Raw genomic sequence first — 115,343 nt, 5'->3', positions numbered from 1 at the left:
GTACTCTACGCTAACATAAGGATAATTTCTAATACCATTGTTTGCATTTGATAAAAAGGAAAAGTAGAAAATAAACATATCTTATGAAGTCCTTGATTTTAAAGGCATTATAGCATATAATAGTAAATAAAAATATACTAAGACAGTTCGAAAGCCATCCTGTCTATAAACAAAACTATGGAAAAGCCGTAGGTTTACGGTGTTTTTTTATTGTGATTATAGAGGCAGATAATGTCTCTTTTTATTTGCATTCTAATAGTTGAATTTTATAGAGCTGAGAGTATGCTCTATTTTTTTGAGGTGAAATATGAAAAATATAGGAATAACTACTACAGTTCCCATTGAGGTGCTGATTGCAGCAGGCTATGAAGTAAAAGATTTGAATAATATTTTTATTACAGATGAAAATTATTGTAAATATATAGATGATGCTGAAAAAGATGGATTTCCAAGAAGTTCTTGCGCTTTTAAAAAAGGTGTTTATGGGGTGGCAGTTAAAGCTGGATTTAAGGAAATAATAGGAGTTACAGAAGGAGATTGTTCAAATACTAAAGCCTTAGAGGAAGTGCTCAGAATGAAAGGAGTTAGAGTTTATCCTTTTGCTTATCCACAGAGCCATAGGCTGGAAGATGTAAAAATTTCTTTAGATAAATTTATGAATATTTTTAAAGTGTCTTTTGAACAGGTTGAGAGAATAAGGATAAGACTAGTGAAAATCAGAAAGCTTATAAAAGAGTTAGATGAGTTAACTTATATTGAAAATAAAGCAACAGCAGTGGAAAATCATATTTATCAAGTAAGTGCTTCAGACTTTAATGGTAACTATAAAGAGTTTGAAAATGATCTAATTAATAAAATAGAGGAAATTAAAAAGAGAAATCCAGTAGAAAAAAAACTTAGGCTTGGTTATATAGGTACACCACCTATGACTTTAGATTTATATGAGTACGTAGAAAAATTTGATGCAAGATTTGTATACAATGAAATTCAAAGGGAGTTTGCTTTTCCACGGGCTATAAATTGCAATAGTATATATGAGCAGTATTATGATTATACTTATCCCTATGACGTGAAATTTAGATTGGAAGAGATAGACAGACAAATACATGAAAGAAAAATAGATGCACTTATACATTATACTCAGGCATTTTGCTATAGACAAATAGAACACATAGTTATAAAGAATTCTATTAGTGTACCAATATTAAATATTGAAGGAGATAAATTAAATGCTTTAGATGAAAGAACAAAGCTTAGAATAGAAGCGTTTTTAGATATGGTAATAGATTTGAAGGAGATAGAGTAATGAAAAAATTGGGAATAGATCTTGGAAGCAGGCAGGTTAAACTTGTAATAATGGAAGAGAATAAGATAATAGAAAAGTTCATGATAAGTACCATGTCCTTTTATAAAAACTATTGCAGTTATGATGGCAAGTTAATGGTGGATTTAGATAAACTTAATATTGGATATGTAGACACCGCTGTATCTACAGGATATGGAAGGAATAATACAGACATTAGATTCTTTAAACCTATAAGTGAAATTAAAGCACATGCTTATGGGGCAATATATAATACTGGATTTAAAAACTTTATACTATTAGATGTGGGGGGACAGGATGTAAAACTTATAAGAGTTGAAGATGGTATTATAACAGATTTGGAACTTAACGAAAAATGTGCTTCATCCTGTGGACGATATTTAGAAAATATGGCAAATGTTTTAGAAGTTTCTATAGATTATATGTTTAGATATTATGAAAATCCTGTAGAACTAAATTCCACCTGCGCAGTTTTTTCAGAATCTGAATTAATAGGAAAGATTGCTCAAGGTATTTCTTTAGATAGGCTGTGTGCAGGAGTAAATTATTCCTTATATAAAAAGCTTAGGCCTCTTTTAACAAAATTTATGGGAAAAGTCCTTGTAATATCAGGAGGAGTTGCTAAAAATAAAGCCCTTAAAATTTATTTAAAAAATAATTATGAAAAAATAATAACTATAGAAGATGCTCAGTATAATGGCGCTATAGGCTGTTGTTACTATGGAGAAAAATTTAAAAATAAAATTAATGTTTAGCATAATATATTTTCAGAAAAATTCTTTGATGACATTAATTTAATATTAAGGTATAATATACTATATCATCTAAGATGAATAATAGAGGTGAGGATATGTTAAATGATGATAAATTTGCATTAATTTTACTGGTTCAAAATTCCAATACTATATTTTGTTATTTCAATATTTCTCCAGTGATAATAAAGATTTTTCAAGACAGATATGGAGAAGATTTTTGGAAAAATTCTAAGCCTGCTTTAAAAGTGTATGATACAACTAATAATACTTCAAGAGAGATAAAGACAATATATCTAGACCCCTTAGCAAATAATTGGTTTATAAATTTAGATAGAAGCGGTATTGATGTATTTGCAGAACTGGGGAGGATACTATCTAATGGTGAATTTATTCCAATTCTTGTATCTAACGTTGTGACTACTCCGAGAAATTATCAATCAAATAATTCTAACGTATATTATATTGATATTTCTAAAGATTCTGGAGATGAAAATAATAAATCATTGAATGATGAAGCCGGCAATATGTTTGATGATAAAAAAGAACAACCTTATTCATTTATGGATGAAAAAAAAAATTAGTAATTACCCAGATATGATAATATATTCCGATTTGTCCCAGAATGATTTTCTGAAAGAATATATAGAAAAGTGTTTAGATGAATATTCTAGTTTTTCTAGTTTTACAATTAAGGGGAATTTTTTTAAGGAGGAATAAATGTGCAAAAGGGATATGTATCCATAGTTCTCCATAGCCATATGCCTTACATAAGGCATCCAGAAATTAAAGATCCACTGGAAGAAAGATGGCTATTTGAGGCAATAAATGAGTGTTATATACCATTAATTCAAGTTTATGAGGGCTTAATTAAAGATAAAATAAGCTTTAAAATTACAATGTCTATAACTCCTCCACTTATGTCTATGCTGCAAGATGAATATCTTAATGAAAGATATACGGAGTATTTGAAAAAGTCTATAGAGCTTACAGAAAAGGAATTAATAAGAACAAAAGATAATGAGGAACTAAATAAGTTAGCTAAGTTTTATAATGATAGATTTAATAAATTAATGAAAACATATGAGGATTATGATTGCAATCTAATGAATGCATTTAAAAAGTTTGACAAGTTGGGATGTCTAGAGGTAATAACTTGTTCTGCTACCCATGCATTACTTCCATTAATAGCAATAAATCCTGAAGCAGTAAGGGCTCAGCTTGCCACTGGGATTCAGTCATATATTGATACTATGGGTCATAGTCCCAATGGTATATGGCTTCCAGAGTGTGCTTATACTTATTCATTAGATTCAGTGCTGAAAGAGTTTAATATAAAGTATTTTATTGCAGAGAGTAAGGCATTACTATATGCAGATCCAAAACCATTGTATGGAACATCGGCGCCAATATCAACACCAAATGGAGTATGTGCTTTTGGAAGAGATATGGACTCCTCTTATCAGGTGTGGAGTGATTTTATTGGGTATCCTGGAGATGAGAATTATAGGGAATTTTACAGAGATATCGGTTTTGAATTACCTATGGATTATGTTAAACCATATATTAATGCAGCTGGCATAAGGCTTGATACCGGTATAAAATATCATAAAATAACAGGAAAAACTGAAAAAAAACAGTACTATAATAGAGAAAGAGCTATGGAAAAGGTAAGAGAGCATGCTGCTCATTTTGCCAAATGTAGACAGGATCAGATTAGTGGATTGAGCGAACATATGGAGGTTCCACCTATAATAACTTGTCCTTATGACACAGAGCTTTTTGGACATTGGTGGTTTGAAGGACCTGATTTTATAGATGCCTTTATAAGAGAGAGTTCCAAAGAAAATTATTGCTATGATTTTATCACTCCATCTGAATATCTAATGAATAATTCTAGGGTTCAATGTTGTAGTCCTAATCCATCAAGTTGGGGTGAAAACAGTGATTATTCAGTGTGGATAAACTCTTCAAATCAGTGGATATATAGAGATTTGCATAGGTGTGAAGAAATAATGATAAGGCTTGCAAATACTTATAAAAGTCCAAGTGAATTACAAACTAGAGCTTTAAATCAAGCGGCCAGAGAACTTATGTTGGCAGAGTCTTCTGATTGGCCATTTATTATAAAAAATAATACTACTGTAGAATATGTAATTAAGAGAATTAACACTCACATAGATAGATTTACCAGGTTGTATGATAGTATTAGTAAAAACATTATTGATATAAAATTTTTAGAAAAAATAGAGGCTTTAGATAACATATTTCCAGATATAAATTATAAAATTTACGAAACATAAGGAATTACAGGAGTATGAGAAACATTTAATAATTTTGGAAGATAAATTCATATTAAATATTATAAAAACACTATCAAAGACTATTTAGGTTTAATAATTTGATAGTGTTAATTTTTAGTTAAGAAGAATTACTAATAAAACTTTAAATAAAATTTTATTTATATACAGCTCAGCTATAAAAATTATTAATTTTTATTTTTAGCCACTTCAATATTAACTCTTCTATCATTAAATTTTTTGCCGCTAGTATTTTCCAGTACCAATGGTACTTTATTTTCATTTACATCCACAAAGGAGAATTTATCCAGTATATCAATGCTTCCTATATAATTTGAATTAACATTAGAAGTGTGGTCTATAAATTCTAAAAGTGATTTTATGTTTATTCCGTCTCTGCGACCTATAGACATAAATAATCTTACTGAATTTTCTACATTCAATGAATCATCATTGGATTCCGTGGATATTTCTTTGTCCAGTGTATTTTTTAAAAGAGCAGCAGCAATTTGAGTTAGAGAATATTCTTTACTTAAGTCCTCTATAATTGGTTCAAATTTTTTGTATTCCTCAGTATCAAGAATACTTGTAACTTTAGTTACAATATTTTTGGATTTAATATTTATTATATCCTGTATAGTAGGTACTGTTTTCTTAGTGATCTTACTCTTTATATCTTTTTCTATTTGTCTTAATTTTATAAACTCTTTTTTAGTTACCAGACTTATGGCCGTACCAGATTTATTAGCTCTTCCTGTTCTGCCAATTCTATGAACATAAGATTCTGTATCTTGAGGAAGTTCATAATTAATTACATGAGTTATATTTTCTACATCAATTCCTCTTGCGGCTACATCTGTTGCGGCAAGGAAGGTTAAATGACCATTTTTAAATTTGCTTAAAGTAGAAAGTCTCTGATTCTGCTTCATATCACCATGCATTCCCTCTATATTATATCCTTTTGAACTCATGGCACTTACTAATTCATCAACACTTTTCTTTGTTCTACAGAATATAATGGCACTTTCAGGTGCATCAATATCTAAAATTCTACATAAAGATTCAAGTCGTGCATTGTTATGGATTTCATAATAATATTGCTCTATTTTAGATACTGTCAATGATTTTTTTAGTATCTGAATATGTCTTACATCTTCTTTTAGATAGTTTTCCGCTAATTTTTTTATTTGTCTTGGCATGGTTGCAGAAAATAGCAAAGTCTGTCTTTCACTATTGGTACTTTTTATAATTTCTTCAATGTCATCAATAAAGCCCATGTTTAGCATTTCATCTGCTTCATCAAGTACTAAATAATTTAAATCACCAAGTTTCAATGTTTTTCTTCTTATGTGGTCTAAAACTCTTCCTGGAGTACCAACTATAATGGACACATCTTTTTTTATACCAGATATTTGTCTATCCATAGATTGGCCACCATAAATTGGTAATGAACGAACTCTATCATATTTAGAAAGTCTTCTTAATTCTTCATATATTTGAATTGCCAATTCCCTTGTAGGAGTTAATATTAATGCTTGAACAGACTTTTTGGAAATATCAATTTTGCTAATGATAGGAGCTCCAAATGCACAGGTTTTCCCTGTACCTGTCTGTGCCTGACCAATAATATCAAAGCCTTCCATTATAACAGGTATACTAGCACTTTGTATTTCAGAAGGAGTTTCAAAACCCATATCATCCATGGCTTTTAAAACTGTATCCTTCAATTCAAGTTCAGTAAATTTAATGTTTTTCATCAGTTATCCTCTTTCTTTATTTAATTTAACAACTCATGATATCACATAATAGTGGAATTATCAAATTATTTTATAGCTGTTAAGTCATTTGTAGATAAATCTAAGCTATATGCTTTACCTGTATTTGTGTTTACAAAGTACCATCCTAGGGTATTACTATGATTTTCAGCTGAAGTGCTATTGCCAACGCTAGTAAGTGCTTGAAAAACATAGTATTTATTGTTATCTTTTTCTTGAAGATGGTCATAATTTACAGTGATATTTGAATTATTATCAATTTTAGCTTTTAATATACTTGAAGCCTTCTCAACAGTTATAGTATTTCCTTTAGAATCACTAGAGGATGTATCTATAGTATTGGATGACCTAGAATCAGAAGTATTAATTGATGAGTTAGCAGAGGAATTATTTGTATTGCTAATGTTTTTACTATTATCAATATTTGGATTGTCATTTTGCTTTACTGCATTGGATGAATTGTCATTTCCAATATTAGTAGAACTAGCTTTATTTTGTGTAGTATTTACTGTTGAGTTTGTAGCATTATTTTCAGCAGTTAAATTTGAAGTATTTGTATTGTTTTTTGACTTTAGAGTTGAAGAATATCCTTTTGGTGTTTTTGATGATAATCTAAATATAGTAAAAAGTGATAATATACACAGGATTATAAATATAATAAAAAAAGGTAATAATTTAATTTTTTTATTTTTATGTCTTTTAACTCGTGTCATTGAATATACCTCCATAAAGTTTTATAATAAATAGTTTAATTTATACCAGTAATAAACATTATACTACTAATTTTACTATATTTTTATAAAAAATCACATAAAAATTTTGTAATTGAAAAAATGAAAACTAAAAAGTCCCGTTTGTACATAGGTAAATAATATAAAATATGATATAATGAAAGTTATTATTAATGGCAAGGAGATTATATGGATAGAGGAATTATTAATTTTAAAGAAACTGAGCTCAGCAATGGACTAAAGCTCATAACTATAAAAAAATCTACTGATTTATTTTCAGTTCATGCAGGAATAAAAATAGGATCTATATATGAGAGAAAAGACGAGAAGGGAATAGCACATTTTGTTGAACATATGCTTTTTAAAGGTACGAAAACTAAGAGTAATGAAGTACTTAATGATGAATTTGAAGGTATAGGAGGAGAGTATAACGCCTATACTGATTATAACTGTACCGTAGTACATGCAGCTGGCTTGAAGGAAGAGCTTACAAAATCATTGTCTTTGATATCAGACATGTTAATTAATTGTAATTTTCCAGAAGAGGAAATTGAAAAAGAGAGAGAAGTAATATTAGCTGAAATCAGAACTAGTATAGATGATGTAGAAGATTACAGTTTTAAAAGAGCTCACGCAGCTGCCTATAAGAATAGTCCCCTTAAATATGAAACTATTGGAGAAGAAGGAACTGTAAAAAAATTTACAAGAAAAGATATTTATAATTTTTATCATAAATATTATGTTCCCAATAACTGTTGTATTTCAATAGTGTCTTCCTTAGAACATGAAGATTTAATTAAGCTTGCTGAGAATTATTTTGAAAAATGGTTAAGAAAGGATTTTAGAGTTAAAGATATTATTGTGGAAAATAATATTCCTATTAAAAAAATAACTTTTAAAGATAATATAGAACAAAGCAGTATTATATATATTTTTACCTTTCATGGTTTAGATGAGAAGTCAGAGTTAGCACTTAAAATACTAAATCATAAGCTTGGTGAAAGTGCAAATTCAATTTTGTTTAGAGAGCTACGAGAAAAAAGAGGTTTAGCCTACGATGTATATTCAGAATTGGATACCAGTAGTTTTGTTAAAAGCCTGTATATATATACTGCTGTAGGAAAAGAAAATATAGAAAATACTATAGCTTGTATAAATAGTTGTATAGAAAAAATTAAAAGCGAAGAGTTTTTATTTGATGTTGATACCATAAATTTAATGAAAAAGGTGTTAAAAACAGCAGTTATATTAACTATAGAGGATACTTCAGAATTGTGTAATTATGTGTTACACCAAATAATAGAAAAAGAGGATATATATAAGTTTTTAACGGATATGAAGGATTTAAAAGATATAAAAAAAGAGGATATATATGAAGCAGCCAGGACAGTGCTAAAGGATCCTACAATTCATATATTATTGCCAAAAGAGAGTGATATTTTTGAAGGATAAAATAACTAAGATAGAACTACAGAAAAAAAGAAAAGATAGAGTCAATATATATATAAATAATGAATATAGTCTTTCTTGCAGTGCTGAATTGGTTTTTTTACACTCTTTAAAAAAGGACATGGATATAGATAAGGATTATTTAGAAAAAATTATAGATGAAGAAAATTATATTAAATGTAAAAATGATGCTCTTAAAGCTATAGAACGAAGTTATAAAACTGAAAAAGAAATAAGTACAAAGCTAGTTCAGAAAGAACATAGTGAAAAAAATATAAATAAGGCCATTGAATTTTTAAGACAATATAAATTTGTAGATGATTATAGATATGTTGATTTGTACTTAAAAGAAAAAATGAAAAAACAGGGAAAAAAGAAAATAAAATATGAATTATTGAAAAAAGGCATTGAAGAAAATATTATTAATGATAAGCTTGGTAGTATTAGTAATGAGAGTGAAGTCTTTAATATGGATATATTAGCTAGAAAAAAGTATAGCATTTTGATAAAAAGTGAAGATAATTCCTTTAAGATATACAGTAAATTATTTAATTATCTTTCTAGATTAGGTTATAATAATAGTATGATAAAGGATGTTATAAAAAATATAATGGATGTCATAACTGAAAAAGATAATTATAGACAAAGTATAAAAAAGACAACGGAAGAAAATTATCAGGAACTTCATAGTATTGCAGAGAAAAGATACAATATAATACTAAAGCATGAGAGTAACTCTGTTAAAATTTATGGTAAGCTTTGGAGATTTCTAACAGCTAAGGGGTATAGTAGTGATGATGTAAAACAAGAACTAAAAAAATTAATAAATACAGATATATAGATAAAGACATATAAAGATAACATATAGAAATAGTTTCAAATATAATTTTAGAGGTGATTTTGTGAAGGTTAATCCCGTAACTTTAATTATAATAATTAGTTTTTGTTATCCAATATTAAAGGGACTTTTGTTGGGGTTCTCATCTTATAGTGCCAAAAGGGATATGGAAAATATTATTGGAAGTATATCTTTTATACTTGCTGTGTATATAGGAATCAAATATGTAAGAAACATTTTTATAGGAAATGAAAATGGTGTCGTGAATAAGATGATAAGCTATCTTCCAGATAATATAGCTTATTATTTCCAAAGTAAACCTATGATAATATATTTAATTGTTATTCCCATAGCAATCTATATAATTTATAAAATTATAAGTGTAATATTGATTTTTATAAATAATATTACTATATATCATTTAATAGATGGAATTGAAAGTTTAGTTAGAAATAAAAGCTATGTGTTTAGAAGAATAATGGGAGCTTTAGTACAAATTCCAAGGTCAATATGCTATCTTTTGGTTGTATTACTAATGTTGAATTTTGCATCAATGTTTAGTGTCAATAGTCAATTTAACAAATATTTAAGTAGTTCAAATACCTATAAATACTTATGTCAGCAATTCGTTATACCAGCTACTAATTCTAATGTTGCTAAAAAATTGCCGAAGATAATTGATGATTCTGTAAGCATTGTAGTCAAACAAAATAATTTACAAAATTTACCCAATGGTAAAATAAGCGATACTTCTCCAGGCAGAACTATTGTATATTATAATGGTGTTACTTTGGATGAAGGTATAAAATCAAATCAGCAGATAAATAATTTTGCAAGAAATTTGGTGGAGCGTGAAGGAAATACTACAAGTAAAGCAAAAAAATTATATGATTGGGAAGGTCAAAATATAGCCTATGACTATAATAAAGCTAATTTAGTTTTAAATAATAATTTTGACATACAATCTGGTGCCATACCAACCTTTGAATCCAGAAAGGGAATTTGTTTTGATTATGCGTGTTTATATGTAGCTATGGCTAGAGCTGATAATATGAAGGTAAGACTTGTAACAGGTGAAGGTTTTAATGGAGTAAGTTGGGTAAGTCATGCTTGGAATATGGTTTATATTCCTGAAACAGATAAATGGATTAATGTGGATACTACTTTCTCAAAGGGTGGAAACTATTTTAACAGTAGAATCTTTGATTTAGATCATAGAAATGCTAAGATTATTGGAGAATGGTAAGAAAAATCTCTCTTAACCGTTTAAAATGCTCATTTTTAGCACAATATAAATGAGTAAATGTACTAAAAACGTACTAGTATAAATCATCAAGCTTATTTGCAACAGCACTATCCTTGTTAGGATATAAATGAGAATATGTGTCTATAGTTGTTTGTGGATTTTCATGACCTAACCTTTCTGCAATTAATAGTGGAGTAAAACCAAGTTCAATGAGTAAAGATGCATGGGAGTGTCTCAGGTCATGAATGCGGATTTGTTTTACTTCACTTTTTTTGCATATTCTTTTTATTTCTCTGCAAATGAAATCTTTTGTAAAGGTAAAAATTCTTTCATTGCTTCCAGTTTCGTAAACTTTGTTTTTATATATTTCTATGTCTCTGCAGAGAAAGTCAGAAAGTGAAACATCTCTTTTGCTTTTAGGCGTCTTAGGATTATTTATATAATCTATTTTATTTATTCTTGCATAAGTTTTAGTGATATGGAGAATTTTATTTTCAAGGTCAATATCTTTCCATGTAAGAGCCATTAATTCACCACTTCTTATTCCTGTCCAAAATAATATTTTAAAAGCTAATGTAGCCATGGGCTTAGAACTATATTCTATAAACTTTTTAAATTCATCTAAAGTCCAAAACTTCATACCATCTGCATTTTTCTTACCAATAGTACCCGCCTTTATATCTGGGTTACTACTTAGATTATAATATTTTATTGCGAAATTAAATATTGCGCTCAATTGATTATTTATATTTTTTAAATATGTTTGGGAATAATCTTTTTTTATCATTTCATTTTGCCATTTTCTTACATGATTAGCTGTAATGTCGCTTGTACGCATTTTACCGAAGTAAGGCTTTATTTTTAAATCTACTATATATTTCTTGCATTGCAATGTAGTAGCTCTTATTCTAGTCGCTGCATCCTCCATGTATAAGTCTGCAAGAGCACCAAAATTTATATCGCAATTATTTTGCTGTTTTTCTAAAAATTTTCTTTCAAAAGCTTTAGCTTCACTTTCTTTCTTAAATCCTTCTTTTTTCTTTTTCTTTTTGGCACCGGTCCAATCCGTATAATAGAATGAACAATACCATGTACCTTTTTCCTCATTTTTATAAGTTGGCATAAAATCATCTCCTTTATTTAATACAAACATATGTTCTGCTGAATGGTAAAAAAATATACTCACATACAAACCACCTCCCTAAATTTCATTAAATAGTTGCTTTAAGGCTTTTTCAGGTAGCTCTAAACAACTAGATATCTGTTCCATTGTCATTTCATATAATTGAATTTCATCAAATTTAATATTATTAAATTTAAAGGCGAAATAATTAGCTTGTCTCTCTAATTTGCCTTTATTTATTAAATCTCCATTAAAAGCGGCACTGCCTATACTTGTATGAACTACGGCATGGCATACTTCATGAGATATAACAAATCTTGCATATTTTACAGCGAAGTCATTTCTTATAAATATCACTTCTCTATTGAAAAAATTTCTATTATAAACAGATTCATTCCCTAGTAAGATTGCATTATTAGGCTCTAATTTTACAATGTCGATACCAAGATAATCGCAAACTTCATATATATCATTACTTCCACATTCTTCTATTAATCCTAAAATGATACTATCAATCCAATTCATAACCTTTCATCCTCAATACTAACTATTTCTTATATTTATACCCCAAAAGTTTTAATTGATTTAATAGTTCATTAGCAAAATCCATGATTTCTTCATCGCTCATTTTATTTGCATCAAAACCACCAAAGCCCATTATAGCGGGCTGGCTTAATACAAATTTCATAGCTTCCTGAGGTGTTTTAAATTCAAAACCATCTTTAAGCAGCATACTTTTATATTTTCCTTTTTCTGATTCATAATATTCTTCAGACGCCTGATCCATAGGGGGCTCATTTTTGTCCGCAAAGAAATCACTTACAGGAACTTTTAATGCATTAGCAAGTTTTTGCAAAGTTTCAGCTGTGGGGTTGCTATTATTATTTTCAATTTCACTTATAGTGGATTTTGATAAGCCTGTTATTTCTTTTATATCCATAATTGATAATTTTTTAGATTTTCTAATTTCTCTAATTTTATTCCCTATCTTTTTTACATTATTATTTGCATCCATATTAATCACCTTTAATTTTTATTTGGTACTGTATACCGTACTTTTATTATAGCACAGAGTTCGGTAAAGTAAACAAGAAATTTTAAGGAATTGTAAGAAAATTTAAGCATTAGAGAGAAGGTTCGGTTTAACAGTCATTTTTGTTCTGTATACAGGTAATTACACAATAGCATTAAGTTCGGTATGGTGGTAATATTTAATCATACCGAACAACAAGGAGGTGCAGAAAATGAATAATACTATAAGGGAAATAATCAAAAATAAAAATCTTAAAACAATTGAGGTCATAAGGAAAGTTGGAGTTGCTAAATCCTATTTTTATGATGTAATGAACGGAGCTTCTATACCTTCACTCCAAATAGCTAGAAGAATTTCAGACGAACTTGAGGTTCCTTTAGACGAACTTTTTCCTGAAGAAACCTTTGAAACTAGAAATTAAGAGAGGTGGCGAAAATGTCAAGTTTTTACAGAGTAGAAGATATTACTAAAATCTTAGATATATCTACATCCAAGGCATATAAAATTATCCAGCAATTAAACAAAGAGCTTAAAGATAAAGGCTATGTAACTATTGCCGGGAGAATACCTATCAAATATTTCAAAGAAAAATATTATTGCTAAATAATCACTTCGGAAAATAACTGTTCATTTCTTGGGTGCCGCAATGGCTAAAAAGTAAAAAGAGGGCGATAAAAGTGTTTGAAGCTAAGAACATAAAGAATTATAACAGATTAGGCCCAAATGCCAAGAAAGCGTTCGATAATTTTCTAAGGAAATTCTACAATGCTTGGGAATATCCTGAGGATCATAAACCAGTTGCAGTAAATATGTGCAAGGGATTCTTAAAAGTAGATCTAAATGATGGTAGCTGGCTTCACGTTACTCCAAGTGGAGAGTGGTATTAAAAGGGGTGATGATTTTGAACAAATACCAAAAGGTTATAAATCAAATTGTAAAAGACCATCTTCAAAAGACCTTTATACCATTATCCTTTACATGTGTTAGAAAAGTAATTCGTAAAAAATTTAAAAGAGTAACTAATGGATATGGCTATAAGAGCCTTAGATTTTCAACGTTACTAAAAATCAAACAGTATGGCAAGGATCATGAATTTAGAGCATAGGAGGTGAAATCATTGAAGATTAATGAAAACTACAAAATTGAAGCCATTGACGAAAGAAATGTTTGCATCATGGAGAGAAAAGTTCCAAAGGAAGAGCCGGGAAAAGAGCCAAAGAAACATTATTGGAAAACAGAAGGCTACTATCCTAACATAGAATTTGCTCTTAAGAGTTTAGTTACAAAAGAGATTAATGGTACTGGAATAAAAGGTCTAAAGACGATTACAGATAAGATTAAAGAGCTTCATGAACTTATGGAAGAACTTAATTATAAAACGGCTATGGAGCTACTGGAATATAAGAAAAAGAATAAGGAGCTTGAGGCGACCATTGAGGAAATGTCAGAGAGAATTTTAGATTTGGAGGCATGTGAATAGTGCCAAGAAAAGTTAATGTTGATGTAAATAGAGCCAAACAGCTTTATGAAAAATATGGAACACTTTCAAGAGCGGCGTTAAGTTTAGATTGCTCACCAACTCATCTAAAGAAAGTTCTTGTTAATGCTGGCGTTGAAATCAATCCTTACAAAGCTGAAAAATGGAATATGAAGTCAGGAGGATGGAATAATGGCTAAGAAATTTTTACCCGGTCTTAAGTATGTGTTTACTAAAAAGAATTTTATTAAAAGATTTGGCAAGGAAGAATATAGGAAAAGCAAAACATGGGTTAACAAAGCGAATGGTAACAACGTTAAGGTAACAGGTATTTGCAGTGGCGATGTTAGAGGTTTTTTAGTAATCCCCGAGTGGTGCAAATGCATAGGAAAGGAGTAAAGGAAATGATTGATGTTCAAGATCATTTAGGACTTGCAAAGCTTCAGGCAGGTAGGATATATAAAAAATTTCAATTGTCTTATAGATATGACTTTGATGACATTCTTCAAATGTGTCATGTTGGACTAATAAAAGCTGCACAAAAATTTGATAAAACTAAAGGGTATACATTTAGTACTTATGCCTTAAGCCTAATGTATGGTTATGTATTAAACACTATTTTGAGAGATAAATATTATCCATCTGCAGAGAGAAATGGAAGTTTAAATTCACATGTCCTTAGCTTAGATATTAATGTTAACAACTCTATGGATAAAGAAGTTACTTATAAAGATGCCATTATGGATAAACAAGAATTTTATACTGAATTTACTGGTATTTTAGTAAGAACTGCTTTAGAAAAATTGCCCAGTAAACATAGAGAAGTTATAAAACTTAGATACTTTCAAGGAAAAACTCAAATGCAAATAGCAAAACTATTTGGGACTAGTCAAACTACAATTGGACGGTTTGAAAAAGAAGGCCTTACCAAATTAAGGAGATACGTAAGTTAGGAGTGGTAAATGCAATGATAAGAAAATTACTGGAAAAGCAAGGACTTAAAATGTCAGACCAAGAGTTTAATGAAGTCATGCAAGAAACTCAAAATGATATTAGAGAAAATCATCTTAGATTCGGTGTTAGGACTTCAAGAAAATATCTGTTAAAGGTGGCAATTATTTATTATGGAATTTCAAAGAGTATATAAAAAAAGAGCTCTTAGAAAAAGAGCCAATAAATAAAATAGTGTATCCCTATTCTACTATGGAATGAGGGTAAAAGTCAAATAGGAGGAAATATAAATGCAGGTAAATATAAATAAGATAGCCATAAAAGGCTTTAAAGGCTACGTAGACGAATGTGAATTTGTCTTAGGTAAAAGAGAACATTAGTAAGTGGTGATAATGGTCTGGGAAAGTCTAGCATAGGTGAAGCAATAGCGTGGGCTATAACTGGTTGTGATATTAACGGAAATGAAAAAGCTACAGCAAGGCATGTTAATGATAAAAAGCCGAAGTTAACTGAGGTCGTACTTGATTTCGAGATAGATGGAACGCCACAAACTTTAATCAGGAGAAAGAAAGGCTCCAGTAATGAGATTTATCTAAATGATGTTAAGGTAACCAATAATGATATCTCAAAGGACCTTTATAAGAGCAAAGATGTTTTCCTCAGTATATTAAATCCTTATTACTTTCCTAATTTAGCTCCAAAAGATGCAAAGAATCTTTTATCCAGTATCTTAAAGCCAATAAGCAAGGAAGAAATATTTGCAGAGCTAGGGGACTTCTTAAAGGAAAAATTAGAAAAGAATAAATTTAGAACTCCTGAGACTTTTCTTACAGATAAGAGAGCAGAGCTTAAGGACCAGGAAGAAAACATTATATTCTTAGAGGGGGTCATTGAAGGTGCCAAACCTATAGATATTTCTGAAAGAAAGAGTTTTGATAATACAGAGCTGAAGAATCTCAAAGAACAACTCAAAACTTTGGAATCAGTAATTAAAGATCCTAAGTTTGATGAATTAGAAAATAAAAAGAGAAAATTACAATTAGAACTTTCTAAAGGATATTTTGATGTAAAGCCTATAAATGATACTAAGTGGCATAAAGCAGAGAAGGACAGTTTACTTAAGAGATTTAAAGAGATTAAAGCCAAAATATCTAATCTTGGTAAGAATGTAGTTACTTGCGATAACTGCGGCAATGAAATTGACCTTAATGCGACTCTAAAAGCTAATTTAGAAAAAGAATTAAAGGATATACAAATTAAAGGTGTTGCCAAGAAAAAAGAAATAGAAGAATGGGAGAAAGAAAATGAAATTACCAAGGCTGAAAATGCGAAAGTAGTTCAGGAATGGGAGATAGGACTTAAATATCAAATAGAAGCCATTCAAAAAGAAATAAGTGAACTTGCAGCAGAAAAATCAAAAGAGGAAGAATCCAGAAAAGAGAAAATCACATCAATAAAAGCAAAAGTATTAGAGCTTGATGAGGAAGAGAGAAGAATTTTTGCTCATAACTCAAATATAGAAGCTCTTGAAAAGCAGAATGAAAAAATCAAGCATGATATAGAAAAATCCAAGAGAGAAATTGAAAACTCCAAGCTAAAAATAGCAGAATTAAAAGTTGCTATAGATGCCGGTAAGCAGTACAACTCTATAAAACTTAAAAAGCAAACTGAGATTATAGGTAAGTACCTAGATAAAGTAGAGTTGCAATTTGAAAAATTAACCAAAGATGGAGAGCTTAAAGATGATTTTAAAATCCTATATGAAGGTAGAGAATTCAATAAGTTATCTAATGCAGAAAAAATAAAGGCTGGACTTGAAATGAGTAACTTTGTTTCAAATATGATGGACTTACATTTCCCAGTTTTTATAGATAATGCAGAGAGCATTACAGTTATACGGGAATTAGATACACAAATGATTATGGCCAAAGTAGTTGAAGGTCGAGAATTGAAAGTTGAGGTGCTTAAATAATGAGAAATGATAATACTGATGTTTTAGCAATGGGTAGAGTTGAGTATGAAGTTAATGGAACTCCAATAAAACTAACTTCTACTATAGTAAAAAAATATTTAGTGAGCGGTGATCCAACACGAGTTACAGATGAAGAAGTAGGAGTTTTCCTCCAATTATGCAAAGGTCAAAAATTAAATCCATTCTTAAGAGAAGCATATCTAGTAAAATTCGGCAATAAGCCAGCAGCCATGATAGTTGGCAAAGATACTTTTACCAAGAGAGAATTAAGAAATCAAGATAGTGAAGGACATGAGGCAGGAATAATAGTTGTTAATCTAAAAAAAGAGGTTGAGCAGAGAAGCGGAACATTCTATCTTAAAGGTCAAGAAATGCTAGTTGGTGGATGGGCTAAAGCTTACAGAAAAAATAAAAAATTCCCTACTGAAATTACAGTTACATTAGATGAATATATAGGCAAAAAAGCAGATGGTACAACAAACTCTAACTGGACCCAAAGACCGGCAACGATGATAAGAAAGGTCGCATTAGTCCAGGCTCTTAGGGAAGCATATCCAGAAGAATTTGAAGGTTTGTATGTAGCTGAAGAAATGAATGTTGATGATAAAGATTTAAACACTGAGCCAGTAGATCCTGAAAAGGAAATAGAAAAAGAAAATGAGGTACCAGAGCAGCCAAAGCCAGTACAGAGAGAGCAAAAAGAATATTTGATGCAGCTAGGAGCTCAAAAGGGACTTGTAATTGGTGAAGGTAAAGAAGCAGATGTAAGTAAGCTTGAAGCACTAGCAAATGAGCACAAAATAAGTCTTAGAGGGTTAACTTATGAAAGTGCAAATACTCTTCTAAAATTAGTTGAAGAATACACTGAGGTTGTAGATGTTGAGGTAACTCCTGTAAATGATGATCCTGGACCTGATGCTCCACCAGAAGATGAGAGTGACACGGAACCATTTTAATTAAGAGGTGATCTCATGATTTCAAATGCAAATATATTTTTAGAAGAAAATGACAAGTATTCATTCAAGCCATTAGACCGCAATAGTGACAATATTATATTTAAGTTTTCAGATGGAACGTGGATAACTGGCACATGGGACGCATTTAATAAACTTTTTCACACAATAGATGAAATGCTGCACGAAGAAAAAGAAACCTATATATCATTACAGGATAGATTATCAGAAGTAGAAACAAAAGCAGATAAGCTTCAGGAAGAAAATGATTATTTACGAACAAAGCTATCTATAAGGAGGCAAGCATGAAAGATATAAAGGTAGTTAAAGAACAAATAATAAATCTTTTGAGTAATGTCAAAAGAGAAAATATAGATAAGGTTGTTAAATATTTGGTAGAGGGCGATTTTTTTACCGCCCCCGCTTCAACCAGATTCCATGGAAATTTTTCAGGAGGACTTGCAGAGCATAGTTTTAATGTCTATGAATTATTCAAAAGAAAAAATGAAATATATGATTTTGGACTAAGCTATGACACGGTTACAATTTCTTCATTGCTTCACGATATTTGCAAAGTGAATTTTTATACTGTTTATGACAAGAACGTTAATATTGCAAAAACAGGTGAAAAACCGAAATGGATTAAAACACCTGCGTATGGGGTTAATGATTTAATGCCTATAGGACATGGTGAAAAGAGCGTTATATTGCTTCAGCAATTTATAAAACTAACTAAAGAAGAAGTTATCCTTATCCGTTGGCATATGGGTGGCTATGAAGCTAAAGAAAATTTAAATACTATAAGTACAGCTTGGAATATGTATAAAGCTGGTGTTGCTCTCCATACAGCAGATTTGGAATCTAGTTATATATTAGAGGATCATTTTGAACCTGGCGAAAATAGTAACCAAGTTAAATTTAAACAGTGAGGTGAAATAAATGAACAGAGTTGTTTTAATAGGTAGACTCACAAAGGATCCGGAACTTAAATTTACGCCCGGTTCCGGAAATGCAGTTTGCACATTTACTTTAGCAGTAGATAGGAATTTTACTGACAAAAATACGGGAAAAAGAGAAGCAGATTTTATTCCCATAGTGGTATGGGGCAAAACAGCAGAATCCTCAGCAAATTATTTAAACAAAGGCAAACTTGCTGGAATCTCAGGAAGAATACAGACCAGGAATTATGAAGCTAAAGACGGTCATAGAGTTTACGTTACTGAAATAGTGGCTGATGAGGTACAGTTCCTTGAATGGGATAAGAAACCAGTTGATGGAGAGATAAATAATCAAGGCGGAAAAGTTCTTGAACCAGTAAAGAATACTGATACTGAATACGGAGATATTACACCCATAGATGATGGGGACATTCCATTCTAGTTCGGAATTTGAATATAGTACGAATCTTCAGGCGGTGAAACAATGGAACTGAATAGAGTAATTAATATTGATTGTTTAGAAGATACTTAAACAAAAGGGCAACAATTATAGAATAGATTTTAAAAAGAGACGACCTTAAAATAGCCATCTCTCCAAGTGTACTTATACAAGAGGACTGTCAATCTGAGTAGTAAAAAGAAAGTTATGGTTGTGCCCATCATCAATTGTTGTAGCGCCGCTAACAACGTGCACATGTTTATTAGTACCAGGTATTGGTATATTAGGCCCAGTTGTTACTCCAATTTCATGGTGATGATCAAGAAAATCGGTATTACTCAATATTGCATGCACATGGTTATTAGTACCAGGTATTGGTATAACTTCACTTGTAACTCCTGCTACTCGGTGATTGTGTCTATCGTCTCCTTCTTCAGCTAATTTAGTACTCTGTTCAAATTCATGTACATGAGTCTGTGTTCCAGTGCACTTAAGTTGTTGTTTAGATTGTGACACATCGTTTATTGAATTAGGCATAATTTATCCCTCCCACAAGATAATAAGAATAGTTTTGTTTACTTTTTTATTATACGTTGAGCATATCGGAGAGGTTCATATTTTTTCACTATATAGCTATACACATAAGAAATGAGATTACACTTTTGATAAAATGGCGAATTAACTAGGATTGAAGATGTACTTTAATAATTAAATAGGCTTAGTGATATTAATAGGTTGATTTGTTTGGTGTTGTTATTTAATATGACCCATCTATTCTAGGATGAATAATTTTAGGCCTGATAACTTGATTGTTATTCTGCTTTTGATTTATATTTTTATACCTAGTGTAATAACAGAATGATACTATAAGCACACTAAAGACTAATGTTAAAAGTAATTTTCTTTTCATAGTTAAGGCCTCCATAAATTATTAATATAAGATAATTTTATAATTAATATACAGAATTTGCAAGTTGTTTGAAAATAAGACATATTAAAGGCGGGTGAAGAATGGAAATTAGATTAGTTGATATTGATAGCAAAATGCCTAATATTGCTCTTATGAAAATATCAGCATATCACAAAGCAAAAGGTGATGATGTAGCATATCATAGTCCTTTACTTGATGCCTTTGCCAAGATAGATAAAGTGTATGCTAGTAAGTTATTTAAATTTACTGATGATTATAAATACTATCCTGATGCTGAAATAATCAAAGGAGGCACAGGATTTGACATTAAATCAAAACTTCCATTAGAAATTGATAGTATAAGAAAGCTAGATTATTCTATATATCCTCAACATGATTATTCAATGCAGTTCTTTAGCAGGGGGTGTATAAGAAATTGCCCATTCTGTGTAGTGAGAGAAAAAGAGGGTTATATATGTCCAGTAGAGCCTATGGAACTTAATCCCAAGGGTAATCACATGGAAGTATTAGACAATAATTTCTTTGCTAATCTTGAATGGAAAACAGCAATTAATAAATTATTAGAGTGGAAGCAGCCAGTAAATTTACATGGTGTTGATGTGCGGATCATGGACGAAGAGCAGGCATTTTATTTAAATAAGCTAAAGCATTATAAACAAATACACATAGCGTGGGATAATACTAAGATAGATTTATTACCTAAGCTAAAAGAAGTAATTAAATATATTAAACCTTACAAAATCATGTGTTATGTACTTATAGGCTATTGGAGTAGTGAGGAAGAAGATTTATACAGGGTGAAAAGGTTAAATGAACTAGGGATTAGTCCTTTTGTAATGCCTTTTGATAAAAGCGATAATTACCAAAAGAATTTTGCTAGATGGGTAAACATGAAAGCAGTTTTTAAAACAGTAAAATGGGAGGAATACAGAGTAAGTTAATGCGGAATGCAAATATTGGAGAGATATATATGGCTAAAAATATTCTTTGGAAGTATGATTCAGAACTTGGGTATGCTTATTTCTGCCCTAAGTGCAAAAAGTTTTTATGTATGCATGAGAAAACATGTAAATGCGGACAAGAGATTGATTGGTCTAATCCAGTTCAATATAAGGGTAAGGTTAAGTGGAAATAGTTCAGAATATAAAAAATGGGGGGATAAATTTGATTATTGAAGAAACGGAAAGACACTTAGTTATGGCAAGTGTAAATTTAAAACATGCTATTTTAGAGTTAAAAAATATACCTTGTAAATGCAATGAAGATGAAAGTTGTTGGAGATGTGACTTGCTTGATGAAGTGAGAAGTGTGAGAAAAGATATTAATGATGAAATATCAGAAAAATTTTGTTAGTAGTTCGACCTGCAAATATTATCCGAAATAAGGTGATATAAAATTGATTTTTTATAAGTGTGATGTTTGCGGTTTAATAACAAATAGAATTTTTAAAAGATGTCCTGAGTGCGGTGTTGAAAGTGCAAAAACTAAGCAGGAAGTTGGGTATTGTTGTAATCAGATATTATCAAATGACAATCAATTAATAAAAGAAGGTGAATGAATGCATTACAAATTTTCAGAAACAGAAATCAAGAAGCTCTTAAAAGAAAACTTCATGATTCTATATGATACCAGAGAGCAAATTAACGGTCATATCTTGGATTACTTGGATAAAAAGAAAGTCCCCTATAAGAAGAAAAAGATTGATGAAGGAGACTACACCGCAATCATAACCAAGAGACCTGAAATGGGAATCTACAGAGATTTATATTTTCCAGTGGCAGTAGAACGCAAAAATTCCATAGATGAACTTGCCGGAAATCTTGCCGAAGAAACTGACACGCATGATGATGTAAGACTTATCAGAGAACTTCAAAGAGCAAAGACCAAAGGCATTAAGATTTATTTAATCATTGAAGATAAGAACGGTATGGAGAATATAAAGACAGGCAATTACAGGAGTCTATATACTCCAAAAGCTCTTTTAGGAAGGCTATCAAGTATACAGGACCTATATTTATATGACACCATATTCACTGAAAGAATCAACTCAGGTTTTGAGATTTACAGGAAACTTTACTATAGTGTCAGGAATTTCTTAAAGGAATTGGATACGGATTTAAGTCCGGAAATAGAGGCGTAGAGATATGAAGTATCACTCAAGAACTTATTATTTAAAAAGAATACCTTATTATTTTAAGAAACACGATACATGGGCGGTTCTTATGTGTATCAGATGTACAATTAACCCTAATTTGAAATAGTTAATAAATTTGATTTTACTTAGAAAAGAGGTGAGATGGTGGAAATACAGGATATAGATTTAAAAGAACTTATAGAAAGAGAAATAGGAGAACATTTCAATCGGCAGGGATACATTAGATGTCCCTTCCATAATGAAAAAACGCCCTCACTCTCTGTTAAGTTTTTTCCAGATGCCAATAAGGAACGGTTTAAATGTTGGGGTTGTTCTGAAAAAGGGGATGCCATTGACTTTATAATGAAACTTAAAAACTTTGATTATACTGAAGCTAGAGAATATTTAGGACTTCCAGTAGAAAAGAATGGTCAAGAGCAGCAGGCTGAAAAAATCAAAAGTTATATTGAATGGCAAATAGAAAAATGTGATTTTAGGAAAGGTCAAAAGCTTCTTGGGTTATTTGAATTTGCTAATGGTAAAAACGAGGTCGTATATTATAAAGCAAAATTCTTAAAATCCGACGGAAAGAAAGATTTATCTTACTATCATGTAGAAGATGACAAGGTAATCAATAAACGTGGAACGGATGAACTCATATATAACTATTACAGCGTTTTGGAGGGCATTAAAGATAATAAGATAGTAATTATATGTGAGGGTGAAAAAGATGCCAACAAACTCAACAGTATGCTTAAAAAGGATAAGTATGTTGCTACAAGTATTAAAGGTTGCAAAGACTTAACTATTCTTGAAGGTGCTAAGATTTATGTTTGCAGCGATACTGGTGAAGCTGGAGAAAAATATAAGTGGCATATATACAATGAACTCTTTGCGTGTGCCAAAGCATTTAAGTTTATCAATCTTCCAGGAATAAAGAATTTAGGAGACAACAAAGATGTTACGGACTGGTTAGATGCTGGCCATGATAAATTTGATTTACTGAAGGCTTTTGGTAGATCCTTAGATTTGAAGAATAAATATGAGTTGCAGCAAGATAGAGAAGGAATTTATAAAATAGTTCGTAAAGTTAAAAAAGATGATGTTGAAGAAAATAGAATTAATATAACCAATTTTAGGCTTATTAAGGCAACTAGAATTAGCTTTGAAGATGAAGAACAAGAAGGAGTTAAGCTAGTTTTAAAATCTCCTACAGGTAATGTCATAGAAAAAATAGGGTCTTCCACGGTTTTTGATGATCTAAAGAGCTTCAGAAATTTCTTAGGGACCATAGACCTTAGTTTTTCAGGAAACATGGATAATTTGGTAGAGCTTAAAAGCTGGATAAACAATTATTTTGCTCTTGAAGTAGAAGAAATTCACCAGGGGGTCAAATTTAAAGAGAAAAATGAAGAGTTGCTTTTCATAACCAATGATGGAGCTATAGGTAAGAATGGGACCACTGAAACTATAAAGGCTGATAAGAGGAATAACGCTGATGTTATAGGGATAGAACCCATAAGCGCTGAAGAACTTAAGAAACTCAAAAATCATATTTTAAGGTTTGCAACTCCTGAAAAAACAATCTCCATTATAGGCACAATTATAAATGATCTAGCAATATATCAGAATCAGAAAATGAAGGAAAAGTTGCATCATTTGTTAATCGTAGGCGAGAGCGGCAGTGGTAAGAGTACAATCTTAGAAAATGTTATAGCTCCAATCTTAAATTATCCGAAAAGAGATATAAAAAGTATTGGTTTAATTACTCCATTTGCACTTATAAAGGGATTATCAGACGGAAATTACCCAATGCTATTTGATGAATTTAAGCCTTCCAGTCTAGACAGATATAAGGTTGCAAAACTTTCTGAGACTCTTAGAAATTTATACGATAGGGCCACTATAAGCAGGGGCGATAAATCCTTTAAATCAAAAGACTTTCAGCTTAATAGGCCATTAGTGTTGGTTGGTGAAGAAAGTTATCCTAACCAGGAGAAAGCATTAATTGAGAGAAGCTGTATTGTATATCTATCCAGAAGGGAAAGAGAAGAAAAACATACTGAAGCTATGGAGTGGATAATTGCCAATGAAGAGATTTTGAATAAATTTGGTAGAAGTCTTATAGATACAATTCTCAATCTTAACGTGGATGAATATAGAGAAATAAGAAAATCGGCGAAACAATCCATTAAAGGATTAAGCAACAGACCCTTAAATACTGCTCTCAATATATGTTGTGGCATTGAGATATTTAATATTTTATTTAAAAAACATAATCTAAAACCTATAACTAAATATGAAGATCATGTGATTAAAAATATAGAAACTGAGATACTTGATGGCGGAGCTGATGCACATTCAACAGTGGAACAAATGTTAATTCTCTATAACGATATCGTTGAGGATAAAAGAGCAGAAGGAATTAACGCGGTGGAATGTCGAGGTGATGGGGTGTTTATTAAAACTTCTGAAATGCTTAATCAGATAAGAGTCCATATAAGGAATACAAGTCTAGGAATAAATATTCTAGATAGTAAAGATTTTAAGAAGCAGGCAGCAAAAGCCGGATATTTAGAAGGTCTCTCTAATAAATTGATAAAGGTTGATGGCAAGCCAATGAGATTTGATACTTATAACAAAAAAATGCTACTTAATCTAAAAGTATACGGAATTGTGCCGCCGGACGCTTTGGACGTTACGGACATGGAAGGTGAGAGTAATATAATTCCATTCAGATAAAAAGAAAAGGTAACATTTTTCATAAAGCTGATAAACCGTTGGTATGATTGGCATCAATGGCATTAATATAAAAAAAGGTAACATAAATTTAATAAAATGTTACCTTAATGTTACCAAAAATGTTACCGCTGAAAATGGCTATATTACTAACTTTATACTATATATTTATATATATATATTTAAAAGTAACATAAAATAAAATATTAATTTGACGCAGTTCGCAGAAATAGAAATATGGATATATGATACTTTTGCAATTCATTACTTTAATGTGTGAAAGGGGGTATCCTTCTAAATCACGACTTCGTGGTGAGCCGCTCCATGGGTTCCACATTTTCTACAAAATTTTAAAAAGTCAGGCATTAAAAAGAGGATTCTTATAGTTTTGTGTTGAATATTAAAGAAAACTATGGAAAAGGAGAATTTTATATGCCCGATGAATCAGAAGAGACTAAAAAAAAGAAAAAATGTTTTATAGTTACCCCTATAGACGAAGAAGGGAGTCCTATGAGGAGGCACATAGAGGGAATTATAGATTCAGCTATATTCCCTGTGTTAGAGAATGATTATAAAATTGATGTGGCTCATAGAATATATACGCCTGGATCAATAGGAAAACAGGCCATTTCAAGCATTTATGAAGCAGACTTAGTTATTGCTAATTTAACAGGGCTTAATCCAAATGTAATGTATGAATTAGCTTTTAGACATGCACTTAGAAAACCTGTTATAACAATTATGGAAAAGGGTGATAAGAAGTTGCCATTTGATGTTGTTACAGAAAGAACTATATTTTATATAAACGATTCTAAAGGAGTATTGGAATTGAAAGAGGAGTTAAAAAAGCAAGTAGAAGCTTTAAAAATTATAGACTGTAATACACTTGATAATCCAATATTTTCAGCGCTGGAAAGTACTATAGAAGAAAAAAATATATTGGGAAAAATAAAAGAATCTGAGCCAATTGATGCCAATGCAGTAAAATACATTTTAGATAGACTTGATAAAATAGAAAATAAAATAGAAAATAATAATAAATATAACAATTCAAGAAATTTTAATAAAAAATTAATCAGAATAATTATAAAGAATAATGAAAAATTATCATATGATATACGTAATAGTATTTCAAATATGATTAGTAATATGATAATGACTATTGATAATACCAATAGTACGTCAATAAGAAATACAGATTATGGTTTTGAATTTATGATGAATCAATATAATAACAGCGATTACATGCTTGAAAGTATTATTAAAAATATGCTTACAGAAGCTCTATTTAAAATTGGTATTGACAATATTAATTTTAAAATAAACATAATAGATATTGAGAAATCTAGCAATTAAATTTTTAAATAAAAAGAACCTACATGAAGTACTTTGTATACAATTCTTTATTTTGGTGTGACGGGCGGTGTGTAATTAACCCAATATCAAAATAAGGAAGTGGTAGTATGTTAAAGCCGCCTATTAATAGAATGGGAGGAAAAAGTAAATTAAGAAAAACCATAATAAATATGTTACCCGATCATGTTTGTTATGTGGAATTATTCTTTGGTGCAGGATGGGTATACTTTGGCAAAGACCCTGCAAAGGTTGAAGTCATTAATGATATAGATAAAGAATTAATAAATTTATTCAGAATGATAAAATATCATGCACCTGAAATTAAGAGAATGCTGCAGTATGAATTCTCAGATAGAGACATATTTGAAGAATATAAAAATTATAGTTTAGAAAACCTCACAGAAATCAATAGAGCTGTGAGGTTTTTATATTTAATAACTCAAAGTTTTGGAAGTAAGTGTGGTAATTATGGATATGGAACTAATGCAGTACCAAAACAGCAGATATTTCATACAGAAACTTTAAATGATTTAAAGGAAAGGCTGAAAAACACATATGTTGAAAATTTAAGTTTTGAAAAAATAATAGATAAGTATGACAGAGAATATACCTGTTTCTTTGCAGACCCTCCATACTTTGAAACTGCAGGCTATGGTAATGAGTTTGGAGAGAAAGAACATTTACTACTTAGAGATAAGTTAAGCAATATAGAGGGTAAATTTATTTTAACTATAAATGATAACCTTCAAGTAAGAGAATGGTATAAAGATTTCAATTTAAAAGAAGTTGAAGTGAATTATTCTGTTTCTAGGAATGAGAAAGCAAGAGGCAAATACAAGGAACTAATTATCACTAACTATTGATGTTAATAGCCTAATAACATAATTCTTTTTTATTCTAGGGAGGCAATATGAAAGTTAATACCGAAACAAATCAAGGAGATTTAGATAAATACAAAGACTGTAAAACATGTCCTAACAGAGCTGAAAAGAAACTATGCTGCTGTGGATGTGTTTTTAATTTTTGCAAATATTCGTTGGAGGAATATTGAGGAATAGGAGATAGTTATATGTGGCTTAGTGAGTTTTTAGAAAAATATATATTTAAAGAGATATATGAAAAGTATAAGGAGAAAAAGCGGGTGAAATAAATGTATAAGTGCTTATGTATCTTCCTGTGTACAAAATTTATTAACTGGCATTTAAAGTAATGGACATAAAACTGAGATAAAACTGTAACATTGGATAAGTATTATATAAATATAGATTACCCCTTTTAGTGTATGTACAATATAAGGAGAGGCACTGGTAGAGATACTGGTGCTTTTGTTGTTTCAGAAATAAATTAATTAACGATGAATGTTTACAGAATCTAAATATGATATTAACTTTTATAAGATATCATAAGATTATACATTAAATAGCACATTTATTATAAAAAACCTCACAATCTAAAACGGAGCACCAGCAGAAATGTTGGTGTTTTGTTGCGTTTAAGACAGAGGAGACTTATAGCAATATAGGGATCTATTATATTTAAAATTTATTAACTTGTATTTAATATATATACATAATTTGCAAATTAAATATTAATAATAATTAGATATTATGTAAGTGTAGCTTCTTTCTCCATTTATGTAACTAATATATAAAAAGGCACTTGGTTAATTCTATGTGTCTTTTTATATAATATATTGTAGAAAAATGTAATAAATATTTACAAAAATAGAATAAAAGAGTAATATTGAAGAGTACTGTAGACATATATGGTACCCCTTATCACTAAGCACTGGTAGAAATACTGGTGCTTTTTCTATATTCAAAAATAAGGAGTGTGAAGTAAATGTATAACTGGTGTACGCAGCATCCTTGGATGACATTCTTTATATTACTAGCATTGGCTAATTCTATAGGACATTGGTTCCATAGCAATAAAAAGGATGATGCCTGATGTTAGAAAACGAAGATATGGAAGATATCGTTGATGAAGAAGAGCAGAATACTTTTTTATTATATAAATACCTTCTTGAAGTTGGATTTGATGAAGATGCAGCTGATAAATTAATACTTGAGAACAGCTCTAACTTATTTGGCTATCACGGCCTCGCATGGCAACTTGGAAAAATGAGCCTTGAGTTTTTCAGTATGTATTTTCTCCAGGATACTTTTTTGGTAAAAGAGGATAATGCAGCAGCTCCGATAGCCGATGTTCATAGAGAGATTTGGCAAGATATTCAGGAATCTATTATAGGTAATGGTAATAACCAAATCGGTAGAATACTTCCCAGAGGTACCGGAAAAAGTGCTTTTGGTACATTTGCCGCTGCTTGTTGGTGTCATGCTTATAAATTAAAAACATATACTTTGATTTGTTCTGATATAGGAACTACGGCAGAGAAATTCATTAAAGATATCAAAAATACTTTTCTTGAAAACAAATATCTTGAAAAAGCCTTTGGTATACTGCTGGATGATAAGGATAAAAGGTATGTTTGTAACTCTACACAGCTTGAATTTACTAATAAAACCTTTATAGAAGCTATATCTTCAAGTTCTCCCATGAGGGGACGTAAATATGGTAACAGTCGACCAGATTTAATTATTCTTGATGACTACCAAAGTGAAGATGATGTTAGGACTGAAGAAGCCAGGGAGAAGAAATGGAAAAGATTCAGTGATGATGTTAAATATGCAGTTCAGAAAGCTGTTATCCGTAATGGAAAAACTATTAAAAAGGGAACAACTTTGTTGGCTCTAGGAACATTACAGCATAAGGAAGATTTTTACTCTAGACTTATAAAACAACCTACATGGGAGTTTAGAATTGAAAAAGGTGTTTTGATTGATGATTTTACAGATGAAAAAGGCCAGAAAAATAATGGATTGGACCATTATTTTAACACTGGGTTGTGGAAAAAGTTTAAAGACATCCTTTTTAACTTTAAAAATAAAAATCATTTAGCAGATGCCAAGGAATTTTATTGGGATCATGAAACTGAAATGAAATATCCTTTATTGTGGAGCGAATTTTGGGATTGTTTAGACTATGCGTTATCATATTATGAAAATCCAACAAGTTTCAAACAAGAGGTACAAAGTGATGTTGATAGTATTGGGGAAAAATGGTTTAAAACTGTTGCTACATATCCAAGAAGTGAAAATGAAACTCATAATTTTATAAAAACCATGCTTTTAATAGATCCGGCCAGTACTACAAATGGGAAATCTGATTACAGTGCTTTTTTAATTGGGTCCCAAGCTGATAATAATTTAAAGTATGCAAGAAGAGCTGAACTTGCAAAAATAAATGCAAGAACTGATTTTGATAAATATATTGACCACGCTATTAAACTATTAAAGGAATATCCGGATGCAACTCATGTATATATTGAAAAAAATACCTTTAATGGTGCTGATGCGAACCAGCTTGAACTAAAAATTAATAAAGATAACGTTCTTAAGTATAGAAATATTGAAATTATAAATGAAGCACAGAAAAAAAATAAGGATGACAAGATTTCTACTATCATTCCTTATATGAATAAAGGTCAAATTATTTTTGCTGAGGAAGATTCAGAATTTACGGATCAGATATTAGATTTTAGGGGTCAAAAATACTCTGTTCACGATGACGCACCTGATATAACTGCAGAATTTAATAACAGAATTGAAAATATAGAAGTAGTTGAGAAAGTAAATATACTAGATAGAAGAAAATTCGGTTTATAGGAGGTGATTTGAGTTGAAGTTAAGTGATTTAGTAAAAAAGCTATTTGGCAAACAGGCAGCACTGGATTTAAATGATCCAGAACAGTTGGCATTGGTTAAAAAAGTTTATGGGACATATAATGCGTATAAACACATATACCATAAAATGTATAGGTATTATAAAGGTGATACTGATGCTATGAGAAAGTATAAGTTTGTCACGGAGAGATCTAATCTAAAAATAAATGTAAACTATATTAAAAAATTTATTAAGGAAGAGGTTTCCTATACTGTAGGTAATGCAATAACATATGAATCTAGAAGTGACAATGAAAATATTGTTAAAGATATTGAGTATTATACTGCTCACTGGGATGAATTGCATGATAGTGATTTAATGAAATATCTATTAATCTTTACTAAAGTGTATGAAATATATTATGTTGATGAAAATGCTGATTTTTGTAGTAAAATTATAAAACCTACTGAGGGATATGCTTATACAGATGCTTCAGGCAAGGCTTTATTTTTTATACATGCATTTAAAAATGATTTTGAGACTACAGTAACTTATATTGATGTTTATACTGCAGATTATATTTACCATTTTGATAGTAAATTTAATCAAATAGCTGTTCCAACAGAGAATATGTTTGGAGAAGTACCTGTAAGCATTGGAAAACTTACGTTAGAAGAATATCATGATAGTTTATACAATGATATTAAAGGACTTCAAGATGCTTTTGAAACTAATTTATCTGATATTGGTAATGAAATAAGTGATTTTAGAAATGCATATTTAATATTTACTGGTTGTACAGTTGATTCTAACAAAATTCCAGAAATGAAGCAACTTGGAGTACTTGAAGCTAAAAATAAAGATAGCACTATACAGTGGCTAATTAAAAATATTAATGATACATTTATTCAAAATACTTTAGACAGATATATAGATACTATGTACCAAATTGCTTGTCACATTAATCATAACGAAAGTATGGTAAGTAATTTGAGTGGTATTGCGCTAAGATCTAGGTTAATTGCTTTGGAGAATAAATGTGAGTTAGAAGAAAAGGCCCATAAGAATATAGTTAAAAATAGACTTAGATTTTTGTGTCTATATTTAAATATTAAGAAAAATAAAGGCTATGACTATAAAGATATAAAAGCATTGTATACTCCAAATATTCCTATAGATGATTTGAGTACAGCACAAATGCTTTCACAGACTCCAGAAGGAGTGATTTCTAAAGATACTGCAAGAGGATTATTTAGTTTTATCAATAATAAAGTTGCTGAGGCAGAAAAGGTGAAAAAAGAAGAAGCTGAATCATTACCACATGATAATTTAGATAATTTGGTGAATGGAAATGGATAATTACAGTGCTGATCAGGAATTTGAGTTTATACAAAGCCTTTATGATGAAGCTAATCAACAATTGAAAGAAATTTATAAAAATCAAAAGCAAAATAGAGATGAATTACTTTCTGAATTGGCAAAAATAATGCTTATTTATATCATAGCAGATAATTTAATGAAAATGTCTAAAAATGACAGAAATAAAGAATATTTAAGGCTCTCTAAGATGATAAATAATTTTTCAAGTGGTCAGGCTAAGTTTACTGAAAATGTTATGAATGATATTTTAAATAGTACTGTGAAAAATACTTATAACTTTTATAGTTATAATGCAAAGTTAAAGGATGTTAAAGAAATAATTGACAATAACTTTAAAGGTAAGCATTTTAGTACTAGAGTTTGGGTGGTGCTATGTCAATAAAAAGTACAAATTAAAATGAGAAAGTTCTAATTAACTTCCATATTTTAACTTGCCATTGACATACTAAGTTCCTTGACTTTTTCATATGTTTTTTCAAACTCATTTGGTGACATATAATTGCAGTGACTATGAATTCTTGTGGTATTATAAAACGTTTCAATGTATTCAAATACAAGAATATAAGCATGACGATAATTTTTAATTCTAAAACGATTTATCCATTCACGTTTAATAATTGCGTGGAAAGATTCAATACATGCATTATCCCATGGAAAAGCTTTCTTGGAATAACTAAGTATCATTTTTGAAGCAGCCTTTTGATATTCTTTTGATACGTACTGACTGCCCCTGTCACTGTGTATAATAACTGGTTTAGCAAGTTTTCTATTTTTCTTAGCTTTATTAATTGTGTCAATAACACATGAAACAGCTAAAGTTTCAGTAAGCGTCCAAGCTATAATTCTTCGAGAGTATAAATCCATGATGCTTGTAAGGTATACAAAACCTGCATTAGTCCAAAGATATGTAATATCTGTGCACCATACTGCGTTTGGTGCAGATGGATTAAATTGCTCATTTAGAACGTTTTCTAGTTTGCTGCTTAAATCAGAATCCTTTGTAGTAATGGTATATGGTTTTACATATTGAGCTTTAATGCCAAGCTCCTTCATGTATTTCCCAACTGTACGTTCTGATATTTTTTCACCAGCTTTTCGTATTTCTTTTGTGATTTTAGGAGCACCATAATTTTGGTGGGATTGGTCATAGACTTCCTTAATTTTTTCCTTTACAATTTCTTTTCTCTTTTGTTGATTTGAAGGTAGGCGATGCAGCCATGAATTATACCCTGAACGTGAAACGCCTAATATACGAAGCATTCCGTTGACAGAAACTTGGCGTTTCCACTTGAGGTCTTCACATTTATCTTGGACTTCAAGATATATTGCTTCTGTCACTTTCCCAGAATGCTTATGGCTTTTTTTAATACATCAAGAGCATCCTTTGTATCACGAAGTTCACGCTTTAATCGTGCAATTTCCTTTTGTTCATCACTGGCATAATTACCTGAACCTCGAACTTGAATACCATTTTCGCTTTTAGAATCTCTAATCCACTTTGACAAAGTGCTACCACCTATATCAAGGTTTTGAGCACAACCTCTTACTCCAAGTTCTTTATGATCCATGTAATATTTTACAGCATCTTCTTTGAACTGCTTGTCATGTTGTTTTTTCATGATTAAGTTCCCCCATCTCTTATATTTATTCTAAAACTTATTAGGAACTTTCTCAATTTCTCTTGTACTATTTTTATTCTAACACCAAACTAATAATATATTAGTTGGAAATGTAAATAATCCCAACATAAAAGATGATCAAGTAGGAATTTACTTTGGAAACTTAGAAGTTATATCAGAAATGGGTTTTGATTCTTATGATATTATGTGTATTATTGAAGATATTATTTTTAATAACAAACCTTATTTAATGAATAAAAAATTACTTGATAAAACCTTTAAAAATATAAGGAGCATCGCTGGGAAAACATATCTTCCAGTTCATAAATATGTAAAAGGCTTAAATATTAGTATAGATAGTTTACCTAAAGAGTGGCATATTATCAATTCGATAAGTGATGTAACAATAACAACTAATGATAAGAATTATGCTGATAAACATAAAAAATATTATTCTATTAAAGAAATTGAAAAGTCTTATCCAACACATATACCTAAGCAGTTATCGAATGTTTTGGTTAATATAGAATATATATCTATAGAGGAATTAGAGGACTATCTTAAAAAAATTTATAGGGATGAAAATTATATGAAAAAGTCTAAGTCCACTGTGAAAAAATTAGCAGCAGCTTATGATTATCTTAAATATGGTTCTTAAAAATAAAAGGTGTAATCCCTTGAGTTCATTCTTCTTAAATAAGAAGTAATTCCTCAAGTTCATTCACCTTGTACTGTACTTATATTATGAATTCTTTAACGTAATTATACCATTTATATAATAAAAGTCAATATTAATATTTATAAAAATAAATTTACTATATTTTCAATAATAAATACAAAATACTAAATAATGTATATTTATTTTTTTATATTATATATAAGGTTCAACGATTGAGAAAAATCATTGTAGGTAGATTATTGGCAGATATTTGGAATGTATTCAATCTTTAGGGATTTATGATATTTAGTTCGTTTAATAAGAATATAATGAACTAACTTTATTTGACTAATTCTAAATATTTATTAACAACTGATTCAGCTAAACATTTTGATGAATCAATAATATTGATTGAAGGATGTGTCTTTTCTAAGACTACATTTAAATCAGTACAAGCTATCACTATATTTTCAATAGATTCATTTTTTACATCATTGATAAGTTCATTCCAAATATCAATATTCTCTTGATTCTCTTTATCTATTTTTATATTTTGAATAAGATTATTTAATTTTGTTTGCCATTCATCTTTAAAAATAAATTCATGACCACCATCTATTATACCTTTTTGATAAATTGTAGATTCAAATGTTGAACTTGTTGAAAATAGAGTTACCTTTTGTGAAACTATAGGTAATTTTTTAATGGTCTCTTCTACAATATTTAATAAATTGACATTAATTGATTCTCTCAATTCTTTAAAATATATATGTGCTGAATTACATGGCATTGCAATAAAACTTACACCAATTGACTCAAGCTTTTGTAATCCTTCAATTATAGTTTTTTTCATAAGTTGATGATCTATTGGACGGCCAATATAAAATGGAGTAGGCAAGGAATATATCATCATTTTTGGAAACTCCTCATCATATTTTGCTCCATATTGAGATTGACATTGATCAATAACTAAATCAATAAATGGTGCTGTTGACCTTGGACCCATTCCAGCTAAAATTCCAATTAACTTTTCACTCATTTAAATTATCTCCTTAGTATATAAATTTATTTAGCTATAGAAACATTAAAACTAATATTATTAAACCCATTTTATTATGTTTAGTAGTAAATATTACGACAATAAAATACCAGTCCGTATTAATACATGTACTAATTATAACTTGGATTAAACAGTATTTCCAGATTTTATTTACAAAATGAAAAATAGATACAGTACAAAAATAAATAGTATATTACAAAAATAATTAGACATAATAAATATTGTCTATGTAGAATTCTTAATATATTATAAAGTCTAGGGTGGGTAAAACTGCTCTAGTCTTTATTTTTTTACATAAAAAACAGATGCATCTTTTGATACATCTTAAATAGATAGTTGTGGAGTGTTAAACCACAATATAATTATACTGTAAATGTTTTCAAATTTCAATTGCTTTACATAAAAAAGATGCAGCTCTAATGAACCACATCTTGAAAGGAATGATATTAAAAAAAGTATAATAATATTAGCTAACTATATTTTAAATATTTATTACTTTGCTTGAAGCACATTTGTTGCTTTTTCATAGGAACTAGATAATTGTTGCACTGGTGCATTATATGGTTGTGCCCAGCCATTCTTTATAACAAGATCTGTGAGTATAGAGTGCCCAGTAATAATCTGACTTAAACTAGATGAATACATTGCCCTTAATTCTGGAGTTGAGCTTGTTAGGGCTGCATTAAGATACATATTTGCAGAAGCTGTTGCAGAAGCAAGCATGCTATTAGTTATAACTTCATCATTTATTGATGAAGTTTTTCTTGTAATATTCTCTAATAATGATGGCATATTATTGTACCTCCTTAGTTTCTATTACATGATTTTCGTTAATAAACTGTTGTATACCCTTTATTCTGCCTTCAGCAGCTAATATACCAGTCTCAGCTTGCTTTTTTATTTCTTCATCAGTAATAAGAGCTTTCATAGTTCTCGCTACTGCCAAACCATCTTTCTCCATTGTTAATACGCCTGTTAAAGACAAAACCTCTGCTTCAGAAAGTTTTCTCATGCCTATACCTCCATTAAATTTATTTCGCTATGTATTATTTGTAATTGAGTTTTTATTAAACATGTAAATTATTCCTTTATGATTATTAGAATATCTATATAAACTATTCAATACACTGTAAAAAGATGCACCACAAAAGCACATCTTAAAAAGTAATTATAGAGAGTAATTTTATAGATACAATGCTCAGTTATAATATATGTGGGAATAGTAAAAAGGTACACTTTTAGCACTGTGTACCTTTCTTTGGTTGGTAAACTTAGAAAAACTTTATAATGAGGTTTAATGAAAAAAGTTTCATTATAGGTATATTATTTACAGATATTTTTAATTTATGCAATACTAAAAAAGATGCACCACAAAGGCACATCTTGAAATGAAATTAACACAAGAAACAATAAACCCTAATAGTGAGATATTATCAAAACAAAGGAGGAATATGTCGTAGCCGCATCCTACACTATATTATATGTACAGGCAGTAAAAAAGATACACCATCATTCAGCGTGCCTTTCAATATTTTATAAATGAGATTCCATGTAGAATTCTCATTGAAGTTAAATTGTCGATAGATATTTGAAATGTATTAAATAAGGATATCTTTGTATTTATAATAATATTTCAATGGTAATATTTGCCATAAAGATATAATCTATACATAATTAAAATAGATGTAGCTCTAAGAACTACACCTTAAAAAAGGAAAGTGATTGGAAAATTTAAGTCCATTTCAATTATTGACATATGTTAGAGCTTTATTTATGAAATTAAAATTTACAAATAATTTTTAACTGCGAAATAAAATAATAACTATTATAGAATATAATGAATTACAAAGTAGAGGCTTTGAAATAGGAGGTGTGAAAATAATGTCCGATAACCCAAAAACAAAAGAAACCCTAGATAAGTCAAGAATAAATATCGAAGCACCATGGGAAACAAATTTGTGGTGTAAATTATTGCAATGTACGGAAGATGAGTTATTTACGGCTATTAAATCAGTTGGAAATTCTGAAAAAGATATAAGAAATTATTTAAAGAAGAAAAAGGAGTAGCTTATATAGTTACTCCTTTAGAAAATTAAATTATATTTTAATATATATAAGCAGTAAAAAGGTACACCGATTGTCCAGTGTACCTTTCATCATTTTATAAAGGAGATTAAGCGAAGAATTTTCATTGTAGTTAGATTATTAATGCATATAAAATGTATTCAATATTAAATAAGTTATATTATTTATTTAAGCATTTGTTTAACAGATTTCTCTTATAATTCCTAAATTTTGAAATATCATAATTCATAGAATAAATGCCAATTAACTCAAGGCCTATTCCGCTTCCTAAAAGTAACCCATCAATAAAATCTGGCAAAGGTATAGATGAATTTTTTAGAAATAAAGCTATTCCAGCAATAAATAATCCAATACTCAAAAACTTATTTGGCTTTCTTTTCATTAAAAACACCTCACAAATAGTATTATTTATAATTATACCTTCAATTAAACAGTATTTCCACATTTTATAGAATAAAAAAGATGCACCACAATAAGGGATGCACCTTAAAGAATAAGTAAAAAGAGATTCATCTAAATTATTAACAGATATTTGGAATGTATTCAAATTTTATGATATTTAAGTCGTCCTATTAGAATATTTCGAACTACGTATAGTTACAGATTATACTCATCAATAATATTAGGCATAAATACTTTTAAATAATCATCAATCCACTTTTTAACTGCTATTGCAACTTCTTCAGGATTTAAATTATCAACGTTCAAAAAGTCTGCATTTTCTTTATTTAAAAACCATTTCTTTTTTAATGGCAAAAGATTCGCTAAATGATGTTCAAAAAAATCTCTACTTCTTGTATTATCATTTTCTTTATGAACTCTTAGGACATCTTCACTTGCGTCTAAAAACAATATTCGATTAGGCAAGCATTGATGTAATCTATATAATTCATTTTTTAAATTAGACTCTACATCCCAATCAAACCCCATTGATTTGGGATAATTTAATGTATAAAACTCAATTTCTTCTGCACCAAAATCCATTAGAGAACATTTATATTTTTGAGCTTTTTCCCAACGTACTATTTCTTTAGTTATCCATAATTTTTGAATTTCAATATAATCAGAGAATTTATTTTTATCTAAATTTTTGCTTTTAATTTCATCAACTACATCATCATTTAACTCATAACTTATATGCACATATGGAGAATTTCTTCCAATATAATTCACAGCAGTTGTTTTACCAACAGCCATACAACCTTGAAGTGACAAAACTATTGACATTTTTTCACACCACCAATTATATAAATAATTTTTGTTTCATCATATTTTACCAGTCCGTATTAATGCATGTACTAATTATACCTTGGATTAAACAGTATTTCCACATTTTATAAAATAAAAAAGATGCACCACAAAGGTACATCTTTTAAATGGAGTTGAAAAGTAACTAGTAATAATAGTTAAAAACATTATACTATAGTAATTTGTAAATTACAATATTTTACATGAAAAATAGATGTACCGCATAGTACATCTAAAATTGATAGTTGGGAAATAGAAAATTGCAATATTACTATGTTGTAAATGTTTTTATTTTTCAATTGTTTATATAAAAAAAGAGACAATGAAAAATTGAAATTATTTATGATGATTGGTAAATAATATAGTCTTATTCATTTGTTGCCAATTAGTGAACAATTTGTTACAATTGAAGAATGATTTTTAACAGGAGGGATAATGATGAGTGATAAAATGAAGAAAATTATCTTTAAAAAAATTTGGATTTGCCTAATAGTAATAATTATTATTGTTATAGGTATGAATGTTTATGGCAAATCAACTTCTAGTTTTAATGAAAACAAATCTAATACCTCAAACAATAGCATCCAAAAGCTGCGACAATCTGCAACACTAAAGCAAAGACAAATAGCAGGGAAAGCTATGGATTTAGGAGCTGGAACATTCTTTGGAGGGAAAAATATACAGGCAGGATTATATGATATAACACCTGTAGATGGCCGGGGAAATTGTACAATTGAAGACAACAAAGGAAAGGTAAATATAAGTGAAACATTAGGTATGGATAGAGGAATGTGTGTCACAAAAATTAGAACAAAGATTACAAATGAAGACAGAATACAATTATATGGAATAAATAAAGTACATTTTGAACCAGTAGTATCGTCATCTGACACAACAAGTCAAAGTATACAGCTTTATACTGGAACATGGGCTGTTGGAGAAGATATTGCTAAAGGAACATATATTGCTACTTCATCTAAAGGAAGTGGAAATCTTGCGGTTTATAACAAAGATGGAATGACAAAAGTAAATAAAATTTTAGGGACTGATGGGGTTAAAGAAGTTACGGTAGATTTAGAGGACTATAATACAATTGTAATTAGCAACTTAAATCAAGTAACTCTTACACCAACAAATTAATACATAAATAAAACGGAGTAGCTTATATATAGTTACTCCTTTATTTGCTTTATGAAAACTTTAGTTGGTATGCTAACCAAAAAAAAGCTACATTATTATATATATAAATAATAGCTATAGTAAAAGAATAAAAAATAAGTTATTACATAGAGCTATTAAAGGTAGGTAAAGGATATAAAAAATTACGGTGGCAAGATTTAAAATTGCCACCGTATCAATAGAATACATGAAGTATTTTAGTACAATATTTTAATTGTTATGGCGTACTAAAAACGTACTGATATTTTTTAAAAGCATTAAAAACATAATATAATATATATAATTAATATATTAAAAACAAGGAGTATCAACGCATAACAAACCTTACTTAATTATAGTGATTATTGGAGAATGGTGAGAAAAGGCGAACTAACTATAAAGATTGAACAAACTAATAAATGGTGATTTTGCTCATTGACAAGTGAAAGCTTTTCACCCGGCTGACGCGGTGAAAAAGTGAAAGATTGCCGCTGGTGCGTCAAGGTGAAAGATTTAATCTGGCTTCGCCTCGATTAAAAGTGAAAGAATTCACGGAGTGAATAGTGAATGATGCTTTTTCTCCGTTACACTACGAAAAAAGCTTTGAAAATAAAAGTAATTATCAGTAGTCATTAATGGCTATTCAATACCAGTAGGGTCAATGTTGTAAACTTAAGATTTCATATTAAGCTAATACCATTAGTTCTACGGACCATATATAAGACACCATTTAGATGCTTCTATTTTTGATTAATCGAAAACATTATTTTCAATGTAAGATTACTGATAACAAACGGGCTGCCGCCCAAGAAACTTTTTAATAACTAATCTTTATGTAAGTTAGTTATTTTTTGTTTTTAAATTTTTTTGCAGCGTAAGCGGAGAAAAAATATCCTTTACTTTTGGCTTTAGCCAAATCTTTCACTTTCAACCAGAGAAGCGATGTTGAAGCTTTCACTGGTTAATGAGCAGAAACTTTCAAGTTGGTTCGAAACTTTCTTATATTATATCTTTTTTATAAGAGTTGGTGATCATATTTATAGCTTTTTCACAATCTGCATCTTGGTTGTCTAAGGACCAAGCGGTATTAAAATAGATTAAAGCCTTTCTTTTATTTTTAAGCATAGCGTGGCAATAACCTAAATTAAAGAAGTATCGACTATCTTGTTTTAAAATTAAAGCTTTTTTTAACAAGGGAATTGCTTTCTCATAGGATTTAAGTTTTATTAGGCAAACAGCCCAATTATAAAAAGAAGCCGCTTCATTTTGCTTAACTTCTATGGATTTTTGATATAGATTTAATGCACTTATGTAATCTTTTCTATTATAGAAATTGTTTGCTTCTTTAAAGTAGTTCATGTTAACTCCTCCTCATCCAATCTGTTGAATTTAATTAAAATATCTATTTAATTTATATCCGTAATATTGAAAAGTATTCATTAAATATTTATTTTGTATGGAGTTTATACCAAATTTTGTAATAGTTACTATGTATATTATTCAAATATATACTATAAACAGGTGGGTGGTAGTGATTTATTATATATAGAGAATAAATTAGTTAGATTTTTATATGAAAAATTGATATACTATAAACTAGATTACAATATATTGTGATAAATATTAAATAGAAATCAATATATTGTGGATATTCAGTTGTTATATGGATCAACTGTTATAAATTATGGCAATTAAAAAACTAGTCTATATTGAAGAGTTTATGCTATAATAATCATTAGTCTTATCAATTAATTATTGAAATAGAGTATTCACATTTTTACTTTAGTTGTTAAGTAAGCCCTATAGTGGGACAATATTATAATTATGAAATGGGAAGGTAATTATGAGAGAAATATTGCATTTAGGTTTAGATGTAGGTTCTACTACAGTTAAATTGGTTGTTTTGAATAATAATAGTAAAATAGTTTATAGTAAATATGAAAGACATTTTTCAGATATTAAGAATACCATAGTAAAACTTTTGGATGAGGCCTATGGCATATATAAGGATAATGAAATTACAATTATGGTAACTGGTTCTGGTGGATTATCTGTTTCAAAATGGCTGGATATACCTTTTATACAGGAGGTAATTTCATGTACAAATACTATAGAAAAATTAATTCCTGAAACAGATGTGGCTATTGAACTTGGTGGAGAAGATGCTAAGATAACATATTTTGTGGGAAGTGTAGATCAAAGAATGAATGGAACCTGTGCAGGGGGAACCGGTGCATTTATTGATCAGATGGCCACCTTATTGAAAACTGATGCTAAAGGTTTAAATGAATTGGCTTCAAAGCATAGAAATATATATCCTATAGCAGCACGATGTGGAGTATTTGCAAAAACTGATGTACAACCTCTATTAAATGAGGGCGCAGCAAAAGAGGATATTGCAGCATCCATATTTCAGGCGGTGGTAAATCAGACTATAAGTGGGTTAGCTTGTGGGAAACCTATTAAGGGAAATGTAGCCTTTTTAGGAGGTCCGTTATATTTTCTTTCAGAACTTAGAAAAAGATTTATTGAAACCTTAAAGCTTAGAGAGGATGAAATAATATTTCCTGAAAATTCTCAGTTGTTTGTTGCATTGGGAGCAGCTTTGGCTTCTGAAAAGGAAGAAACTTTAGAATTTGAAAACCTTAAAGAAAGATTAGCTGTTTTAAAGGACGATTCAGTAAATGAAATTGAGAGACTTAGACCTTTATTTTTAGATAATGAAGAACTTAGCGAATTCAAAAAAAGGCATGAGGGTCATAATATAAAGAGAAGAGAATTGAGCAGTTATAAGGGCAAATGTTTTTTAGGAATTGATGCTGGATCTACTACTACTAAAGCAGCTTTACTTTCAGAAAATGGTGAACTCTTATACTCATTTTATGGAAGTAATGAGGGGAGTCCACTGAAGCTTACTATAAAAATACTCAAAGACATATACTCAAAGATACCAGATGGGGCTAAGATTGTTAATTCTGCAGTTACAGGTTATGGTGAGGGACTTATAAAGGCAGCTTTAAAAGTTGATATTGGTGAAGTTGAAACGGTTGCACATTATAAAGCATCAGAATTCTTTTTACCAGGAGTAGATTTTATACTTGACATAGGTGGTCAGGATATGAAATGTCTAAGAGTAAAGGATGGTGTAATAAACAGTATATTACTAAATGAAGCCTGCTCTTCAGGTTGTGGTTCCTTTATTGAGACTTTTGCAAAATCTCTTAATATGGATGTTAAAGATTTTGCTGCGTCTGCTCTTATGGCTAAAAATCCTGTAGATCTTGGATCAAGATGTACAGTATTTATGAACTCTAGAGTTAAACAATCTCAGAAGGAAGGAGCAAAAGTAGGAGATATTTCAGCAGGACTTTCTTACTCAGTAATAAAAAATGCTCTTTTAAAGGTCATTAAAATAAGAAACCCTAAAGAACTTGGGGAAAAAATAATAGTACAGGGTGGTACCTTCTATAATGACGCAGTACTTAGAAGTTTTGAACTTATATCTGAAAGAGAAGCTGTTAGACCAGATATTGCAGGACTTATGGGAGCTTTTGGTTGTGCTATTATTGCAAAGGAAAGATATGAAGAAGATTATTCTACTACACTACTTAATTTAGAGGAAATTGATAATTTTAGTGCAAATGTTGATATGAGAAGATGTGGACTTTGCGGAAACAACTGTATGCTTACTGTAAGTAAATTTTCAGATGGAAGGCAATATATAACTGGAAATAGGTGTGAAAGAGGAGCAGGTCAGGCTCAAAAGAGAAATGATATACCCAATTTATATGATTACAAATATAGGAGAAACTTTAATTATAAAGCTTTAAGTAAAGAAGAGGCAAAAAGAGGAATAGTTGGAATACCTAGAGTTTTAAATATGTATGAAAATTATCCATTTTGGCATACTTTCTTTACAAATTTAGGTTTTAGAGTAGAGTTATCACCTAGATCCTCTAAGGATATTTATGAAATGGGCATAGATACTATACCATCAGAATCAGTTTGCTATCCTGCTAAGCTTACTCATGGACATGTAGTGAGTCTTATTAATAAGGGAATTAAATTTATATTCTATCCTTGTCTTCCTTATGAGCAGAAAGAGCAGCAGGGGGCGGATAATCATTATAACTGTCCAATAGTAACTTCTTATGCAGAAGTACTTAAAAATAATATTGATGTGCTTAGAAGTGGGGAGATATTATTTAAAAATCCTTTCTTACCTTTTGATAATGTTAAAAGGCTTAAGGAAAGACTTTATGAAGAATTAATAGAATTTAATATATCGAAAAGAGAAATAAATAAAGCAGTAGAAGATGCCAATGATGAGCTTTTAAAATATAAAGAAGACATAAAAAATAAAGGTAATGAAGTAATTCAATATCTTAAGGACACGGGAAGAAAAGGCGTAATTTTAGGGGGAAGACCTTACCATATAGATCCAGAAATAAATCATGGTATTCCTGATCTTATAACCAGTTATGGTATGGCAGTACTTACAGAAGATGCAGTGGCACATTTAGGAAAAGTTGAAAGGCCACTTAGAGTAGTAGATCAATGGGTTTATCATTCAAGGCTTTATGCAGCTGCCAGTTTCGCAGCAGAACAAAATAATTTGGAACTTATACAGCTTAATTCCTTTGGCTGTGGACTTGATGCGGTAACCACTGATCAGGTGGAAGAGATATTGAATAATTATAAAAAGGTATATACTTCCATAAAGATTGATGAGGGAAATAATTTAGGTGCAGTGAGAATAAGAATTCGTTCTCTAAGAGCGGCTATGGAAGAAAGAGAAAAGAGTGGAATAAAATCAGAGCGTATTGCTGATATGAAGAAAAAGGTTTTATTTACAGAAGAAATGAAGGATACGCATACAATACTTTGTCCGCAGATGTCTCCAGTACATTTTCAGTTTTTGGAAGCAGCTATGAATGCTTCGGGTTATAAGTTGGTTATGCTGCCTAATGATGATAAAAAGGCAGTAGATGAAGGATTAAAATATGTTAATAATGATGCATGTTATCCATCAATAATTGTAGTTGGACAAATAATATCGGCTTTAAAGTCTGGCAAGTATGATTTAAAGAAAACTTCTGCTTTGATTTCACAAACTGGTGGTGGCTGCAGAGCTACAAACTACATTGGATTTATCAGAAAAGCACTTAAGGACGCAGGCTATACTGACATGCCGGTTATTGCGGTAAGCGCCCAGGGACTTGAATCAAATCCTGGATTTAAGTATTCTATGTCTATGTTAAATAAATGTGCTATAGCTCTTGTATATGGTGATTTACTTATGAGAGTCTTATATAGAGTAAGGCCTTATGAAAAAATAAAGGGTTCTGCAAATGAACTTTATAATAAGTGGGTAAAAAAGTGTAAAGAATCTACTATGTCTGGAAACCACAAAGTATTTAAGAATAACGTGAGGAATATAGTTAAAGATTTTGACAATTTGGCAATAGAAGATGTTAAAAAGCCTAAAATAGGACTTGTGGGAGAGATATTGGTAAAATTCCTGCCAGCAGCAAACAACAATATAATTGATATTGTTGAAAGTGAAGGCGGGGAGGCTGTGATGCCGGATTTAATAGACTTTTTACTGTATTGTGCTTATGATGAAAATTACAAACAGAGATATTTATCTGGTACTAGAAAAGCTAAACTCATCAGTAATGTAGTAATAAGTGCCATTGAATTCTACAGAAAGGATATGAAAAAAGCTTTAAAAAGCAGCAAGAGATTTGAACATCCTAAGGCAATAAGTGAACTTGCAGCAGGAGTTAATGGCATAGTGTCCATTGGTAATCAAACTGGAGAGGGCTGGTTCTTAACAGCTGAAATGGTAGAGCTTATAGAAAGTGGAACGGAAAATATCGTATGCATGCAGCCTTTTGCTTGTCTTCCTAATCATGTAACGGGGAAGGGAATGATAAAAGAGCTTAAGAGAAGGTATACTTATGCAAATATAGCAGCTATTGATTATGATCCTGGTGCCAGTGAAGTTAATCAGTTGAATAGAATAAAATTAATGCTATCTACAGCTTTTAAAAATATGGAGAAGAAAGCTGAATTCGATAAAATGACAGAAATAGTGGAAATAAAAAAGCACAATTCTGAAGGGGCACCTATTAAGGCTTAAGATATTTTTAAATGATTTTTCCATGATTAATATAGTTAAATATTTAAAAGAGAGAGTTGAAAGTAAAAATAATTACATTCAACTCTCTCTTTTAATTTCTAAAATAATATTTTACTTTGTCCATTTACTGTATAGATTAATATTATAGTTTTTTAGTTCAAATAGAAATAAGTCTAGGACATTTAAAGTTTTTAGTGTTTTTAATATTTTATATAAAGTATCTTCTTTTAACTGATTGCTGGATATGTCTATCAATATAAATTCATTATCTTTTTTTACAAAAATGTCCTCAAATTTTATGTCTAAGCTTAAAATCTTGTTAACATCTAATTTTTCGAAAAATTTTATTAACTTTAAAGCAGCTTTATGGTCAAATTTATTTTCGTTTATATATTTTGTTATACTAATTCCTTCAACATATTCTCTTATGATGTAGTGACCACAGAAATTATATATTTTAGGAAAGAAATTACTAACGGCAGTGGCTTTTAATAATTCATATTGTCTTTTACAGTCTAAAGGATCTTTGTAAATTTTTACCACTCTGTTATCCTTCATAAGATATACTGAAGAATTATAACTTCCTCCAATATATTTGCACTCATCTAGTTTTATAATTACTGATTTATTATCTTTTTGTAAATTTCTTTTTTTTCTCATGCTGACACCTCTTTTACATTACGCCCATGTTATACTCATAGTTTTCATAAAGTTTAGTAACGTTGCTTGCTTAAAAAAGTATGCAATAAAATTTTTAAGTAATATACTATGTCTATAGTAGTATATTAAATATATAAAAAAGTGTTAAAAATATTAAATTATTCATTAAAGTTATTAGAAAATTTCCTTGACATATTACAAGTTTTATTTATAATATTAATTAATAATATATTTACACGTTGATGAAGAGGAGTAAAAGATAAAAGGTGCTTAGAGAAGAAAATTCATAGGCTGAAAGATTTTCTGTACTTTTTACTTTGAAGGTAGCTTCGGAGTTTCTTTACTGAAATATTAGTAGGTAAAGACGGTAATCTTAACCGATATTCTATTAAGAGCCTATATGTTATCTAATGACTATAATTAATAGCAATAGATAATGAATTACAAAATTCAGTGAAAATATTAAGAATTTTGTTTGTAGGAAAAAAGGTGGTAACGCGCGCAGTCGTCCTTTGTGGATGTCTGTGCTTTTTTATTTTATAAGACATCTTTGACTTATTATTTATTTTCAAATGCCTAATTTATACTACTAAACAGCTATTAATAGTTATAAAAATTCAAAGATACAAAAATATTATTGAGCTATTTATAATTAAAATTTGTATATCAATTAACTATTACTTAGAATAGGCTTAAGAGTGGATAATAAAAGGAAGATAGGTTATATGGTTTTATAATAAATAAGAAATAAATAATTACTAAAGAGGTAAATCTATTGAATTATAATATAAATTAATAAGGAGACTAAAAAATGGATAATTCTAAGAATATCGCAACAACTTATGATCCAAAAGAATTCGAAGATAGATTATATAAATGGTGGGAAGAAGAGGGATTTTTTACTCCAAAGGTTGATAAAAGTAAAAAGCCTTATACGATAATAATGCCGCCACCTAATATTACAGGACAGCTTCATCTCGGGCATGCTCTAGATAATGCACTTCAGGATTTTTTGATAAGAACAAGAAGAATGCAGGGTTATTGTACGCTATGGATTCCAGGGCAAGATCATGCCAGTATAGCTACTGAAGTAAAAGTTGAAAAGGAACTTTTAAAAGAGGGTCTCAAAAAAAAGGAGATGGGCAGAGAAGCCTTCCTTGAGAGAGTTTGGCAGTGGACAGATACTTATAGAGCTAGAATAAGAGGACAACTGAAAAAGATGGGAGTATCTGCTGATTTTACAAGAGAGAGCTTTACTATGGATGAAAAATTAAGTAAGGCAGTAAGAGAAGTATTCGTAAAATTATATAATGAAGGACTAATATACCAAGGAAACAGAATTACAAATTGGTGTCCTAAATGTCAAACTGCTCTTTCTGATGCTGAAATAGAGTATGTTGAACAAAACGGGCATTTTTGGCATATAAAATATCCTGTAATCGGCGGCAATGAGTCATTGGAAATAGCTACTACAAGGCCAGAAACTCTACTTGGTGATACTGCTGTAGCTGTAAATCCAAAGGACGAAAGATATGCTCATCTTGTAGGAAAAACTCTTATGCTTCCATTAGTAAATAGAGAAATTCCAATAGTTGCAGATGAATATGTAGATATGGAATTTGGAACAGGAGCAGTTAAAATTACTCCAGCCCATGATCCAAACGATTATCAGGTTGGAAAGAGACATAACTTACCTGAAATAATTATCCTGAATAATGATGGAACTATTGTAAAGGGATATGGAAGATATTCTGGCTTAGACAGATATGATGCCAGAAAAGAAATAGCAAAGGACTTAGAAGAGCAGGGTTTCCTTGTAAAGGTAAAAGAGCACACTCATAATGTAAGTACTCATGACAGATGTGGTAATACTATTGAACCTATGATTTCTAAGCAGTGGTATGTTAAGATGGAATCCTTAGCTAAACCAGCTATTGAAGATGTTAAAAATGGCAAAACTAAATTTGTTCCTGAGCGCTTTGATAAGACTTATTTTAATTGGATGGAAAATATTCAGGACTGGTGTATATCAAGGCAGCTTTGGTGGGGACACAGAATTCCTGTTTGGTATTGTGAAGATTGCGGCGAAGTAATTGTAGCATCACAGGATCCAGGTAAATGCACAAAATGTGGAAGTACTAATCTAAAGCAAGATGAAGACGTACTTGATACCTGGTTCAGTTCAGCATTATGGCCTTTTTCTACACTAGGATGGCCAGAAAATACTGAAGATCTTAAATATTTTTATCCAACTAATACCCTGGTAACAGGTTACGACATAATATTCTTCTGGGTTGCGAGGATGATTTTCTCAGGTATTCATAACATGGGAGAAACTCCCTTTGAGCACGTATTAATTCATGGGCTGGTAAGAGATGCAGAGGGAAGGAAGATGTCTAAGTCCTTAGGTAATGGAGTTGATCCACTAGAAGTAATAGATACCTTTGGAGCAGATGCACTAAGATTTACTCTCATAACAGGCAATGCCCCTGGAAATGATTTAAGATATAAAACAGAAAAGGTAGAGGCTGCAAGAAATTTTGCAAACAAAATATGGAATGCATCTAGATTTGTCCTTATGAATTTAGATGAAGATATTATGAAAAAATACGAGAACTGTGAAGAATATAGTCTTGGAGATAGATGGATATTATCAAGGGCAAATACTGTAGCTAAAGAAGTTACAGAGAATATTGAAAAATTTGAGCTTGGAATTGCATCACAAAAGGTATATGATTTCATGTGGACAGAATTCTGCGATTGGTATATTGAAATTGTAAAACCTGTCATGTATGGCGAAGATGAAGAGGCAAAGGGAGTAGTTTTCAATGTACTTAATAAAGTATTAACTATTGGACTTCAACTTCTTCATCCTGTAATGCCTTATATAACTGAAGAAATATATCAACATTTAGATGGAGAATATAAATCTATATCTATATCCAAATGGCCTGAATACAGTGAAAAACTTTATGATGCAAAGGCAGAAACAGATATGAGTTATATAATAGAAGCTATAAAAGCTCTTAGAAATGTAAGAGCAGAGATGAATGTACCACCTTCAAGAAAGGCAAAGCTTATTATTTTGGCCAATGAAGAAAGTAAGAACGCCTTTGAAGCAGGAAGTATATATTTTGAAAAATTAGCTTCTGCAAGCAGCATAGAGTTTATTTCTAACAAGAATACGGTAGATAGTAATGCAGTTTCTGTTATAACAAAAGGTGGAGAAATATTTATTCCATTGCTTGACCTTATTGATTTAGACAAAGAACTTGAAAGATTAAATAAGGAAAGTATAAGATTGAAAAAAGAAATAGAAAGAGTAGAAAAGAAACTTTCAAATAAAGGCTTTGTTTCTAAGGCTCCTGCTGCCGTAATAGAAGAGGAGAGAGCTAAAGGAGACAAGTACAATGAAATGTTAAAAGCTGTACTGGAAAGACTTGATAGCTTAAAAAGTAATTAGTCTGAAATTTAAACTAATCAGGATTAATTGGTAAAATAGCAATAGTATTAGGCAAAAGAGATATAATTTAGAATTCAGTACTTCTATGTTAGGCATATGAAAATAAATAGTAAGTCAAAGATGCGACGGATATTTTTAATCATACAAGGAAACGGGTTCCGAGGATAGTGAGCTATCTGAGGGTTCTGTTGACGTAGTAGGATTCAAAATAGACTAGCATACTGACTAGTTATTTATTTGAATATGCCTTATATCTCTTTTACTTTAAAATGTGTTATTGAATTAAGCAGCATATTTACCAATGAATCTTACTTAGTAGGAGTCTGTACTCTCACTAAGTTTAGATGAATTATCCGAGTATGTGTAGCTGTTAGCAGCTAAACTTTGCAGTGTTAAATGTATATAGTATAGACCGCATATAATATTATTTAAACAGCTGACACTATGCATTGACGCTGATGTGCAATATTGTTAAACTATAATGAGATAAGTATAATACTTTGTTTAAGAATGAAGGAGCTCAAGAGAAAATGGACTATAAAGAAACTATGGATTACATAAAGAATACAGCTAAATTTGGCAGTAATTATGGATTATCTAGAACTAAGAAAATACTTGAACTTTTAGGAAATCCAGAAGAAAAATTAAAATGTATTCATATTGCAGGGACTAATGGAAAAGGCTCTACTACAGCTATGGTGTCTAAAATTCTTATAGAAGCTGGATATAAAGTAGGCATGTATACATCCCCTTTTATAGAGGAATTTGAAGAAAGAATACGTATAGACGAAAAGAATATACCTAAAGAAGAACTTTGTGAAGTGGTAACAGAGCTGTCTACAGCTGTGAATGAAGTGATAAAATTAGGATATGAGCATCCTACAGAATTTGAAATAATAACCTGTACAGCATTTTTGTATTTTTACAAAAAACAAGTAGATTATGCGGTTATAGAAGTGGGTCTTGGTGGGAGATTAGATTCTACTAATGTTATTACACCTTTAGTCAGTGTTATAACCTCTATAAGCTATGATCACATGAATATATTAGGTAATACATTAACTGAAATAGCTCATGAAAAAGCAGGGATTATTAAAAATAATGTACCGGTTATTCTATATCCTCAAGAGGCTGAGTGTGAAGTTGTAATAAGAGAAACTTGTGCTAAACATAATTCCAAGATTATTAGTGTCTCAAGAGAGTCTGCAGAATTTATAAATACATTTAAATCACAGGAAGAATCAAAATATTATCAACAAATTAGAGTTAAAACTTCAAAGGATATTTATAATATAAAATTATCACTTTTAGGAAAGTATCAGCTTTTAAATTGCAGTACAGCTATTCACTGCATAGAAGAGCTTAAAGATAAAGGTATTAATGTAACAAAAGCATGCATTGAAAGAGCCTTAAAGAGTGTTATTTGGAGGGGAAGACTAGAAGTTTTATCAGATTCTCCATTGGTAGTATTAGATGGTGCACATAATATAGATGGAATAAAAAATTTAAGTGAAAGTGTTGATAAATATTTTAAATATAATAATATTGTTCTTATTTTAGGAATACTAGCTGATAAGCAAGTAGAAGCTATGGTAAAAATTATTGCACCTAAAGCTAAGTATATCATAGCAGTAACTCCAAATAGTGACAGGGCCGAAATATCTAAAGATTTAGCTAAGATTGTAAAAAGGTTTAATTCTAATTGTGAAAGTTTTGATGACTACAAAGAAGCCTTTATTAAGGCTAAAGGATATTGTAAAAATGGCGACTTACTTTTAGTTTCTGGTTCATTATATATGATAGGTGATATGAGAAAAATAATTAATAATGCCAGAGAATTTGTATAGTTATAAACAGAGTTCTAAGTATCAGTATTTTTGATACTTAGAAATTGTTATCCTTTAGGGTAAATCGTTATCCAGGGACGTAGCCACCCTTTACTCCAACTTTCACAGAGTGCCATGGGAGTATTAGAGGGGATAGCCAGCAGATAAATGTTTAATATTTATGAACGGGAGATGAAACTTATGAGAGAAGTAGGTATAATTAAGTGGTTTGGTGGATTTAACCCTAGAATTCATAAGTTAAATGATTTTGGATATATACTTAGGGACAATCAGCCAGATTTATATGTAAATAGAAATCATTTGCATTGTAAAGCTAAATTACTTACTCCTGGTACAGTTGTATCATTTGAAATTGGAGTTAATTATAAAAATAATATGGAACAGGCTCTCAAAGTAAAATTACTAAAAAATGAAAAGGAAGGGACTCTTATTAAAACATGTGTTTTCAGCAGTAGAAAAGAATATTATATGCCGATCATAGTAAGTTTTTTTAAAGATGCTGATGCTTCAGATATAGAGGTATTATTTCCTAAAATTTTAAATTTGGATAAAGAAGAAAAGAGAAGAATTTTGGAGTCTATGGATCTGGAATTTAAGGAGAGGGATAATGTATTTAAATTTCTAGATATAGAGGAAAAAATAAATATATTATTTTATTTAGAAGAAAACAAACTACTTAAAAAATGGAGTGGCTTGGATCTAAAAGTTAAAATTTTTTTTCTATATAGGCTTTGCAGCGAAAATAAGGTTATGGGCCTAATTGAAAGATTAAAGGAAAAAGATTTATTTGTAAGAGCTATGTTAATAATTGCCTGGGTAAAATGTAATCAAGATAAAAAGTATGCAGCTTATAAAAAAGCTTGCGAGTTCATATATAAATACAGTTCCGATATGAGATATGAAGACAGTAATTATGAGGAGTTAAGGCTTATTTTTCCTCAAAGGAAAAACGATTTTAAAGTAGATATAAATAAACCATGGATAAACTGGAGTATTTTTGAGTTTATTCAATATTGCAATGGTACAAGTATCTTAGAGGATATAGACAAGGGAAATAGGGCAGTGATAATTTTAGTTTCAACTATAAATAATTTTATGAAGAGATTCAATATTTGATAGGATGGGGATTTGATTAATACGGAATAGTGAGAAAGAGCGAACTAATAAATGGTAATATTTACACTCCCCAAGGGTGCAATTTTTCCGATTTTAGTTCGCCATCTTCTTATATAATACTTAGATTCCTAGCTTCTGTAAGAACCATTTATTTTAACGTAATCATAAGTTAAATCGCAGCCCCAAGCAGTAGCATTATAGTTACCGTCATTTAAATCTATGGTAACAGTTATTTTTTCCTGCTCTAATATTTTCTTTGCTGCGGTTTCATCAAAATCTATATTACCACCCTTTTGGCATATTTGAATCTTGCCAACACTGTTGCTAAAGAATATGTTGATTTCATTTACGTCAAGTTCTGCACCACTGTAGCCTAAGGCGCATATGATTCTTCCCCAGTTAGCATCAGCACCAAAAAAAGCAGCTTTTACAAGGCTTGAAGTTATAACAGCCTTTGCACAGATTTTAGCATCCTTTAAAGAACGTGCATTATAGACATTAGTTTCAATTAATTTTGTAGCACCTTCCCCATCTCCTGCAATCATCTTTGCAATCTCCACATTTACGAAATGAAGAGCCTTTTTAAAAATATTATAATTCTCATCTTCAGTGTCAATAAGAGTATTTTCACAGGCTCCATTAGCAAGTATTACCACCATATCATTAGTGCTGGTGTCTCCATCTACAGATACCATATTATAAGAGTCTTCAACACTTTCCTTTAATGCCTTATTTAGCATTGCTTTTGAGATGTTGGCATCCGTTGCCAAAAAACTTAGCATAGTTCCCATATTGGGATGTATCATACCAGAACCTTTTGCCATAGCACTAATTTTAGCCGCCTTAGACCCAAGATTGAATTCCACCGTAATTATTTTCTCGGTTGTATCCGTGGTCATAATAGCTTTAGCGGCATCTTCGCCACCTTCATAGGATAGAGCCTCACAAGCCATTCCAATTCCTGAAGTTATTGTATCCATAGGCATGGGAACTCCGATTACACCAGTTGAAGCTACAATAACTTCTTCCGGAGACAATCCTAGAGCCTGTGAAGTTGTTTCAGCCATAGAAAGAGCATCGGAATAACCATCTTCACCAGTGCAGGCATTGGCATTTCCGCTGTTAACGACAATAGCTTGAGTATTTTCGTTCTCTATGAATTTCATATTCAAAAGTATTGGTGCAGCTTTCACTTTATTTTTAGTGAAGGTTGCTGCAGCTACAGCTTTTTTTTCACTATATATAACACATAAATCCTTTTTCACTTTTTTTAATCCACAATGAATACCGGATGCTTTAAAGTATGGTACATCAGTTATCGTTTTATTTTCTAATATTTTTATTAAATCCATATAATAGCCTTCTTTCTATATTAGTAAGGCAACTCAAAGAAATAAAGAATCTTTTACAATAGTTATTTATTTGAATGTGCCTTAATGCCCATTAACAAATTGCTTAATCTTTATACTGAAAGATTTTATTATGTACATTCATACTGGATAAATATACTTTTTGAATATAAGTTTGTATTCCCACTCAGCTTAGATAAATTATTAAGGAAAAATTGGGGTGTTTTCCAGTGCAGTATTTTCTTTCAAACCAAACATAAGATTCATGTTTTGAACAGCCTGACCAGCAGCGCCCTTCACTAGGTTGTCTATAGCAGAAACAACTATAACTCTATTTGTTCGTGTGTCTACTCTTAAGCTTATATCGCAGAAATTAGAACCTTTAACCCATCTTGTTTCAGGCAGTTCGTCAATTACTCTTACAAAGTATTCATTTTTATAAAAATCTCTATATAAATCCATCAGCTTTTCAGAATCTGTTTCATTTGTTAGCTTTCCATAACACACAGAAAGAATACCTCTGCTCATGGGAATCAAATGTGGAGTAAAGGTTAATTTTATTTCTTCTGAGGATAGTTCTGATAGATTCTGTTCAATTTCAGGGGTATGTCTATGGGTAGTTACACCATAAGCTTTTACAGAGTCATTGCACTCTACAAATAGGTTGGCTATGGAAGCCTTTCTCCCAGCTCCTGAGACTCCTGATTTGGCGTCTATAATGATACTAGTGGTATCTATAATATTATTCTTTACAAGAGGAGCAAGAGCTAATGTGCTGGCCGTAGGATAACACCCTGGATTAGCAATAAGTTCAGCTTCCTTTATTTTTGATCTATTTAATTCAGGTAAACCATACACAGCTTTTTCTAAAAGTGCAGCATAATTATGCTCAAGATTATACCATTCTTTATAAAGTTCTGTAGTTTTAAGTCTGAAGTCTGATCCTATATCTATAAATTTAATTTCACTTTCCATAGCTGCTTTTCCAAATTCCAAAGCTTTTCCAGAGGGCAGCGCGGTGAATAATATGTCTATGTCTTTGATTCTTTTAAAAGCCTCTTCGTCACTTACACATTTTTCATCTACAAATCTTTTCAGATTACCATACAAATTGCTAAAGCGTTCATTTACATAGCTGTGAGAGCATAAAAAATCAATTTCTACCTGTGGATGTTTATATAGTAATCCAGTAAGCTCTTCTCCTGAATAACCTGTAGATCCAATTATTCCTGCTTTTATCATATTATCACTCCAATTTATATTGACTTTTAAACTGATTATACATAATATATATATGTTATTCAATAAAAAAACATAATTTTTATTGAAAATATTGAATAATTATATTTAAGTGTGTATAATTATACATGTAAAAAAATAAGGTAGGTGCTTTAATATGAAAGATGAAGAAGGAGCAGTTTCTTTAGAGCCTTTGCCTGCACTAAGCAGTTTAAAGGGAAAAACATTTGTAATAAAATATGGCGGAAGTATAATGAAAAATGAAGAAGCCAAAAATGCATTTTTAAACGATGTAGCCACTATGAGACAGTATGGAGTGAATATAGTTATTGTTCATGGAGGGGGTCCTCTTATATCCAAATGGCTTAACAAAACTGGCATTGAAAGTAAATTTGTGAATGGTCTTAGAGTCACTGACGAAAATGTAATGGAAATAGTTCAAATGGTATTGTGTGGAATGGTAAATAAGGATATATCACTTAACTTAAGTTTAAGGGGATTAAATGCCATAGGAGTAAGTGGAATAGACAGTAAGTTAATAGAGGCACGAAAAAAATATATATATGATAATGGAGAAAAAATTGATATAGGTTTTGTAGGAGAAGTTGTTAATATAAATGAAACTATGCTTATAAGCTTAATAAAGTCAGGCCAAGTACCTGTTGTTTCTCCTGTAGGATATGATAAAGATGGAAATAAATATAATATAAATGCAGATTATGCAGCTTCCTTTATAAGCTCAGCAATTAAGGCTGATAAGCTTATTATATTAACAGATGTAGAAGGCGTATATGAGGATATAAATAATAAGAATAGTCTTATAGAATATTTAACCTTAGATAAAATACATGATTATATAAGAGATGGGATAATAAGCGGAGGTATGATACCTAAAATGGAGTGTTGTATGGAAGCTATAAAAAATGGTACTCATAATGTACATTTAATTGATGGAAGAAAAGAGCACTGCCTTATTAATAATATATTTAGTAACTGTGGTACAATAATAGAGGAAAAAGAGGGGGATAATCAATGTCAAAAGGCAATATAATGAATACTTATGGAAGATTTGATGTAACTTTTGAGAAGGGTAAGGGAGCAAGACTTTTTGACTCCAAAGGCAAAGAGTACATAGACTTTGTTTCTGGTGTAGCAGTTAATTGTCTTGGTCATGCCAATGATAAAATTGTAAACACAATAAAAAATCAGGCTGAAAAGCTTATGCATATCTCTAACTATTATTGGAATCAAAATGCAATGGATTTAGCTGAAAAATTATGTGAAAATACTGATCATCAGAAGGTTTTTTTCTGTAACAGCGGAACGGAATCCATTGAAACTGCATTAAAGCTTTCAAGAAAGTATGGGAGAATGGTTGGAACAGATGATAAGAGTGAAATAATATACATGGATAATTCTTTTCATGGACGTACTATGGGATCACTATCAGTAACTGGTCAGCCTAAATATCAGAAACAATTTAAGCCCTTAATAGGAAATGTTAAAAGTGTACAATTTAATGATATGGAAGAGATTAAGAGCGCAATTAGTGACAATACCTGTGCAGTTATAGTAGAACCAATACAGGGTGAGGGTGGAATAATATGTGCTCATAAAGAATACTTGCAGCTCCTTAGAGACTTATGTGACAATCACAATGCATTATTGGTCTTTGATGAAGTACAGTGTGGTGTTGGAAGAAGTGGAAAGCTTTTTGCATATCAAAAATTTGGAGTTGTTCCTGATGTTATATGTATTGCAAAGGCTCTTGGTGGTGGTTTCCCAATTGGTGCAGTACTCGCTAAGGAAAAGGCAGCTTCTGCTTTTGTACCTGGTGATCATGGCAACACCTTTGGCGGAAATCCAATGGGTACAGCTATAGGCCTTTGCATTTTAAATGAACTTATTGATGGTAAGATTATAGACTCTGTAGACGAAAAGGGAGAATATATAAAATCTAAATTGGTTAAGCTTCAGGAAAGATATAATTGTATAAGGGAAATAAGAGGTATGGGTCTTCTTATAGGTATACAATTAAGTATAGATACTAAGAGTATTATCAACAAATGTTTTGAAAAAGGACTTTTGCTTATTACAGCAGGAGCTGATGTAGTGAGAATATTACCTCCTTTAAATGTGGAAAAGAAGGATATTGATGATGCTTTTGAAATATTGGAAGAAGTTTTTAAAGAAATATAGGGAAAATAAATAAAAGGGTAAATGCACCAGCATATTGCTTAGTTATTTCCTTGGAGATGTATAATTAAAAAATCCTCACTTTATGGTGAGGATTTTTTTAATTATTGCTTTTAATGTAAGTTTCAAGAGCTTTTGATAATTGATCAGGACAAGAAGTACCTCTCCCACCACAGTCTATGCCCTTTAGTTTATTTATAGCGTCACTTATATCAAGTCCTTCTACCAATCTTGAAAGTCCCTGAAGATTTCCATCACATCCACCTATAAATAAAAGTTCAGTAATCTTATTATCTTTTACTTCAAATTTTATTTCTCTTGAACAGACACCCTTAGTTTTATATGTGTACATTAAATTTTCCACCTTTCTAAATAGTACAAGTCAGATATATTAAATTTCAATTCTTATTTGTGAGAAAAAACGAACTAACTATCAAGTTATTTCGCACTTTTCTTATATTACTGATTGATTTCTTTAAATATTTTAACTCTTTTATAATATATACTAAAAAATTAAATACTGTCAATAACTCAATGGCACAATAGAGAAGTTTTACATATTATAAAATGTAGGGAGGGGGAGGTATTTTGAAGAACTTGTTTATTTGTAATGGATATTCGGATAGTATTTCCATAGTTGATACTAGTATATTTGGGAAAGTTGGAGAAATTTCTTTGAAGCAAAATCATATTGATAGAATTGGACCACATGGTATATGTGTATACAATGATAAATTATTGGTGGCAAATAATTACAGTAATTCGCTGTCACTAATAAATATAGAGAAAAAGAAAGTTGAAAAAGATTTTTTTGTAGGCATGAATTGTAACGATGTTAAGGTTATTAAACATAATGCTTTCGTTGTTTGTGGAGATATAAATAATATAGTAAACTACAGTCTTGAAAAAAATCAAATTGAAGAAGAAATTCCCTGTGGAGACATGCCACATAGTATTGATATACATGAAATTTTCAAAGGCATTGTTGTATCCAATATGAATAGCGATAGCATAACATTTTTTCAATATGAAAATAACGATAATATAAGCAATGTTAGAGTTGGAAAATATCCAACAAAGGCACTTTTTAGTGAAGATGGAAAGATGATTTTTGTTTGCGAAAGCAATATAGGTTCTGATGAGTGTGGAAATATAAGTATATTTTCTTCAAAGGACTTAAAAATACTGCATAGGATACCAGTAGGCAATTCACCAGTGGATATGTTCATAGAAAAAAAAATGTGCTTTGTATCAAATTTTGGAGATGGCACTATTAGTATAATAGATTTAAAAAATTTCATTGAAATAAGTAGAATAGATGTAGGTGGAATGCCTAGAGGAATTATTAAAGATAGAGAAAATATCTATATTGGTGATAACTATAATAATTTATTGCTGTGCATAAATTTCAATGACTGTAATAAAAAGGTAATCTGTATAGGAAAAGAGCCAACGGGAATGCTGCTCTTTTAATCATCTATTAATATATTTATTATTTTTGTATACAGCTCTGAAGAATTATTTTTCCATTTTGAACAAAGATCCCTTGCCTGCTTATTTGATACTACATTTAGTTTAAGGTCTATAAGAGTAATTTCATTTTCTGTAGCCTTTAAATTTACTGTGAAGCTGTCATTATTAGCTAAAGTGTAATTGGCAGTTAAACTTATTTCTTTTCTTATATTAATTATGTTAGATTTGATGTAAGTATCAATAAGTGTTTTTTTAGTCTCTGACACTCTATTGGAAAACATATTAAGTACTTTATCGCCTTTTGAAGTTACTGTTAATCTGTGTTTTCCATCTATATCATTATAACTTATAAAATTAGCAGATATAAGTTCAGAAATATATTCCTGCAGGGTAAAATAATTTATAAAATTATTTTTTAATACTATTTCCGTTAATTGATTTTTAGAAACAGGAAGTTTAATTTGTTTTAAAATATATATTAAAAGAAGTTTGTTTTCAGCTAATTCTAGGGTATCGTCAAACATCTTCTTTCCTCCTTAATGTTTAATCACCATATATTATAACATAAAAATACAGAAATAAATCCACAAAAAATTTTATATTTTAGTTATTAACATTCATAAAATAGCTTGTACAGAATATAGATTAACAAGAATATAAAATTTGGAGGTTAAAGTTATGCACATAATTGTAATTAGAAAAAATTTTTTAAAAAAACTTACTATTGGTATTATTGTGATATTTACTTTAGCGGTTATTGCATTTTTATTATTAAATCATGGAGATAAAACTACTATCTTATCTGGAGGTAAAAATCTTCCTATATATTCTGTGGAAACACAAAGTAAAGATGTAGCTATAACCTTTGATACTAGCTGGGGATATGATAATACTACGAAAATTTTAGATGTACTTGATAAGGAAAATGTAAAGGCAACCTTCTTTGTCATTGGCAGATGGGCAGATGAATTTCCAGATATGACTAGAGAAATAGCTAAAAGAGGACATGAAATAGGAAATCACTCAGACAAACATTCTGATTTCACAAGAATATCAAAAGATCAAATTATTAATGAAGTGGCATCAGCAGATGCTAAGATTTTAGCACTTACAGGGACAAGGCCTACTCTTTTTAGATTCCCTGAAGGAACCTATAATGACAGCAGTGTTGCTGTAGTAGAGCAAACAGATCATAAATGTATACAATGGAATGTAGATAGTATTGATTGGAAAAATCAAGGAGCAGATATAGAATACAACAGAGTAATGAAGAAAATTAGTCCAGGATCAATTATACTATTTCATAATTCGGGAAAGTACACGCCGGAAACTTTGACACGTATAATTAATAAACTTAAAAGTGAAGGATATAGCTTTGTAAAGGTTTCAGACTTAATTTATAAGGAAAACTATACTGTGAATAGTGAGGGAAAACAAATTAAAAAATAATCTATTGAAATATGAATCAAAAATGTATTATAATGGAAATAAATCATGGGAATATGTGAATATTTTAGTTGAATAAATAATAGAATTGTTTTATAGAGAGATATATTAGCATACTCGCTTGTTGTTTCTTTTCAGATATATTAAAAGGGGGATTATAATGCAATTATAAGTTTAATTTTAGTTATATTTTGTTCATATTATGAATATTCATAATGTAAGTATTATAGAAAACTAAAGGAGAGAGGGATATAAATGGACAATTTAATGTTAAACAATAAGCTCTATCTAGAAGGAAAAATTTCTTCAAAGCTTGAATTCAGTCATGAAATGTATGGTGAAGGATTTTATACTTTTAATATGGATGTTCAAAGACTCAGTGATACAAGGGACACATTGTATGTTACCATATCAGAAAGACTTATAACAGGAATGAATTTAGAAGAGGGTCAAGATGTAATTGTAGAAGGTCAGCTGAGATCCTATAATAAATTTGTAGAAGGTTCTAATAGGCTTATACTTACTGTATTTGCCAGAAATATTGAGATATGTACGGAAAAAAGTAAAAATCCAAATCAAATTTACCTTGATGGTTATATATGCAAAAAACCTGTTTATAGAACCACACCTTTTGGAAGGGAAATAGCAGATATGCTTCTAGCAGTAAACAGAGCATACAATAAGTCTGACTACATACCTACAATTGCCTGGGGAAGGAATTCAAGGTTTTGTGAGTCTTTAAAAGTAGGGGATAATATTAGAATTTGGGGAAGACTACAGAGTAGAGAATACCAGAAAAAGTTATCAGAAAATGAAGTCATAAAGAAAACAGCTTATGAAGTGTCCATATCTAAAATGGAAAAGGTAAATAAGGATGCTGAAAATGATGTGGTAAATGTAGATGAAAATTTTAATGAAGAAGATTATCACATGGGTAATATTAATAAAAATGCAATTTAAGGTTTTATGTAAAAAAAGATCCTGTACTTGTTTTAGTATAGGATCTTTTTTAATAGCATAGAGATTATTTTCTCAAATCATCCATTATCTTAGTTTTGTCCTTAGTTTGATCGTCTACACTTTTTATTATTTGAGCAGGGGTTCCAGCTACAACCACATTGGCAGGAACATCATCTATTACTACAGAACCGGCAGCAACTACGGCACCATTACCTATTTTTACTCCTTCAAGAATAACTGCATTGGCTCCAATTAATACGTCATCACCAATTTCACAAGGGGATTTACTTGGTGGTTCAAGTACACCAGCAACTACAGCTCCAGCACCAAGATGAACTCTTTTACCAATTTTACCTCTTGCACCTACAACTGCATTCATATCAATCATGGTGCTTTCACCTATCTCTGCACCAATATTTATAACTGCTCCCATCATTACAACTGCATTTTTAGCAATGCTTACTTTGTCTCGTATAATGGCACCAGGTTCTATTCTTGCATCAACTCCTGTTATATCCATAAGAGGTATAGCTGAATTTCTCCTATCCTGCTCTAATCTGAATTTTTTAATTTTATCTTTGTTACTCACTATAAATTCTGATACAGTGGAACTTTCACCAAAGATGACATAGAAATTTTGTGTACCATATATTTCTATGTTTTCCTGAGTAGAGCCAGATAAATCACCATCAACGTAAACTTTCACTGGTGTTGATTTCTTAGCTTCTTTTATGTATCGTGCAATTTCATACGGATCTGTTAAATCATAGTTCATTTAAATTCCTCCTAAAAAGTATGCTATATAGTAGTAATTTGCTATATAAGTGTATTACTATACATTAAATCATTATAATAAATATTAATAATAAATTAAAGTGCATTTTAAAATAAAACACAAGATTTGTTGTTATTATTACATTATATTGTATAATTATTAATAATGATATATTAGGCATCTTTAATTTGCCATTTTTTTAGATGCTTTATTGAAATGGAGTGAGATTTTTGGTTAAAAGTAAAATTTCTGATAATGTTAACAGTATAGAACTTTCTGGTATAAGAAAATTCTATAATAAAGTAGTGAAAGTAGAGGGTGCAATATCATTGACTCTTGGGCAGCCTGATTTTCCTGTGCCAGATGGAATAAAGGAAGCTATGATAAAGGCTATAAATGAGGATAAAACAGTATATACATCTAATGCGGGCATAGTGGAACTAAGACAGGAGATAAGTAATTTTTTAAATAATCAGGATATAAGCTATGATAGGGATGAAATTTGCATTACAGTTGGTGGAAGCGAAGGACTTATGGATGTATTTGCTGCATTTATAAATCCAGGAGATAAAGTGCTTATTCCAACTCCTGCTTATCCAGCCTATGAAAGCTGTGTTAAACTATTAGGTGGAGAAATTATTAATTATGATTTAAATAAAGAGGATTTCTCCATTGATTTCGAAAGCTTAAAAAATATTATAAACCAGGAGAAACCAAAACTTCTTGTACTTTCATATCCTTCTAATCCTACAGGCGCAGTTCTAAGCAAAGAAGCAAGAGATAAACTCTACGAAATAGTTAAAGCTGAAGATATAATAGTTATTACGGATGAAATGTACAGTTGTCTTTCTTTTGAAGAAAATTACTATTCTATTGCTCAGTTTAAAGATATAAAAAATAAGGTTATAGTAGTAAATGGATTTTCAAAGATGTTTTCAATGACAGGACTTAGAATAGGGTATGTATGTGCTGCTAATGAGTATATGGATTCCATAATTAAGATTCATCAATATAATGTTTCCTGTGCACCATCCATAGTACAATATGGCGTACTTCATGGACTTAGAAATTCTATGAAAGATGTTGAAAACATGAAAGCACAGTTCGCATTAAGAAGGGATTATGCGTACAAAAGATTAATTGAGCTTGGGTTTCAGGTAGAATTACCTAAAGGTGCATTTTATATATTTCCTTCAATTAAAAAATTTGCTTCTAACAGCGAAGAGTTTTGTGATAAACTTCTGCAGCAGGCAAAGGTAGCAGTGGTACCTGGTTCAGCCTTTGGAGAGGGTGGGGAAGGATATATAAGAATTTCCTACGCATATAGTGAAAAACAGCTTGAAGAGGCCTTTGATAGGATTGAAAAGATATTGAATAAATAAATTGAAGGATGATAATTATTCTGTAAAAATTACTATACTTTTAAAATACTTCTATTGTGCAATCTTAAATGTATTTTATAGTATAGTAATTTTTTTATCTGAATAAATATATATTATATATGCTATATATAATATATAATGCAGTAATTAAATTTATGCATTTCATATTTATTATAACAAAGTAATCATATATAATTACTGTAGTTTATATTTTCTTTAAAATACGACAAAAATCTTAATTGCAAGTTTTTACATTGAATTTTACGAGTATGTTAAATGATAATGTTTTATTTTGATAATTTGTTAAAAAAAATAGATTTTATTTTAAGTGTTATAATTATTTATTATCTTGACAAAAATTAATAATTATTATATTATCATTATCGTTATATAAAAATTATTAATTTGATATTCTGATCAGTTAAGAGGATGAATACAATTAAATATAAAAAATTCATTAATTGTAATTAATGAGAATTTATATAGTTAATTATAAATTATTAAAATGGAGGAAAAAATATGCTCAAGTATATCTTGAAAAGATTAGTATCTAGTATTATAACCATTTGGGTTGTAATAACCGCAACATTTTTTTTAATGCACGCAGTACCGGGTGGTCCCTTTGATGGAGGGAAAGTATTACCGCCGGCAATTAAGGCAAATTTAGAGGCGAAGTTTGGTCTTGACAAACCTTTAAGCCAGCAATATGGTATGTACCTTAAAGATCTTATACATGGTGATTTAGGACCTTCTATGATGTATGAAGGAAGAACGGTAAATGATGTAATTGCTTATTCCTTTCCTGCTTCCGCTAAACTTGGATTTGCTGCTGTTGGAATTTCTGTTATATTTGGTTTAATTATGGGTATAATTGCAGCCCTGAAGCAGGGCAAATGGCAGGACAACCTCTGTATGATTATTTCAACTGTGGGAGTTACTATTCCCAGCTTCGTAATGGCAACAATATTTATATATTTCTTTGCTGTAAAGCTTGGCTGGTTCCCAGCAGTAGGCTTTGATGGACCACAATATATGGTACTTCCAGCAGTAGCTCTTTCTGGATATTCTACTGCCTTTATATCAAGACTGGTAAGATCAAGTTTATTAGAAGTAGTTAGACAGGATTATATAAGAGTAGCAAAGGCAAAGGGACTTTCAAAGGGAAAAGTTATAGTTAAACATGCTCTTAGAAACTCACTTATACCACTTATAACTTATTTGGGACCATTAATTGCCAGTGTTCTTTCTGGAAGTTTTATAATTGAATCACTTTTCGGAGTACCTGGACTAGGTAAAGAATTTGTTCAAAGTATCGGTAATAGAGATTATTCAACTACATTAGGAGTTACTATATTTTTCTGTACATTATTAATAGTTGCCAATTTTATAGTTGATATATTATATGTAGTTATTGATCCTAGAATAAAACTGGAGAATTAAGGGAGGAACAAAAATGGAATTTCCAAAGGATATGTTTGAAAGAATTCCCAATAAGGAGAAGGCTAAGAATGAAGTGGTAAGACCAAGTCTTACTTATTGGCAGGATGTTTGGATGAGAATCAAAAAAAATAAACTTGCTATGCTGGGATTGATAGTAGTTATTTTAGTTACACTACTTGCCATATTTGGACCAATGTTTTCAAAATATGATTATCATACACAGAATTTTGCCATTGCAAATCAGGGTCCTAGTGCGGCGCATTGGTTTGGAACAGATAAATTTGGTAGAGATTCTTTTGTAAGAGTTTTGTACGGAGCGAGAATATCTCTTACAGTTGGGTATGTTGCCAGCATTTTGAGTATTGTAATTGGGGTTGTATATGGTGGTATATCAGGATATTTTGGTGGTAGAGTAGATAATATAATGATGAGAATAGTTGAAGCTATATATGCAATTCCTATAACTATATATGTAATACTTTTTATGGTTGTATTGGGAACGGGACTTAAAAGTATTATTATAGCTTTGGCGGTGGCCTTTTGGATAACCATGGCTAGAATTGTTAGAGGACAGGTTATGTCTCTTAAACAACAGGAGTTCGTTTTGGCGGCTAAAACTTTGGGGGCATCTCCATTTAGAATATTGTTAAAGCATTTAATTCCAAATTGTATGGGACCTATAATAGTTACGTTGACGTTATCAGTACCTGACGCTATTTTTCAGGAAGCTTTCTTAAGCTTTATAGGACTTGGAGTTCCAGCACCTATGGCGTCATGGGGAACTTTGGCATCAGATGCATTGGAAGGCTATCAGCTTTATCCTTTCCAATTGTTTTTCCCGGCAATGGCAATATGTATTACAATGTTAGCGTTTAATTTATTAGGCGATGGACTAAGGGATGCCCTTGATCCAAAGATGAGAAAATAATAGGAGGATTATAATGGAAAAGTTACTCCAAATTAATAATATACACACTTCATTTCATACTCATGTGGGAGAAGTTAAGGCGGTAAGAGGTGTAAGTCTTGATTTATATAAAGGAGAAGCCATTGGAATAGTTGGTGAATCCGGCAGTGGAAAAAGTATAACTATGATGTCGCTAATGCGTTTACTTGAAGATAACGGAGAGATAAAAGAGGGAGAAATACTGTTTGAAGGCAAGGATTTAACTAAGCTTTCAGAAAAGGAAATGGAGAAGATTAGAGGAAATGAAATAAGCATGATATTCCAGGATCCAATGACCTCTTTGAATCCTGTATTTACCATAGGGAATCAGCTTATAGAACCACTTATCAAGCATAAAAAATTAAGTAAAGCTGAGGCAACTAAGAAGGCTATAGAGATGCTAACGCTAGTAGGTATACCAAGCCCGGAAAAGCGAATAAAACAATATCCTCATGAATTTTCTGGTGGTATGAGACAAAGAGCTATGATTGCCATGTCTCTTGTATGTGGCCCTAAGCTTTTAATAGCAGATGAACCAACTACTGCACTGGACGTTACCATACAGGCACAAATACTTGAACTTATGAAGGATCTTAAGGAAAAATTAAATATGTCTATTATTCTCATAACTCACGATTTGGGAGTTGTGGCTGACGTATGTAATAGAATAAATGTTATGTACGGTGGTACTGTTGTAGAAAGTGGAACTAGTAGAGATATATTTTATAATCCTAAACATCCTTATACCTGGGGGCTTTTAAGGAGTATACCTAATCCTAAAGAGGATGTAAAAGAGAGATTAAAGCCTATAGAAGGTAATCCACCAGATTTATTGAATCCACCTAAGGGCTGTCCTTTTGCTCAAAGGTGTGAATATGCCATGAAAATTTGTATAGACAATAGACCAGAAAATTTTAAAATAGATGAAGGTCATTATTCTGCATGTTGGTTAAATCATCCTGATGCACCTAAGGTTACGCCTGATACAGGGAGGAATAAATAATGAGCGATAAAAAAACACTATTAGAGATAAATAATTTACAGAAGTTTTTTCCTATAAAAAAGGGTTTAATGGGAAATAAACAGAGCTTGGTTAAAGCAGTAGATAATGTCTCTTTTTCTATAGCTAAAGGTGAAACTTTGGGACTTGTTGGTGAGTCTGGTTGTGGTAAAACTACTATAGGCAGAACTATAATTAAGCTTTATGAACCAACAAGTGGTGAGATAATATACGATGGTAAAGATATTGCAAAGCTTTCTCCAAAGGAAATGATTCCCTATAGAAGAAAGATGCAAATGATATTCCAGGATCCCTACGCTTCATTAAATACTAGAATGACTGTAGGAGATATAGTTGGTGAAGCCATAGATATCCATAAATTAATGAATAAAAAAGAGAGAAATGAAAGAGTGCATTATCTTCTCAGTAGGGTTGGGCTAAATACTGATCATGCCAGCAGATATCCTCATGAGTTCTCAGGTGGGCAAAGGCAGAGAGTTGGTATTGCTAGAGCACTGGCAGTGCAACCTGAATTTATTGTGTGTGATGAACCTATATCAGCCTTAGATGTTTCCATACAGGCACAGGTAGTCAATATGCTTGAAGACCTTCAAAATGATTTAGGCCTCACTTACTTGTTTATAGCCCATGATTTATCCATGGTAAAACATATATCAGATAAAATTGGTGTTATGTATTTGGGAAAATTGGTGGAAATAGCAGAGAGTAATGAATTATATAAGAATCCGCTTCATCCATACACTCAGGCGCTGCTCTCAGCTATACCTATACCGGATCCTGATGCTGCAGCAAATAACAAGAGGATTATGTTGCAGGGAGAAATACCATCTCCAATTGATCCGCCACCAGGCTGCAGGTTTAGAGAAAGATGCAGCTATGCTAAGCCAATTTGCAAAGAATTAGAGCCAGAATTGAAAGATCAGGGTAATGGTCACTGTGTAGCCTGTCATTTATATTAAATTTTGATTGAACCAGTATGCTAGTTATAAATGTATAATTAAAGTACTGATTGAATATACTAACAAAAATAACAAAAATAAAAAATGTATTAAGGGGGAAATCTTATGCTAAAGAGTAAAAAATCAAGATTATGTGCATTGGTTATGTCTGCAGCAATAGTGGGAACACTATTGAGCGGTTGCGGAAGTAATACTAGCAGCACAACAAAAACAGAACAAAAAATAACTTATAATTTAGGTGCAGATCCTAAGACTATTGATCCAGGTCTTAACAGCTCCGTAGAAGGTGCTACAGTAATTGCCAATGCCTTTGAAGGATTAACTGATGTGGATACAAAAAATCAGCCAATCCCAGGAGTTGCTACAAAATGGGAAGTTAGTAGTGATGGAAAACATTACACATTCCATCTTAGAAAAGATGCTAAATGGTCCGATGGAAAACCAGTTAAGGCTCAAGACTTTGAATATGCTTGGAAGAGAGCATTAGCTCCAGAAACTGCATCAGACTATGCTTATCAGATGTATTATTTAAAAGGTGGAGAGGCTTATAATGAAGGCAAGGGAAGTGTAGATCAGGTAGGAGTTAAAGCTACTGATGACTATACTCTTGATGTAGATTTAGAAAATCCAACACCATACTTTTTATCACTTACTTCATTCCAAACTTATATGCCTGTAAGAAAAGATATAGTAGATGCTCATCCTAAGGATTGGGCAACTAAAGGTGCAACTTATGTTTCTAACGGAGCCTTCAAGCTTCAGGATTGGAAGCCAAAGGATAGCTTAACATTTGTTCCAAATACTAATTATTGGAATACTAAAAACATTAAGCTTACTACTTTGAAATACACAGTATTAGATCAGGAAACTAGTTATATGTCAGCTTTCCAGACTGGTCAGATTGATATAATAGATAATCCACCAACAGAACAAATACCTACATTATTAAAGAATGGCACTGCAAAAACTTTTGTAAATTTGGGAACTAATTACTACAGCTTTAATTTAGCTCCAGATGCAGCTAAGATCAATCCCGCAGCTGCTAAGGTTATGCAGGATGTTAAGGTTAGACAGGCGATTTCTCTTGCTATAGACAGAACTAAACTAGTTAAAGATGTTACAAAGGGTGGTCAAACTCCTTCAACAAGTTTTGTTCCAAGTGGCATGCTTGTAAATGGAAAAGACTTTAAAGATAAGCAGTATTATAAGCCGGAGGGCGATGTGGCACAGGCTAAGCAACTTTTAGCTGAAGCAGGATATCCGGATGGTAAGGGATTCCCTAATCTTGAATTAATATACAATAATATGCAACTTCATCAAAGTGTAGCACAGACAGTACAGGATATGCTTAAGAAAAACTTAAATATAGATATAACACTTAGAAGTGTTGAAAGAACAGTTCAACTTAATGATACAACTAAACATCAATACATTATGGCTAGAAATGGATGGTCAGCAGATTATGCAGACCCAATGACTTTCCTTGACATGTGGGTAACAGGTGCTGGAAACAACGTAGCAGGCTATACTAATCCAGATTATGATAAACTTATAGTAGCTGCTAAAGCTGAAACAAATGTAGCAAAGAGAGATGATGAAATGCATCAGGCAGAAGCTATATTAATGAAAGATATGCCTATAATTCCACTATATGAGTATAATGTAGTATCATGTGCAAAGAGTTATGTAAAGGATGTTTATAGAAACCCAATGGATACTTTATATTTCCAAAATGCATATGTACAAAAATAATTAAGTTTTCCTCCAGATTTTCTGGAGGATTTCTTTTATATGTATAAAACTGTCTGTGCTTTTAATATATTATATAATTAATCTAGGAAAGATAATTAAAAGCAATAAAAACACTATGGAAATCAATCAATAATAAAATCTTATTGTTAAATTTCATAGTGTTTTTTTATGCTTAGAACTGATTATCCAGGGACGTAGCCACTCTTCACTACCATTTTGAGGCGGATGGAAGTATTAGTGGGGTAGCCATCGGATAAATCACGCATACAAAATGCTTTTTTGTATGATTAAATATTTTATGAATTCAGTACATTATCCATATTATAAAGACCTTTTGATTTTCCTTGCATAAATTCACAAGCCTTAAGGGCACCTACTGCAAAAACTTCTCTGGAAATCGCAGTATGTTTTAATTCTATAGTTTCTCCTTGACCAGCAAAGATTATTTCATGCTCACCTACAATACTTCCGCCGCGTATGGCGTGAACGCCTATTTCATTGTGTTCTCTCTTGTGAATGCCTTCTCTTCCATTTACATAGACTGTATCAGCCTTAATAGCAGCTTTTATAGTATCACCAAGTAAAAGAGCAGTACCACTAGGGGCATCTACCTTTTGATTGTGATGCTTTTCAATTATTTCAATATCGTAATTTTCGTATAAAAATGCACTTATATTTTTTAATATATTGTTTATCACGTTTATACCTATAGACATATTGCCTGAACGGAATATTGCATGTTCTTTGCTGAAAGCATTTATTTTTTCAATTTGATCATCACTGAAGCCTGTGGTGCACAATACAACAGGTAAATTATTTTTTTCGGCAAGTTTTAAAATATCTTCTAAAGCATCTGGTCTTGAAAAATCAAGAATTACATCTACAGATACATTGCAGGAATCAATAGTTTTAAATACCGGAAAATCAAAGGAGTCCTTTGTAAAATTGTCGATACCTGCTGCAATTATGGCATTGTCAAATTTTTTGGCTGCCTCAATTACTACCTTTCCCATTTTACCGCCGCAGCCATTTAATAATATTCTCACTACCTATTCCTCCTTTAGTGATAAGCCATAGGCTTTAATTTCATCTTTTAATATTTGAAGATTTTTTTCATTCATAGAACAAAGAGGCAATCTTAAGGAGCCAACCTTGTAACCAAGAAGATTTAATGCGGTTTTTATTGGTATTGGATTAGTCTCTATAAATAGAGCATTACATAAAGCTAATGTATTCAGTTGAAGTTCAAGAGCTTTTGAATGATCTCCCTTTATATAAGCTATTACCATTTCATGAATTTCTGTAGGAAGAATATTTGCAATTACTGAAATTACACCTTTACCACCTAAAGATAATATAGGTACGATTTGGTCATCATTTCCCGAATAGATGTCAAATCTATCTTTACAAAGAGCCTTCATCTTTGCAATTTGACTTATGTTTCCACTCGCTTCCTTAATAGCCTTAATATTCTTTAGATCACTTAGGGTTAATAGAGTTTCAGGATTTAAATTCATTCCAGTTCTTCCTGGAACATTATAAAGTACTATGGGGATATTAACTGCATCATTGATAGCTTTAAAATGTTCAATTAATCCCTTTTGAGTGGTTTTATTATAGTAAGGGGTTATAATGAGGAGTCCATCAACTCCTACACTTTCTGCCCACTTACTCATTTTAATACTTTCACTGGTATTATTGCTTCCTGTACCAGCAATTACTGGTATTCTCTTATTGACTACATCTACTGTAAATTTTATTGTTTCTTTTCGTTCTTCTGTAGTCATGGTAGATGCCTCACCAGAAGTACCACAAATTACTATGGCATCTGTAGAAGATTTTATGTGCCATTCAATTAATTCTTTAAGTTTCTCTAAATCTACTCCACTTTCTGTAAAAGGAGTTACAATAGCTACAGCGCTGCCTACAAATATACTCATAATAGTCCTCCCTAAAGTATATGGTTTATATATTTTTCTATATTAATAGTATATTCAAAAGTAATTATAAGTTCTTAGTTTATATGTAGATAAACAATATGAATTTTACAATTATCCCCCTGAAAAATTTTAGCCAACCTTCACATTATATTATATAACTATAATATATAAAATTGTATATAAATATAATATTATAATTTAATAGAATTTACAAATATATTTAGTTGGAATTATATAAGGCATATTCAAATAAATAACTAGTCAGTATGCTAGTATATTTTGCATCCTACCGCGTCAACAGAACCCTTAGATAGCTCACTATCTGCGGAACCTGTTTCCTTGTAGGCTTCAAAATATACGTTGCATCTTTGACTTACTATTTATTTTCATATGCCTAAAACTAATGAATTAATTATAAAAATGTATATATAGTTCTCTTTATGCTAACACTAAATAATAATTATTAATTATTTTGTGGGAGCGATTGTTATGGGGAAAACACCTTTAAAAAAAGTAATAAAAGCAAAACTTAAATCCAATAGGGAACTGACTGAGATGGAAAAATTAAGAGAGAATATAAAATATGAAATAGCAGAGGAGCTGGGTCTCAGCGAAAAAATTGATGAACTTGGCTGGAGCGGATTAACAGCAGAAGAAACGGGAAGAATAGGTGGCTTAATGACTAAGAGAAAAAAGGAGCTGCATCTACCTAAAAATGTGGATATACAGAATTATGATGAAAAAAGTCAAGAAAGTAAGGAGTGAGTATATTTTCCTTGTTGACTTATATAGAAAAAATATATAATATTTAACTTGTGAATTTTTTGATTATGTAAAGCAGTTATTTATTATATGTTGTATAGCAACATTTGGAGTATGATATAATGTCTATAGGATTTTAAATAAATTTTGTCATTTGTAAAGTGACTGTTATTTTATGTTATATAACATTATTAAATGATTTGTGAGACATAAAAGATTATGTAAATTAAATTATGCTTACTGATTTTTTAAGCTGTTTTGAGGGGTTATTATGGATTGCTATAAAAATTTTGCCCATGTTTATGATGAACTCATTCATGGAGACGTAGATTATGAAAAATGGGGAAACACTATTCTAGATATATGTAAAAGTCATAATGTGAAGTTTGAAAGCTATTTGGACTTGGCTTGTGGCACAGGAAATCTTACAGAAGTAATAGGCAAAGCCTTTAAACAAATCTGGGGAGTAGATTTATCCGAAGATATGTTGTGGGAAGCTGATAAAAAGCTTAGAAAGACAAATATAAAGGCAAAACTGGTAAAGCAAGATATCTGTAATTTGCAGCTAAATAGGAAATTTGACTTGATAACTTGCTGTTTGGATTCAACTAATTATATTTTAGAGGATAACAATCTGAAAAAATATTTTAGTGGCATTAGGAAACATTTAAAGGAAAATGGTGTTTTTATTTTTGATATAAATTCCTATCATAAACTCGGTAAAATTATAGGGAACAATCTTTTTACCTATGATGATGGAGAGGTTGTGTATATATGGGAAAATCAATTCGATAATGAAATTGTGGACATGTATCTTACCTTTTTTGTAAAAAGCGGTGAAGATTATAAGAGATTTGACGAAGAGCACAGTGAAAGAGCTTATAGAGAATGCGAAATAGAAACTTTACTTAGTGAATGTGGCTTCGTGGTAATAAATAAATTAAACAATTATAAAGAGGAGACTATAGATAATAATACGGAAAGAATAGTGTATATACTAAAATGTAGTGAATAAAATATTAATTATACAAATCTAATTAATATAAATTGTATGGAAACATTTATATTAATCTGTTATTAATCTCCCGCCTATAGAGGATAGGAGATGGATAGCACATTAGGTCAAAAATATAAGTATCAGTATTGGAGGAAAACTATGGAAGATAAATTACTGATTGCAACGGCAAAAGATGGAGAAGTTAGAATAATAGCAGCAACTACAACGGAATTGGTGGAAACGGGCATAAAATTTCATGAATGTGAGGCAACCGCTGCCGCTGCACTGGGCAGAATGCTTACAGCAGGAAGTCTTATGGGAGCTATGATGAAAAATGAAAGCGATTCTCTTACATTAAAAATAGATGGTGGAGGAATTGCAAAGGGAGTACTTGTTACTGCTCATAGTGATGCTAGTGTGAAGGGATATATAGGAAATCCAAAGGCTGAATTGCCTCCAAACAGTAAAGGTAAACTTGATGTATCAGGTATAATTGGAAAAGATGGTATTCTTACAATTATAAGGGATCTTGGTTTGAGAGAACCCTATGTAGGGCAGGTACCAATATATACAGGGGAAATAGGGGATGATCTGGCATATTATTTTACTACCTCTGATCAAGTGCCCTCAGCAGTGGGACTTGGGGTTTTAGTAAATAGGGATTTAAGTATTAAAGCAGCAGGAGGATTCATAATTCAAATGATGCCAGGGCATAATGAACTTACAGCTGATTTAATAACTTACAGATTAGAAGAGATACCACCTATAACTAAGCTTATAAGTGATGGTATGAATATAGAAGAAATCCTTAATTATATATTTGAAGATATGGATTTAAAGATAGTGGGGGAGATAAAGCCTGAATATAAATGTGATTGTACGAAGGAGAGAGTTGAGAGAGCCCTTATAAGTATAGGGAAAAAAGATCTAGAAGAAATATATAATGAAAACAAAACAGAAGAATTAAGGTGTAATTTTTGCAACAAAGCATATACCTTTACTCATGAAGATATAGGTAATATACTTGATAATCTATCTAATTAAATTATTAAATGAGAAAATTGCTAAATAATGCTTATTTACAATAAAAAAATATTGACAAATACTATTTCATATAATAAAATAGTATTTGTCTTAAATATTAAGGGCGCTTAGCTCAGCTGGGAGAGCATCTGCCTTACAAGCAGAGGGTCACAGGTTCGAGCCCTGTAGTGCCCACCAATATTGGCCTGGTAGCTCAGCTGGTTAGAGTGCTGGCCTGTCACGCCAGAGGTCGAGGGTTCGATCCCCTTCCAGGTCGCCAATATTTTTATGTTTAATATACTGTGGCCAGTTAGCTCAGTCGGTAGAGCAGAGGACTGAAAATCCTCGTGTCCCTGGTTCGATTCCTGGATTGGCCACCAGCGGTGCGGGAGTGGCTCAGTGGTAGAGCGTCACCTTGCCAAGGTGAACGTCGCGAGTTCGAATCTCGTCTTCCGCTCCATTATGGCGCTATAGCCAAGTGGTAAGGCAGAGGTCTGCAAAACCTTTACCCCCAGTTCAAATCTGGGTGGCGCCTCCATAATAAAAACCCTTGAAAACTAATATTTTCAAGGGTTTTTAAAATTTGTTAAGTTTTTGTTGATTTCTTTAAGGATTGTCCTATAACTGTCCTAAGGAAATTGTTTTATTTTTGAGATAGGTTTTCCTAAGATTTCGGAAGTTTCCTTTTTTACTGGAAATATTTAAAGACTCTGTTGAGGTAGTAGGATTGAAATATACTAACATACTGGCTAATTATTTCTTTGAAGATATCTAAACTTAATGAATTATATGCGAAATAGTGTGCCCCTATCTATTAGGTTACCCTTAGATAAGAAAATTGGTTTTACATCCTGCTGTATTAAAAATTTAAAAACCATATCTCCATATAAATAATTATCTAAGTTTCCGAAAAAAGCAATACTGCCATCTTCAACAATGCCACAGGTACCGCCTATGAAACCATAATTTAATCCCGGTAATTCAATATTGCCTGGCGGAACAAGAAGAACCTTCACTCCATTAGAGGTGAGAATATCATGTATCTTTATATCACTGGTAATAGCAGCTGAATCATTTATTAAAGCCGTAGAGCATTTGCTATAGCCCTGTTTTACATTTAATAATTTTTTGCCTTTAACCATGGATATTAAATTTTTATCTGTGTATTTTAAATTATGTAAAAATATATCATTTGTGCTGATGGCATTAAGAAATATATCATAGGGATAAGTTTCTTTAAGACTATTATGGCTTTTAATTACATTATAATTTAAATTTTTTAAAATATAAATAAAGGACATCTCCATAGTGTTATGGACTACTATATTTTTTTTATCTATAATGTGCAGAAGCATATCTGGGTGGCCACATATGGCATTATATAGGCTTTTACTGGGTGGTACTATTATGGGTTCAAATCCATTTTTATATAAATTTTCCTTTTCAGTTTCACTAATTCTAAAGTCTACTAATACATTTTTCAATTTTATATACCTCAAAATTTAAAATTTATTTATTTTATTTTAGCATAATTTTATTACTTTTACTTAAAATAAAGCATATAGATTTACGTTAAACACATACTATTTTGGGGAAGGAGTGAGAAATGTGCTTCTAAAAGACATTGTTTATAACGGAGAAAGGGAAGATGTAATAGACGGTTTAGAATATATAAAACAAAATTTAGAAATAAAAGGAGCTAAATTGGGAATTTCAGAAAGTGTAGAGAATAGAACTCACTTCGTTAAAATATTTTGCAGTGATGAAATTTTTAATTCTAAGGTTGAACACAATTTTAATTTATATTTGAGTATGCTTTTATATAAATTTATGTCTCAAGAATTTTATGATAAAAAATTAATAGAGTTTTTAAATGAAAATTATTTTTTCCTTAAGGGTGAAGAGCTAAAGGATTTAAAAAAGATATGTAAAGATTCATTTTTATGTGAAGGTAAAATTAAAGATGAAAATGAGGTTTACTATATAAATAGAAAAAATTCAATTACAAGAAAAATACTTCAATGTGTTAATGAAAATGCTTTAATAAATATAGAGGGCTTTGTTACATTCAGAATTAAAGAAATGGAAAGTGATTTTCAGGCTATAGTAGATAAAGCAGTGGAAAAGTATATGATAGATAAAGAGTATGATGAGTTTATTAATCTTTTAAAATATTTTGTGGATATTCAAGAAAGCAAAATAGACGAGGTTAATATATCTTCAAGTATTAATGGAGAATATATTATTAAGGATAAAAGTGGTAAGGATATAAGTGAAGAACTGGTTAAAGAATTAAAGAATACAAAATATAATAATAAAGATAATCAGGAAGATATAATTATTAGTGGGCTTATAACTCTAGCACCTAGGAGTATAATTATTCATAATATAGATGATTTTAAGAAGAGAGAGTTAATAGATACTATAAGTAATGTATTTGAGGATAAAGTTAAATTTTGTGATGATGATGCGGAAATAGAGAGCTTAGATACTAAACTAGAAAAAATAAATAAAGATCTTATAAAAGTTTAATTTGATTATTGACATATATAAATTTGTAGCATAGAATGAACTTAGTTAAATTATATTAGTAAAAATGCAATGAAAAGGAAGAGTAAGTAAACACTGTTCTAAGAGAGAGAAGTCATTTGCTGTGAGACTTCTTGAATAAGATTTATTGAAAACCACCTTTGAGTTAATTGCTGAATTTAAGGCATTGGAGAATGTCTTAGTAGGCTAAATTCGCTTGTCGGCGTTAAGATATTAAGTGAATACTGTATTTAAATGCAGTGTTAATTTGAGTGGAACCGCGAAATAACTCGTCTCATTATTGAGGCGAGTTTTTATTTTTTTAGTGATTAGGAGGAGTAATTATGGTTAAAGTTACACTGAAGGATGGAAAATCTTTAGAGGTAGAAAAAAGTACAAAAATTGAAGATATTGCAAAAAATATCAGCACAGGCCTCTACAAAAAAAGTTTAGGAGCCAAGGTAAATGGAAAAAGAACAGAATTAATGGCAAAAATAGATGAGGATTCTATTCTTGAAATATTAACCTTTGAAGATGAAGATGGAAAATGGATATTAAGGCATACAGCTTCACATATATTAGCTCAAGCAGTGAAAAGATTGTATCCAAAAGTAAAGTTAGCTATTGGGCCAGCTATAGATAATGGATTTTATTACGATTTTGATGCTGATTTTCCAATAACAGTGGATACACTGGCTGCTATAGAAAAGGAAATGTCTAAAATTGTAAAGGAAAATTTACCTCTTGAAAGATTTGAACTACCTAGAAATGAAGCCATTGACTTTATGAAGCAAAAGGGTGAGGACTACAAAGTAGAACTTATTGAAGATCTACCTGAAGGAGAGATAATTTCCTTTTATAAGCAGGGAGATTTTACAGACCTTTGCGCAGGCCCTCACGTACCATCTACTGGAAGAGTAAAAGTTTTTAAACTTCTTTCTGTAGCAGGTGCATACTGGAGAGGTAATGAAAAAAATAAAATGCTTCAAAGAATATATGGTACAGCTTTTATAAAAAAAGCTGATCTTGATGGATATTTAAATATGCTTGAAGAAGCTAAAAAAAGAGATCACAGAAAACTTGGAAAAGAACTTGATTTGTTCAGTATTCATGAAGAGGGGCCTGGTTTTCCATTCTTTCATCCAAAGGGTATGGTAGTTAGGAATATACTGGAAAGTTATTGGAGAGAAGTGCATACAAAAGCAGGTTATGATGAAATAAGAACTCCTATTATATTAAATGAAGAATTATGGCATCAATCTGGACATTGGGATCACTATAAGGAAAATATGTACTTTACAAAAATAGATGATAATGATTATGCTATTAAGCCAATGAACTGCCCTGGATCAATATTGGTATATAAGAATTCAATACATTCCTATAGAGAATTGCCAATAAAGCTTGGAGAACTTGGTCTTGTTCACAGGCATGAGAAATCAGGAGCATTACAGGGTCTTATGAGGGTAAGATGTTTTACTCAGGACGATGCCCATATTTTTATGACAAAGGATCAAATTACAGAAGAAATTTTAGGAGTAATTAAGCTCATTGATTCCTTCTATAAAATTTTCGGATTTGAATATTTTGTAGAACTTTCTACAAGACCGGAGGATTCCATGGGAAGTGATGAGGATTGGGAGATTGCTACTAATGGATTAATAGAGGCACTAAATTCGGCAGGACTTAAGTATAAAGTAAATGAGGGCGATGGAGCTTTTTATGGTCCTAAAATAGATTTTCATCTTAAAGATTGCATTGGAAGAACATGGCAATGTGGTACAATTCAATTGGATTATCAAATGCCTGAAAGATATGACTTAACTTATATTGGTGCAGACGGTGAGAAGCATAGGCCTGTAATGGTTCATAGAGTTGTATTTGGAAGTATAGAAAGATTTATAGGAATACTCATAGAACATTATGCAGGAGCTTTTCCTACTTGGCTTGCACCAGTTCAAGTTAAAGTTATGAATATAACAGAAAACCAAATTGAATATCTAGACAAAATAATTAAAATGTTAAAAGATGCAGGCTTTAGAGTAGAAAGTGATATAAGAAATGAAAAGATAGGCTATAAGATTAGAGAAGCACAGCTGCAGAAGATTCCATATATGCTTATAATAGGTGATAATGAAGTGAAAGAAGGAAATGTTTCAGTAAGAAGTAGAAAAGATGGAGATTTGGGAAGCTTAAATGTAGAAGATCTTATATTAAAGTTGAATGCTGAAATAGATCAGAAACTAAATAGTATATAAACAGAATTCTTAGCATAAGGAGGAGTTTTTCTCAGCTGATGCTTACTAACAGAGCTCTAAGTATCAGTATTTTTGATACTTAGAACTCGTTGTCCTTTAGGGTAAGTCGTTATCCAGGGACGTAGCCACTCTTTACTCCTACTTTACGAAAAGCCATGGGAGTATTAGAGTGGGTAGTCATCGGATAAAATATATTAACAAATTTATTGACAATATATTATATTGATAGTATAATATTTTATGTCAAGAAGAAACATGCCGTTTCTCACCTTACAGCATTGCTAGTTAGGTTTGATTTTAAATTTTGGTTATTATTGAGGGCGGCATTTGTCGTCCTTTTGTTTTGTTTAAATATTTACTATGCATGTTTCTTTTTCATGAATTCGGAGGTGAAAATTATTAGTAAAAATAATAAGTTTATCATTAATGAAGAGATTAGAGAAAGAGAAGTAAGGGTTATAGGAAATGATAATTCACAGCTTGGAGTTATTTCTACTAGAGAGTCTATAAGGCTGGCAGAAGAGCAAGAGCTGGATTTAGTTCTTATATCACCAGGTGCAGTTCCACCAGTTTGTCGAATTATAGACTTTGGTAAGTTTATATACGAGCAAAATAAGAAAGAAAAAGAAAATAAGAAGAATCAAAAGGCAGTAGTGATTAAGGAAGTTAGATTGAGTGCTACAATTGAAGAGCATGATATAGCAATTAAAGCTAATAATGCTAGAAAGTTTTTACTTGATGAAGACAAGGTGAAGGTTACTGTTAGATTTAGAGGAAGAGAAGCAGATTATGCCTTCAAAGGCAATAAGATATTAGACAACTTTGTTTCTAAAATAGAGGATGTTTGTGTCATTGAAAAAAGAGCAAAGCTTGAAGGAAGAAATATGACCATGGTTTTAGCTCCTAAAAGAGCATAATCGAGGGGAGGAAATTTATTATGCCAAAAATGAAAACTAAAAGAGCAGCAGCTAAAAGATTTAAGCTTACAGGTACTGGAAAGCTTAAGAGAGCAAAGGCTTTTAAGAGTCACATATTAACTAAGAAAAGTACAAAGACAAAGAGAAACTTAAGAAAAACTGGATATGTTTCTGTAACACAGGAAAAGACAATGAAGAAATTGTTACCATACCTATAATAGAGTTAGGTTGAAGGAGGTTTTTTAAATGGCAAGAGTAAAGAGAGCTGTAAATGCTCGTAAATATCATAAAAAAATATTAAAACTTGCGAAAGGCTACTATGGTGGAAAAAGCAAGTTATTTAAAACTGCTAACGAAAGTGTTATCAGAGCATTAAGAAATGCATACGTTGGAAGAAAATTAAAGAAGAGAGATTTCAGAAAGCTTTGGATAGCTAGAATAAATGCTGCTACAAGAATAAATGGTCTTTCATATTCAAGATTTATCAATGGAATCAAATTAGCAGGTATAGACCTTAACAGAAAAATGCTTTCAGAAATAGCTATAAATGATCCTAAAGCTTTTACAGAATTAGTGGAAACAGCTAAAAAACAATTAGCTTAATAGATAAAAATGCAGCCTTAATGGGCTGTTTTTTTATAAACATAATTTCTGAAACCAGTGTTAAATGGGCTAGTCATAAGATAAATAGACTTCTCAAAAATAAAAGTGAGGATTGATATAATTTTGTTAGAAGTAATAAAAAGTAAGGATAATTCAACAATTAAAGAAATAAAAAAATTACAGGAAAAAAAATATAGGAATCTTTATAATAAATTTATAGTGGAGGGCTTTAGATTTGTTTCAGAAGCTTTGGATTCAAAATTTCATGTATGTTATATTATAATTAGTGAAACAATAGAAGAAAAATTCAAGAAGCTTAGGTTAAATGAGAAGGTAAAGGATGATACTAAACTTATTAAGGTTTCTGAGTCTATATTAAAGAGTATATGCAGTACGGATAATCCACAGGGGATTGCAGCGGTGGTAAGTAATAAAGAAACTATTATGGATTACAATGAGGGATTTTATATATTGGCAGATAAGATTCAGGATCCTGGAAATATGGGAACAATTATAAGAACTGCCGATGCAGCCGGTGCAAAGGGTGTTATAATAACAAAAGGCGCTGTAGATATATATAATGGCAAAGCACTTAGATCCACTATGGGTTCTATATTTAAAATACCCATAATACTAGATGAAGATTTAAAGCATGTAAAAAGTTTAAAACAGCAGGGCTTTAAAATTGTAACCAGTTCTTTGGATACAGAATATAATTTTTATGATGTAGATCTTACTGGAAAGATAATTATTGTAGTGGGGAATGAAGGCAGTGGAATCAGTGAAGAAATCTACAGCCTTTCTGATGAAAAGGTAAAAATACCAATGCCAGGTAATACAGAGTCGTTAAATGTAGGAATAGCAGCAGGAATAATGATGTTTGAAGCGGTTAGACAGAAAATAGTTGAAAAAAAATCTTAGTATGGTTATAATAATAAATGTGATTTTATATTTAAGGCGTTTTTAAAATAATTTTGTATATTTCAATTGTTATTTTTATTTAGATAGCATTAGGCTTTGAAGGAGAGAGTAAGTATAAACTTTACTTTAGGCATATCAAATAAATAACTAGTCAGTATGCTAGCCTATTTTGAATTCTACGACCTCAACAGAACCCTCAGATAGCTCACTATCATGGTCACCTGTTTCCTTGTAGAATGCAAAATATTGGTGGCATCTTTGACTTCCTATTTATTTTCATATGCCATACAGGGAAAAAAGACTATAAACTGAGAGTCTTTTTAAGTAAAATATGCTGAAGTTCACTCTGGAGTTCTGCTGGTGAAAGTCATTTTTAAAAGAATATATAGTCAGTATATTGGCATATTTTATTCAGTTTTCATAGAATATTTCTTTTAAATGTGAAAGTAGCCTTCAGCGGTTAAAACCGTTATATTTTCGAGAGGACTTTTGTCAATTAGGGTGGTACCGCGGATACTTCGTCCCTTTGTGGGATAGAAGTTTTTTTGTTTTTTGATAAATAATTATTTTAGGAGGAAAATAAATCTATGAAAGAAAAATTAGAGGAGATTAAAAATAGTGCCATTGCTGAACTCAAGAATTCAGTAAAAAAAGAAGAACTTGAAAAATTAAGAGTAAAATACCTTGGGAAAAAAGGAGAACTTACACAGATATTAAGAGGTATGGGTGCTCTTTCAAAGGAAGAGAGACCGGTAATAGGTAAAATAGCCAATGAGGTGCGAGAAAAAATAGAAGGTATAATAAATGAGGCAATGGATAGCTTTAACCAAAGAGAAAAAGAAGAAAAATTGAACAGTGAAATAATTGATATTTCTCTTCCAGGTAGAAAGCAGACGATAGGACATAGAAATCCACTGGACATAACTTTGAGGAAAACAGAAGAGATTTTTCGTTCCATGGGATTCACAGTAGAAGAGGGCCCGGAAGTTGAATACGATAAATACAATTTTGAGATGCTGAATATCCCTAAAAATCATCCTGCTAGAGGTGAACAGGATACATTCTATATAAATGATAATATGGTTTTAAGAACTCAAACTTCACCAGTTCAAATAAGGACTATGCTAAGTCAAAAGCCACCTATAAAAATGATATCACCAGGAAAGGTATATAGGTCAGATGCAGCAGACGCTACTCACTCTCCTATATTTTATCAGGTAGAAGGCCTTGTAGTTGATAAGGGAATAACCTTCGCGGATATGAAAGGCACTTTGGAAATGTATATAAAAAAGATGTTTGGTGAAAATGTAAAGACAAAATTCAGACCTCATCATTTTCCATTTACAGAACCTTCAGCAGAACTTGATATTTCCTGCTTTGCCTGCGGTGGAGAAGGCTGCAAGGTTTGTAAGGGTGAAGGCTTTATAGAAATGTATGGTTGTGGTATGGTTCATCCACAGGTGCTTAGAAACTGCGGAATTGATCCGGAAGTTTACAGTGGTTTTGCTTTTGGTGTGGGTCTTGATAGAATTGTTATGCAAACACTAGGTATAGATGATATAAGGCAATTATATGAAAGTGATATGAGATTTTTAGATCAGTTTTAAAAATTAATAATTAATAATTAATAGTTAAGAATTAAAAGTAGGGATTGCTTTTTTGAATTTTATTTAAAAAAACTGTAATATAAATTTTTAGTAGCACAGCGAAAAAAAATGTCCACAACTTTTAACTCTCCACTTTCAATTCTCAACTTAATAAATTGGAGGTCAAAATATATGAAAGTACCAGTAGAATGGTTAAAGGATTATGTTGATATAAATATAAATGCAAAAAAATTGGGAGATGCACTTACACTATCTGGTTCAAAAGTAGAAGAGATAATAACCAGTGGTGATGAAATACAGAAGGTTGTTACAGGAAAAATATTAAAAATTGAACCCCATCCAGATGCAGAAAAATTAGTAGTGTGTCAATTGGAGGTAGGCCAGGAAGAACCTATACAAATAGTAACCGGTGCAAACAACATGAAGGAAAATGATATTGTTCCAGTGGCACTTCATGGATCAAGTTTACCCGGAGGATTAAAGATAAAAAAGGGTAAGCTTAGAGGAATTCCATCAAATGGAATGATGTGCTCAGAGGAAGAATTGGGTTTAGCGGAAGAAGGTACTGTTCATGGACTTATGATTTTGCCTTCAGATACTGCTGTAGGTAAAGATATTAAAGAAGTATTGAATTTAGACAAAGCAGTAATTGACTTTGAAATAACTTCTAACAGACCAGATTGTCTTAGTGTAATTGGAATAGCAAGAGAAACAGCAGCTACACTGAATACAAAATATAAAATGCCTTCTTTGGATTATGAATATAAATGCAAGAATAATATAAAAGATGAAATAAAAGTAGAAATAAAAGTAGAAATAAAAGATAAGCTTTGCAGAAGATACATGGCAAGGGGAATAAAAAATGTTAAGATAGAAAAATCTCCTGCATGGATAGAAGAAAGGCTGCTTCAGGCTGGAGTAAGACCTATAAACAATATAGTGGATATAACCAATTTTGTAATGCTTGAATTAGGTCAGCCTATGCATGCTTACGATAGAAGAAGGATAACTTCAAATAGTATAGTGGTTGAAAGAGCTAAAGAGGGAGAAAACTTTACAACTTTAGATGGAGTTGAAAGAAAGTTAAACAGTGATGTATTGACCATAAAGGACGGAGAAAACACCGTTGGATTAGCTGGAATCATGGGAGGTCTCAATTCAGAGGTTGAAGATGATACTTCTGAAATAATATTTGAAGCTGCAAATTTTGATGGTACCAATATAAGAGTTAGTTCTCAGAAATTAAATATAAGAACAGAAGCTTCTGGTAGATTCGAAAAGGATTTAGATCCAAATCTTGCAGAGCTTGCACTGAACAGGGCCTGTAATTTAATAGAGCAGCTGGGCGCTGGTGAAATAATGGAAGGAACTATTGATATATATACGAGTCCTGTAAAAGAGCATTCAGTAGAAGTAGATTCCAAATGGGTAAATAGATTCCTTGGATTAGAACTTTCAAAGGAAGAAATGAAAAATTGTCTGGATAGATTGGAATTGACTACTGAAATTTCAGGAGATAAACTTATAGTTAATGTACCAACCTTTAGAACTGATATAGACATAAGGGAAGATGTGGCAGAGGAAATAGTAAGAATTTATGGCTATAATAATGTAACTTCTACTAACCTTAAGGTTTCCAGTGTTAGAACAGGCAGATATAAAAATCAGATTATTAAGGATATGACTATAGATGCATTACTTGCCTGTGGTTTAAATGAAGCCATAACTTATTCCTTTGTAAGTCCTAAGGTTTTCGATAAAATACTATTGCCTGAGGACAGCGGTTTAAGAAAAGCTGTAGCTATAAGAAACCCGTTAGGAGAGGATTATAGTATAATGAGAACAACTACTGTTCCCTCTATAATGGAAGCATTGGCTAGAAACTATTCAAGAAATAATGAAGTAGTAAGACTTTTTGAATTGGGTAGAGTATATATACCAAAGGAAGAGGCAGATAAAATACCAGAAGAGAAGAATGTAATAACTATAGGTATGTATGGTAAGGCAGACTATTTAGATTTAAAGGGAGTAGTTGAAAATCTTCTCGAAGCTCTTGGAGCAAAAGGAGTAAGTTTTGAAAGGGAAAGTGAGAACCCTTCTTATCATCCAGGGAAAACTGCTAAAATTACCATGAAAAATAAAGAGATAGGAATTTTAGGAGAAATTCATCCTGATGTAGCTGGTAATTATGATGTAGATACAGCTTGCTATGTTGCAGAAATAGACTTTGACTTCTTGATAGAAAATGCAGTTATAGAGAGGAAATATAAGGCCTTACCTAAATTTCCAGCTGTCACAAGAGATATGGCCTTGATTTTAGATGAAGCTGTATTAGTTCAGCAGATAGAGGATATTATAAGTAAAAAAGGTGGAAATATAGTTGAAAGCTTTAAGCTATTTGATATATACAAGGGCAAACAGATACCTGAAGGTAAAAAAAGCGTTGCCTATTCCATAACTTATAGATCAAAGAATAAAACACTTACAGATAAAGAAGTGGATAAGGCACATGGTAAGATACTAAGTACTCTTGAACACGTGCTGGGAGCTCAACTTAGATAGAAAAATATACCACTAATAGTCATTCATATATAACATTAATAGTTTATTCAAAGTTAGCAGAAATAAATTATTAATTAACTAAGATTTATCATTAATGGATATTTTTCCGAAATATTTATTTTATATTTTATATTTTATAAGTAATTTCTGTAAGTATTAATATTATTCGGTTTACTTGTAAGTGACTTAAATAGTATAAATGTTTTATATACTATTTTGATAATTCATTGTCATAAGTTACATTATTAGCCTAAATTTGAGAGTGTAAAGTTAATGAATTTTTTGTTAATTTTACACTCTCAAATTTTAACCTCAGTATTATTATAAGTTGTGTACTGGATAATAATATGTTAAAATTAAAATTAGATGAATCTAAGAGGGTGTTAAACATGAGTTCTGTTACTGTAAGAGTTAATAATAGGGAATACAAATTAAAAGGTGACGAAAGAGAAGAATATTTACATACAGTTGCTACTTATGTGGATAAAAAAATTAAAAACATAATGGAAAAGAATTCAAAATTGAGTACGGCAGAAGCATCTATTTTAACAGCACTAAATTTAGCAGATGACTTGTTTAAAGCTGGATATTACAATGAGGAACTTTCCGATGAAATTGAGAAATTAAAAAGTAATTTAAAAGATGCCAATGTTAAAATAGAAGAACTTAAGGATGAACTTACAAAGATAAATGAAGAAAAAGAACAGCTTTTAGTTAAGGTAGAAGAACTTAAGGTAAATGAGGATGTAATAAAAAGGGACAAGCAAATAGAAGAATTAAATAGAGGAATGAACTTAAAAAATGAAGAGATAAATTCAAAAGAAGAGAATAATAAAAAGTATTTGCTTGAGATTAATCGTTTAAAAGGTGATAACAAAGAGCTTAAATTTAAGCTGCAATCTTCAAAGTATAAGGTTATGGATTTAGAAAATAAATATCTGGAGAGTCAGGTTGATTTGGCCAAGACGAAGAAGGAAGTTATAAGGAATATTAATAAGAAATAAGAAGAGAGTGTAGTAAGTTACATTCTCTTTTTGTTTTGAGCTTTCCCCGAAAAAGAGGACACTTCAGAGTTAGGTATTCTCTTTGGATGGCAATATTACTATTGTTTTCATATTTATCCCTAAATTGAGATGGTACCATATAGCCTAATGCTTGATTTTTTCTTTTTCGATTATAAAAAACTTCTATATACCAGAATATATCACGACGTGCTTCTTCACGCGTAGCGTATTGTTTCTGGTATAACATTTCGCATTTTATAGTGCTGAAAAATGTTTCAGCACAAAGCTTCAGAAATTGTTAAGGATAAGTTCAATTTAATAATAGTTCAAAGGAGTAAATACTTTAAAGAAAGAAAATCTGAAGATGATTACTTTTTTGGAAAATTTAATATACCATACTAACTGGTCATTTTTCGAAGATGACTAGCATAAATGTTTAAGTTAAAGTATAAAATAGGTCCCTGCCAAAGGCAAGGACTGATAATTGTTTTGAATTTACTAGTAATTAATATTTTATTATTAAATAAGCATAGATTATGCATTTTAAATATAAGAGGTGTTGATTTTATAAATTTACAATGCTAGTTTATGCTAGCGGAGAAGGAGTAGGTAAATCTGGAGAAGGAGTAGGTAAATCGTTAGCTAAACTACTGGAGCCATTTGCTAATGGAAGTATAAAATGTCCACTAAATAAAATGTTTTGTCCTGATACTGTAAATGGATTTAGGGAAACTGAAAGTACACTAGAAGGTATAGGATTACTGTATTTATCTGCACTTACTGTATAGCCTATAACTGTATCTACACCAATGGAGTCTTGTAGCGATATATAACTTGTTTTTGGTGGCAATGATGAAGGTGACAAAGGAGTAGCAGTGAGTGGCGTAGTAGTTGTATTATCAGTTATTGATATATTAAAGCCGTTGTTAAAAATTACATTAGCAATTCCAATATACTGAATGAATCCAACAATTTTTATTGGATATAGAGTTATCGGAATTGTACCTGAACAATTTTGTGGTGTAACTGGTACCGTTATAGGTTGACCTGTGGTACGATTCAAAAAACTTTTGAAAACAAATTCACGGGCATTTGGTGTTGCTTCAATTTTATTTGGTATACTTATGGTGCTTTCAAAATTAACAATATTATTGCATGAAATTGAGTCATCTTGTGTATTTGCGGATCCCAGTAAGGAGAGTAATTCATCCTTATCATTTGTATTTAATCCAATGGCTATTTGTTCAGCTGTTAAATTATCCATCTCTATTAATAATTTATTTATGTCTTTCAATTAATAATCACTCCTCTAAAATGATTTAAATTAGTTAACTACAATAATATAATATTAAATTTACAATATAATGTGATTACTTTTATATTAAATATAACCTATTGTGCTAGTTAAATTACTAGCAACATTTACAAATAGAAAACCTCCAGCATAATGTGTTAACCTATCATTGAAAAGCACAACCAGTTCAATGAAGGGGGAAACATATATGCTAGAGATTTATAACAATGATTCTATCACAATTATAGAAGATTTAAAAGATTTTATAACTGTCATATTTGTTATAGTTGACGATATTTACCAAGAAGTAACTCCAACATATATTAAAAATCGAAGAAACATTGATCATTTAATAATGAGTGATAGTGAAATAATTACAGTTTCATTAGCTGGTGAGCTTATGTCAATTGATTCGGAGAATGCTTGGGTTGGATATTGTAAAAACAATTTAAAAGAATTATTTCCAAGCTTCTGCAGCCGAACTAGGTTCAATAGAACCCGAAGGGCTCTATATAAAACAATAGAATTAATAAGACATAATCTCACAAAACTTATTAGATATAATCACGATTTTTTTAGAATCGTAGATAGTATGCCTATATATGCTTGTAAATTTGGCAGAGCACGATTTCATAAAACATATAGAGGCTACGGCAAGTGTGCTTCTAAAAAAGAAACTTTTTATGGATTTAAGTTACATTCCTTAATTATTTTTGATGGTTATATAACAGATTTTACATTAACATCAGCAAATATTGATGATAGATGTTGATTTACAATATAAATTGACCCCCTTTTTACACTGAAAATTGACCCCTTCACTTTAAAATAATATCCTTTATGAGAGGTAAAAAACTCATGAAGGAGGCATAAGAGTGTAGGTGAAAGACTTGAGAGATTGGCATACAGTGAAAAATATGTATAACAAAGGGGTTCCAATAAAGCAAATAGCTAGAGAACTTAATATGTCAAAAAATACTGTTAAAAGTTTAATCAAAAAGGAGGAAGAACCAAAATATTCAAGATCACCAAGAGTAACTAAAATTGATAAATTTAAAGATATTATTAGAGAATGGTTTTTAGATAAGCAGTATGATTTCAATGGTACAAGAATCTATAATGAATTGTGTAAATTAGGATACGATGGAACTATAAATCCAATATATAGGTATCTTGAAACTCTGAATGAAAAAAAAGGTAGCATTAGTCAAAGAGCTACTGTTAGATTTGAAACTCCGCCAGGAGATCAAGCACAATTTGACTGGGGAGAATACATAACAGTTATAGCTGGTGAAAATGTTAAAATATACTGTTTTACCATGATATTATCTTATTCTAGAAAAAAAGCTGCAGTATGTTCGCTATCCGCTAATGGCGTAGCCATTTATGAAGCCATACAAGACTTATTTATAGAACTTGAAGGTGTAACTAAGGAACTTCTTATAGATAATCCAAAGGCATTAGTAATAAGTCATAAAAAAGGAGAAGAAGTAGAGTTTAACCACAGTGCTTTAAAGTTATTCACATATCTTGGGACAGAGCCGAATGCCTGCCGGCCTCTAAGACCAAGGACAAAAGGTAAGATAGAAAAGCCATTTCAATACATTGAAAATCAATTCATTAAAGGAAGCAGCTTTAACAGTGTGTATGAACTTAACTTAGAAATTAAGCATTTTATGAGGTCATGGAATAAAAAGATTCATGGAACTACTAAAAGAATACCTGATGAAATGTTTAATGAAGAAAAGAGCAGCTTAAAAGGATTTTATAAGAAAATAGTTATTGATACAGAATTAGAAATAAGGATTGTTAGTACGGACTCTTATGTTATGGTTGGAACTAATAAGTATAGTGTTCCCGTCAAATATGTGGATAGACAGGTAAAAATAAGAATAGTATATGGGTATATTCTAGAAATATATGATCTTGATTTAGTTCTCGTTAAAAAATGGAATATACTTCAGGGTAAAAATAGAAAAATTCAAGATAAAGATGATTATAAGGATATTGCAGTAAGAGTACCAAGTTCTATTCCTGAAATTAGAAGGGTATTTGAAAAAACATTTAGACATGGTAATGAGTTTTACAAATTGGCTTCACGGGTTACAAAGCAGCCTCACTTTCATGCAAGAGAATTTTTAAAACTGAAAGATCTATATGATATAGCTGATTTAGATATCATTCTTAAGCATTGTATAGATAGTAACGTATTAAAAATAGATGGAATAAAGTCTTTAATTAAAGAAAAATATCTAGAACTAATAATTGAGCATGAGAGAGTAGAATTAATATTTACTAAACCTAATAAAAATAAGGATACTAATATGAATGAAGAAGGTTTAATAAGACATCTTTCTTACTATGGGAAAGGGGCTAAAAATGAAGGATGAAACTAATATAAACACTAATATAAAGCGCTTGCTAAAACAGTTTAGGCTTCCCGATATATATGATAGATATGACGAAGAAGTTAATTATGCCATAGAAAATAAAATTGGTTATAGAGAATTCTTGTACAAGCTTTTGGCGCTCGAAGAGCAAGGAAAAATGGAACGTCTAAAAATGAGGAACATTAAAAATGCCTGTTTTGATGCATATAAAACAATCGAAGATTTTCATTTCAACTTTCCCAAACATATTAATCAAACGAAAGTTATTGATTTGGCTACTTTAAGTTTTATGGAAAAGAAAGAAAATGTAGTTTTTATTGGGCCTCCCGGCCTTGGTAAAAGTCATTTATCCATTGCAATAGGTATTAAAGCCTGTGAGAAAGGTAAATCTGTTCGTTTTGTCAATGCAATTGAACTAGTTGATGAATTATATAATGCAATAGATTCTGGTAATCTAAAACAAAAATTTAAGAAATTATCAAAAATAGACTTACTTATAATAGATGATATTGGTTATTTAAAAATGGATAAAGAAAAAGAGAGTTTATTTTTTCAGTTAATCCGCCAAAGATACGAAAAAAGCTCTCTAATAGTAACAACAAACTTACCGTTTGAAAGATGGGACGAGATATTCACTAGTGAATTAGCGGCTACTGCTGTACTAGATAGGCTTCTTCACCATTCCCACGTCATAAGTATAACAGGCGATAGCCATAGAGTAAATAGGTATTTACAGGAGGAATAAATTTTGAAAAATAGTATAGCAATAGATTTTGGTGAATTTGTTAATACATTTAATGAAAAAGGAAAAGAAACAGCTATAATTCTCGCAAGAGAGAAATATAATCTTAGTTTCCAACAGCTTAAGAGAAGAATGTTTAATAGTACTGATTATTGTTTTGATAGGTCTTTAAGATTGTATAAGCATAGAGCTAACAATAACATGGATACTGCTGAATTTATGAGTATTGATGAACTTGAGAATAAGAAAACTACAATTAAAGGAGTTGAGCCCCTTCCGGGGCCAAATCTCAATTTGAGTTTTGATGATCTTGTTAAAGATCTTATTAAAGATAGATTATTAATTTTAAATAAATATGTAACCATCGATAATGAATCTAAGCAATTAATAATTAATACTAAAAAATTAAAATATGATGGTTTTGGCCTAAATATAATTTAGACTCTAGGGGGTCAAAATTAAACGTAAAAAGGGGTCAAATTTACTTGACAATCTACAATAGAGAAGCATTATGGGATCTAACAAATAATGTAAACTGTATAACTGTACTTGGTGATAATGAATATATAGGTGATGATATTTGCTTAGATTTAAATAAAGAGCGCAATATCAATCTTATATCCATGAAAAGAAACAATAGTAAATTACAATTACCTAAGCAATTAAGACAGCAAATATTTAAGAAAAGAAGATTAATTGAAACAGTTAACTCTCAGCTATCCGAGCAATTAAATATAGCTAAAGTACTTGCAAAATCACGTTTAGGACTTTTAGCAAGGCTTGAAACAAAAATATTAGCTCATAATATATGCTGTTTTATAAATAAAGTTCTAAGAAAAAGTGCAGATATATTAAAAATAAAACAATTAATATTTGGATAATATAACTACAAAAAATTAAGTTTAATTTCTATAGGTATATTATGCAATAATCCTATGGAACAATAAACCTTAATGTGTATTTATAGGAATTATATTAATATAGCACAACAGGTTAACTTAGTGTAAAGCAAATTGTGGAAATTGCAAATCGGGTAGGAGGGAAATAATTATTTTCCGTACTCTCACACCACCGTGCATCAGACTGTCTAACAATGCCAATAAGTAGTATAATTAAAATAGAATATTAAGAGAAGGTGTCGATTATGGCTTATTTGACAGGTGTTGATAGAAATCAAACTACTTATTTGGTTACATCCTTAGATGATTTTATTGAAAATGATAATTCAATTAGAGTTATCGATGCATTTGTAAATTCATTAGACTTGAAGAAACTTGGATTTATTATTTATGATTCAAATAAGCAAGGTCAATGTCCTTATGATCGTAAAGTATTGCTTAAATTGCATATTTATGGATATATGAATGGTATTAGGTCTTCTAGAAAATTAGAAAGAGAAACTAAAAGAAATATAGAAGTAATGTGGCTACTTAATTCATTAAAGCCTGATCATGGAACTATTTCCGCGTTTATTAAGGATAACAAGAAAGCTTTTAGAAATATACTTAAAGAATTTACGTTATTATTAAAAGGTTGGGGCTTGATTGATGGAAAACTAATAGCCATTGATGGAACTAAGTTAAAGGCTCAAAATAGTAAACATAATTATATAACTGAATCGGTACTCAAAAAAAGATTGAGTATGTAGAAGAAAAAATCGAAGAATATTTAAAGAAAATAGAGTCCAATGATGCTGCTGAAAATTTGAATGATACAATATCTAATACAAATGTAGTAGATTTGCAATCAAGAATTGAGTTCTATAAAAAAAGGAAAGAAGAATATGAACAACAAAAAAAGGAAATGAAAGATCAAAAAATTAGACAGATTTGTAAAACTGACGGTGATGCCCGTGGAATGAAAAATAACGGAAAATTCGAAGTTTGTTACAATGTCCAGACTTCAGTTGATAGCAAAAATAAACTAATTATAGACTGCGATGTAGTAAATGACATAAATGATTTAAATCAGCTTTCAAATATGACTTTAAGAGCAAAGTCCTTATTGAGAAAAAGAAAATTAAAAGTTCTTGCAGATACAGGATATTATAATGCTGAAGAAATAAAAAAATGCTTAGATAAAAAAGCTGTTTTGTATATAAAAAAATCAAAGTCTAATAATACGACTGGGCAAAATGGGTATAGAAAAGAAAATTTTAAATATGAAAAAAGTACAGATACTTACATTTGTCCAGAAGGAAATGATCTTGTTTTCTCAGAATATAGCTCAAAAAATGGAATTAGATATAAAAGATACAAATGTAAAAGTTGCAAAGAATGTTCTAAAAAAAGCTTATGTACTACAGCAAAAGAAGGACGAAATATTCAACGTTGGGAATTTGAGGAACTACTAGATCAAGTAGCTGAAGTAACATACAACAATAACGATATATACAAAAAAAGGCAATGCATTGTAGAGCATCCATTTGGAACTATAAAACGATCATTAGGATATACATATTTCCTACGAAAAGGATTGGAATCAGTTAATGCTGAGGCCGCCTCTATTTTTGTTGCCTATAATTTAAAACGTGCAATAAATATTCTTACAGTGCCGCTACTGATTAAGAAATTCAGTCAATTATCCATAAGGTAATTGACTGAAAAATGACATAAATATCTACAATTAAAAAATATAGAACTTATAGTTTAAAAAAAATTTATCACAAACAATATAAAAACTAATTGTTAAACAGTCTGGCATACCGTTCGGTACACGGCGAAGAATAGCATGAGTACTTTTGCAAGAATTACATTTAAGTCTTAAAACATTCATTCTTATAATATTGTGTTTGCGAGAACTATATTTTTTATAGTCTCTCTTATCAAATTTGGAGAAGTAACGTGCTAGGTTATCTTCTCCTTTTCATATTCTAACATAAAAATATTGGATAAAGGAATGTTGAATTTTCTCTTTACATTCTTTTATCCATTTTTCTTTTTATCGGTTAAATAAATTTGAAATAAACTTTATTTTTGAAGAGATTTTAAATTACAAATCTACAATATGCCTTATATGTAGTTTCTGTTCGTCAGACCAGAGCTTTGCCACCAACTTCCTTCAGATTCCACGTCACCCATGGACACCCTTGCTGGTACCAACCCTTGCTTGGTACTTTTACCCGTTAGATTGCGCCCATCCTGGGCGCACATAAAAAAATCTTTTCTCAAATAAAAGAAAAAATTATTTATATATTATTTCTCTTATAGTACAATAAGGCCTTAGTAATTCAGCCATCTTCCCGTGAATTTTATTAAGTTGTTCAACAGTCGTATATCCAAGTTCAATTCCACCTTGATTTGTTATTACAAATATTTTAAACTAATTTTTTTGCGCTTTACTTAAAGCTTCTTTGACTCCTTCATATAACTGAAAGTCTTTAGGTTTATTTACAGGTTTTTTATTGTTATTTATAACTCCATCTCTATCCAGAAATAAAGCCTTATTCAATATAATCACCTCTTTCACACTGTAAACTAATTTTATTTCTATAACCATCAAAAATCTAAGAATCTCCAAAAAAATAATTGTTCAGTAAACTAATCCACTTTTTATTGTAATGCGTTCATATAATCTTTTTATAGTACGACTTTTACTATAGATACAAAATAGAGGTTATATTTTTTACTTATTATTTATTTTAAAATACCTAATATTGAAAATTAATATTAGTATTATATTTCTATTTAACAATCATAATATTATAGTAGCTGATAATAATTTCTATAAAATCCATTTTGAACTATTTTTATAGTGCTATTATAAAAATTTGCTCTAAATTGCTCAACGTACCAAATTTTTTGTCGTAATTCCATCAAATAGGGAACATAAATTAAGTTTATTAAATTCTGTGGCAAATCAATATAAAAACATAATTCAAATTGGTACAGGTTATAATACACTAATCCACTATAATGATAAAATATAATAGGAACATTATTTATCCTTACAACATCATTTTGTTTATCTATAATACTAGCATGAGAATGCCATGCAGTAGCATTTATACCTATATTTTCAGTCACGACAACATTTTTAAACATTTTTGGTAAACTATCTAAATATATTTGATCTCCATAAAGACCATTTTCTGACCTATTATAACACCACTGTAAACATTTCTTTCTAAACCATTGTAAAGCCTCTATCGCATTATGATCTCTTTTAAAAGCTAAAAATCCACCATTATAACTTCCATACAGCCTATACATATTATCCTTATCTGGTATATAAAATCTTTCTCTTGTGAGCATTACAGAGTAATTGCTAAATTCCTGAAATATAGGGAGTGGACTTGAAAAAAATTTAGTATCACCATCAATATATATAAGACTTGGAATGTCTGGATAATATTTAAATATATATAATATCATCGGTGCCTTTGCCGTCCATGCAAATTCTTTTAAATTACGGTTATATCTTGCCATTGCCAGTTCATAATCTTCATTTTCTATATTTGACATTCCAATTACAGCCATATTGGGTAGATTCATACTCACCAGTAATGCTCTAATATCCTCTTCAAGACATATAGCAAACAAACAGAAACTTTTATCATATTTTATTAATGAATCATACAATATTAATCCTTTGTATAATGAATCTCTACTAAAAATTGTACAATAATTGTGTTCCATTTTACACATACCTTCCTTAATAAAATTTAAAATAAGCAAGTTTAGTTATCATTTATTAAAAAGCATCTTATCCTATTTAACATTGCAAATATTCTCTACAACTCAATTCAATTTTTTACTATATTATATTATTCAATATTTATAATGTTGCACTTATTTATATTATAAAGTATTAAACATATTAATTTATTGTATCAATTTTCCATATACAAACATAAAATGTACTACATCTAGGCAACCTCTTACAATATTTCTAAAATATCTGTAATTAATTAAATTAGAAATTAAATTTAAACTATATACTTGCATTCAAGTATATAAAAGAAGGAGATTAACTTTTATGTATTTAAAAGATTTAAATAAAAATTATGATGTAATTTTCAATCTAGGTTTTAACTGCCAGGGCATTCACTATACAAAACTTCATAATTTACGTTGTGGTAATGGTCCTACTGATTGGTTGGCAGTCCACTCTCTCCCTATATTAAATAATTTAATTGACAATAAATTTAAAGGTTTTATGGATTTAAAAGACCTAAGGATATTTGGAGCTGGCAATGGATTTCATTATGTTTTAAATGACTCAACTATCACAGCATCCTATCATGATTTTCCATTACAATATACTGTAGAACAATCTTATCCTACATTTGAAGCTAAACTGAATAGAAGAATAGATAGGTTTTATAGCAAACTCCAAAATTGTAAATCAGCTTTATTTATACGTACAAGTTTCCTTGATAGTGAAGTAAATGAATTACCAGCATTGGTAGATATTCTATCTAAATATGTTAACCCTAATGCTAGTTTTAATGTAGTTTTCATTGAATTAAACCCCTATGTTACTCAAGTTATAGACAAAGGAACTAATATAAAAAATACTTGCTATCTACAATTTCCGCGTGGGACAACCTGGGAAGGTCATGCTCCTTCTTGGGATTACTTCCTAAGTAATATAAATTTAGTACCTTCTAATTAGTCAAATAATATATCTTATTTGACTATATTTATATAAGATAAATATTTTTAAAATAATTCCAAGTTAAAATATGAAAAATATGTACTTGCTGTAAAATCACTCTAAAATATTTGCAATATATAGCAAGTACATTTAATTAGTATATAAAACTTTACTTATAATTTTAATAACATTTTTATTGTATATAGATATAGTTTAAAAAGTTCTCTTTTTATATTCAAAACATATTTCTCATACTTTTATAAATGTTTATTTTTAAGCTGTAACATAATATAGCTTGTATCATATTATATTGTTGAAAAGACAATTAAATCTATAATAAAAATTTCAGGAGAGATATATATGAAGGTTGTTATATTATGTGGTGGAAAAGGCTCTAGATTAGCGTCCCCTACTGAAAATAACCCAAAACCATTAGCCATAGTTAACGGCAAACCAATTATATGGCATATCATGAAAATCTATATGAAATATGGCTTTAATGATTTTGTTTTACCTTTAGGCTTTGGCGGGGACAAAATAAAAGAATATTTTTGGAACTATGAATGGAAAAACAAAAACTTTATTAAAGATACTACTAATGACGATATTAAACTCCTTAATAAGCCAGAAAATTGGAGAATAACTTTTGTGGACACTGGAATTGATACTATGACTGGTGGAAGGATAAAGAAAATAGAAAAATATATTGACGAAGATACCTTTATGTTAACCTATGGTGATGGTTTATCCGATATAAATATTAAAACCTTATTAGATTATCATAACAGCAAGGCTAAAATTGCGACTGTAACAGGTATACAAAGAAAAAGTCAATACGGTATCCTTACCATAGAAAATGGTATCGCTAAATCTTTTGATGAAAAATCTAAATTGGATGGCATAATAAATGGAGGCTTTTTTATACTGAATACTAAGGTTTTTAATTATATTTCAGATGACGAATCATGTATATTTGAACAAGATCCTTTAAAAAATTTGGCAAAACAATTACAACTAGCTGTATACCTTCATAAAGGATATTGGCTGTCTATAGACACTTATAAGGATCTATCAATAGCAAATAAAACATGGAAATAAAAGACTAGTATACAAAGTTTATTTAATAAAGGAGGTATATCATGATACTTCACAGTAATACAAAAGCGGAAAAATTAAGTACTAATATACGCATCAATGAAAGTAATAATTATTCCATCAATGCTGACTCATATAATGATAAAAATAAATTACCAGCAAATAAAACATTGCATTTTTGTACCTTATTAGGAAAAGGATATGTTTTTAAAGTTCTTGCATTATATTCATCATTAGAACAGCATAGTAAAAATTTTCATATATGGATATGTTGCATAGACAATAAATCCTATTCAATATTGACAAATATGAATTTAATAAATGCTACTGTTTTTCAAGTTAGTGATATAGAAAATGCAGAACTAGAACTTGTTCAAATAAAGAATAGTAGAAAAGAAAACCAATATTGCTGGACATTAAAACCATTTGTTATAAATTATGTACTAAATAATTATCATGTAGATTCTATAATTTATTGTGATAGCGATATTTTCTTCTTTTCTGATCCTTCAGTGATTTTTGATGAATGGAGCGACTATTCAGTTTTTATTTGCCCTCAGAGAGATCGAGATTGGGTTCATAGATTATATGGAAAATATCAAGCTGGCTTAATTGGTTTCAAAAAAGATAAAAATGGGCTTGAAAGTCTCAATTGGTGGGGAAAAAAGTGTATTGAATGGTGTTCCAGTTATCTTGACCCTAAGAATGAACGCTGGGGAGATCAAAAGTATCTTGATAAAATCCCTTTATTATTTAGCAGTGTTAAAATATCACAAAACCTAGGCCTAGATGCAGCACCATGGAATATTGTATATAACAAAAAAATTAATATTTCCATAAAAGATAATATTCCATATATAGAAAATTATAAATTAGTTGCCTATCACTTTGTGTACATTTCAGTGTTTAATGATACTGGATATAGTATACAAACTTTAACCGATTTAAGTACTAGTGGAATAATTAAAAATATGATATACCTTCCATATTTTAAAAGTATAAGAACTGCTATTAAAAATGTTAAAGACAATGTAAATGAAAATATAAATATATTATTTAAGGACATTAATGCAAAGAAACAAAAAAATATCTATTCTAAGATTTATAATTTAGTATTTAATAAAAATAAACACAAAGGATATTACTTTTGTACTTTAACTAGTCAACAATATATAATTAGATGTATTGCTCTATACAAATCCCTAAAAAATACAATTAATAATTTTAATTTATATATATGTTGTATGGATGACATTTCTTTTTCTACTCTACAAAATATGTCACTTAAAAATGTAATACTAATTCATGTAAATGATGTTGAAAATAACGAATTATTAAAAGTTAAACACAACAGAGATATTCAAGAATATTCTTGGACCATGAAGGCTCCATTAATACTTTATGTATTAAAGAATTTTAATGTAGATTCAATTGTTTATTGTGATTCAGATATATTCTTTTTTAAAAATCCAAATAAAATTTTTAACCAATGGAAAGGTCATGATATTTTCCTTTGTAAACAAAGGGTTAGTAATGATTATGCAAGATTTCATGGGAATTATCAAGCTGGATTAATTGGTTTTAGAAATAATAAAAACTGTTATGATATTTTAAAATGGTGGAAGCAAAAATGTATAGAATGGTGCTATTCATCAGCTCAACCAGAACTAGGGCGCTGGGGAGATCAAAAATATCTTGATAAACTTCCAATGCTATTTTCCAATATAAAAATTATTAATCATTTAGGGATTGATGCAGCTGCTTGGAATCTTATAATTCATAATAATTATAAAATTCATACTAAATATAATGATGTTTATATAGAAAATTCTAAACTCATAGTATATCACTTTGGCCGCATGGAAATATTTAATGACTCCGAATTTGATTTATGGAGATTGGCAATTTTAAAATTTGACAAGAACATTATTGACAATATTTATATACCATATCTTAATGAGATAAAAAATGTAATTAATGAATTAAAGTCCTTGGAAGGTATTACTATAGAAGATTTTTATGATAAAGAAAGCATTAAAGAAGCAAAAAATTTTTATAGATTAAACAAATAAAAAAGAATTAAATCTATAATCATATAAAAGGGGGACAATGCATGGATGAAAATATATTTAAAAATAAAAAAATTTTAATTACTGGTGGTTATGGATTCATAGGTTCTCATCTTGTCAGAAGAATGTTAAATAAAGGAGCAAATCTATTTATTATAGAGAGAAAAAACTCTAATCCTTGGCGGATAAAAGATATTTTAAATAAAATTAGTATTATTGAAGCTGATATATCAAATAGTTCGGAAGTTAACAACTATATAAAAAATATTGATCCTGAATATGTATTTCATCTTGCAGCTTATGGTGTAGATTCCTCTAAAAAAGAATATATTGCTGCTACTAATACTAATATAATTGGAACAGTAAATCTATTAAATTCATTAAAAAATACTCAGTGTAAAAAATTAATAAATATGGGTAGCTGTGCTGAATATGGTAATCGAAAAGAGTTAATGTATGAAACTATGTACCCTCTGCCTGTAAGCATTTATGGTAGTACTAAAGCTTGCTCTACTATATTAGCACATCAAATCGCCAGAGAAAATAACATTGGTATTGTTACTTTAAGACCTTTCGGAGTATTTGGTGAAGGAGAAGCACCTCATAAAGTTTTTTGCCATGTAATTCTATCTATATTACAAAATAAAGATGTAAAGCTTACCCACTGTGAACAATATAGAGACTATTGCTATGTAGAGAATATAGTAGACGGCATGATAATAGCTGCAGAAAATAATTCTATATCAAATAATATTTTTAATATTGCAAGTGGAAATATTCATCCGCTAAAATATTATATCAATTTAATTTTTAAAAATATCGAGACTGATAAAAAACCTTTATATGGCACTATTCCTTACAGAGAAAATGAAATGTGGACTCCTAAAGCTAATATTGACAATATTCAATCTGTTCTTCATTGGAAACCAAGAATAAATCTTGAAGATGGAATAATCAAAACTATAGATTGGTACAAAAAAAATATAAAACTGTATTAGGAGGCGATAACTAAATGGACTTATCTTTAAATATATTTAAAAATAAAAATGTTTTAATTACTGGGCATACAGGTTTTAAAGGTTCCTGGCTGGCTATATGGTTGAAAAAACTCGGAGCCAATGTAATAGGCTATGCTTTAGATCCCCTCAATTCTGAAGATAATTTTTCTTTATCTGGACTTAAAAATAGTATAATTGATATTAGAGGTGATATTAGAGATAGTAAATTACTGAATGAAGTATTTAAAAAATATAATCCGGAAATTGTATTTCATCTTGCAGCACAACCCTTGGTAAGATATTCCTATGAGCATCCTAAATATACCTATGAAGTAAATGTTATAGGAACTTTAAATTTATTAGAGGCTATGAGAAATTGTAATACTACAAAGGCAGCTGTTATTATAACCAGTGACAAATGTTATGAAAATAAAGAATGGGTATGGGGATATAGAGAAAATGATCCTATGGGTGGTTACGATCCTTATAGCTCTAGTAAAGGTTGTGCGGAACTATTAGTTTCTTCTTATCGTAACTCCTTTTTTAATCCCGAAGAATACTCCATTCATAAAAAAGTTATAGCGTCAGTTAGAGCAGGTAATGTAATTGGAGGTGGTGACTGGTCTAAGGATAGAATTATTCCTGACTGTATAAATGCTCTGGAATTAAATAAGGACATAATAATTAGAAATCCTAAGGCTATTCGTCCATGGCAGCATGTTCTTGAACCACTAGGAGGTTATTTAAAGTTAGGGATTAATCTACTGAAATATAATACAAAATTTTCTGGTGCATGGAATTTCGGCCCTAATTCGGAGAGCATTGTGAGTGTAGAGGAAATTACAAAAAAAATTATTAATTATTGGGAAAGTGGAAATTATAAATCTATAAATACTATATCTACTCAACTTCATGAGGCAAATTTATTAAACCTGGATATAAGCAAGTCTAAATTTTATTTAAATTGGGCACCTAAATGGAATGTGGATAAAGCTATTGAAGAGACTGTTAAATGGTATAAAAATTATCATAACGGAAATGTCTACGATTTATGTGTAAAGCAAATTGATGAATATTGTAACACGTAAGTATATAAATCCACTTATATTATTTTTGTTAAGTGGATTTAATTTTTTTATCTAAATTTCCATTTTGAGAACATATATCTGTTGCAATAAATTATATTAATAATAAAATATTTATTGAATTTAAATAGCTACTATCTAAATATTATTTATTAAATGAACAATTTTAATTGCAACTTATATAGTTTATTTTTCTTTTTTTGGATGAAAGAATAGTAAATGTAAGTAGAAAAAGTATTTACATTAGATCATCCTTTAATTTAATGGGTAAAAGTTAGTTTATTTAAAAAAATAATTATTAGGAAAAATTTTTTTTAATAATGAGATATTTAATTTTGAATTGGATTTTGTAAATTGTGCATTTAAAGTAGTATTATCATGCTGCAATATTTTAATTTCTCCTAAGAGTGATATAATTCTATTTTCTTGATTGGAAAGTTCATCTTTAAGTGATAGAATTTCTTTTTTCATTTTCATATTTTCATCTTCTAATAGACTCAAATTTTCCTCTTTATTAATTAAGTCCTGCTGAATAATATTAATATTTGTAGCAAGCAATTTCTTTTTATTCTTAAATTGAGCATATATATTATTTACATATTGAAGCTTTTTTTCATAATAAAGTAACTTTGATTTTTTTGTTTCTAATAGATCCTTAAGCTCAGTAAAGTGCTGTTCTTTTTCTTCGGATGTTTTTTCCATTGATAAATTTTTTTCATGTACTTTAGTCATATAATATTTCATATAGGATAGAAAGTCTATATTATTTTTAAAATATGAGTAGATGCTAGAAAAATTTAAATTTTCTAAGTCATGGTTTGCAATGTATAGTTCATTAACTATTGAACAGTTAATTGTTTCAAAGTTATTAGACATATATCCAGCTTTAAAAATATTATTAGAAGAATCTAATATCAGTTCAAATGGGGGAGAGCTAAAAGTATTTCCGTTATCTATAGAAAAATTACTATAAATTTTATTATCATTTAGCCAGTAATACCATATTTGATTACATACTATAAAGAAGGAGCAGATTTTGATATTTTTACCTTCAAATAATTTATTTGTCTTTAGATTAGAATTGTTGACCTGCACATAGATTAAAGAATTAATATTATCTTCTTTCTTTATGTACAAGGCATGTAAAATGTCATCAGATGTTAACATAGAGTAATCCTTCAGAGGAGAAGTATTTGAAGCTATAAAATTAAAATCAGACCATTTGTTTGTATATTTATTAAAAATTTTATAGCCAAGGTCGTAGTTGTCAACTAATCTTTCATACATAATATATATATCTTGATTTTTTGTAGAATAAAGAATAAATGTGATAGGATAATGGCACTTAATTTTATCAATAAAATTAGGAGTAGACAAAATATTTTTTTCGTCAATAATTTGATGAAATAGTGTTGCAATTTTATCTTTTTTATTAAATATGCTATAAATTATATTTATTTTATTATCATTTGCAACTGCTTTAAAGTACATGTTAAAAAATTTATTTTTTGTATTTTTTACAATTTGTTTTTTATCCCATGTTTTACCGTTATATTTACTTAGTATAAGTATCCCTGATAAATTCTCATATAGAACAATTATACTATCATCATTAAGTAGCATTACTGAAAATTTATTTAAAGCTTTTTTTACAAGAATATGATAATCTGACCAAATATTATTTTTAAAAAATTTATATACAATATCGCCATCCTTATTATAAAAAAAATTCCATGTAGTATTGTCAGATTGTTTTACTATATAGAATTTTCTATTACTGAGTATCATAAATTTTCTCCTCTCTATAAAGCTTCTTTATATAAAATATGATTAATTAATTAATAATTATAACTTTAATTATTAATTAATTAATTATATTCCGCACAATAAATTTTAAAAATTAAATGATTTTTTAATTGGTGTTTACAACAATTAAAAAATGTTTTTTTATCACAAATAAAAGGCGTAGCCTGTTGTTTCCTATTAAAATTATGCATCACAGATATTTTCTCGCACTGTTCCAACAAAACACTTCCTCCGGAATAAGGAGATATCTTAAAAGCTTACTTTGGCTATCATTAAATTGGCGACCAAGAAATCTTTGCTTTTTACCGTCTACTATAAAAACTTTCATTGGTACCTTATTAAAAATTTCTATAATAGATTTTAAAGTTGGTTTTTTCATCTTCAGTTGACCTGGACCAATAACAAAGACTTTTTCATTGTTTAAACCTGATCTTACAGCATACTCTGATACTGATAGCATCATCATGGATATTAGAATCACATAAGTTAATGCTTCAATTCTCTCTGGCGAATTCAAATATAAAGAATTAACAAACTATGGTGATTTTAATTGTTGAAACTTCTTTTCAATACTACTTTGGGTTCTATACTCTAACAATATGGCTTCGCCAGTGATTGATAAATCATTGCTGCATAATACAAAAGTACATTCTTTTTCTATAATTTTAGCAATTTTTACTTCATCCTTATAAAAATAGAACTTTTTAAAGTTCTATTCATTTCTGAAATTAATTCTAGTGCCATTTTTCTTTCCGAAGTTCCATAGCGATCAATTTTGCTTTTTATTACAATTTTATTTAGTACATCAAATATACAACAGGCTTCGCCTCTAGCTATAGGTACATTAGAGTACTGATTTTAGCATATCCAAATTCATTACGCAGTAACTCTGTATTAGGTAACTCAATTGTACTGTCATATATTGTACTAAGCCTGTATCCATTCCATAATTTGTATTCATTACATTCTTCATAAATAACCTTGTTTATTCTGTCATTCAATTCAATAAATGCATCAAGACTAATTTTTTGTCTATTAACATCATTGATATCCATATACTACGCATCCTCTTTTATTAGTCCATGTAGATATATTCGAGATAAATAGTGAAAATCATTTTTGGAAATTAATTCATTTTATTGTCATTAAAGTAAAATTTAATTATTAGATTTTTGATTTTCATTCAGCGGAATACGAGTTATAAAATATTAAATTGAAATTTGCTATTTATATGTGTGCAAATAATTTATTAATGCATAAAATGTAACAAGAATTAAATTTTTATAGTAAAGTTTCCTAGGAATACAACTATTAAATATATAATATGAAAGGGGAATTTTAAAACAGTTGAAAAAATTTTTAAATGTAAAACAAACAATAGAAAGTGATGTAAGTAAAGTAATGATTTTTTCTCCACATGAAGATGATGAAACAATAGCATGTGCTGGAGTTATAAGAAGATGTATAAATAATGGGAATACTACAAAATTAGTTATGATTACAACTGGTGATTATGGTAATCCTAAAATTCGTATACAAAAAACTATTAATTCAATGGCGTTACTTGGCCTTAGTAAAGATAATATTGTATATTTAGGTTATGGTGATCATGATGTATTAGGTCCAGCTTATTTATCTAAAGATAATCCTCAAAAAATTTTTTTGGGGACTTATGGCAGCCAAACTTATGGGTTCCCTGAAATAGGAATAGTTGATTACCATTATAGTAAATATGGAATTCATGCTGAATATAATAGAGAAAATATTTTTAATGATATTTTAGATGTTATTGAAAGTAATCTACCTGAAGATATTTATATGCCATCTCCAATGGAAAATCATCCTGATCATTCTGTAACTGGAATTTTTGTTATAAGTGCAATATTGGAATTAAAGAAGAGATTAGATTATTCTCCAATAATTCATGAATATATGGTTTATAAGGAAGGATTGCCTCAGAATAATTTAAATGCTTTGCAATCTGTATTGAATATAGAAAGCCACATGGACAGAACATCACCATATTCATGGTGTTCTAGAGAGTCAATTCCTGTACCTGATGAAATGTATGCGTCAATTGAGTCAGGTAACAATCTAAAAAGCAAAGCTTTTGATGTATATGAAGATGATGCAGCATACTTCAGAAGATTTATAAAGAGTGATGAGGTATTCTGGAAAAAACAAATGTCAAATTTAGCATACAATGCAACAGTAGCAGCTTCCTCACAAAATACGGATACAGGTCAATATTGTACTAATGTTATTGATGGCATTATTTTAGGTTACCCATATGAAAATAGCTTATTTACTTTTTATGATAAAGAATGGGCAACACTTGGAGAAAAGTCTGGAGCATGGATTCAGCTTTCATGGCCAACTCTAATTGAGGCTAATAGAATTATTTTATATGATAGACCAAATTTTGATGATCATATAATAAGAGGAATTTTAACCTTTAGTGATGGGTCAGAAATATCGGTGGGACCTCTGCCTAATAATGGAAGTGAGTATATAGTGGACTTTAAAGCCAAAACCTTTAATTGGGTTAAGCTTACGGTAGATAGGGCAGAAGGATATAATATTGGTATTTCTGAATTTGAGGTATATTATTTGAACTATTAAATATAATCATAAATATTGTGATGAAATAAATATAAATCAGTTAATTTTTATATTTGTTTGTATAAAAAAGACTAAGCGGTATACTTAGTCTTTTTTTGTAAAAGTTAATTTATAAAAAGATATTATATTTTGCTCACACAATTTTTTTTTAATACATATAAATATAGTAAAGCTAAAACTTTGTATAAACTGTGAAAAAATAAACATTAAAATTTAGTAAATTAATATATAAATTTAAGTAGTTACTATTAAATTCTAAACACGTGAGGTGACTAATATAAATGAGGATTGTGCAAATTGCTCCAAATTTGTACCCTATTCCACATTACGCTGGAACAGAAATTTTAGTTTATATATTAACTGAAACTTTAGTTAATAAAGGACACGAGGTATATCTCTATGCTCCAGAGGGTAGTAAAAGCAGTGCTCAAATTATAAATTTTAAACAACAATATCAAAGTTCAGAAGAATTGGTGGACTATGTACTAAAAACAATGCCTAATAATATTGATATTATTCATGATCATAGTCTAAGTATTAATAGTTTAAAAAAGGAAATAGCAGTTCCTACAGTTAGTACGATTCATTATTGGGATTATACTTCAAGTAAATTTTGTGTACATGTAAGTAAAAAAGCACGTGAAATTTATGGAAACAATAAAGGGTTTTATATATATAATGGTATTAATGTAGACGATTATGAATTTAGCGAGGAAAAAGAAGATTATAATTTATTTATAGGGAGAATATGTGCTGAAAAGGGCTTGCATGATGCACTGACTGTTTGTGAAAAAAATAATGAAAAATTGATAATTGCAGGTCCTATTTATGATGAGAGCTATTATAAAAATCAAATAGAACCTAGAATTAAGAATAATAAAAAAGTTAAATATGTTGGTTTTGTTAAAGGCAAAGAAAAACAAAACTTACTAAAATATGCTAAATGTGTACTGTTTCCATCTATTTGGGAGCTGTTTGGTATTGTTATTATTGAAGCAATGGCTTGTGGCACACCGGTATTAGCGTTTCCTAATGGTGGTATACCTGAGATTTTAGAAGATTTTCCAAATTTATTATGTAATACAGTTGAGGAAATGACGTACAAATGTAAAAATCAATTATTTCCAAGTTATAAATCATTAAGAAAGTGCGTAGAAAATAAATTTTCCGCTGACAAAATGACTGAACGATATCTCTTTGTTTATCAATTAGCAATTATTGATAGAAATAAATTATTGCATAAAAGTTTTTTACATTAATAAAATTTAGTACTGACATACTAGTAAAATAAAAGTTTTTAAATTATTCATAGGCTTAAATTTTTAACATTATGAGGTGATTTATAGAAATGAGGATAGTGCTGATTTCTCAGGATATTCATCCGCTTCCCAATTATGCCGGAACAGAAAGAGCTGTTTATATACTGACTGAAAATTTAATTAAGAGAGGGCACGAAGTATATCTTTATGCTCCAGAAGGTAGTCAAAGTAGTGCTCACATTATATACTATAGGAAAAAATATCAAAGTTCAGATGAATTAGTTGATTATGTATTAAAAACAATTCCTAGTAATATTGATATTGTTCATGACAATAGTATTTATATTAATCATTCAAGCAAGAAAATACCTTTGCCAACAGTTAGTACAATTCATTGGCATGATGACTCTTCAGGTAAATTTAATGTGTATGTCTCTAAAAGAGCACGCGAGACGTTTGCCAATAATAAGGGATTCTATATATATAATGGAATTGATGTAGAAAATTTTGAATTTAGCGAGAAAAAAGAGGATTATAATTTATTTTTAGGAAGAATATGTACTGAAAAGGGCTTACAACATGCATTAACTGTTTGTGAAAAAAATAATGAAAAATTGATTATAGCAGGTCCGCTTTTTGATGAGAGTTATTATAAAAATGAAATAGAACCTAGAATTAAAAATAATGAAAAAATTAAATATGTTGGCTTTGTTAAAGGTTCAGAAAAACAAAATCTGATTAAACATGCTAAATGTGTAGTTATTTCCATCCACTTGGGAAGAGCCTTTTGGACTTGTTATTATTGAAGCAATGGCATGTGGTACACCAGTATTGGCATTTCATAGAGGGGGAATATCTGAAGTTTTAGAGGGCTTCCCAGATTTGCTATGTGATACAGTTGAGGAAATGGCATATAAGTGTAAAAATCAATTATTTCCGAGTCCAAAATCAATGAGAGAATATGTAGAAAATAAGTTTTCTTCTGATAAAATGACCGAACGATATCTATTTATTTATCAGTTAGCAATTAATGATAGAAATAAACTATTGAATAAAAATTTAGTTTTGCCTATTTTATAATAGGCACTTTATTTTTATGTAATGAAATTCAAATAGTGCTATTTGTAAACCTAGCACAAATGTTTACATAATTTAATATAATATATTAGATTAATAAGTGAATTATAATAATTTGTAATAAAATTAATGAAAGTATTTGGAAATTAAAGAATATCTAATGAGGTGTTTTATAGAAATGAAGATTGTACAAATTGCTTTAGATCGCGAGCCTATTCCTAATTATGCAGGAACAGAAATGTTAGTTTATATATTGACTGAAAATTTAGTTAAGAAAGGCCATGAGGTATATCTTTATGCTCCAGAAGGCAGCGAAAGTAGTGCACATATGATACCATATAGGAAAAGGTATCAAAGCCCAGACGAATTGGTGGATTATGTACTAAAAACAATGCCTAATAATATTGATATTATTCATGATCATAGTGCAAATTTTAATCGTGCATCAAAAAAAATACTTTTTCCAACAGTTAGTACAATTCATTGGATTGATGATTCTTTAAGTAAATTTAATGTTTATGTTTGTAAAAAAGCGCGTGAGATGTTTGCTAATAATAAGGGATTCTATGTATATAATGGAATTGATGTAGAAGATTTTGAATTTAGCGAGAAAAAAGAGAATTATAATTTATTTTTAGGAAGAATATGTACTGAAAAAGGCTTACATCATGCATTAACTGTTTGTGAAAAGAATAATGAAAAATTAATAATTGCAGGTCCTATTCATGATGAGAGTTATTATAAAAATGAAATAGAACCTAGAATTAAAAACAATAAAAAAATTAAATATGTTGGCTTTGTTAAAGGTTCAGAAAAACAAAATCTGATTAAACATGCTAAATGTGTATTATTTCCATCCACTTGGGAAGAGCCTTTTGGACTTGTTATTATTGAAGCAATGGCATGTGGTACACCAGTATTGGCATTTCATAGAGGGGGAATATCTGAAGTTTTAGAGGGCTTCCCAGATTTGCTATGTGATACAGTTGAAGAAATGGCATATAAGTGTAAAAATCAATTATTTCCGAATCCAAAATCAATGAGAGCATATATAGAAAATAAGTTTTCTTCTGATAAAATGACCGAACGATATCTATTTATTTATCAGTTGGCAATTAATGATAGAAATAAACTATTGAATAAAAACTTTTTTTAATTATTTGGAGGTTTTTCATAAAATGTATTATATTAATGAGTACCGTATATGTATTAATAAGGTAAGAAATAAATTACAATATTTTCATAAACCAGGAGTTTCAATAATTATGACAACAAATAAAACTAAATATTTAGATAATATATATAATAATTTTATGAGAATTAATTACGCAATAAAAGAATTAATAATTGTTTTAAATAATAATAAAATAGATAAAGAATATTGTAATAATAAATTTAAAGACTTTAATAATGTCAGAATATTTCAAATTGATGAAAATGTTACTTTAGGTGAGTGCTTAAATTTTGGTGTAAAACAAGCAAAATATGATTATATAGCTAAAATGGATGATGATGATTATTACGGCGCAAACTATTTACTGGATTCAATGAATATATTTGAATATACTGATGCACAGGTAACTGGTAAAGCAGCACATTTTGTATATTTTGAAGAATTTAATATATTAGCGTTAAATGCTCCTAGTATAGAAAATAAATATACTACTTCATGGTTACAAGGAGGTACTATTGTACTAAAAAAATCAGTATTTAATGAAGTGAAGTTTGGAAATGTTAATTTAGGTGAAGATACGTATCTTTATGAGTGCTGTAATGAAAAAGGTATAAAAATGTTCGCCGGTGATAGATATAATTTTGTTTATATGAAGCACAAAGATATGCAAGATCATACGTGGAAAATAAGCTCTAAGCAGCTTTTATCAGAGTGTAAAATAATATCAGATACAAGTGATTTTGAATCCTATGTAGTTATATAAAATAGATCTACTAATAGATATAACATTAACACTGTTAACAATAAATAATTGAAAAAGATATTTATAGCAATTATTAAGTAATACCTATTTATTATATACAAAGTATAGTATGAATAGGTATTTTGTTATATATAAAATAAGCTGAAATCATAATAGATTAATTTTGTACATAACTTATAGTGATAGGCTGTAAATAGCTAATTGTAAAAATGTTTAATGTACTTTATATGCAAATATAAAAATGAAAGGTGGGATTAAAACTTGGTTATAGAAGGAAAAGAAAATCATAAAATTATTGATGTTTCTATAATAATACCATGTAAAAATGAAGGTAATAACTTAATATTAACGGTAGATTCAATATTAAATTCTAAAACAGATTTAAGTTGAAATAATTACTGTAGATGATGCATCTAATGATTTATGTGTAGAAAAGCTAGAATTGTATTTGAATAAAATAAATTTTAGAAATTTTACTTCTATTCATATTAATAATAAAGGACCAGGGATGGCAAGAAATGCAGGTGCTTCAAAGGCAAGAGGAAAGTATTTATTTTTTTGTGATGGCCATATTAAAGTTCAAGAACACTGTTTTGATGGTTTAGTTAATACACTAGTTAATAATAATGCAGATTTTGCTATTACAACAGTTGTGGATATGTATAATTTAAATTCAGTAGGTTACGGAGCTACATGGAATGAAAAACTTCAGTTCACTTGGTTAGTCAACAAATCACATGAAAATAGTGAAGTATCAATTGCATCAGGTACTTCACTATTTGTCATTAAAAGTGCTTTTGAAAAAATCGGTGGTTATAATAAATTATTTAAAGGTTACGGTTTGGAAGATCAAGAAATATGCATGAAGGCTTGGCTTTATGGATTTTAAATTTTTCTAAACCCCAAAATACAGGTTACTCACCTTTTCAGAAAAAAACATCCATATAAAATAAGAGAATTTAATTTAGTTTATAATACACTTTGTTTAGGATTATGTTTTTTTAATAAGGAAAGATACAGTAAACTTATTAATATTTACAAAAATTATAGAAGCTTTTCAATAAATTTAATATTCTCTTTTAAATCATTATAATATAGTAATATTTGTTAAAGTATAATGTATATTAATTATTATAGTTATAAAAAGGAGTAAAAGTTTTGGATAATTTGGATATAATAGAAGCTTCGGTTATCATTCCATGTAAAAATGAAATTAATAATTTAAAAATGACTTTAGATTCAATTAAAGCGTCGAAAAATAAAACAATATATGAAATAATAGTTGTTGACGATGAATCCGAGGATAATAGTGTAGAATTTTTAAAACTACAGAAGAATGTATATAATAATATTGTATTAATTGAAAGTAAAAATTTAGGATGTGCAGGTGCTAAAAATGCTGGAGCAGAAATAGCAAAAGGAGGTTATCTTTTTTTCATAGATGCACATGTAAAAGTTACTGATTATTGGTTAGACAATCTAATTAATACAATGAAAAATAATAGGGCAGATTTGGTTGCACCCTGTATTTGTAATATGAAAAATGTAACTGAAAAGGGATATGGAGAGAATTGGACTGAAAATTTGAAACTTAAGTGGATTTTGAAGAAGCCTGAAGATATAACTGAAATACCGATTGCATGTGGTTGTGCTTTTGGTATAAAAAAAGATGTATTTGAAAATGTAAATGGTTTCGATCATTTTTTTCAGGTCTGGGGGAGAGAAGATGAAGAGATATGTTTAAAATTGTGGCTTTACGGTTATAGAGTTGTAGTAAATCCGTTTGTAAAGATTGAACATTTGTTTAGAAAAAAATTTCCATATGAGATGATGTCAGTTAATGTAACCTATAATACATTATGTATGACTTATTTGCATTTTAATAAGAAGAGAATTGCAAAAACAATAGCAATATTAAAATTTGACCCCTTTTTTGATGAAGCAGCGAAATTTATTAAGAAAAATTTTCATTTAATAATGTTTCAAAGGACGAAATATTTCAAAAAAAGAAAATTTGATGATAATTATTTTTTTAAAAAATTTAACATACCATATTAAACTAAAACTGTTGATTGAAATTAGTCCCTGCACAAAGCAAGGACTGATATTATATTTTATATCTTATTTGTGAAAAACATAAGCTATGTCTTTGAATCATAAGTAAATACTGCTTTGATAAATTTATAATTTTATTTATGGTATTGGGCAAGTTGTTGGTGAACAACTAGGTATATCTCCATAATTGGTTATTGCTGGGAGTATGAATTTACCGCTAAATAAAATTTTTTCACCAGATACTGTAAACGGATCAAGACAAACTGAAATTGCATCACGAGATATAGTACTGCTGCATGTACTTGAACTTGCCGTGTAACCTACTATTGCATCAACGCAGACAGATCCTTGAACTGATATACCACTTGTTTTTGGCGGTGCTGAAGGTGTTAGTGGTGAAGGACAGAGTGATACAGGAGTTCTTTCATTGTTATCAGATTCTATAAAGCATTCACTATTGAAAAATACATCTGCAATTGCAATATACTGAATGCATCCAACGATTTTTATTGGATATAAAGTACACTTAGTTGGACCAAGATAATCGTCGGGTGCAATTGGTACTGTTACAGGTTGACCTGTTGTACAGATTAAACAGCTTTCGAAAACAAATTTACGAGTTTGAGGTAATACTTGAATTTTACTTGGAATACTTACACAATTTTCAAAATCAATAATATTATGATATGGTTGTGTGTCATATTGTGCATCAACTGATTTCAGCATGGCTAGTAATTCATTCTTTTCATCTTGACTTAAACCAACAGCTATTTGATCATTGGTCAATTTATTTATTTCTGATATTAATTTAGTTGGATCTTTCAATTAATAATCACTCCTTTAAAATAATTTAAATTATTTGCCTATAATAATATAATATTAAATTTATAGTATTGTGTCATAATTTTTAAATAAAACAATTAATATCCATGTATCAATGTAAAATGTTTTTTTTATGCATATATTAATTATAGAACAAAATAAGTTTTGGAGGGATTTTATATGATATATTTAGATAATGCCGCTACTTCTTTTCCTAAGCCCAATGAGGTTTATGATGAAATATTAAATTGTATGAAAAATTATGCTGCCAATCCTGGACGTAGTTCACATGATATGTCCATACAAGCTTCATTAAAAATCGCAGAAACAAGACAAGAGCTAAGTTCTCTTTTTAATATAGATAATCCTTTTGATGTAATTTTTACTTGTAATGCTACAGAATCACTAAATATAGGTATAAAAGGTATAATTAAAAAAGGTGATCATGTTATAAGTACGGAAATTGAACATAATTCTGTGCTTAGACCACTGAATTATTTGAAAAATCAAGGTGTAGAAGTTACTTTAATAAAGGTAGATGAATATGGATTTATAGATAGGAAAGAATTAAAAAACAGTATAAAAATCAATACTAAAGCTATTATAATAAATCATGCATCAAATGTTTTGGGAACAATTCAAAATATAGAGGAAATAGGATTAATAGCTAAAAAAAATGGATTAATATTCATGGTAGATGCTTCACAAAGTGCAGGTATAATTCCTATTGATGTAGATAAAGATAATATAGACTTATTAGCATTTCCAGGGCATAAAGGACTTCTTGGACCTCAAGGTACAGGAGGACTTTTTATACGAGATGGAGTTAATTTAGATAATTTTATTGATGGAGGTACAGGAAGTAACTCTAGTTCCATGGAGCAACCAGATTTTTTACCAGATAAATTTGAAAGTGGTACGTTAAACACACCTGGAATTGCAGGACTAAACGAAGGAATAAAGTTTATAAGAAGGATAGGAATAGAAAATATTTATAAACATGAAGAGCATTTAACGGAGTATCTCTTAAGTGAATTAAAAAAGCTTTCTTTTATAAAAATATATGGATTAAATTCAACTGAAAATAGATGCGCTGTAGTATCTATAAATATAGATGGTATAGATAGTACAAAAGTAGGATATCTTCTAAATAAAAATGATATTGCTATTAGAACAGGGTATCATTGTGCTCCCCTTATTCATAATGTAATTGGAACTGAAAAATATGGAACAGTTAGAATAAGTCTGGGATATTTTAATACAACTAAAGATATCGAAACTTTTATAAGTGTAATTAAAGATATATATAATAACAATTAAGTTGATGAGGCTGTCTCAATATGAATGTCGTTTTAGAAATTCTTTATCAATTTTGACCTTTTGGGGCAGTCTCACTTTCTTTTAAATAAAAATTAATAAATTTATTCACATTATTAGGAAAAATGTTTATTTTTAAATATTTTTTTTAGTAAGGAATTATCTGATTTAGTAAGTTGTGAATTTAAATCATTAACATTAAGTTGTAAGTTTTTGATTTCCTCAAGAAGGGATAAAATTCTATTTTCTTGCTTAGAAAGTTCATTTTTAAGAGAGACAATCTCTTTTTCCTGTTCTATATTTCTCTTTTTTAATTTATTAAATAAATTTTTTGTAGTTTCATGTTTTTTTTCAATGCATAGTAATTTAAAATTTTGTTTCGGCAATGTATATTTAATTTGAATAATAGATTCTTCTTTTTGTTTAAGTGTCTTTTCATAAAATAGAACTTTTTCACAAATTTCAGTGAGGTAATATTCAATGTATAATA

At 29.9% G+C, this 115,343-nt stretch carries 113 protein-coding genes, 5 tRNA genes, 4 pseudogenes and 2 other annotated features (1 of these 124 running past the window's edge); of the genes and pseudogenes, 89 read left to right on the top strand and 33 right to left on the bottom strand.

Features of this window, described 5'->3' with window-relative positions:
* The first annotated feature begins 307 nt into the window (after nucleotides 1-307).
* From CLOPA_RS14980 to CLOPA_RS14965, 4 genes are all read left to right on the top strand, one after another.
* On the top strand, nucleotides 308-1,306 hold the full coding sequence (locus tag CLOPA_RS14980; protein WP_015616279.1) for a 2-hydroxyacyl-CoA dehydratase family protein: 999 nt from the start codon (nucleotides 308-310) through the stop codon (nucleotides 1,304-1,306).
* Nucleotides 1,306-2,079, top strand: a complete 774-nt coding sequence (locus CLOPA_RS14975) for an acyl-CoA dehydratase activase (protein ID WP_015616278.1) — start codon at nucleotides 1,306-1,308, stop codon at nucleotides 2,077-2,079. Before CLOPA_RS14980 ends, CLOPA_RS14975 begins: the two co-directional genes overlap by 1 nt.
* Before the next feature lie 95 nt (nucleotides 2,080-2,174).
* Nucleotides 2,175-2,660: a DUF4912 domain-containing protein gene (locus CLOPA_RS14970; protein WP_015616277.1), complete on the top strand. Its 486-nt coding sequence runs from the start codon at nucleotides 2,175-2,177 to the stop codon at nucleotides 2,658-2,660.
* 138 nt (nucleotides 2,661-2,798) lie between these two features.
* Nucleotides 2,799-4,379: a glycoside hydrolase family 57 protein gene (locus CLOPA_RS14965; RefSeq protein ID WP_015616276.1), complete on the top strand. Its 1,581-nt coding sequence runs from the start codon at nucleotides 2,799-2,801 to the stop codon at nucleotides 4,377-4,379.
* Between the two features lie 185 nt (nucleotides 4,380-4,564).
* Here the strand turns inward: CLOPA_RS14965 and CLOPA_RS14960 are convergent, their stop codons facing one another.
* Nucleotides 4,565-6,133 (bottom strand): DEAD/DEAH box helicase, encoded by a 1,569-nt coding sequence (locus tag CLOPA_RS14960; RefSeq protein ID WP_015616275.1) that lies wholly within the window; start codon nucleotides 6,131-6,133, stop codon nucleotides 4,565-4,567.
* Between the two features lie 65 nt (nucleotides 6,134-6,198).
* Nucleotides 6,199-6,864 carry a hypothetical protein gene (locus CLOPA_RS14955; protein ID WP_015616274.1) on the bottom strand — a complete coding sequence of 222 codons (666 nt, stop codon included), beginning with the start codon at nucleotides 6,862-6,864 and terminating at the stop codon, nucleotides 6,199-6,201.
* 207 nt (nucleotides 6,865-7,071) lie between these two features.
* Between CLOPA_RS14955 and CLOPA_RS14950 the strand changes: the two genes are divergently transcribed.
* From CLOPA_RS14950 to CLOPA_RS14940, 3 genes are all read left to right on the top strand, one after another.
* The gene (locus CLOPA_RS14950; RefSeq protein ID WP_015616273.1) at nucleotides 7,072-8,334 is read left to right on the top strand and encodes a M16 family metallopeptidase; all 1,263 of its coding nucleotides are present in this window, start codon (nucleotides 7,072-7,074) and stop codon (nucleotides 8,332-8,334) included.
* The gene (gene recX / locus CLOPA_RS14945; protein ID WP_015616272.1) at nucleotides 8,324-9,172 is read left to right on the top strand and encodes a recombination regulator RecX; all 849 of its coding nucleotides are present in this window, start codon (nucleotides 8,324-8,326) and stop codon (nucleotides 9,170-9,172) included. Before CLOPA_RS14950 ends, recX begins: the two co-directional genes overlap by 11 nt.
* A gap of 61 nt (nucleotides 9,173-9,233) precedes the next feature.
* Entirely contained in the window at nucleotides 9,234-10,415 is a 1,182-nt protein-coding gene (locus CLOPA_RS14940; RefSeq protein ID WP_015616271.1) for a transglutaminase-like domain-containing protein, read from the top strand.
* 73 nt (nucleotides 10,416-10,488) lie between these two features.
* Here CLOPA_RS14940 and CLOPA_RS14935 read toward each other — a convergent pair whose 3' ends face one another.
* From CLOPA_RS14935 to CLOPA_RS14925, 3 genes are all read right to left on the bottom strand, one after another.
* Complete coding sequence (locus CLOPA_RS14935) at nucleotides 10,489-11,538, bottom strand: tyrosine-type recombinase/integrase (protein WP_041711518.1); 1,050 nt, start codon at nucleotides 11,536-11,538, stop codon at nucleotides 10,489-10,491.
* A gap of 78 nt (nucleotides 11,539-11,616) precedes the next feature.
* Nucleotides 11,617-12,063 carry an ImmA/IrrE family metallo-endopeptidase gene (locus tag CLOPA_RS14930; protein WP_015616269.1) on the bottom strand — a complete coding sequence of 149 codons (447 nt, stop codon included), beginning with the start codon at nucleotides 12,061-12,063 and terminating at the stop codon, nucleotides 11,617-11,619.
* 22 nt (nucleotides 12,064-12,085) lie between these two features.
* The gene (locus CLOPA_RS14925; RefSeq protein ID WP_015616268.1) at nucleotides 12,086-12,553 is read right to left on the bottom strand and encodes a helix-turn-helix domain-containing protein; all 468 of its coding nucleotides are present in this window, start codon (nucleotides 12,551-12,553) and stop codon (nucleotides 12,086-12,088) included.
* A 229-nt stretch (nucleotides 12,554-12,782) separates the two neighbouring features.
* Here CLOPA_RS14925 and CLOPA_RS14920 point away from each other — a divergent pair, with 229 nt between their 5' ends.
* From CLOPA_RS14920 to ssb, 14 genes are all read left to right on the top strand, one after another.
* Complete coding sequence (locus tag CLOPA_RS14920) at nucleotides 12,783-12,992, top strand: helix-turn-helix transcriptional regulator (protein ID WP_015616267.1); 210 nt, start codon at nucleotides 12,783-12,785, stop codon at nucleotides 12,990-12,992.
* Between the two features lie 14 nt (nucleotides 12,993-13,006).
* On the top strand, nucleotides 13,007-13,174 hold the full coding sequence (locus CLOPA_RS14915; protein ID WP_015616266.1) for a Sugar-specific transcriptional regulator TrmB: 168 nt from the start codon (nucleotides 13,007-13,009) through the stop codon (nucleotides 13,172-13,174).
* Between the two features lie 35 nt (nucleotides 13,175-13,209).
* Entirely contained in the window at nucleotides 13,210-13,458 is a 249-nt protein-coding gene (locus CLOPA_RS14910) for a hypothetical protein (RefSeq protein ID WP_242834203.1), read from the top strand.
* 14 nt (nucleotides 13,459-13,472) lie between these two features.
* Entirely contained in the window at nucleotides 13,473-13,676 is a 204-nt protein-coding gene (locus CLOPA_RS14905; RefSeq protein ID WP_041710913.1) for a hypothetical protein, read from the top strand.
* A 12-nt stretch (nucleotides 13,677-13,688) separates the two neighbouring features.
* Nucleotides 13,689-14,051, top strand: a complete 363-nt coding sequence (locus tag CLOPA_RS14900) for a hypothetical protein (RefSeq protein WP_015616264.1) — start codon at nucleotides 13,689-13,691, stop codon at nucleotides 14,049-14,051.
* Entirely contained in the window at nucleotides 14,051-14,248 is a 198-nt protein-coding gene (locus tag CLOPA_RS14895; protein ID WP_015616263.1) for a hypothetical protein, read from the top strand. The genes CLOPA_RS14900 and CLOPA_RS14895 overlap by 1 nt, the downstream gene beginning before the upstream one ends.
* Nucleotides 14,241-14,447, top strand: coding sequence for a hypothetical protein (locus CLOPA_RS14890; protein ID WP_015616262.1), 207 nt, complete (start codon nucleotides 14,241-14,243; stop codon nucleotides 14,445-14,447). Before CLOPA_RS14895 ends, CLOPA_RS14890 begins: the two co-directional genes overlap by 8 nt.
* Before the next feature lie 5 nt (nucleotides 14,448-14,452).
* Nucleotides 14,453-15,001 carry a sigma-70 family RNA polymerase sigma factor gene (locus tag CLOPA_RS14885; protein ID WP_015616261.1) on the top strand — a complete coding sequence of 183 codons (549 nt, stop codon included), beginning with the start codon at nucleotides 14,453-14,455 and terminating at the stop codon, nucleotides 14,999-15,001.
* A gap of 14 nt (nucleotides 15,002-15,015) precedes the next feature.
* Nucleotides 15,016-15,195: a hypothetical protein gene (locus CLOPA_RS14880; protein ID WP_015616260.1), complete on the top strand. Its 180-nt coding sequence runs from the start codon at nucleotides 15,016-15,018 to the stop codon at nucleotides 15,193-15,195.
* A 201-nt stretch (nucleotides 15,196-15,396) separates the two neighbouring features.
* Entirely contained in the window at nucleotides 15,397-16,971 is a 1,575-nt protein-coding gene (locus CLOPA_RS26825; RefSeq protein ID WP_431602583.1) for an AAA family ATPase, read from the top strand.
* On the top strand, nucleotides 16,971-17,927 hold the full coding sequence (gene bet, locus CLOPA_RS14870) for a phage recombination protein Bet (protein ID WP_015616259.1): 957 nt from the start codon (nucleotides 16,971-16,973) through the stop codon (nucleotides 17,925-17,927). Before CLOPA_RS26825 ends, bet begins: the two co-directional genes overlap by 1 nt.
* Before the next feature lie 15 nt (nucleotides 17,928-17,942).
* Entirely contained in the window at nucleotides 17,943-18,233 is a 291-nt protein-coding gene (locus CLOPA_RS14865; protein WP_015616258.1) for a hypothetical protein, read from the top strand.
* Nucleotides 18,230-18,853, top strand: a complete 624-nt coding sequence (locus CLOPA_RS14860; RefSeq protein WP_015616257.1) for an HD domain-containing protein — start codon at nucleotides 18,230-18,232, stop codon at nucleotides 18,851-18,853. Before CLOPA_RS14865 ends, CLOPA_RS14860 begins: the two co-directional genes overlap by 4 nt.
* Before the next feature lie 10 nt (nucleotides 18,854-18,863).
* Nucleotides 18,864-19,304, top strand: a complete 441-nt coding sequence (gene ssb / locus CLOPA_RS14855; RefSeq protein WP_015616256.1) for a single-stranded DNA-binding protein — start codon at nucleotides 18,864-18,866, stop codon at nucleotides 19,302-19,304.
* A gap of 162 nt (nucleotides 19,305-19,466) precedes the next feature.
* Here the strand turns inward: ssb and CLOPA_RS14850 are convergent, their stop codons facing one another.
* Entirely contained in the window at nucleotides 19,467-19,838 is a 372-nt protein-coding gene (locus CLOPA_RS14850) for a YmaF family protein (protein ID WP_015616255.1), read from the bottom strand.
* A 220-nt stretch (nucleotides 19,839-20,058) separates the two neighbouring features.
* A complete protein-coding gene (locus CLOPA_RS25180) occupies nucleotides 20,059-20,211 on the bottom strand; it encodes a hypothetical protein (protein ID WP_015616254.1) in 153 nt (50 codons plus the stop codon).
* 101 nt (nucleotides 20,212-20,312) lie between these two features.
* On the opposite strand from CLOPA_RS25180, the gene CLOPA_RS26185 reads away from it, so the two are divergent.
* The 12 genes from CLOPA_RS26185 to CLOPA_RS14800 all read left to right on the top strand — a co-directional run bounded on the left by CLOPA_RS26185 (nucleotide 20,313) and on the right by CLOPA_RS14800 (nucleotide 31,949).
* Nucleotides 20,313-21,173, top strand: coding sequence for a hypothetical protein (locus CLOPA_RS26185; RefSeq protein ID WP_015616253.1), 861 nt, complete (start codon nucleotides 20,313-20,315; stop codon nucleotides 21,171-21,173).
* A gap of 29 nt (nucleotides 21,174-21,202) precedes the next feature.
* Nucleotides 21,203-21,367, top strand: a complete 165-nt coding sequence (locus tag CLOPA_RS25665) for a hypothetical protein (protein ID WP_172638621.1) — start codon at nucleotides 21,203-21,205, stop codon at nucleotides 21,365-21,367.
* Nucleotides 21,368-21,396: 29 nt separating this feature from the next.
* Complete coding sequence (locus CLOPA_RS14835) at nucleotides 21,397-21,585, top strand: hypothetical protein (RefSeq protein WP_155241923.1); 189 nt, start codon at nucleotides 21,397-21,399, stop codon at nucleotides 21,583-21,585.
* 43 nt (nucleotides 21,586-21,628) lie between these two features.
* The gene (locus CLOPA_RS25175) at nucleotides 21,629-21,790 is read left to right on the top strand and encodes a hypothetical protein (protein WP_155241922.1); all 162 of its coding nucleotides are present in this window, start codon (nucleotides 21,629-21,631) and stop codon (nucleotides 21,788-21,790) included.
* Nucleotides 21,791-22,372: an ERCC4 domain-containing protein gene (locus CLOPA_RS14830; RefSeq protein ID WP_015616250.1), complete on the top strand. Its 582-nt coding sequence runs from the start codon at nucleotides 21,791-21,793 to the stop codon at nucleotides 22,370-22,372. It begins immediately after the preceding gene.
* A 156-nt stretch (nucleotides 22,373-22,528) separates the two neighbouring features.
* Complete coding sequence (locus tag CLOPA_RS14825; protein ID WP_041710912.1) at nucleotides 22,529-25,108, top strand: CHC2 zinc finger domain-containing protein; 2,580 nt, start codon at nucleotides 22,529-22,531, stop codon at nucleotides 25,106-25,108.
* 429 nt (nucleotides 25,109-25,537) lie between these two features.
* Nucleotides 25,538-26,461 carry a hypothetical protein gene (locus tag CLOPA_RS14820; protein WP_015616248.1) on the top strand — a complete coding sequence of 308 codons (924 nt, stop codon included), beginning with the start codon at nucleotides 25,538-25,540 and terminating at the stop codon, nucleotides 26,459-26,461.
* A 107-nt stretch (nucleotides 26,462-26,568) separates the two neighbouring features.
* Complete coding sequence (locus tag CLOPA_RS14815) at nucleotides 26,569-27,324, top strand: DNA adenine methylase (RefSeq protein WP_015616247.1); 756 nt, start codon at nucleotides 26,569-26,571, stop codon at nucleotides 27,322-27,324.
* A gap of 47 nt (nucleotides 27,325-27,371) precedes the next feature.
* Nucleotides 27,372-27,512, top strand: coding sequence for a hypothetical protein (locus CLOPA_RS25170; protein WP_015616246.1), 141 nt, complete (start codon nucleotides 27,372-27,374; stop codon nucleotides 27,510-27,512).
* An 898-nt stretch (nucleotides 27,513-28,410) separates the two neighbouring features.
* Entirely contained in the window at nucleotides 28,411-30,189 is a 1,779-nt protein-coding gene (locus CLOPA_RS14810; RefSeq protein ID WP_015616245.1) for a hypothetical protein, read from the top strand.
* Between the two features lie 13 nt (nucleotides 30,190-30,202).
* On the top strand, nucleotides 30,203-31,546 hold the full coding sequence (locus CLOPA_RS14805) for a phage portal protein (protein WP_015616244.1): 1,344 nt from the start codon (nucleotides 30,203-30,205) through the stop codon (nucleotides 31,544-31,546).
* Nucleotides 31,539-31,949: a hypothetical protein gene (locus CLOPA_RS14800; RefSeq protein ID WP_015616243.1), complete on the top strand. Its 411-nt coding sequence runs from the start codon at nucleotides 31,539-31,541 to the stop codon at nucleotides 31,947-31,949. Before CLOPA_RS14805 ends, CLOPA_RS14800 begins: the two co-directional genes overlap by 8 nt.
* 44 nt (nucleotides 31,950-31,993) lie before the next feature.
* Here CLOPA_RS14800 and CLOPA_RS14795 read toward each other — a convergent pair whose 3' ends face one another.
* Together CLOPA_RS14795 and CLOPA_RS14790 are read right to left on the bottom strand one after the other, a co-directional pair.
* On the bottom strand, nucleotides 31,994-32,905 hold the full coding sequence (locus CLOPA_RS14795) for an IS3 family transposase (protein WP_015616242.1): 912 nt from the start codon (nucleotides 32,903-32,905) through the stop codon (nucleotides 31,994-31,996).
* On the bottom strand, nucleotides 32,902-33,186 hold the full coding sequence (locus tag CLOPA_RS14790) for a transposase (RefSeq protein ID WP_015616241.1): 285 nt from the start codon (nucleotides 33,184-33,186) through the stop codon (nucleotides 32,902-32,904). The genes CLOPA_RS14795 and CLOPA_RS14790 overlap by 4 nt, the downstream gene beginning before the upstream one ends.
* Nucleotides 33,187-33,367: 181 nt before the next feature.
* On the opposite strand from CLOPA_RS14790, the gene CLOPA_RS14785 reads away from it, so the two are divergent.
* Nucleotides 33,368-33,844 (top strand): hypothetical protein, encoded by a 477-nt coding sequence (locus CLOPA_RS14785; RefSeq protein ID WP_015616240.1) that lies wholly within the window; start codon nucleotides 33,368-33,370, stop codon nucleotides 33,842-33,844.
* A gap of 340 nt (nucleotides 33,845-34,184) precedes the next feature.
* Here the strand turns inward: CLOPA_RS14785 and CLOPA_RS14780 are convergent, their stop codons facing one another.
* The 3 genes from CLOPA_RS14780 to CLOPA_RS14770 form a co-directional block, all read right to left on the bottom strand.
* Entirely contained in the window at nucleotides 34,185-34,883 is a 699-nt protein-coding gene (locus CLOPA_RS14780; protein WP_015616239.1) for an aspartate/glutamate racemase family protein, read from the bottom strand.
* A gap of 513 nt (nucleotides 34,884-35,396) precedes the next feature.
* The gene (locus CLOPA_RS14775; protein WP_015616238.1) at nucleotides 35,397-35,696 is read right to left on the bottom strand and encodes a spore coat protein; all 300 of its coding nucleotides are present in this window, start codon (nucleotides 35,694-35,696) and stop codon (nucleotides 35,397-35,399) included.
* A gap of 1 nt (nucleotide 35,697) precedes the next feature.
* Nucleotides 35,698-35,916 (bottom strand): hypothetical protein, encoded by a 219-nt coding sequence (locus tag CLOPA_RS14770; protein ID WP_015616237.1) that lies wholly within the window; start codon nucleotides 35,914-35,916, stop codon nucleotides 35,698-35,700.
* Nucleotides 35,917-36,785: 869 nt separating this feature from the next.
* On the opposite strand from CLOPA_RS14770, the gene CLOPA_RS14765 reads away from it, so the two are divergent.
* A complete protein-coding gene (locus CLOPA_RS14765) occupies nucleotides 36,786-36,971 on the top strand; it encodes a DUF3606 domain-containing protein (RefSeq protein WP_015616236.1) in 186 nt (61 codons plus the stop codon).
* 178 nt (nucleotides 36,972-37,149) lie between these two features.
* On the opposite strand, the gene CLOPA_RS14760 is transcribed toward CLOPA_RS14765, so the two are convergent.
* Together CLOPA_RS14760 and CLOPA_RS14755 are read right to left on the bottom strand one after the other, a co-directional pair.
* On the bottom strand, nucleotides 37,150-37,371 hold the full coding sequence (locus CLOPA_RS14760) for a hypothetical protein (protein WP_015616235.1): 222 nt from the start codon (nucleotides 37,369-37,371) through the stop codon (nucleotides 37,150-37,152).
* Nucleotides 37,372-37,586: 215 nt separating this feature from the next.
* A complete protein-coding gene (locus CLOPA_RS14755; RefSeq protein ID WP_015616234.1) occupies nucleotides 37,587-38,216 on the bottom strand; it encodes a hypothetical protein in 630 nt (209 codons plus the stop codon).
* A gap of 459 nt (nucleotides 38,217-38,675) precedes the next feature.
* Here CLOPA_RS14755 and CLOPA_RS14750 point away from each other — a divergent pair, with 459 nt between their 5' ends.
* On the top strand, nucleotides 38,676-39,377 hold the full coding sequence (locus CLOPA_RS14750; protein WP_015616233.1) for a hypothetical protein: 702 nt from the start codon (nucleotides 38,676-38,678) through the stop codon (nucleotides 39,375-39,377).
* A 1,017-nt stretch (nucleotides 39,378-40,394) separates the two neighbouring features.
* Here CLOPA_RS14750 and CLOPA_RS14745 read toward each other — a convergent pair.
* Nucleotides 40,395-40,754, bottom strand: a complete 360-nt coding sequence (locus CLOPA_RS14745) for a tetratricopeptide repeat protein (protein ID WP_015616232.1) — start codon at nucleotides 40,752-40,754, stop codon at nucleotides 40,395-40,397.
* A 484-nt stretch (nucleotides 40,755-41,238) separates the two neighbouring features.
* Here CLOPA_RS14745 and CLOPA_RS14740 point away from each other — a divergent pair, with 484 nt between their 5' ends.
* Nucleotides 41,239-45,540 carry a 2-hydroxyacyl-CoA dehydratase gene (locus CLOPA_RS14740; protein WP_015616231.1) on the top strand — a complete coding sequence of 1,434 codons (4,302 nt, stop codon included), beginning with the start codon at nucleotides 41,239-41,241 and terminating at the stop codon, nucleotides 45,538-45,540.
* 111 nt (nucleotides 45,541-45,651) lie between these two features.
* On the opposite strand, the gene CLOPA_RS14735 is transcribed toward CLOPA_RS14740, so the two are convergent.
* Nucleotides 45,652-46,200: a hypothetical protein gene (locus tag CLOPA_RS14735; protein WP_015616230.1), complete on the bottom strand. Its 549-nt coding sequence runs from the start codon at nucleotides 46,198-46,200 to the stop codon at nucleotides 45,652-45,654.
* 811 nt (nucleotides 46,201-47,011) lie between these two features.
* Between CLOPA_RS14735 and CLOPA_RS14730 the strand changes: the two genes are divergently transcribed.
* The 3 genes from CLOPA_RS14730 to CLOPA_RS14720 all read left to right on the top strand — a co-directional run bounded on the left by CLOPA_RS14730 (nucleotide 47,012) and on the right by CLOPA_RS14720 (nucleotide 52,626).
* Entirely contained in the window at nucleotides 47,012-49,663 is a 2,652-nt protein-coding gene (locus tag CLOPA_RS14730; RefSeq protein WP_015616229.1) for a valine--tRNA ligase, read from the top strand.
* A 530-nt stretch (nucleotides 49,664-50,193) separates the two neighbouring features.
* Complete coding sequence (locus CLOPA_RS14725; protein ID WP_015616228.1) at nucleotides 50,194-51,510, top strand: bifunctional folylpolyglutamate synthase/dihydrofolate synthase; 1,317 nt, start codon at nucleotides 50,194-50,196, stop codon at nucleotides 51,508-51,510.
* Nucleotides 51,511-51,690: 180 nt separating this feature from the next.
* The gene (locus CLOPA_RS14720) at nucleotides 51,691-52,626 is read left to right on the top strand and encodes a hypothetical protein (RefSeq protein ID WP_015616227.1); all 936 of its coding nucleotides are present in this window, start codon (nucleotides 51,691-51,693) and stop codon (nucleotides 52,624-52,626) included.
* A gap of 128 nt (nucleotides 52,627-52,754) precedes the next feature.
* Here the strand turns inward: CLOPA_RS14720 and argJ are convergent, their stop codons facing one another.
* Complete coding sequence (gene argJ, locus CLOPA_RS14715; RefSeq protein WP_015616226.1) at nucleotides 52,755-53,978, bottom strand: bifunctional glutamate N-acetyltransferase/amino-acid acetyltransferase ArgJ; 1,224 nt, start codon at nucleotides 53,976-53,978, stop codon at nucleotides 52,755-52,757.
* Between the two features lie 201 nt (nucleotides 53,979-54,179).
* Nucleotides 54,180-55,217 (bottom strand): N-acetyl-gamma-glutamyl-phosphate reductase, encoded by a 1,038-nt coding sequence (argC, locus tag CLOPA_RS14710; protein WP_015616225.1) that lies wholly within the window; start codon nucleotides 55,215-55,217, stop codon nucleotides 54,180-54,182.
* A 154-nt stretch (nucleotides 55,218-55,371) separates the two neighbouring features.
* On the opposite strand from argC, the gene argB reads away from it, so the two are divergent.
* Together argB and CLOPA_RS14700 are read left to right on the top strand one after the other, a co-directional pair.
* Nucleotides 55,372-56,265, top strand: coding sequence for an acetylglutamate kinase (argB, locus tag CLOPA_RS14705; protein ID WP_015616224.1), 894 nt, complete (start codon nucleotides 55,372-55,374; stop codon nucleotides 56,263-56,265).
* The gene (locus CLOPA_RS14700; protein ID WP_015616223.1) at nucleotides 56,247-57,413 is read left to right on the top strand and encodes an aspartate aminotransferase family protein; all 1,167 of its coding nucleotides are present in this window, start codon (nucleotides 56,247-56,249) and stop codon (nucleotides 57,411-57,413) included. The genes argB and CLOPA_RS14700 overlap by 19 nt, the downstream gene beginning before the upstream one ends.
* 97 nt (nucleotides 57,414-57,510) lie before the next feature.
* Here CLOPA_RS14700 and CLOPA_RS14695 read toward each other — a convergent pair whose 3' ends face one another.
* Entirely contained in the window at nucleotides 57,511-57,762 is a 252-nt protein-coding gene (locus CLOPA_RS14695) for a TIGR03905 family TSCPD domain-containing protein (RefSeq protein WP_015616222.1), read from the bottom strand.
* Nucleotides 57,763-57,998: 236 nt separating this feature from the next.
* Between CLOPA_RS14695 and CLOPA_RS14690 the strand changes: the two genes are divergently transcribed.
* On the top strand, nucleotides 57,999-58,883 hold the full coding sequence (locus CLOPA_RS14690) for a YncE family protein (protein WP_015616221.1): 885 nt from the start codon (nucleotides 57,999-58,001) through the stop codon (nucleotides 58,881-58,883).
* On the opposite strand, the gene CLOPA_RS14685 is transcribed toward CLOPA_RS14690, so the two are convergent.
* A complete protein-coding gene (locus tag CLOPA_RS14685) occupies nucleotides 58,880-59,407 on the bottom strand; it encodes a DUF4364 family protein (protein ID WP_015616220.1) in 528 nt (175 codons plus the stop codon). The two genes, CLOPA_RS14690 and CLOPA_RS14685, sit on opposite strands and share 4 nt — an antisense overlap.
* A gap of 154 nt (nucleotides 59,408-59,561) precedes the next feature.
* On the opposite strand from CLOPA_RS14685, the gene pdaB reads away from it, so the two are divergent.
* Both pdaB and CLOPA_RS14675 read left to right on the top strand, forming a co-directional pair.
* Nucleotides 59,562-60,332: a polysaccharide deacetylase family sporulation protein PdaB gene (gene pdaB, locus CLOPA_RS14680; protein ID WP_015616219.1), complete on the top strand. Its 771-nt coding sequence runs from the start codon at nucleotides 59,562-59,564 to the stop codon at nucleotides 60,330-60,332.
* A 252-nt stretch (nucleotides 60,333-60,584) separates the two neighbouring features.
* Nucleotides 60,585-61,289, top strand: coding sequence for a single-stranded DNA-binding protein (locus tag CLOPA_RS14675; RefSeq protein WP_015616218.1), 705 nt, complete (start codon nucleotides 60,585-60,587; stop codon nucleotides 61,287-61,289).
* 64 nt (nucleotides 61,290-61,353) lie between these two features.
* Here the strand turns inward: CLOPA_RS14675 and dapD are convergent, their stop codons facing one another.
* Entirely contained in the window at nucleotides 61,354-62,064 is a 711-nt protein-coding gene (dapD, locus tag CLOPA_RS14670) for a 2,3,4,5-tetrahydropyridine-2,6-dicarboxylate N-acetyltransferase (RefSeq protein WP_015616217.1), read from the bottom strand.
* 230 nt (nucleotides 62,065-62,294) lie between these two features.
* Between dapD and CLOPA_RS14665 the strand changes: the two genes are divergently transcribed.
* The 6 genes from CLOPA_RS14665 (at nucleotide 62,295) to CLOPA_RS14640 (ending at nucleotide 69,564) form a co-directional block, all read left to right on the top strand.
* Nucleotides 62,295-63,446, top strand: a complete 1,152-nt coding sequence (locus tag CLOPA_RS14665; protein WP_015616216.1) for a pyridoxal phosphate-dependent aminotransferase — start codon at nucleotides 62,295-62,297, stop codon at nucleotides 63,444-63,446.
* A gap of 519 nt (nucleotides 63,447-63,965) precedes the next feature.
* The gene (locus CLOPA_RS14660; protein ID WP_015616215.1) at nucleotides 63,966-64,886 is read left to right on the top strand and encodes an ABC transporter permease; all 921 of its coding nucleotides are present in this window, start codon (nucleotides 63,966-63,968) and stop codon (nucleotides 64,884-64,886) included.
* Nucleotides 64,887-64,899: 13 nt separating this feature from the next.
* Nucleotides 64,900-65,814, top strand: coding sequence for an ABC transporter permease (locus tag CLOPA_RS14655; RefSeq protein WP_015616214.1), 915 nt, complete (start codon nucleotides 64,900-64,902; stop codon nucleotides 65,812-65,814).
* A 13-nt stretch (nucleotides 65,815-65,827) separates the two neighbouring features.
* Nucleotides 65,828-66,835: an ABC transporter ATP-binding protein gene (locus CLOPA_RS14650; RefSeq protein WP_015616213.1), complete on the top strand. Its 1,008-nt coding sequence runs from the start codon at nucleotides 65,828-65,830 to the stop codon at nucleotides 66,833-66,835.
* Nucleotides 66,835-67,812, top strand: a complete 978-nt coding sequence (locus CLOPA_RS14645) for an ABC transporter ATP-binding protein (RefSeq protein WP_015616212.1) — start codon at nucleotides 66,835-66,837, stop codon at nucleotides 67,810-67,812. The genes CLOPA_RS14650 and CLOPA_RS14645 overlap by 1 nt, the downstream gene beginning before the upstream one ends.
* A gap of 105 nt (nucleotides 67,813-67,917) precedes the next feature.
* Nucleotides 67,918-69,564 (top strand): peptide ABC transporter substrate-binding protein, encoded by a 1,647-nt coding sequence (locus CLOPA_RS14640; protein WP_015616211.1) that lies wholly within the window; start codon nucleotides 67,918-67,920, stop codon nucleotides 69,562-69,564.
* A gap of 296 nt (nucleotides 69,565-69,860) precedes the next feature.
* Here the strand turns inward: CLOPA_RS14640 and dapB are convergent, their stop codons facing one another.
* Complete coding sequence (gene dapB, locus CLOPA_RS14635; RefSeq protein ID WP_015616210.1) at nucleotides 69,861-70,610, bottom strand: 4-hydroxy-tetrahydrodipicolinate reductase; 750 nt, start codon at nucleotides 70,608-70,610, stop codon at nucleotides 69,861-69,863.
* Nucleotides 70,611-70,613: 3 nt separating this feature from the next.
* Nucleotides 70,614-71,504 carry a 4-hydroxy-tetrahydrodipicolinate synthase gene (gene dapA / locus CLOPA_RS14630; protein WP_015616209.1) on the bottom strand — a complete coding sequence of 297 codons (891 nt, stop codon included), beginning with the start codon at nucleotides 71,502-71,504 and terminating at the stop codon, nucleotides 70,614-70,616.
* 489 nt (nucleotides 71,505-71,993) lie between these two features.
* On the opposite strand from dapA, the gene CLOPA_RS14625 reads away from it, so the two are divergent.
* From CLOPA_RS14625 to CLOPA_RS14590, 8 genes are all read left to right on the top strand, one after another.
* Nucleotides 71,994-72,269 carry a small, acid-soluble spore protein, alpha/beta type gene (locus tag CLOPA_RS14625; RefSeq protein WP_015616208.1) on the top strand — a complete coding sequence of 92 codons (276 nt, stop codon included), beginning with the start codon at nucleotides 71,994-71,996 and terminating at the stop codon, nucleotides 72,267-72,269.
* Nucleotides 72,270-72,537: 268 nt separating this feature from the next.
* Entirely contained in the window at nucleotides 72,538-73,281 is a 744-nt protein-coding gene (locus tag CLOPA_RS14620; protein ID WP_015616207.1) for a class I SAM-dependent DNA methyltransferase, read from the top strand.
* Nucleotides 73,282-73,422: 141 nt separating this feature from the next.
* A complete protein-coding gene (gene hslO / locus CLOPA_RS14615) occupies nucleotides 73,423-74,307 on the top strand; it encodes an Hsp33 family molecular chaperone HslO (protein WP_015616206.1) in 885 nt (294 codons plus the stop codon).
* A gap of 101 nt (nucleotides 74,308-74,408) precedes the next feature.
* A tRNA-Val gene (locus CLOPA_RS14610) sits at nucleotides 74,409-74,484 on the top strand.
* 5 nt (nucleotides 74,485-74,489) lie between these two features.
* Nucleotides 74,490-74,566, top strand: a tRNA-Asp gene (locus tag CLOPA_RS14605).
* 24 nt (nucleotides 74,567-74,590) lie between these two features.
* Nucleotides 74,591-74,666 (top strand) — tRNA-Phe (locus tag CLOPA_RS14600).
* Between the two features lie 5 nt (nucleotides 74,667-74,671).
* Nucleotides 74,672-74,746, top strand: a tRNA-Gly gene (locus tag CLOPA_RS14595).
* Nucleotides 74,747-74,750: 4 nt separating this feature from the next.
* Nucleotides 74,751-74,824 (top strand) — tRNA-Cys (locus tag CLOPA_RS14590).
* A 247-nt stretch (nucleotides 74,825-75,071) separates the two neighbouring features.
* On the opposite strand, the gene CLOPA_RS14585 is transcribed toward CLOPA_RS14590, so the two are convergent.
* Complete coding sequence (locus CLOPA_RS14585) at nucleotides 75,072-75,770, bottom strand: DUF6873 family GME fold protein (RefSeq protein ID WP_015616205.1); 699 nt, start codon at nucleotides 75,768-75,770, stop codon at nucleotides 75,072-75,074.
* A 124-nt stretch (nucleotides 75,771-75,894) separates the two neighbouring features.
* On the opposite strand from CLOPA_RS14585, the gene ytxC reads away from it, so the two are divergent.
* The 9 genes from ytxC (at nucleotide 75,895) to zapA (ending at nucleotide 86,687) form a co-directional block, all read left to right on the top strand.
* Nucleotides 75,895-76,818 (top strand): putative sporulation protein YtxC, encoded by a 924-nt coding sequence (gene ytxC, locus CLOPA_RS14580; RefSeq protein ID WP_015616204.1) that lies wholly within the window; start codon nucleotides 75,895-75,897, stop codon nucleotides 76,816-76,818.
* A gap of 60 nt (nucleotides 76,819-76,878) precedes the next feature.
* Nucleotides 76,879-77,116: a binding site (T-box leader), on the top strand.
* Nucleotides 77,117-77,159: 43 nt separating this feature from the next.
* Complete coding sequence (gene thrS, locus CLOPA_RS14575) at nucleotides 77,160-79,073, top strand: threonine--tRNA ligase (protein WP_015616203.1); 1,914 nt, start codon at nucleotides 77,160-77,162, stop codon at nucleotides 79,071-79,073.
* Between the two features lie 239 nt (nucleotides 79,074-79,312).
* Nucleotides 79,313-79,421 (top strand) — a sequence feature (ribosomal protein L20 leader region).
* Between the two features lie 41 nt (nucleotides 79,422-79,462).
* Nucleotides 79,463-79,990: a translation initiation factor IF-3 gene (infC, locus tag CLOPA_RS14570; RefSeq protein WP_041711509.1), complete on the top strand. Its 528-nt coding sequence runs from the start codon at nucleotides 79,463-79,465 to the stop codon at nucleotides 79,988-79,990.
* A gap of 20 nt (nucleotides 79,991-80,010) precedes the next feature.
* Nucleotides 80,011-80,208, top strand: coding sequence for a 50S ribosomal protein L35 (gene rpmI, locus CLOPA_RS14565; protein ID WP_003443614.1), 198 nt, complete (start codon nucleotides 80,011-80,013; stop codon nucleotides 80,206-80,208).
* 28 nt (nucleotides 80,209-80,236) lie between these two features.
* Nucleotides 80,237-80,593: a 50S ribosomal protein L20 gene (gene rplT / locus CLOPA_RS14560; RefSeq protein WP_015616201.1), complete on the top strand. Its 357-nt coding sequence runs from the start codon at nucleotides 80,237-80,239 to the stop codon at nucleotides 80,591-80,593.
* A gap of 123 nt (nucleotides 80,594-80,716) precedes the next feature.
* Nucleotides 80,717-81,514, top strand: coding sequence for a TrmH family RNA methyltransferase (locus tag CLOPA_RS14555; RefSeq protein WP_015616200.1), 798 nt, complete (start codon nucleotides 80,717-80,719; stop codon nucleotides 81,512-81,514).
* 587 nt (nucleotides 81,515-82,101) lie between these two features.
* Nucleotides 82,102-83,121 (top strand): phenylalanine--tRNA ligase subunit alpha, encoded by a 1,020-nt coding sequence (pheS, locus tag CLOPA_RS14550; protein ID WP_015616199.1) that lies wholly within the window; start codon nucleotides 82,102-82,104, stop codon nucleotides 83,119-83,121.
* Nucleotides 83,122-83,292: 171 nt separating this feature from the next.
* Nucleotides 83,293-85,683, top strand: coding sequence for a phenylalanine--tRNA ligase subunit beta (gene pheT / locus CLOPA_RS14545; RefSeq protein ID WP_015616198.1), 2,391 nt, complete (start codon nucleotides 83,293-83,295; stop codon nucleotides 85,681-85,683).
* Nucleotides 85,684-86,030: 347 nt separating this feature from the next.
* Nucleotides 86,031-86,687 (top strand): cell division protein ZapA, encoded by a 657-nt coding sequence (zapA, locus tag CLOPA_RS14540; RefSeq protein ID WP_015616197.1) that lies wholly within the window; start codon nucleotides 86,031-86,033, stop codon nucleotides 86,685-86,687.
* A 109-nt stretch (nucleotides 86,688-86,796) separates the two neighbouring features.
* On the opposite strand, the pseudogene CLOPA_RS26180 reads toward zapA, so the two are convergent.
* Nucleotides 86,797-86,982: pseudogene (locus CLOPA_RS26180) on the bottom strand (IS3 family transposase); the annotation flags it as partial.
* Nucleotides 86,983-87,273: 291 nt separating this feature from the next.
* A complete protein-coding gene (locus CLOPA_RS14535; RefSeq protein WP_015616196.1) occupies nucleotides 87,274-87,981 on the bottom strand; it encodes a hypothetical protein in 708 nt (235 codons plus the stop codon).
* Nucleotides 87,982-88,189: 208 nt separating this feature from the next.
* On the opposite strand from CLOPA_RS14535, the pseudogene CLOPA_RS24465 reads away from it, so the two are divergent.
* From CLOPA_RS24465 to CLOPA_RS26820, 6 genes and pseudogenes are all read left to right on the top strand, one after another.
* Nucleotides 88,190-88,747 (top strand): annotated as a pseudogene (locus tag CLOPA_RS24465) (IS982 family transposase); the annotation flags it as partial.
* Nucleotides 88,748-88,862: 115 nt separating this feature from the next.
* Entirely contained in the window at nucleotides 88,863-90,371 is a 1,509-nt protein-coding gene (gene istA, locus CLOPA_RS14525) for an IS21 family transposase (protein WP_015615434.1), read from the top strand.
* Nucleotides 90,361-91,116, top strand: coding sequence for an IS21-like element helper ATPase IstB (istB, locus tag CLOPA_RS14520; protein ID WP_015615433.1), 756 nt, complete (start codon nucleotides 90,361-90,363; stop codon nucleotides 91,114-91,116). The genes istA and istB overlap by 11 nt, the downstream gene beginning before the upstream one ends.
* Nucleotides 91,117-91,119: 3 nt before the next feature.
* A complete protein-coding gene (locus tag CLOPA_RS14515; protein WP_015615432.1) occupies nucleotides 91,120-91,554 on the top strand; it encodes a hypothetical protein in 435 nt (144 codons plus the stop codon).
* Between the two features lie 50 nt (nucleotides 91,555-91,604).
* A pseudogene (locus tag CLOPA_RS14510) lies at nucleotides 91,605-91,994 on the top strand (transposase); the annotation flags it as partial.
* Between the two features lie 263 nt (nucleotides 91,995-92,257).
* Nucleotides 92,258-93,708: pseudogene (locus tag CLOPA_RS26820) on the top strand (IS1182 family transposase).
* A gap of 726 nt (nucleotides 93,709-94,434) precedes the next feature.
* On the opposite strand, the gene CLOPA_RS26165 reads toward CLOPA_RS26820, so the two are convergent.
* Together CLOPA_RS26165 and CLOPA_RS14495 are read right to left on the bottom strand one after the other, a co-directional pair.
* Nucleotides 94,435-94,614 carry a hypothetical protein gene (locus CLOPA_RS26165; RefSeq protein ID WP_242834199.1) on the bottom strand — a complete coding sequence of 60 codons (180 nt, stop codon included), beginning with the start codon at nucleotides 94,612-94,614 and terminating at the stop codon, nucleotides 94,435-94,437.
* 200 nt (nucleotides 94,615-94,814) lie between these two features.
* Nucleotides 94,815-95,750 carry a hypothetical protein gene (locus CLOPA_RS14495; protein WP_015616195.1) on the bottom strand — a complete coding sequence of 312 codons (936 nt, stop codon included), beginning with the start codon at nucleotides 95,748-95,750 and terminating at the stop codon, nucleotides 94,815-94,817.
* Nucleotides 95,751-96,090: 340 nt separating this feature from the next.
* Between CLOPA_RS14495 and CLOPA_RS14490 the strand changes: the two genes are divergently transcribed.
* The 5 genes from CLOPA_RS14490 (at nucleotide 96,091) to rfbG (ending at nucleotide 101,961) form a co-directional block, all read left to right on the top strand.
* Nucleotides 96,091-96,729: a DUF1796 family putative cysteine peptidase gene (locus CLOPA_RS14490; protein WP_015616194.1), complete on the top strand. Its 639-nt coding sequence runs from the start codon at nucleotides 96,091-96,093 to the stop codon at nucleotides 96,727-96,729.
* A gap of 342 nt (nucleotides 96,730-97,071) precedes the next feature.
* A complete protein-coding gene (locus CLOPA_RS14485) occupies nucleotides 97,072-97,809 on the top strand; it encodes a sugar phosphate nucleotidyltransferase (RefSeq protein WP_015616193.1) in 738 nt (245 codons plus the stop codon).
* A 41-nt stretch (nucleotides 97,810-97,850) separates the two neighbouring features.
* Entirely contained in the window at nucleotides 97,851-99,878 is a 2,028-nt protein-coding gene (locus CLOPA_RS14480) for a putative nucleotide-diphospho-sugar transferase (protein WP_015616192.1), read from the top strand.
* Nucleotides 99,879-99,919: 41 nt separating this feature from the next.
* A complete protein-coding gene (locus tag CLOPA_RS14475; protein ID WP_015616191.1) occupies nucleotides 99,920-100,873 on the top strand; it encodes an NAD-dependent epimerase/dehydratase family protein in 954 nt (317 codons plus the stop codon).
* Nucleotides 100,874-100,887: 14 nt separating this feature from the next.
* Nucleotides 100,888-101,961, top strand: a complete 1,074-nt coding sequence (rfbG, locus tag CLOPA_RS14470; RefSeq protein WP_015616190.1) for a CDP-glucose 4,6-dehydratase — start codon at nucleotides 100,888-100,890, stop codon at nucleotides 101,959-101,961.
* 276 nt (nucleotides 101,962-102,237) lie between these two features.
* Here the strand turns inward: rfbG and CLOPA_RS14465 are convergent, their stop codons facing one another.
* The 3 genes from CLOPA_RS14465 to CLOPA_RS14455 all read right to left on the bottom strand — a co-directional run bounded on the left by CLOPA_RS14465 (nucleotide 102,238) and on the right by CLOPA_RS14455 (nucleotide 104,819).
* Nucleotides 102,238-103,746, bottom strand: coding sequence for a hypothetical protein (locus CLOPA_RS14465; protein WP_015616189.1), 1,509 nt, complete (start codon nucleotides 103,744-103,746; stop codon nucleotides 102,238-102,240).
* Nucleotides 103,747-103,954: 208 nt separating this feature from the next.
* Complete coding sequence (locus tag CLOPA_RS14460) at nucleotides 103,955-104,230, bottom strand: hypothetical protein (RefSeq protein ID WP_041710907.1); 276 nt, start codon at nucleotides 104,228-104,230, stop codon at nucleotides 103,955-103,957.
* Nucleotides 104,231-104,597: 367 nt separating this feature from the next.
* Nucleotides 104,598-104,819 carry a hypothetical protein gene (locus CLOPA_RS14455; protein ID WP_041710906.1) on the bottom strand — a complete coding sequence of 74 codons (222 nt, stop codon included), beginning with the start codon at nucleotides 104,817-104,819 and terminating at the stop codon, nucleotides 104,598-104,600.
* A 292-nt stretch (nucleotides 104,820-105,111) separates the two neighbouring features.
* On the opposite strand from CLOPA_RS14455, the gene CLOPA_RS14450 reads away from it, so the two are divergent.
* The 9 genes from CLOPA_RS14450 (at nucleotide 105,112) to CLOPA_RS14420 (ending at nucleotide 112,717) form a co-directional block, all read left to right on the top strand.
* On the top strand, nucleotides 105,112-106,386 hold the full coding sequence (locus tag CLOPA_RS14450; protein WP_015616188.1) for a PIG-L deacetylase family protein: 1,275 nt from the start codon (nucleotides 105,112-105,114) through the stop codon (nucleotides 106,384-106,386).
* A 281-nt stretch (nucleotides 106,387-106,667) separates the two neighbouring features.
* Complete coding sequence (locus CLOPA_RS14445; RefSeq protein ID WP_015616187.1) at nucleotides 106,668-107,645, top strand: glycosyltransferase; 978 nt, start codon at nucleotides 106,668-106,670, stop codon at nucleotides 107,643-107,645.
* A gap of 89 nt (nucleotides 107,646-107,734) precedes the next feature.
* Nucleotides 107,735-108,451 (top strand): glycosyltransferase, encoded by a 717-nt coding sequence (locus tag CLOPA_RS14440; RefSeq protein ID WP_015616186.1) that lies wholly within the window; start codon nucleotides 107,735-107,737, stop codon nucleotides 108,449-108,451.
* 4 nt (nucleotides 108,452-108,455) lie between these two features.
* Nucleotides 108,456-108,725 carry a hypothetical protein gene (locus CLOPA_RS26160; RefSeq protein WP_015616185.1) on the top strand — a complete coding sequence of 90 codons (270 nt, stop codon included), beginning with the start codon at nucleotides 108,456-108,458 and terminating at the stop codon, nucleotides 108,723-108,725.
* A 175-nt stretch (nucleotides 108,726-108,900) separates the two neighbouring features.
* Nucleotides 108,901-109,878, top strand: a complete 978-nt coding sequence (locus CLOPA_RS14435) for a glycosyltransferase family 4 protein (protein ID WP_015616184.1) — start codon at nucleotides 108,901-108,903, stop codon at nucleotides 109,876-109,878.
* Between the two features lie 22 nt (nucleotides 109,879-109,900).
* A complete protein-coding gene (locus CLOPA_RS14430) occupies nucleotides 109,901-110,659 on the top strand; it encodes a glycosyltransferase (RefSeq protein WP_015616183.1) in 759 nt (252 codons plus the stop codon).
* A gap of 261 nt (nucleotides 110,660-110,920) precedes the next feature.
* Nucleotides 110,921-111,049: a hypothetical protein gene (locus tag CLOPA_RS26510; protein ID WP_278245988.1), complete on the top strand. Its 129-nt coding sequence runs from the start codon at nucleotides 110,921-110,923 to the stop codon at nucleotides 111,047-111,049.
* Between the two features lies 1 nt (nucleotide 111,050).
* Nucleotides 111,051-111,548 (top strand): glycosyltransferase, encoded by a 498-nt coding sequence (locus tag CLOPA_RS14425; RefSeq protein WP_080648323.1) that lies wholly within the window; start codon nucleotides 111,051-111,053, stop codon nucleotides 111,546-111,548.
* Nucleotides 111,549-111,817: 269 nt separating this feature from the next.
* Complete coding sequence (locus CLOPA_RS14420) at nucleotides 111,818-112,717, top strand: glycosyltransferase family 2 protein (protein WP_015616182.1); 900 nt, start codon at nucleotides 111,818-111,820, stop codon at nucleotides 112,715-112,717.
* A 135-nt stretch (nucleotides 112,718-112,852) separates the two neighbouring features.
* Here CLOPA_RS14420 and CLOPA_RS14415 read toward each other — a convergent pair whose 3' ends face one another.
* Nucleotides 112,853-113,539 (bottom strand): hypothetical protein, encoded by a 687-nt coding sequence (locus CLOPA_RS14415; RefSeq protein WP_015616181.1) that lies wholly within the window; start codon nucleotides 113,537-113,539, stop codon nucleotides 112,853-112,855.
* A gap of 177 nt (nucleotides 113,540-113,716) precedes the next feature.
* Here CLOPA_RS14415 and CLOPA_RS14410 point away from each other — a divergent pair, with 177 nt between their 5' ends.
* Complete coding sequence (locus CLOPA_RS14410) at nucleotides 113,717-114,856, top strand: aminotransferase class V-fold PLP-dependent enzyme (protein WP_015616180.1); 1,140 nt, start codon at nucleotides 113,717-113,719, stop codon at nucleotides 114,854-114,856.
* 113 nt (nucleotides 114,857-114,969) lie between these two features.
* On the opposite strand, the gene CLOPA_RS14405 is transcribed toward CLOPA_RS14410, so the two are convergent.
* Nucleotides 114,970-115,343: the 3' portion of a hypothetical protein gene (locus CLOPA_RS14405; protein WP_015616179.1), read on the bottom strand. It continues 1,045 nt past the right edge of the window; the window shows 374 of its 1,419 coding nt (coding positions 1,046-1,419); its start codon lies beyond the right edge, outside the window; the stop codon is at nucleotides 114,970-114,972.

It is taken from the genome of Clostridium pasteurianum BC1, assembly GCF_000389635.1.
In the GTDB taxonomy this organism is placed as follows: domain Bacteria; phylum Bacillota; class Clostridia; order Clostridiales; family Clostridiaceae; genus Clostridium_I; species Clostridium_I pasteurianum_A.
Note: the sequence above shows the minus strand (reverse complement) of the source record. Positions and strands in the feature narration are given on the sequence as shown.

What these genes read in the sequence shown, in the direction of transcription:
- CLOPA_RS14980 (WP_015616279.1), top strand. Translation starts at nt 308, where the DNA reads ATGAAAAATATAGGAATAACTACTACAGTTCCCATTGAGGTGCTGATT.
- CLOPA_RS14975 (WP_015616278.1), top strand. Translation starts at nt 1,306, where the DNA reads ATGAAAAAATTGGGAATAGATCTTGGAAGCAGGCAGGTTAAACTTGTA.
- CLOPA_RS14970 (WP_015616277.1), top strand. Translation starts at nt 2,175, where the DNA reads ATGTTAAATGATGATAAATTTGCATTAATTTTACTGGTTCAAAATTCC.
- CLOPA_RS14960 (WP_015616275.1), bottom strand. Translation starts at nt 6,133, where the DNA reads ATGAAAAACATTAAATTTACTGAACTTGAATTGAAGGATACAGTTTTA.
- CLOPA_RS14955 (WP_015616274.1), bottom strand. Translation starts at nt 6,864, where the DNA reads ATGACACGAGTTAAAAGACATAAAAATAAAAAAATTAAATTATTACCT.
- CLOPA_RS14950 (WP_015616273.1), top strand. Translation starts at nt 7,072, where the DNA reads ATGGATAGAGGAATTATTAATTTTAAAGAAACTGAGCTCAGCAATGGA.
- CLOPA_RS14935 (WP_041711518.1), bottom strand. Translation starts at nt 11,538, where the DNA reads ATGCCAACTTATAAAAATGAGGAAAAAGGTACATGGTATTGTTCATTC.
- CLOPA_RS14930 (WP_015616269.1), bottom strand. Translation starts at nt 12,063, where the DNA reads ATGAATTGGATTGATAGTATCATTTTAGGATTAATAGAAGAATGTGGA.
- CLOPA_RS14925 (WP_015616268.1), bottom strand. Translation starts at nt 12,553, where the DNA reads ATGGATGCAAATAATAATGTAAAAAAGATAGGGAATAAAATTAGAGAA.
- CLOPA_RS14920 (WP_015616267.1), top strand. Translation starts at nt 12,783, where the DNA reads ATGAATAATACTATAAGGGAAATAATCAAAAATAAAAATCTTAAAACA.
- CLOPA_RS14915 (WP_015616266.1), top strand. Translation starts at nt 13,007, where the DNA reads ATGTCAAGTTTTTACAGAGTAGAAGATATTACTAAAATCTTAGATATA.
- CLOPA_RS14890 (WP_015616262.1), top strand. Translation starts at nt 14,241, where the DNA reads ATGGCTAAGAAATTTTTACCCGGTCTTAAGTATGTGTTTACTAAAAAG.
- CLOPA_RS14885 (WP_015616261.1), top strand. Translation starts at nt 14,453, where the DNA reads ATGATTGATGTTCAAGATCATTTAGGACTTGCAAAGCTTCAGGCAGGT.
- CLOPA_RS14880 (WP_015616260.1), top strand. Translation starts at nt 15,016, where the DNA reads ATGATAAGAAAATTACTGGAAAAGCAAGGACTTAAAATGTCAGACCAA.
- bet (WP_015616259.1), top strand. Translation starts at nt 16,971, where the DNA reads ATGAGAAATGATAATACTGATGTTTTAGCAATGGGTAGAGTTGAGTAT.
- CLOPA_RS14865 (WP_015616258.1), top strand. Translation starts at nt 17,943, where the DNA reads ATGATTTCAAATGCAAATATATTTTTAGAAGAAAATGACAAGTATTCA.
- CLOPA_RS14860 (WP_015616257.1), top strand. Translation starts at nt 18,230, where the DNA reads ATGAAAGATATAAAGGTAGTTAAAGAACAAATAATAAATCTTTTGAGT.
- ssb (WP_015616256.1), top strand. Translation starts at nt 18,864, where the DNA reads ATGAACAGAGTTGTTTTAATAGGTAGACTCACAAAGGATCCGGAACTT.
- CLOPA_RS14850 (WP_015616255.1), bottom strand. Translation starts at nt 19,838, where the DNA reads ATGCCTAATTCAATAAACGATGTGTCACAATCTAAACAACAACTTAAG.
- CLOPA_RS25180 (WP_015616254.1), bottom strand. Translation starts at nt 20,211, where the DNA reads ATGAAAAGAAAATTACTTTTAACATTAGTCTTTAGTGTGCTTATAGTA.
- CLOPA_RS26185 (WP_015616253.1), top strand. Translation starts at nt 20,313, where the DNA reads ATGGAAATTAGATTAGTTGATATTGATAGCAAAATGCCTAATATTGCT.
- CLOPA_RS25665 (WP_172638621.1), top strand. Translation starts at nt 21,203, where the DNA reads ATGGCTAAAAATATTCTTTGGAAGTATGATTCAGAACTTGGGTATGCT.
- CLOPA_RS14830 (WP_015616250.1), top strand. Translation starts at nt 21,791, where the DNA reads ATGCATTACAAATTTTCAGAAACAGAAATCAAGAAGCTCTTAAAAGAA.
- CLOPA_RS14825 (WP_041710912.1), top strand. Translation starts at nt 22,529, where the DNA reads ATGGTGGAAATACAGGATATAGATTTAAAAGAACTTATAGAAAGAGAA.
- CLOPA_RS14820 (WP_015616248.1), top strand. Translation starts at nt 25,538, where the DNA reads ATGCCCGATGAATCAGAAGAGACTAAAAAAAAGAAAAAATGTTTTATA.
- CLOPA_RS14815 (WP_015616247.1), top strand. Translation starts at nt 26,569, where the DNA reads ATGTTAAAGCCGCCTATTAATAGAATGGGAGGAAAAAGTAAATTAAGA.
- CLOPA_RS25170 (WP_015616246.1), top strand. Translation starts at nt 27,372, where the DNA reads ATGAAAGTTAATACCGAAACAAATCAAGGAGATTTAGATAAATACAAA.
- CLOPA_RS14810 (WP_015616245.1), top strand. Translation starts at nt 28,411, where the DNA reads ATGTTAGAAAACGAAGATATGGAAGATATCGTTGATGAAGAAGAGCAG.
- CLOPA_RS14800 (WP_015616243.1), top strand. Translation starts at nt 31,539, where the DNA reads ATGGATAATTACAGTGCTGATCAGGAATTTGAGTTTATACAAAGCCTT.
- CLOPA_RS14790 (WP_015616241.1), bottom strand. Translation starts at nt 33,186, where the DNA reads ATGAAAAAACAACATGACAAGCAGTTCAAAGAAGATGCTGTAAAATAT.
- CLOPA_RS14785 (WP_015616240.1), top strand. Translation starts at nt 33,368, where the DNA reads ATGGGTTTTGATTCTTATGATATTATGTGTATTATTGAAGATATTATT.
- CLOPA_RS14780 (WP_015616239.1), bottom strand. Translation starts at nt 34,883, where the DNA reads ATGAGTGAAAAGTTAATTGGAATTTTAGCTGGAATGGGTCCAAGGTCA.
- CLOPA_RS14775 (WP_015616238.1), bottom strand. Translation starts at nt 35,696, where the DNA reads ATGCCATCATTATTAGAGAATATTACAAGAAAAACTTCATCAATAAAT.
- CLOPA_RS14770 (WP_015616237.1), bottom strand. Translation starts at nt 35,916, where the DNA reads ATGAGAAAACTTTCTGAAGCAGAGGTTTTGTCTTTAACAGGCGTATTA.
- CLOPA_RS14765 (WP_015616236.1), top strand. Translation starts at nt 36,786, where the DNA reads ATGTCCGATAACCCAAAAACAAAAGAAACCCTAGATAAGTCAAGAATA.
- CLOPA_RS14760 (WP_015616235.1), bottom strand. Translation starts at nt 37,371, where the DNA reads ATGAAAAGAAAGCCAAATAAGTTTTTGAGTATTGGATTATTTATTGCT.
- CLOPA_RS14755 (WP_015616234.1), bottom strand. Translation starts at nt 38,216, where the DNA reads ATGTCAATAGTTTTGTCACTTCAAGGTTGTATGGCTGTTGGTAAAACA.
- CLOPA_RS14750 (WP_015616233.1), top strand. Translation starts at nt 38,676, where the DNA reads ATGAGTGATAAAATGAAGAAAATTATCTTTAAAAAAATTTGGATTTGC.
- CLOPA_RS14745 (WP_015616232.1), bottom strand. Translation starts at nt 40,754, where the DNA reads ATGAACTACTTTAAAGAAGCAAACAATTTCTATAATAGAAAAGATTAC.
- CLOPA_RS14740 (WP_015616231.1), top strand. Translation starts at nt 41,239, where the DNA reads ATGAGAGAAATATTGCATTTAGGTTTAGATGTAGGTTCTACTACAGTT.
- CLOPA_RS14735 (WP_015616230.1), bottom strand. Translation starts at nt 46,200, where the DNA reads ATGAGAAAAAAAAGAAATTTACAAAAAGATAATAAATCAGTAATTATA.
- CLOPA_RS14730 (WP_015616229.1), top strand. Translation starts at nt 47,012, where the DNA reads ATGGATAATTCTAAGAATATCGCAACAACTTATGATCCAAAAGAATTC.
- CLOPA_RS14725 (WP_015616228.1), top strand. Translation starts at nt 50,194, where the DNA reads ATGGACTATAAAGAAACTATGGATTACATAAAGAATACAGCTAAATTT.
- CLOPA_RS14720 (WP_015616227.1), top strand. Translation starts at nt 51,691, where the DNA reads ATGAGAGAAGTAGGTATAATTAAGTGGTTTGGTGGATTTAACCCTAGA.
- argJ (WP_015616226.1), bottom strand. Translation starts at nt 53,978, where the DNA reads ATGGATTTAATAAAAATATTAGAAAATAAAACGATAACTGATGTACCA.
- argC (WP_015616225.1), bottom strand. Translation starts at nt 55,217, where the DNA reads ATGATAAAAGCAGGAATAATTGGATCTACAGGTTATTCAGGAGAAGAG.
- argB (WP_015616224.1), top strand. Translation starts at nt 55,372, where the DNA reads ATGAAAGATGAAGAAGGAGCAGTTTCTTTAGAGCCTTTGCCTGCACTA.
- CLOPA_RS14700 (WP_015616223.1), top strand. Translation starts at nt 56,247, where the DNA reads ATGTCAAAAGGCAATATAATGAATACTTATGGAAGATTTGATGTAACT.
- CLOPA_RS14695 (WP_015616222.1), bottom strand. Translation starts at nt 57,762, where the DNA reads ATGTACACATATAAAACTAAGGGTGTCTGTTCAAGAGAAATAAAATTT.
- CLOPA_RS14685 (WP_015616220.1), bottom strand. Translation starts at nt 59,407, where the DNA reads ATGTTTGACGATACCCTAGAATTAGCTGAAAACAAACTTCTTTTAATA.
- pdaB (WP_015616219.1), top strand. Translation starts at nt 59,562, where the DNA reads ATGCACATAATTGTAATTAGAAAAAATTTTTTAAAAAAACTTACTATT.
- CLOPA_RS14675 (WP_015616218.1), top strand. Translation starts at nt 60,585, where the DNA reads ATGGACAATTTAATGTTAAACAATAAGCTCTATCTAGAAGGAAAAATT.
- dapD (WP_015616217.1), bottom strand. Translation starts at nt 62,064, where the DNA reads ATGAACTATGATTTAACAGATCCGTATGAAATTGCACGATACATAAAA.
- CLOPA_RS14660 (WP_015616215.1), top strand. Translation starts at nt 63,966, where the DNA reads ATGCTCAAGTATATCTTGAAAAGATTAGTATCTAGTATTATAACCATT.
- CLOPA_RS14655 (WP_015616214.1), top strand. Translation starts at nt 64,900, where the DNA reads ATGGAATTTCCAAAGGATATGTTTGAAAGAATTCCCAATAAGGAGAAG.
- CLOPA_RS14650 (WP_015616213.1), top strand. Translation starts at nt 65,828, where the DNA reads ATGGAAAAGTTACTCCAAATTAATAATATACACACTTCATTTCATACT.
- CLOPA_RS14645 (WP_015616212.1), top strand. Translation starts at nt 66,835, where the DNA reads ATGAGCGATAAAAAAACACTATTAGAGATAAATAATTTACAGAAGTTT.
- CLOPA_RS14640 (WP_015616211.1), top strand. Translation starts at nt 67,918, where the DNA reads ATGCTAAAGAGTAAAAAATCAAGATTATGTGCATTGGTTATGTCTGCA.
- dapA (WP_015616209.1), bottom strand. Translation starts at nt 71,504, where the DNA reads ATGAGTATATTTGTAGGCAGCGCTGTAGCTATTGTAACTCCTTTTACA.
- CLOPA_RS14625 (WP_015616208.1), top strand. Translation starts at nt 71,994, where the DNA reads ATGGGGAAAACACCTTTAAAAAAAGTAATAAAAGCAAAACTTAAATCC.
- CLOPA_RS14620 (WP_015616207.1), top strand. Translation starts at nt 72,538, where the DNA reads ATGGATTGCTATAAAAATTTTGCCCATGTTTATGATGAACTCATTCAT.
- hslO (WP_015616206.1), top strand. Translation starts at nt 73,423, where the DNA reads ATGGAAGATAAATTACTGATTGCAACGGCAAAAGATGGAGAAGTTAGA.
- thrS (WP_015616203.1), top strand. Translation starts at nt 77,160, where the DNA reads ATGGTTAAAGTTACACTGAAGGATGGAAAATCTTTAGAGGTAGAAAAA.
- rpmI (WP_003443614.1), top strand. Translation starts at nt 80,011, where the DNA reads ATGCCAAAAATGAAAACTAAAAGAGCAGCAGCTAAAAGATTTAAGCTT.
- rplT (WP_015616201.1), top strand. Translation starts at nt 80,237, where the DNA reads ATGGCAAGAGTAAAGAGAGCTGTAAATGCTCGTAAATATCATAAAAAA.
- pheS (WP_015616199.1), top strand. Translation starts at nt 82,102, where the DNA reads ATGAAAGAAAAATTAGAGGAGATTAAAAATAGTGCCATTGCTGAACTC.
- pheT (WP_015616198.1), top strand. Translation starts at nt 83,293, where the DNA reads ATGAAAGTACCAGTAGAATGGTTAAAGGATTATGTTGATATAAATATA.
- zapA (WP_015616197.1), top strand. Translation starts at nt 86,031, where the DNA reads ATGTTAAAATTAAAATTAGATGAATCTAAGAGGGTGTTAAACATGAGT.
- istB (WP_015615433.1), top strand. Translation starts at nt 90,361, where the DNA reads ATGAAGGATGAAACTAATATAAACACTAATATAAAGCGCTTGCTAAAA.
- CLOPA_RS14495 (WP_015616195.1), bottom strand. Translation starts at nt 95,750, where the DNA reads ATGGAACACAATTATTGTACAATTTTTAGTAGAGATTCATTATACAAA.
- CLOPA_RS14490 (WP_015616194.1), top strand. Translation starts at nt 96,091, where the DNA reads ATGTATTTAAAAGATTTAAATAAAAATTATGATGTAATTTTCAATCTA.
- CLOPA_RS14485 (WP_015616193.1), top strand. Translation starts at nt 97,072, where the DNA reads ATGAAGGTTGTTATATTATGTGGTGGAAAAGGCTCTAGATTAGCGTCC.
- CLOPA_RS14480 (WP_015616192.1), top strand. Translation starts at nt 97,851, where the DNA reads ATGATACTTCACAGTAATACAAAAGCGGAAAAATTAAGTACTAATATA.
- CLOPA_RS14475 (WP_015616191.1), top strand. Translation starts at nt 99,920, where the DNA reads ATGGATGAAAATATATTTAAAAATAAAAAAATTTTAATTACTGGTGGT.
- rfbG (WP_015616190.1), top strand. Translation starts at nt 100,888, where the DNA reads ATGGACTTATCTTTAAATATATTTAAAAATAAAAATGTTTTAATTACT.
- CLOPA_RS14465 (WP_015616189.1), bottom strand. Translation starts at nt 103,746, where the DNA reads ATGATACTCAGTAATAGAAAATTCTATATAGTAAAACAATCTGACAAT.
- CLOPA_RS14460 (WP_041710907.1), bottom strand. Translation starts at nt 104,230, where the DNA reads ATGATGATGCTATCAGTATCAGAGTATGCTGTAAGATCAGGTTTAAAC.
- CLOPA_RS14455 (WP_041710906.1), bottom strand. Translation starts at nt 104,819, where the DNA reads ATGGATATCAATGATGTTAATAGACAAAAAATTAGTCTTGATGCATTT.
- CLOPA_RS14445 (WP_015616187.1), top strand. Translation starts at nt 106,668, where the DNA reads ATGAGGATTGTGCAAATTGCTCCAAATTTGTACCCTATTCCACATTAC.
- CLOPA_RS14440 (WP_015616186.1), top strand. Translation starts at nt 107,735, where the DNA reads ATGAGGATAGTGCTGATTTCTCAGGATATTCATCCGCTTCCCAATTAT.
- CLOPA_RS26160 (WP_015616185.1), top strand. Translation starts at nt 108,456, where the DNA reads ATGGCATGTGGTACACCAGTATTGGCATTTCATAGAGGGGGAATATCT.
- CLOPA_RS14435 (WP_015616184.1), top strand. Translation starts at nt 108,901, where the DNA reads ATGAAGATTGTACAAATTGCTTTAGATCGCGAGCCTATTCCTAATTAT.
- CLOPA_RS14430 (WP_015616183.1), top strand. Translation starts at nt 109,901, where the DNA reads ATGTATTATATTAATGAGTACCGTATATGTATTAATAAGGTAAGAAAT.
- CLOPA_RS14410 (WP_015616180.1), top strand. Translation starts at nt 113,717, where the DNA reads ATGATATATTTAGATAATGCCGCTACTTCTTTTCCTAAGCCCAATGAG.